Raw genomic sequence first — 115,343 nt, forward strand, 5'->3', positions numbered from 1 at the left:
GTCGGGGAGGACCGAGAGGCCGGACCGGGCGACGATGGCCTGGAGCGCGGCGACGTGGCCGGTGTAGGCCGCGCGCCCTTCGCGAGTGAGGCTGAACCACGTCCTGGGGCGCTTGCCGACGTGTCCCTTGCGGATCTTCAGGTAGCCGGCCGCCTCCAGTGCGCTCGCGTGTTTGGACAGCACCGAGTCACTGATGCCCAGGTTGTCGCGTACGAAGGCGAACTCGGCCTCCTCGGCGGCGGCCAGCAGGGAGACGATCTGCAGCCGGGCCGGCGCGTGGATCGCCGGGTCGAGTCGCGACGTCATCGCTTCGGCGTCTCCGCCCGCCGAACGGTCCGCGCGGACATCCACCGGGCCAGGACGGACGCGGTGACCGCCACGACCACCGTCATGATCACGCCCATGACGGTGCGCGGATAGGCGACGCCGAGTTCCTTGAGCCACAACGCCAGCGCGTAGCCCGCGAGAACGGTGGTGATAAGCCAGACGGCGAAGCCGGCCCATGCCCATGGATCCGTCATGGAGGAGTGCGGGCGCAGGTTCGCGTTCCTGATGTCGCTCACGAACTTGAGGACGGCGACGGCGAGGCCGGCCGACAGGGCCGTCACGGCGATCCAGAGCCACCAGGGGGGTGTGATCTCGGTGACGAACTGCATTCCGGTGACGACGATCCAAACCGCCACCGGGTACCAGGTGGGGAACATCGGCGGTGCGGCGCGCAGGACCCTGTGCTGTGTCTCGTGGACCTGAGCCAGCGACCGCGCGGCTTCTTCGGGAGTGATCTCCATGGGCTGCCCCTCCTTCTTTCCAATTTGGAAAGTACTTTCAAGTTTCCATATCGTCAAGTACTTTCCAAAGCCCGTCGGAACGGATCGGCGTCCGCCGTCCGCCACAACCGCTCCACCGAACGCCGCCTGGAGTGGTCGAGCAGCACCCGGCTCCGGATCCCGAACCTGGCGCGGCCTTCGGCCAGCCCGTCGAGCACCGCCTCCAGCGGCATCTCGGGCTGTCCGACCCGCTCCCCGTATGAGGCGGCGGTGAAGGTCACCTCGACGTAACGAGTGCCCTGAGCGGCCTAATCCTCGCAGAACTCCACGGCGATCCGGCGGAAGTGCTCGGGCGTGCGCAGCGACTCGCGCACTTTGGCCCGCCGGTCGGCGAATGCGCGGAAGCTCGCGAATGTGCCCTCGGGCTCCGGCGGGCCACCCAGCACGTTCGGCCTCGGCAAGCACCTGTGCATCGGTGCGGCACCGGCCAGGTTCGAACTGCGCGTGCTGCTGGAGGAACTGACCGGCCGGGTGGCGCTCTTCGCCTCGCTCAGCTTCGACGCCTCGATCTGGGAGATCACGATGGCGCTGTTGAACGGGTCGGCGCTGTGCGTGCTGGACCCCTCGGCCATGACCCCGCAGGAGACGGCGAAGGTCATCAGCGACCAGGGCGTGACCGCGGCCACCTTCCCGCCGACGTTCCTCAGCACGCTCAGGGGCGACGAGCTGGGCACGGTCAGGTTGATGGTGGTCGCGGGCGAGCAGTGCCCGACCGGTCAGGTTGATGGTGGTCGCGGGCGAGCAGTGCCCGACCGGTCAGGTTGATGGTGGTCGCGGGCGAGCAGTGCCCGACCGGGCTGGTGCGAACCTGGGGGCCGGGCCGCAGATTCGTCAACGCCTACGGGCCGACGGAGACGACCGTGTGCGCCACGATGGGGGCGTACGCCGAGGCGGTGGACGGCGCGTCGGCCAAGGCCGAGGCTAAGGCCGGGGTCTGAGCCCGCGGGCATCCCGCCCGGCGGGATGCCCGCGCATGACGAGGGCTGTGAGGATGATCCTCACAGCCCTCGTCATGCGCTGTCCGAGGACCGTACCCGGATCATCCTCAACACCTGCTGGGGCAGCGAGTCCGACGCGAAGAAGGAGCAGTCACACGAGACCATGGAGGCGATGTTCGGCTGACCCCGGGAAGCCCTGGAAGGGCGAGACGGCTCGACCATCGGTCGGGCCGTCTCGCCCGTGCGCGGCACGCGAACCAGAGGGAAACGCCTCACCCTCAGGAGCACGGGGGGTCGTAAGGAAGACCCGGAACGTACTTCTCCCATTCGGCCGCGGTGATCGGGCTGCCCGCCGTGGCGCAGACGCGCCGCGAGACCTGCGCGATGTCGGTGTCCCACAGCCGGATCGTCGCGTCCTCGGAGGCCGTGGCGATGATGTCGCCCCCGGGCTGGAAGGACACGTCGGTGATGGGAGCGGTGTGACCGCTCAGTTCCGCCTCCAGGACGGGACGACGGGGATCGACGACCGAGTAGAGGTGAACGATGCGATCGCCACCCACCGCGGCCAGGACGGTGCCGTCACCGCTGAACGCCACCCGGGCCGCGACCCCCGTGGTGGGCGGGATGACGGCGAGGGGTTGCCCGCCGTGGTTCCAGAGACGGACCGTACCATCCTCCGAGGCGCTCGCCAGAATCCTTCCCGAGGGGTGGAAGGCGACGCCGGTGACGGCACCGGTGTGGCCGGCCAGGTAGGCGCTCTCCCCGGGGCGTCCGGGGTCGGAGACGTCCCACAGCCGGATCGTGTGGTCGTCGAGGCCGCCGGCGAGGAGCGTGCCGGACGGGTTGAACGTCAGCGCGTTCGGGGCGACGAGGGTATCGGGCCCGGCGAGCGACCACGCCGAGGCGGGTGACCGCTTCCCGGTGGCGTCGAGATGCCACACGGCGACTCCGATGCCACCGGAGTCCGGCGCGAGCCCCAGCGCCAGCAACCGGCCCTGCCGCGACAGGGCGACGCCGAAGTGGTTTCTGGAGATCCCCTCTCCCATTTGCACGGTGATTGGCTTGCGTGGATTTTTCACGTTCCACAGCTGGCCGGAAGACGCGAGAACGGAATTCGTCAGGAACGGCCGGTCGACAGAGAACGACAGACTGTTGGTGCTCGCATTGGTGGCGCCCCCCTCCAGCGAGGCCGCCGCCTGGAGACGGGTCCTGTCGGTGATCTGCCACAGTCTGGATCCGTCGAGTCCGGCCGATGCGAGCACGCCCCCGTCCGGAGAGAACGCCACAGCGTTGATCCCGGCCTTGTGGGTGGCCGCGCTGGAACCCGGTAACGGCCAGACCCGGACCGCCCCGTCACCTCCGGCCGTGGCGACCGAGGTGCCATCCCGGGTGATGTCCACCGACCGAACCGGGCCGGTGTGCGGCAGTGTGACGACGATCTTACGGGCGCCGACATCCCAGACGCGGACGGTGTTCTCATTCGCATAGGCCGCCGCGAGCGTTCCGGCGTCGGAGGTGAAGCTGAGAACCGAGGGAATCGACTGCTGCGGCAGAGCGAGCTTGATTGGCTCGCCCTCCTTGCCGGACTTCTTTATGGGCGTGACCACGATTGCATTCTCGACGCTGGCCCTGGCGATGACGTCGCGCTCTGGGGCGATCACGCTATCGAAGTACGAGTCGCTCACCACCGACCAGTCACGCACCCGCCCAGAGTCCTCCAGGCTCCACAGCCGCGAGTGGAACACCCCCCAAAGCGACTCCAGCAGAAAACGCCCGTCCGAGGAGAAGGACAGGGTGTCGGATCTACCGAAGGCCGGGGTGAGGGCCGCCACTCTTCTGGGCTTGCCGTCGAGTTCCCACAGGACCACCAGGCCGTCGCTCCCGCTGACAGCGAAGATCCTGCCGTTGGGGTGTACGGCCACCGTCCATCCCTGGCCCTTCTCGCCCAGGGGAGTGATCAGGACCGGGTTGCGCGGGTCGGCCACATTCCACAACGACGCCCTCGCGGTGCTCCCGGCGTTCACCAGCAGCGAGTGTCCGTCCGGGCTCCACGCGACCTCCGTCGCCTCGCCGTGTCCCAGGGCTCCGGCGTCGATTCTTCCCGTCTCCCGCTGCGCCGCCACGTCCCAGAAGCGGACGGTATGGTCCGCCCCGACGCTTGCCAGGACCTTCCCGTCGGGGCGGAACCGTACAAAGGTGACCAACCCCTGATGCCCCAGGAGGCGGGTGGCATAAGGAGAGCCGAACGACGACAGAAGACTGCCGCGCGCCTCGACCGTGGGCGAGATCCGGTAGGAGACCAGGCCCAGTTGCATGGCCAGGGCGGGGTCGACGCCCCGCAGCGCGTCGGCCCGCGCGGCGGCCTGCTGCGACGATGCGACGATCTTGGCCTGGTCGGCTTGGTCACGCAGATTCAACGCGAAGGCTCCCCCGGTGACGGCGAGTACCAGCAGGGTGGCCAGCGCCACGATCACCACGCGGCGTACCCGCCCACGACGCCGTTCGGCCAGCAGGTCGGCCTTCTCCGCCCGGTCGCTCGCCTCGACGAACTCCTTCGCCAGATCACTCAGATCCCGGTCGCCCTCCCCGAGCCAGGTGAGGGTGGCCTCCAGCCGCGGGCCACGGTCCAGAAGCGTGGGGTGCCTTCCCTCCTGCTTCCAGACCGCCGCCGAGCCCTCCACCCGCTGGCTGACGAGCAGCCCCGCCTGGTCCTCCCGCAGCCAGGTGGCCAACCTCGGCCAGTGACGCAGCAGGGCCTCGTGCGTGATCTGCGCCACGTTCTCCCCCACCATGACCAGCCGGGCGGCGACGAACCTGTCGAGCACCTGCTCGCTCTGATCATCCGCGGGCAGCAGCTCGGCCGGCGGCACCTGTCTGCGGACGGCTTCCACTCCCTCGCCGACCCAGAGCAGACGGAGCAGGATGCGCCGTGCGAGTCGCCGCCCTCGCTCGTTCAGGCTCTCGAAGGTGTTGTCGGCGGTGGTGGCGATCGCGCGGCTGATTCCTCCCGTCGCCCGGTAGGCCGCCACCGTCAGCACACCGTTCTCCCGGTACTGCCAGGTGACCAGGAGGGCGTGGGACAGCAGCGGCAGGACTCCGCCGGGGTCGGCGGCCGAGTGCGCCCCCATGTCCTCAAGTAAGAGCTCCATCAGCCCGTCCTGCAGGCGCAACCCCATCATCTCCGCGGGCCGTCGGATCACCGTCTCGAGCTGCTCCGGAGACATCGGTCCGACGATCTGCGGGCGTTCCTGCGCGGCGGCCAGATCGGGAAAGCCCGCGCAGTGCCCGAAGAAGTCGGCGCGTAGACCGATCACCACCGTCGCGGGAGGGGGACCGCCGGACGGCGTGCAGGCCCGGGCGAGCGCCGCGACGAAGGCCCGGCGATGGGTCTCCTCCTCGCACCGGCTGAAGGTTTCCTCGAACTGGTCGACCACGATGAGCAGCCCGTTGGGCTCCACGCCCGCGGCCACCTCGCGCAGAGCCTCCGGATCGAGCAGCAGGCGCGTCCGCAGTCCTTCGCGGTCCACGTCGTCGATCGGCGCGAGACGGTCCGCGAGGGCGCCCAGCGGGTCGGCCCCCGGCGTCAGCAGGAGGCAGGCCGGATCGTCCCGGCCACCGTGGGACAGCGCGGCGAGCAGTCCGGCTCTCAGCAGGGAGGACTTCCCCGCTCCCGACGGCCCGGTGACCATCAGCAGGCCGCCGCGCGACCGGTGCTCGCGGACCCGCTCCAGCAGCCTCGCCGTGAGTTCCTCACGACCGTAGAAGTACTTCGCGTCGCCCTGCCCGAACGCGGCCAGTCCCCGGTACGGGCTCTCCTCGTCATCGGCTCCAGAGGACCTGGGAGGCGATGGCTCCGCAGGCGGCAGGTAGGCACGATTGCCCGTCACGACGTGACGGCCGCCGAGATCGATGCTCTGCCGCTTCGGCAGTGGCAGATGACGCTCACGCATGACCCGTTCCAGGTATTCGTGGACGTAGTCGAGCGTCAGCCATCTCGGACCTGCCGGGTCTCCCCTTTCCAGCAGCCGGATCAATTCACCGGTGAACGCGGTGTGCCGTTCGTCCGGCAGTTCCCAGGACAGGCTGGACCCGCCGGCGGAGGTGAGGAGGAACGAACCGTTGAAACGTGTGTTGTCGAAAGCCGAGTCTGCGGCCGAGCGGATCGCGACGACTCCACGACCGGAAAAACAGCAGTCGAGTACCAGGACGACCACCTTCGCCCTGCACACATCCTGGATGATCTCAGGGACGGCCGAATAACGCAGGGCCCGGAAGTCCGCGTTGCTCCTGGTCAGCCCGCCGGTCGACCGGGTGACCAGGAGGAGTTCGTTGTCCGCGCCGATCTCCCCGTGACCGACGTAGTAGAGCACGAACGCGTCGGTGGCCTCCCTTGCCACCTCTGTCACGACGTCGAACAACTCGGTCGGATGGGCCGGATCCAGACACACCGTGAGCCGGGCCGGATCCAGCCCCGCCTGCTCGACCAGGGTCCGGCCAAGGTCGGTGACCGTGTCGGTGACCGTGCGCAGGGGCGGCAGGCTCTGCGGGTCTGCGCCTTCGCTCGACCCAACCAGTAGGACCCTGGTCCCCGGTGAGGTCAGGAAAGCCGGCTCATCCACGGTCATCGGAAGGCAGGGACTTGGCAGCGATCTCCGTGACCCTCTCGGTGAGCTCCCGAAGGCTCTGTGCGTCCAGAGCCTTCACCCCCTTACCGGTGAGCTCGATCTCGTCCGTTCCACGCTTGATCTTCAAGATCACCTCACCCGGACGCGTTCTGAGCCAGGCGATGACCACACCGGCAAGCGCCGCGACAGCGCCGCCCGAGCCCAGGGCGACCTGGACGCCCTCGACCACGGCACCCATGGCACCCTCCGGCACCACCTCGTGAACGTACGTCACCCCGCCACGCAGATCCCGCTCCTCCAGCAACCAGGTGCCGAGCTCGCGGGCGAGGTCGTGATCCTTGGGGTGCACGGTCAACAGGACGCTCACATGACTCATCTCCTCGGAGGGGCAGCAGCGGAATCAGTGCTTTACATAGATCTCCCACCGGCCGCCAGATGTTTCATAATCGACCGCTTTCTTCCATGAAATATCAGCACGATGATCGACAACCCGCTCTCGCAGTTATTTTGTCCCTATATAGCTAGATAGGCACCATTCGCGACCTAAACGAAATTTAGTGCTATCGAACATGATCTACAGATATTAAGCGAGATCATGCCACCGAGGTCGAAAGGCGGAAATCATCGGTGAACCCCCTCCGACTGCGACACCACGCGGCGGCTGGTGCGCGTCCGGACGTCGATCCCGCCGAGATGGCAGTGGGACACCATTTCCCCGTGATCAGACGCCGGCCCTGTTCATGGCCGCCTCGATGCCGTCCAGGAGGACGGCGAGCCCGGCCGCGAAGGTCTCCCTCGCCTCCTGTTCCAGGTAGGGAACGCTCTCGTCCTCGGACTGGTAGGCGCCCTCGCTGTCGAGCCAGGTCAACGTCGGGAACCGCTCGGCGAAGTCGGGGGCGACCTCCTCCAGCATGGCCGAGCGGGCGTACCACCACTCCTCGTCGGACACCCCGGTCGCCGCCGGGGCCTGGCGCGACTCCGCGACCGTCTGCGCCGCCCCGCGCACGAAGTGGAACAGCGTCCCGACGAGGCGCCGCAGCATCCCGGCCTCAAGGCCGGTCTCACGGAGGATCCGCAGCGCGGTCTCCAGCATCACGTACTCGTTGGGGCCCAGCACCGGGCGCGCCTGCGAGACCTGCAGCACCCACGGGTGGCGCAGGTAGAACGCCCAGGAATCCCCGGCCCAGGAGGTCATGGCCGCCCGCCAACCGGCCCCCAGCTCGTAGTCGACGGGCAGCTCGGCGAGGGCCCGGTCGTACATCAGGTCGACCAGCTCGCTCTTGCTGGGCACGTAGGTGTAGAGCGCCATGGCGGTGCGTCCGAGCCGTTCGCCCACCGCGCGCATGGAGAGCGCGGCCATTCCCTCGGAGTCGGCGACGGCAATGGCCGCATCCACGATCTCATCCACACTCAGGCCGGGTTTGGGGCCTGGTCGCACCTCCCCCGACCTCGGGGTACGCCACAGCAGGGCCATCGAACGGCGCGCGTCGCCCTGTCCGGCGAAGACGACCAACTTGCCACTCCTTACGGCATAAACTAACTTTGTCGGGCTATCTCTTTACGCGATAAGGATATCAAGGGAGAAGGTCCGTGTTCCCCTCCAGCCCCACCCCCACCGACGACCACGGCGCACGGCACGGCCAGGCCGCCGCGGACAGCCACGACGTGATCGAGGTCCGCGGCGCCAGGGAGAACAACCTGGCCGACATCTCACTGGACATTCCCAAGCGACGGCTCACCGTCTTCACCGGGGTCTCCGGCTCCGGGAAGTCCTCCCTCGTCTTCGGCACCATCGCCGCGGAGTCACAGCGGCTGATCAACGAGACCTACACGGCCTTCATCCAGTCGTTCATGCCCAGCCTCGGCCGGCCCGACGTCGACGCCCTGCGCAACCTGAGCGCGGCGATCGTCGTCGACCAGGAGCGGATGGGCGCCAACTCCCGTTCCACGGTCGGTACGGCGACCGACGCGCAGACGATGCTGCGGATCGTCTTCAGCCGGATCGGCACCCCCCACGTCGGCACCTCGACCGCGTTCAGCTTCAACAGCGCCGAGGGCATGTGCCCGAAGTGCGAGGGGCTCGGCCGGGTGTCGGATGTCGACGTCTCCCAGCTGGTCGACGTCGACCTCTCGCTCAACGAGGGAGCGATCACCGCCCCGAACTTCAATGTGGACTCGTGGTACTGGCAGTCGATCGCACACTCCGGGTTCTTCGACCGCGACGTCAAGCTGAGGGACTACACCCCCACCCAGTGGGAGGACTTCCTGCACCGGCCGGCCACCAAGGTCAAGATCGGCACCATGAACACCACCTACGAGGGGCTCCTGGTCAAGGTGCGGCGGCTCTACCTCGCCAAGGATCGCGAGTCGCTGCAGCCGCACATCAGGGCGTTCGTGGACCGGGCCGTGACGTTCACCAGCTGCCACGCGTGCGGCGGCACCAGGCTCAACCCCGCCGCGCTGGGCTCGAAGATCGACGGCCGTAACATCGCCGACTGCGCCACCATGCAGATCAGTGACCTGGCCGAGTTCGTCCGGGGCATCGAGGACGAGTCGGTAGGGCCGTTGATCGCCACCCTGAGCAACACCCTGGACTCGCTGGTCGAGATCGGCCTCGGCTACCTGAGCCTGGACCGCGAATCCGGCACCCTGTCCGGGGGTGAGGCCCAGCGGGTGAAGATGGTCCGGCATCTCGGCTCCAGCCTGACCGACGTCACCTACGTCTTCGACGAGCCCACGGTGGGGCTGCACCCGCACGACATCGAACGGATGAACGGCCTGCTGCTCCGGCTGCGCGACAAGGGCAACACGGTCCTGGTCGTCGAGCACAAGCCGGAGACGATCGAGATCGCCGACCACGTGGTCGACCTCGGTCCCGGGGCCGGCTCGTCCGGCGGGCGGATCTGCTTCACCGGCGACGTGGCCGGGCTGCGCGCGTCGGACTCCCTGACCGGCCGCCACCTGGACCACCGGACCCGCCTGCGTGAGAAGGTACGGCAGCCCAGCGGGCAGCTGTCCATCACCGGCGCCGACTTGCACAACCTCAAGGACGTGAGCGTCGACATCCCGCTGGGCGTGCTGACCGTGGTCACCGGCGTCGCCGGTTCGGGCAAGAGTTCGCTGATCCACGGCTCGCTCCCCCGCCGGGACGACGTCGCGGTGGTCGACCAGGCCCCGATCCGGGGGTCGCGCCGCAGTAACCCGGCCACCTACAGCGGGCTGCTCGATGCGATCCGTACCGCCTTCGCCAAGGCCAACGGGGTCAGGGCCGCCCTGTTCAGCGCGAACTCCGAGGGGGCGTGCCAGAACTGCAAGGGCATCGGCCTGGTCTACACCGACCTGGCGATGATGGCCGGGGTGGCCTCGGTGTGCGAGCAGTGCGAGGGGAAGCGGTTCACCCCCGAGGTGCTCACCCACAAGCTGCGCGGCAAGGACATCAGCGAGGTGCTGGCCATGTCGGTGACCGAGGCCCGCGACTTCTTCGGCTCCGGCCCGGCCCGCGCCGTCCTGAACCGGCTCGCCGACGTGGGCCTGGGCTACCTCGGCCTGGGTCAGCCGCTCACCACCCTGTCCGGCGGCGAGCGGCAGCGGCTCAAGCTGGCCATCCGGATGGCGGAGAAGGCCACCACGTACGTGCTGGACGAGCCGACCACCGGCCTGCACCTGGCGGACGTGGACCAGCTCCTGGCCCTGCTGGACCGGCTCGTCGACGACGGCAACACGGTCATCGTCATCGAGCACCACCAGGCGGTGATGGCCCACGCCGACTGGATCATCGACCTCGGCCCGGGGGCCGGCCACGACGGCGGCCGGGTGGTCTTCACCGGCACTCCCGCGGACCTGGTCTCCACGGGGGACTCGCTCACCGCCCGGCACCTGCGTACCTACCTGGAGAAAAACGGCGCGTAGCTGCTGAACCCGAAAAATCACTTTTTTGGAGCTTTAAGCGGCGCCCCGCCAGTGGTACTTCCGTTCTAGTGGTCGTCGCAACACCCCAGCTCGGGGACCGAGATCCGCGAGCACCATGGCCGCGTGCGGAGCCGGCCCCAGCCCTGCGAGTTCCGGGACGCGCAAGCCCGTCAGCGGACCGCCCCTGCCGGCATCAGTGGTCACGGTGTTGTCCTCCGCACGTTGGCCGGCTCCTTCGGATCGGCCGTCAGGCTGGTCATGACCAGGTCGGCGAGTTGGCGGTACGCTTCGGCGGCGTCGAGCCCGGTGGTCGCCTGGATCGTCCCGTGCTGGATCGCGCCCATGACCTGGGCCGCGGCGGCCCCCACGAACGACGCGTGAACCGGGCGCAGCGCTCCGGTCTTCACTCCCTCGGTCACGAGAGCCTGGACCCGCCGAGCCGCGTACTGAGTGTTCTCCTGGTACACGTCGTTGGCCGGACCGAAGTCGGCCACATCCGCGAAGAACATGGCCGAGGCCGGCTGAAGTTCCGAGGCGACGGCCTCCAGGTAGATCGCCAGCCGCCTCGCCGGATCATCGGAGGCCACGACCCGGGCCTCGATATGTTCCGCCGCGGTCTTGAAGAACGAGCGCACGGCTGCGACAACGATCTGCTCCTTGCTCGGTGCCACGGCGTACAAGGTGGTTCTCGAACACCGCAGCCGTTCCGCCAGATCTCCGATGTTGAACGAAGAGAATCCCTCGGTCAGGAACAGCTCTCGGAGCTGAACCAGCATCTCCTCGCGGCGCGCGCGAGCCTTCCCTGGAAGTGGCATGACGTCGACCTTATGGCAGAGTACCAGAGCCGATACCGTGGTACTCGTTCCGGTTCTCGGAGGATTGTCCATGCCCGCATCACGTGTCATGCCCACCGGCGAGAGTGCCGACCTGATCACCCTCGTCCGGGACCTCGCCGACAAGGAACTCGCGCCCCGGGCCGCCCGGGCCGAGGCCGACGAGGAGTTCCCGCGCGAGGTCTTCAGGACCCTCGGCGCGGTCGGCCTCCTCGGCCTCCCCTACCCCGAGGAGTGCGGCGGCGGAGGCCAGCCGTACGAGGTGTACCTGCAGGTACTTGAGGAGATCGCGGCGATCTGGTCGAGCATCGGCGTCGGTGCCAGCGTGCATACCCTGGCGTGCTTCGGGCTCGTCAACTTCGGCACGGAAGAGCAGCGGCGGGCATGGCTGCCCGACATGCTCGGCGGCGACCTCCTCGGCGCGTACTGCCTGAGCGAGCCGCACGCGGGCTCTGATCCCGCCGCCATGAGGACCCGCGCCGTCCGGGACGGGGACGACTACGTGCTCGACGGCGCGAAGGCATGGACGACCCACGGTGGGCATGCCGACTTCTACCAGGTGATGGCGCGGACCTCGGACGATCGCAAGGGCATCTCCTGCTTCCTGGTCCCGGCCGACGCGGAAGGCCTGAGCGCGGACCCGCCCGAGCGCAAGATGGGCCTGACCGGATCCGCGACCGCCACCATGCGGCTGGACCACGTCCGTGTTCCCGCCTGGCGCAGGATCGGCGAGGAGGGCGATGGCCTCAAGATCGCACTGGCCGGTCTCGACTCCGGCCGGCTGGGAATCGCGGCGGTCGCCACCGGCCTGGCCCAAGGGGCACTCGCCGGGAACACCGGCGAAACGATCACCACCTACAGCAAGGAACAGGACTGATGGAAGTCCGCGACATCGCGGCGGTCGTCACCGGCGAACACGAGGTCAGGACGGCATCCGCGTCAACACCATCGCGCCGGGCATCGTCGAAACGCCGATGCTGGAAACCGTCTCCGCGGAGTTCCGTTCGGGCTGGCCTCCGGTGTGCCCTTCCCGAAGCGCCTTGCCCGGCCCGATGAGTACGCCCGGCTCGCGCCGGCGATCATCCATCACGACTATCTCATCAGCACACCCCACCACCTCGGCCGCCCGCCCCGAGACGCCCGGTTCTCGGGCTGCCCATGATCGCGATAATCGGGCTCGCTCTTCTCGCGGCGCCCCGGGTCGTGCTTCACGACCTGGATGTCATCCACGAGGGCACCTTCGTGAACGCCCTGTTCGTCTTCGTACCGGGCTGCTGCTACCGCGTGAGCGCGACAAGACGCTGACCTGCCTGGCCGGGGCCGAGCCCGTGGTCTGGGCCCCGGAATGCGGCGGCGTGGCGGCTGGGACGGCACCGGTGGAAGATTGAGAGGTCCCTTGCCTGGCTGTTCGGCTACCGTGCCGTTTCCCCGTCCGATACATAATGCAAGGGCAGCCACCTCTCGCCTTCCCCGGCCTCTCCGCCGCGCTGACCTGCTGCAGGAAACTCGCCAAGCTCACCAGGTGAGGCATCGTCCAAAGGAGTGTCTCGGGTCTGGTGGGCGGTGCGCCAGCCGGAGGGGATGCGGTAAGGGCCCATCCACGGTTCGAGGGGGACGCCCCAGCTATTCAGCGCGAAGGAGACCTTGTGGTACTCGCCGATCAGGGTGACGAGTTCGATCAGTTCACGCTCGCCATAGGTTTCCGACAGGATCGCCCAGGTGCGGTCGGAGACCACTGACTCGGTGTGCAGTTCGTCCACGGCGGTCAGCACCGCCCGCTCGTGCCGGGTCCATGCTCCCAGGGAGATGTCCCGGGAAATCAGGTCGATCTCCTCTTGAGTGAGGCCGACGCCGAGGGCGACATGGTAGTGGTGATTCCACTGGTAGATCGCCGAACACGCCCACGCGCCGCGCAAGATCGCCATTTCGCGCTGCCGTGGCGGTAGGACGCCGTCGATCACGCCATGGGCCAGGGGCATACTATCCTTGTACAGCTTGGTGTGCCGCACAAAGGTGGTCATGACGTTCGGTATGTTCACACTGTGCAGCTCGAAGATCGAGTTCTCTCCCCCGACGAGGCCCAACGCGTCCAGTGTTTCCTGGTCACGCTCACCGGGGGCGACGGGTGCGATCCGCGGCCGTCGGCGGATGCCCTCGGCGATCTCGGCGGCGGTGGCCAGAACCCCGCTGACCGTGCGCTCGGTGCTGTCGCCCAGGGAGTCGTAGACGGTGGCCAAGGTGATCGCCAGGTTCTCCCGGCAGGCCCACTGCTCCCAGCGGCCGAGCGGCAGGTCGACCGCGGCTTCCTCGACCGGCATTCCCTTGCGGTAGCGCACCTCCGCCTCGCTGTGCAGGTGCTCGAGATAGTCCCGCAGATCGATGATCCCGGTGATGTCGGTGACCGGCCCGTACCCGGGAACCACCACAGCCGGCCGTAGCGCCACGAGCTGGACGCACGCCGCACGCCACTGCTCGATCGAGCCCGACCACGACGCGGGATGCACACCGTTGACGACAGCGGCACCCGTGATCAGCACCGCCTCGTCAGGAAGCCACACGATCGTGTCGGCGGCGCTGTAGGCGCGCCCGATGTTTTGAACCTCGACCAGTGTGTGGCCGACCTTGAGGTCGGTCGCACCGCTGAAGGTTTGATCAGGTGTCAATCGCCGGGCCGCGATTCCGTGGGTGCGCTGGGATCTCCCGAGATAGGCATCGAGGGGAGAACCCCGCTCCACCTCGACGGCGTCGAGCAGAGGGCAGCCGGCGAGTGCGGTCGCCGTCTCCACCGAGGTGAGTGTCGTGGCGCCCTCCGGGATGTGCTGCCCGGAGTCGGTGTCGGTGAGCACCACCGTCTTCGCCGCGCCTTCGCCGTGACTGAGCAGCTGTCTCGTGGCGTCCGCGCTGTCGAGAGTGCCGACGAGCATGCCCCCGCTCATGTCACCTCGCACGTACGTCGCGTTGCGAGTGGTTCCGTCGTAGGCGATCCACACGGACTCGCTCAGGTGTTCGTAGTACATGTCCAAGCTTCCTCTCACTGCCTTTTGTTCAACACCGTGCGTTCGAGCCAGTCCGTCACGCGGCCACCGGTCTCCACGACGTGCTGCTCAAGCATCGACAGATGGTCGCCGGGGCCGTCGATGACGTCGGTCATCCCGGGCAGCGTCGATCGCCAGGCGTCGTCGTGCACGGTGCCCAGCGGCACAGAGGCGCGTACCAGCAGCGATGGCACGCGCGTCGGCCGAGGACGCCACGACGACAACAGGTCCACATACCAGACGGTGGCCGACAACCGGATCCAGTCGAGCCCGTCGACCACCGATTCCCGGGCATGCAACGCCGGCCACAGCCTGGGCCGCAACACCTCGGCGGCTTTCGAGTCGAGCAAGTGGGTATCCAACAGGACAACCGCGTCGACGGCAAGGCCGCGATCTTCAAGCCAGGCGGCGACCTCGTGGGCGAGCAACCCGCCCGAAGATGTCCCGAGCAGGACAAGCGGACCCGCCACGGTGCGGTCCACGACCGCGGTCGCCAGTTGCTCGATCAACGCGGTCCGGGAGCTGGGCAACGGCTCGCCGGCGGTGAACCCGCCGGGCGTGACCACGCTGACATCCCACTGGCCGCCAAGAGCGGTGGCCAGACCATAGTAGACATGCTCGCCGGTGGTGGGAACGACGGGCGCGACACAGACCAGCTGACGCCCGGTTCCACTGTCCCTCAACGGCGTCAGGCGCAGGGCCGGCGGCTCGGCCGACTTCTCACGCACTTCGGCCACCCCGCGCAGCAACGCGTCCGCCTGGTCCAGCATGCCGGCGTCGACCGACTGCCGGTACAGGTCCGCGATGACGTCCGGCGGGCTCTGTGGCGCGCTTGGCGCAGTGTCCACCGCGACCCCGCGGACAAACAGCTCGGCCGCCGAAAGCACCACCCTGTCCATGCCACCCTCGTCGCGGCGCAACGTCCCGACGACCACCGCGGTGACCCCCGCCTCGTCCACCGCCTGCTCGATCCCCAGCGCCAGCAGCGGATGCGGGCCGACCTCGACGAACGCCCGATACCGCTCCTCCAGCAACCGCTCGATCGCCGACGCGAACTCCACCGTCCGCCGTACGTTCTCGTACCAGTAGCCGGAGTCCAACTCGGAGCCGTTCAGCCATTGCCCGGTCGCCGTCGACAACATCGGCACCCGCACCGTACGCGGCGCCACCTCGGCCAGATCGGCCAACAGCTCGTCCCGGAGCCCCTCGACCTGAGGCGAGTGCGCAGCGAAGTCCGCTCCGGCCAGCTGCCAGCGCATCACCCCATCGGCTGACAACCGCCGCTCCAGCACCCGCATCGCATCCGGATCACCGGCCACCGTCACCACCTGGGGACCGTTGACCGCCGCGATCGAGACCCGGTCCAGCAGCCCGGCATCGGCGAGCATCCCGCGAACCCGCTCCGCCGGAGCCATCACCGACAGCATCATCCCGCCTCCGGACAGCCGCTCAGCGATCAGGCGGCTGCGCAACGCCACCACCCGGGCGCCATCGGACAACGACAGCCCGCCCGCCGCGACCGCGGCGGCGATCTCGCCCTGCGAATGGCCCACCACCGCGTCCGGGCGCAGCCCCAGCGACTCCCATACGGCTGCCAGCGACACCATCACCGCGAACGACGCCGACTGGACCACATCCACCCGATCCAGCCCCGGAGCACCCTCCACCCGGCGGATCACATCCAGCAGCGACCAGTCCACGAACGGCTCCAACGCCGCCGCGCACTCCGCCATCCGGCGGGCGAACACCGGCGACTCCTCCAGCAGCCGCGCACCCATCCCCGCCCACTGCGCCCCCTGCCCCGGGAACACCCACACCATCCGGCCATCCACGTCGGCCACACCCCGCACCACACCCGCCGCCGAGTCACCGGAAGCGACCGCGGCCAACCCCGCCAGCAACTCCTCGCGATCCCCGCTGACCACCACCGCCCGATGCGCGAACGCCGACCGTGACGTGGCCGGCGAGAACATCACATCGGCCGGCCCCAGCTCGTTACCCTCCTCCACATACACCGCCAGACGGCCCGCCTGCGCCCGCAACTCCCCACCCGACCTGCCCGAGATCACGTACGGCATCACACCCGCCGGCAGCGCCGCGTCCGCCACGCCCGGCTCGGCCTGCGGCCCCTGGTCGAGCTCGTCCAGATAGTGGGCGAGAGCCTCGGAGGTCGAGTGCCGGAACACCGCGCTTGCTTCGATCTTCTTGCCGGTGCGGGCGCGCAGCCTGGCGCGCAAGTCAATCAAGGCCAACGAGTCCAGGCCGAGCTGGGTGAACTCACGGTCCGGCGCCACCGCTTGCATATCAGGCAGGCCGAGGGCCCTGGCCACCTCGGTCCGGACGAGATCCACCGCCGACAGCGGCTCGGTCCGGGCATCGGCATCGGCTTCGATGGGGCCGGGGGGCATGGTGTGGGCCACCCGCGGCCAGAACCGCTGCCGTTGGAAGGCATACGTGGGCACGGCGCACCGCCCGCCCGGAATCACGGCCGCCCAGTCCACCGCGACGCCGCGCACATGGAGTCCTGCCAGCGCGTTGACCAGGCCGGACAGTGAACCACAGGTTCCCGGTTCGACGACGACGTCGTCCTGCCCGAACGGCCGGACCCGGTAGTCGGCGACACGAGGGTCCTGGGCCTTGGCGGTGACCAGTTCGTAGGCGTCGTCCAGCGACAACGCCCCGGCCACGTACGCGGCGGCGACCTCGCCCCCCGAATGGCCGCGGACCTCTGCCTGCACTCCCCAGGACTCCAGCAACCTGAACAACGCCACCTCGAACGCGAAACCGCTCTCCTCCCCGAACCGGCCGCCGATCTCGGCCGGCGCTGCCGCGAACACCGGGAACCGGGCCAGCTCACGGCCCATCTCTGTGCACGCGGTCGCGCCGGCGAACACGATCGTCGGTACCACCGGCTTCCCAACCACACCACGGGCGACCAGCTCATGGTCCTCGCCTCTCGCGAGAGCGGCGAGGGCGTCAAGGCTGCCGTCCAGCACCGCCGCGCGGTACTCGAAGTGCGTGCGAGACACCGCAAGCGGTCGAGCCGCACGCGCGTCAGGGTCGGCCGCCAGGAGGCGTTCCGCCTGTACGCCAAGGGCATCGGCGGTGCGGCCGGACAGCAACCAAGGCGGCTCCCCCGGGCCGGACGGATTTTCGGACCGTTCGCCTTCTTCAGGAATGGACCGTTCGGCTTCTTCGAGAATGACGTGTGCGTTGGTCCCGCTGATTCCGAAGGCGGACACCGCACCGCGTCGTGGGCGCCCGTTGGTCGCCCACGGCACCGCCTCGGTCGCCAGCCTGACCGAACCGGCCGACCAGTCCACATGAGACGAAGGCTCGTCCACATGGAGCGTCCGCGGCAGAGTTCCGTGCCGCATGGCGAGGATCAGCTTCACCACGCCTGCCACCCCCGCGGCCGCCTGGGTGTGCCCCAGGTTCGACTTCACCGAACCGAGCCACAACGGCCGGTCCCGGTCCTGACCGTAGGTCGACAGCAACGCGTCGGCCTCAATCGGGTCTCCCAGCCTGGTTCCGGTGCCGTGTGCCTCCACCACGTCCACATCGGACACCGACAGGCCTGCGGAGGCCAACGCCTGGCGAATGACACGTTGCTGCGCGACGCCGTTCGGTGCGGTGAGCCCGTTCGAGGCGCCGTCCTGGTTGACGGCACTGCCCCGGAGCACTGCCAACACCTCATGGCCCTTCGCCCGCGCGTCCGACAGCCGCTCGACCACAAGCATGCCCACGCCTTCAGCCCACCCTGTCCCGTCGGCCGCGTCGGCGAAAGCCTTGCAACGCCCGTCGCCGGCCAGCACTCCTTGCCGAGTTAACTCGACGAACCCTTCTGGCGTCGTCATCACCGTGACGGCACCGACCAGGGCGAGCGAGCACTCCCCGGACCGGAGTGACCGAGCGGCCAGATGCAGAGCGACCAACGACGAGGAGCACGCGGTGTCCACGGTGAGCGCCGGACCGGTGAAGCCGTACGTGTAGGAGAGCCGCCCGGACGCCACGCTCGCCGCGCTGCCAATGCCGACATAGCCCCCGAAGTCGTCTTCAGACTGGGCCAGCAGCGTCGGGTAGTCCTGACCGTTGGTCCCGATGAACACGCCCACGTCATTACCACGCAGGGTCGCGGGCACGATGCCGGTTTGTTCCAGTGCCTCCCACGACGTCTCCAACAGCAGTCGCTGCTGGGGGTCCATCGCCAGGGCCTCGCGGTGGTTGATCCCGAAGAATCCCGGGTCGAAGTCGGCGACTCCGGCGAGGAACCCGCCGGATGTGGTGGCACTGCGGCTCGTCAAGGTCGTCAGATCCCAGCCGCGGTCCTCCGGGAAAGAGGACAGCACCTCACCTCCATCGGCCAGCAATCGCCACAGTTGCTCAGGAGTGTCGATCTCACCTGGAAAACGGCACGCCATACCAACAATCGCGATCGGGTCGTCGTCGTGGTCGGCCCTCGTCTGAGGCCGGCTGACATCCGGAGCGGCGCCTTCGATCCGCGACCAGAGATAGGTGATCAGCTCATCAGCCGTCGGATGGTCGAACACCATGGTCACGGGTAGCGCCAGCCCGATGCGTTTCGCCAGGCCGTTGCGCAGCTCCACAGTGGTGAGCGAGTCGAAGCCCAGGTCCTTGAAGGCGCGGTCACCACCGATGTTCACACCGTCCGCGTGGCCGAGGACAGCCGCGATCTGGTGGCGTACCAGCTCGGCCAAGGCGTCCTTGCTGTGCAGGCGCCGACGTTCGCCCGCGTCTTCGCCGCCACCGGCGGCCGCACGAGCCACCCGCCTCGCCGGTACCAGCCCTCGCAGCAACGCCGGCACCTCGCCGGCGCGGCCCCGCAACGCCTCCACCTCCACCCGCAGCGGCACCGTCATCGCCGCATCCGTCCGCACACTCACATCGAACAGCCGCAACCCCTCGGCCGCGGACAGGGCCGGCAACCCGATCCGGGCCAGCCGCTCGCGGCCGGCGTCGGACAGCTCGGCGCTCATCCCGGTGTCCACATCCCACAGCCCATACGCCAGCGACGTCGCCACCAGCCCTCGCGACCGCCGATAGGCCGCCAGCGCGTCCAGGAACACGTTGGCCGCCGCGTAGTTGCCCTGACCCTCCGCCAGGACCAGCCCACCGGCCGAGGACACCAGCACGAACATCGCCAGCGGCAGATCCCGGGTCAGCTCATGCAGATGCCAGGCCGCGTCCGCCTTGGGACGCAGCACCGCATCCAACCGGCTTGGCGACAACGCCTCCACCACACCGTTGTCCGCCACTCCCGCCGCGTGCACCACACCCACCAGCGGGGCCGAATCCGGAACCGACCCCACGACCTGTGCCAGCGCGTCCCGATCCCCGACATCGCACGCCATCACGCGGACGTCGGCCCCCAGCCCGGTCAGCTCCTGCACCAGCGTCTCGGCACCCTGCGCCGTCAGCCCGCGCCGGCTCACCAGCAGCAAGGAACGCACACCGTGATCGGTCACCAGGCGACGAGCCAGCAACGCCCCCAACCCGCCCGTACCGCCGGTCACCAGCACCGTCCCCGCGGCCACCTCAACCGAGCCGCCGGACCGCTCGGCGAAGCCCAGGTCCGGCTCCGCCTCCGAGTCGTCGGCGACCACGGTGACGGGCCGCTCAGGCTGCGCCATCCTGACCAGCCGGGGGACCAGGAACGCCCCGGAGCGCACCGCCAGCTCCGGTTCACCGCAGGCCACCGCCACACCCACCGCCGCGTCCCGTTCCTGGCCCTCGTCCAGATCCAGCAGCACGAACCGTCCCGGGTGCTCGGCCTGCGCCGCCCGCACCAACCCCCATACCGGCGCGACCGCCACATCCACATCCACGTCCGTGCCATCGCCCACCGCCACCGCGCCCCGGGTCACCACCACCAAAGGTGCCGAACCCTGGCTCTCCCGCTCCAGCCAGGCCTGCAGCGCCTCAAGCACGCCGCCGACCACCGAACGCACCACCTCCGGCGTCTCACCGGCCGGCCGCGCCTCACAGTCCACCACCACCGAATCGACAGCCACCTCAAGAGAGCGGTCGGCGGCGAGCTCGGACCATTCGGTCACCGCTGCCGCACCGGCCGCGAGCGTCTCGATCGGGTTCCACGCCACCTGGAACAGGGACTGCTCTGCCGCTGCCGCGCCCAACTGCTGCGCCGACACCGGACGCCCCACCATCGCCCCCGCCGACAGCACCGGACGGCCGTTCTCATCGGCCACGTCCAAGGTCAACGTGTGCTCACCCGAATGCCGCACCCGCACCCGCAGCGTCGAAGCACCCGAGGCGTGCAGCGCCACCTGCCGCCACACGAACGGCAACACCGCCCGCCCGCCGCTCGCCACACCCGAGGGATCGATCAGCGACACGTGCATCGCCGCGTCCAGCAACGCCGGATGCACCCCGAACCGCGCCGCCTCCGCAGCCACCCGCTCATCCAGCACGACCTCGGCGAACAACTCCTCCCCCCGCCGCCACGCCGCGCGCAACGCCTGAAACGCCGGCCCGTAGCCGTAGCCGACCTCGGCCAGCCGCTCATACGCCCCCGCCACCTCCACCTCGGCCGCCCCCGCCGGCGGCCACTGCACCAGATCGAATCCCGGCTCGGCCGCCCGCTCCGCGAGCACTCCCTGGGCGTGCAGCGTCCACTCACCGCCCGCTCGCTCATCGGCTCGGGAGTACACCCGGACCGCGCGCCGGCCGGCCTCACCGGGGCCGTCGACGACCACCTGGACCCGCACCCCGCCGGTCTCGGGCAGCACCAACGGCGCCTGCAGCGCCAGCTCCTCCACCACCGCACAGCCGACCTCATCGCCCGCGCGGACCACCAGCTCCACGAACCCGGTCCCGGGCATCAGCACCCGTCCCAGAACCTGGTAATCACCCATCCACGGCTGCTCCGACGCCGACAACCGCCCGGTCAGGACCACCCCACCGGACTCCGGCGACACCACCACCGCCCCCAGCAACGGATGGAGCACCGTTCCCAGCCCCAGACCTCGCGCGTCCCCGCCCCGCCGACCGGTCGGCCAGAACCGCTCCTTTTGGAAGGCATAGGTGGGCAACTCCACCCGGCGGGCAGCGGGGAGCACTGCCGGCCAGCTCACCGGCACCCCACGCACGTGCAGGGCGGCCAACGCCGTCACGATCGTCTTCTGCTCGTCCTGGCCCCCGCGCAGTGCCGGCACCAACACCGCAACCGGATCAGAACCGGCTTCGGCTTCCGCGGCGAGGGTGTCCTGCGCCATCGCGGTCAGTACGCCGTCGGGGCCCAGTTCCAGGTAGGCCCGCACCCCCTGAGCGTGCAGCGCCCGGACGCCGTCGGAGAACCGCACCGCGCCACGCACCTGATCCACCCAGTAATCCGGCGAGCACAGCTGCTCGGCGGTGGCCGCCTGCCCGGTCACCGTGGACACGAGAGGAATCTGTGGCGGGCTGTAGGTCAGCGTGCCCGCCACCGCCCGGAAGTCCTCCAGCATCGGATCCATCAACGGCGAATGGAAGGCGTGCGACACCCGCAACCGCTTCGTCCTGACCCCCCGAGACTCCAACTCGGCGGCGATGGCCAGCACCGCCTCCTCCACCCCGGCGATCACCACCGAGGCCGGACCGTTCACCGCCGCGACCGACACCTCGCTCTCACGCCCCGCCAGCAGCCCGGCGACCTCCTCCTCAGAGGCCCGCACCGCGACCATCGCCCCACCGGCAGGGAGCGCCTGCATCAACCGCGCCCGGCCCGCCACCAGCACACACGCATCCGACAGGGACAACACCCCCGCCACATGCGCCGCGGTGATCTCCCCGATCGAATGGCCCGCCAGCACACCCGGCCGCACCCCCCAGGACTCCACCAACCGGAACAGCGCCGTCTCCACCGCGAACAGGGCCGGCTGCGCCCACCCCGTCCGATCCAGCAACCCGGCCTGCGCACCACCCGGCTCGGCGAACAGCACCTCACGCAACGACCCATCCAGCAGCGGGTCCAGCTCCGCGATCACCGCATCCAACGCCGCCGCGAACACCGGGAACCGCTCATACAACTCCCGGCCCATCCCCGCCCGCTGACTGCCCTGACCGGTGAACAGCACCGCCGGCTTGGCCGCGCCCCGCGCCGAACCGGTCACCACACCGGCGGCCGGCGCACCCTCGGCCACCGCGGCCAGACCCCGCACCAACTCCGCCCGCTCAGCACCCACCACCGCCGCCCGATACTCAAACGCCGATCGAGCCGTCGCCAGCGACACCCCCACCTCGGCCAACCCCAGACCAGGCGAACCCTCCACATGCGACAACAACCGGGCCGCCTGCGCCCGCAACGCCACCTCACTGCGCGCCGACACCACCCACGCCACGGCCCCGCCATCAGCCCCGTCGACCCTGGCCGCCGCGACCTCCGCCACCCCGGAAGGCTGCTCCAAGATCACATGCGCGTTGGTACCGCTGATCCCGAACGACGACACCGCAGCCCGACGCGACCGCTCCACCCGAGGCCACGACCGCGCTTCGGTCACCAGCTCGACCGCGCCCTCGCTCCAGTCCACATGCGACGACGGCGCATCCACATGCAATGTGCGCGGCACCACGCCCTCACGCATCGCCATGACCATCTTGATGATCCCCGCCACACCGGCGGCCGTCTGGGTGTGACCGATGTTCGACTTGATCGAGCCGAGCAGCAACGGCTGTGCGGCATCGCGGCCCTGTCCGTAGGTGGACATCAGAGCCCGCGCCTCGATGGGATCACCCAACCGCGTTCCGGTGCCGTGCGCCTCGACCACATCGACATCCGACGCCGACAGCCCGGCACCGGCCAGCGCCTGGCGGATCACCCGCTGCTGCGACGGACCGTTCGGCGCCGTCAACCCGTTCGACGCCCCGTCCTGGTTGACCGCCGACCCGCGCAGCACCGCCAGCACCTGATGACCGTTGCGCCGCGCGTCCGACAACCGCTCCAGCACCAGCACCCCGACACCCTCGGCCCAGCCGACCCCGTCGGCCGACTCGGAGAACGACCGGCACCGGCCATCCACCGACAGACCACGCTGCCGGGCGAACCCGATGAAGGTGTTCGGAGTGGACATCACGGTCGCCCCACCCGCCAACGCCAGCGAACAGTCCCCCGCCCGCAGCGCCTGCGCCGCCAGATGCACCGCCACCAGCGACGACGAACACGCCGTGTCCACCGTCACCGCCGGACCCTCCAACCCCAGCGTGTACGACACCCGGCCCGAGGCCACACTCGGCGCGGTCCCGATACCTTCGTAGCCCTCGACGGCGTCACGCCGACCGAGCCCCTCATCGGCCGTGGCCTGGTGTACCCGGCCGGCGGCGTTGCCCAGCGCCAGACCGTAATCGTTGTACGTCAGACCGGTGAACACCCCGGTCTCGCTGCCCCGCAACGTCCCCGGCTCGATCCCGGCCCGCTCGACCGCCTCCCAGGACACCTCCAGCAGCAACCGCTGCTGCGGATCAACCGCCAGAGCCTCACGCGGCGAGATCCCGAAGAACCCCGGATCGAACTCATCGGCATCGTGCAGGAACCCGCCATGACGCGTATACGACGTCCCCACCCGACCAGGATCCGGATCATAGATACCCTCCAGATCCCAACCGCGATTGGTCGGGAAACCAGTGATCGCGTCGCTCTCCTCGATCACCAGGCGCCACAGATCCTCCGGAGAGGAAACCCCACCTGGATAGCGGCACGCCATCCCCACGATCACGATCGGATCGTCGGCCACCGAACGCACCACCGGCAGATCCGCGACCTGCTCGGAGTCCACCGAGCCGAACAGCTCCCCGTATAGGAATTCCGCCACGCGGTACGAGGTCGGGTAGTCGAAGACCAGCGTTGCGGGCAACGACAACCCCGTCGCCGCGGCCAGCTGGTTGCGCAACTCCACCGCGGCCAGCGAATCCAGCCCCATCGTGCTGAAGGCCCGGTCGGGCTCCACCGCATCCCCCGACGCGTGACCCAGCACCACCGCCACCTGCCGCCGTACCAGCTCTTCCAGCACCCGCCCCCGCTCGCCCACCTCCAGGCCGGCCAAGCGCCGCCGCAACCCGTCTTCTTGGCCGCCGCCGGCGGCCACCCGGACCGTTCGCCTCGCCGGTACCAGCCCCCGCAGCAACGCCGGCACCTCACCGCCGCGGCCCCGCAACACCTCCACCTCCACCCGCAGCGGCACCGTCATCGCCGCATCCGTCCGCACACTCACGTCGAACAGCCGCAACCCCTCGGCCGCGGACAGGGCCGGCAACCCGATCCGGGCCAGCCGCTCGCGGTCGGCGTCGGACAGCTCGGCGCTCATCCCGGTGGCCGCATCCCACAGCCCGTACGCCAGCGACGTCGCCACCAGCCCTCGCGATCGCCGATAGGCCGCCAACCCGTCCAGGAACACGTTGGCCGCCGCGTAGTTGCCCTGACCCTCCGCCAGGACCAGCCCACCGGCCGAGGACACCAGCACGAACATCGCCAGCGGCAGATCCCGGGTCAGCTCATGCAGATGCCAGGCCGCGTCCGCCTTGGGACGCAGCACCGCATCCAACCGGCTTGGCGACAACGCCTCCACCACACCGTTGTCCGCCACTCCCGCCGCGTGCACCACGCCCACCAGCGGGGCCGAATCCGGAACCGACCCCACGACCTGTGCCAGCGCGTCCCGATCCCCGACATCGCACGCCATCACGCGGACGTCGGCCCCCAGCCCGGTCAGCTCCTCCACCAGCGTCTCGGCACCCTGCGCCGTCAGCCCGCGTCGGCTCACCAGCAGCAAGGAACGCACACCGTGATCGGTCACCAGGCGACGAGCCAGCAACGCCCCCAACCCGCCCGTACCGCCGGTCACCAGCACCGTCCCCGCGGCCACCTCAACCGAGCCGCCGGACCGCTCGGCGAAGCCCAGGTCCGGCTCCGCCTCCGAGTCGTCGGCGACCACGGTGACGGGCCGCTCAGGCTGCGCCATCCTGACCAGCCGGGGGACCAGGAACGCCCCGGAGCGCACCGCCAGCTCCGGTTCACCGCAGGCCACCGCCACACCCACCGCCGCGTCCCGTTCCTGGCCCTCGTCCAGATCCAGCAGCACGAACCGCCCCGGGTGCTCGGCCTGCGCCGCCCGCACCAACCCCCATACCGGCGCGACCGCCACCTCCACGTCCGCGCCCTCACCCACCGCCACCGCGCCCCTGGTCACCACGACCAAAGGCGCCGACGTCGGATCCTCCCGCTCCAACCACGCCTGCAGCGCCTCAAGCACGCCGCCGGCCACCGAACGCACCACCTCCGGCGTCTCACCGGCCGGCCGCGCCGCGCAGTCCACCACCACAATCGAATCGGCGGCATCGACAGCCGCATCAGGAGAAGCGGACCACTCCCTCACCTGCGCCGCACCGGCGGTCGCGGGCGTCTCGATCGGGTTCCACGCCACCTGGAACAGGGACTGCTCCCCTCCCGCCGCGCCCAGCTGCCGCGCCGACACCGGACGCCCCACCATCGCCCCCGCCGACAGCACCGGACGGCCGTTCTCATCGGCCACGTCCAAGCTCAGCGTGTGCTCACCCGAATGCCGCACCCGCACCCGCAGCATCGAGGCGCCCGAGGCGTGCAGCGCCACCTGCCGCCACACGAACGGCAACACCGCCCGCCCGCCGCTCGCCACACCCGAGGGATCGATCAGCGACACGTGCATCGCCGCGTCCAGCAACGCCGGATGCACCCCGAACCGCGCCGCCTCCGCAGCCACCCGCTCATCCAGCACGACCTCGGCGAACAACTCCTCCCCCCGCCGCCAGGCCGCGCGCAACGCCTGAAACGCCGGCCCGTAGCCATAGCCGATCTCGGCCAGCCGCTCGTAGGCCCCCGCCACGTCCACCTCGGCCGCCCCCGCCGGCGGCCACCGCACCAGATCGAATCCCGGCTCCGCCGCCCGCTCCGCGAGCACTCCCTGGGCGTGCAGCGTCCACTCACCGCCCTCGTGCTCATCCGCCCGGGAATACACCCGCACCGCGCGCCGGCCGGCCTCACCGGGGCCGTCGACGACCACCTGGACCCGCACCCCGCCGGTCTCGGGCAGTATCAGCGGCGCCTGCAGCGCCAGCTCCTCCAGCACCGCGCAGCCGACCTCGTCACCCGCGCGGACCACCAGCTCCACGAATCCGGTCCCGGGCAGCAGTACCCGGCCCAGAACCTCGTGGTCGCAGATCCACGGATGGGTCGATGCCGACAACCGCCCGGTCAGGACCACCCCGTCCGACTCCGGCGACACCATCACCGCCCCCAGCAGCGGGTGCAGCACCGTCTCAAGCCCCAGACCTCGCGCGTCCCCGCCCCGCCGGCCGGTCGGCCAGAACCGCTCCTTCTGGAAGGCATAGGTGGGCAGCTCCACCCGCCGCCCACCCGGCAACACCGCACGCCAATCAAGGGGAACCCCGCGCACGTGCAACCCGGCCAACGCCATCACGATCGTCGTCTGCTCGTCCTGGCCCCCGCGCAGTGCCGGCACCAACACCGCAACCGGATCAGAACCGGCTTCGGCTTCCGCGGCGAGGGTGTCTTGGGCCATCGCGGTCAGCACCCCGTCCGGGCCCAGCTCCAGATAGGCCCGCACCCCCTGAGCGTGCAACGTCCGGACACCGTCGGAGAACCTCACAGCCCGACGCACCTGCTCCACCCAGTAATCCGGCGAGCACAACTGCTCCGCCATGGCCGCCTCCCCAGTCAGGGTGGACACGATGGCGATGCGCGGCGAGTTGTAGGTGAGCGTCCCGGCGATCGCGCGGAAGTCCTCCAGTATCGGATCCATCAACGGCGAATGGAACGCATGCGACACCCGCAACCGCCGCGTCCTGACCCCGCGCTCCTCCAGGGCGGCGGCGATGTCGAGAACCGGCTGCTCGATCCCGGCGATCACCACCGAGGCCGGGCCGTTCACCGCCGCGACCGACACCTCACTCTCACGCCCCGCCAGCAGAGTGGCGACCTCCTCCTCGGACGCCCGCACCGACACCATCGCCCCACCGGCAGGTAGCGCCTGCATCAACCGCGCCCGACCCGCCACCAGCACACACGCATCCGACAGGGACAACACCCCCGCCACATGCGCCGCGGTGATCTCCCCGATCGAATGCCCCGCCAGCACACCCGGCCGCACCCCCCAGGACTCCACCAACCGGAACAGCGCCGTCTCCACCGCGAACAACGCCGGCTGCGCCCACCCCGTCCGATCCAGCAACCCCGCCTCGACCGACCCCGGCTCGGCGAACAGCACCCCTCGCAGCGACCCGCCGTCCAGTTGCCCGGCCGGCTCCCGCTCCAACCGCTCCAGCAGCGGGTCCAGCTCCGCGATCACCGCATCCAACGCCGCCGCGAACACCGGGAACCGCGCATACAACTCCCGGCCCATCCCCGCCCGCTGACTGCCCTGACCGGTGAACAGCACCGCCGGCTTGGCCGCGCCCCGCGCCGAACCGGTCACCACACCGGCGGCCGGCGCACCCTCGGCCACCGCGGCCAGACCCCGCACCAACTCCGCCCGCTCAGCACCCACCACCGCCGCCCGATACTCAAACGCCGATCGAGCCGTCGCCAGCGACACCCCCACCTCGGCCAACCCCAGACCGGGGAAGCTCTCCACATGCGACAACAACCGCGCCGCCTGCGCCCGCAACGCCACCTCACTGCGCGCCGACACCACCCACGCCACGGCCCCGGACTCGGCGACCTCGACCTCGACCTCGGCCGCCGCGACCTCCGCCACCCCGGAAGGCTGCTCCAAGATCACATGCGCGTTGGTACCGCTGATCCCGAACGACGACACCGCAGCCCGGCGCGGACGCCCGGCCTCCGGCCACGACCGCGCTTCGGTCACCAGCTCGACCGCGCCCTCGCTCCAGTCCACATGCGACGACGGCGCATCCACATGCAACGTGCGCGGCACCACACCCTCACGCATCGCCATGACCATCTTGATGATCCCCGCCACCCCGGCGGCCGTCTGGGTGTGACCGATGTTCGACTTGATCGACCCCAGCAGCAGCGGCCGGTCGGCCGACCTGTCCTGCCCGTACGTCGCCAGCAGCGCCTGAGCCTCGATCGGGTCACCCAACGTCGTCCCCGTGCCGTGCGCCTCCACCGCGTCCACCTCGGACGCCGACAACCCGGCGCTCGCCAGCGCCTGGCGGATCACCCGCTGCTGCGACGGACCGTTCGGCGCCGTCAACCCATTCGACGCCCCGTCCTGGTTCACCGCCGAACCGCGCAGCACCGCCAGCACCTGATGACCGCTACGTTGCGCGTCCGACAACCGCTCCAGCACCAGCACCCCGACACCCTCGGCCCAGCCGACCCCATCGGCCGACTCGGAGAACGACCGGCACCGGCCATCCACCGACAGACCACGCTGCCGGGCGAACCCGATGAAGGTGTTCGGAGTGGACATCACCGTCGCCCCACCCGCCAACGCCAGCGAACAATCCCCCGCCCGCAGCGCCTGCGCCGCCAGATGCACCGCCACCAGCGACGACGAACACGCCGTGTCCACCGTCACCGCCGGACCCTCCAACCCCAGCGTGTACGACACCCGGCCCGAGGCCACACTCGGCGCGGTCCCGGTACCTTCGTACCCCTCGACGGCGTCACGCCGGCCGAGCCCTTCGACCACCTCGCCGACGGCGGCGTTGCCCAGAACCAGGCCATAGTCGTTGTACATCACTCCGGTGAACACACCGGTCTGGCTGCCCCGCAACGACTCCGGCTCGATCCCGGCCCGCTCGACCGCCTCCCACGACACCTCCAGCAACAACCGCTGCTGCGGATCAACCGCCAACGCCTCACGCGGCGAGATCCCGAAGAACCCCGGATCGAACTCATCGGCGTCATGCAGGAACCCGCCATGTCGGGTGTACGACGTCCCCACCCGGCCGGGATCCGGATCGTAAATACCTTCCAGATCCCAACCGCGGTTGGTCGGGAAACCGGTGATCGCGTCGGCCTCCTCGACCACCAGCCGCCACAGATCCTCCGGAGAGGCGACCCCGCCCGGATAGCGGCACGCCATCCCCACGATCACGATCGGATCGTCCGCCACCGAACGCACCACCGGCGACAGCACAGCCGAATCGGCCCGCTCACCCAGCAACTCGCCCAGCAGGAACTCCGCCAGCACGACCGGTGTCGGGTAGTCGAACACCAGCGTCGCCGGCAACCGCAAGCCCGTCGCACTGTTCAGCCGGTTACGCAACTCCACCGTGGTGAGACTGTCAAATCCCAGGTCACGGAACTCCCGCCGCACCTCCACCGCATCGGGCGACGCATGCCCCAGCACCATCGCCGCCTGCGCGCGTACCAACTCCAGCACGAACCGAACCCGATCAGCCTCACCCATCCCGGCCAACCGTCCACCCAGTGCCCCGTCACCCGCCGGCACCAACGCCGAGGCCGCCGACCGGCGGACCCCCCGCACCAACCCCCGCAGCAGGTGCAGCACCTCACCACCCGCCCGCACCACCGCCGACGCATCCAACCGCGCCGCCACCACCACCGCAGGACCCGCCACAGCAGCCGCGTCGAACAACGCCAGCCCCTGCTCGACCGTCAAGGCCGAAATCCCCGCCCGCTCAATCCGCCGCATATCCGCCTGGCCCAGCGTGCCCGTCATCCCCGCGTCCCGCACCCAAGCACCCCACGCAACCGACACCCCAGCCAGGCCCAGCGCACGCCGATGCTCGGCCAGCGCATCCAAAAACGTGTTCGCCGCCGCGTAGTTGCCCTGCCCCTGCCCACCGAACGTCCCGGCCACCGACGAAAACAGCACAAACCCTGCCAGATCCATGTCCTGGGTCAGCTCATGCAGATGCCACGCCGCATCCACCTTCGGCCGCAGCACGGTGTCCAGCCGCTCCTTCGACAGCGACGCGATCGTCCCGTCATCCAGCACACCCGCCGCATGAACCACCGCGGTGAGCGGATGCTCTGCCGGGACCTGCGCCAGCAACGCCGCCACCTGCTCCCGATCCGCCACATCACACGCCACGACCGCGACCTCGACCCCATGCGCGATCAGCTCGGCCTGCAACTCCACCGCACCCGGAGCCTCCAACCCCCGGCGACCGGCCAAAAGCAGGTGCCGCACCCCGTGCTCGGCCACCACATGCCGGGCCACCTCCGCACCCAGACCACCGGTGCCACCGGTGATCAGCACCGTGCCCTCCGGGTTCCAGACCTGGGGCATGGTCAGCACGATCTTGCCGGTGTGCCTGGCCTGGCTCATGAACCGGAACGCCTCCCGGCCCCGCCGCACATCCCACGCCGTGAACGGCAACGGCCGCAACTCACCCGAGGCGAACAATCCCATCAACTCGCCCAGCATCTGCTCCAGCCGCTCGGGGCCGGTCTCCCCCAGGTCGAACCACCGGTAGGTCAGCCCCTCCGGGAACTGCTCCTGGTCGCGGATGTCCAGCTTGCCGATCTCTATGAACCGGCCCCCTGGGGCCAGCAGCCGCGTCGAGGCGTCGATGAACTCACCCGTCAGCGAGTTCAGCACCACATCGATCCCCCGCTCCCCGCACACCTTCCGGAAGCGCTCCTCGAACTCCAGATCCCGGGAGGAGGCGATGTGATCCTCGGGGATGCCCAGCGAACGCAGCACCTCCCACTTGGCCGGGCTGGCTGTGGCGAACACCTCCACCCCAAGCCGCTGAGCCAGCTGAATCGCCGCCATCCCCACACCACCGGCACCCGCGTGCACCAGCAGCGACTCGCCCGCCCGCAAAGCGGCCAGGTCCATCAGCCCGTAATAGGCCGTCAGGAACGCCACCGGGATCGTCGCCGCCTGCTCGAAAGAGCAGTGATCGGGAATTTTGGCCACGGCTGTAGCGTCGGTGATCATCACCGGGCCGAAGGCGCCCTCGGCCAGACCCGTCACCCGATCCCCGGGGTGCAGACTCTCCACCCCGAGGCCGACCTCCAGCACCACCCCGGCGGCCTCGCTGCCCATCAGGCCGACCTTGTCCTGCCACCAGCCCAGCGCGTTCAACCCGTCCAGCAGGTCGCGGAAGTTCACGCCCGCCGCATGCACCGCCACCCGCACCTGACCGGCCCCCAACGCCTCGGCCGCCTCCGGGAACGGCAGCAGTTCCAGCGCGTCCAGGCTGCCCTTGGCCCGGCTGCCCAGCCGCCACGGCACCCCACCGCCTGGAGGCAGCAACCCCGCTCCCGAACCCAGCGACGCCAGCCGAGCCGCCCGCACCTCGCCGTGGCGCACCACCGCCTGCGGCTCGCCCGAGGACATGAGCGCGGGCAACACCGTCGGCAACACCGACAGCGAGGACTCCTGCCCGTCCACATCCACCAGCACGAACCGGCCCGGATTCTCCGACTGCGCCGACCGCACCAGCCCCCACACCGCGGCAGCCACCGGATCGGGGGACTCCCCCTCACCGGTCGCCACCGCACCACATGTCGTCACCACCAGGCAGGAGTCGCGGTACCGCTCATCGGCCAGCCACCCCTGCAACAAGCCCAGCACTCCGGCGGTGACCTCATGCGCCGACTCCACCACGTCCACGGCTCCGCACGCCGCCGTGGCCACCTCGGCCAGCACCACAGCCGGCACCGGACCCGCCTCAACCAACGCCGACAGATCCCGATGAACCGCGATCGACCGCCCGGCCGCATCCCACACATCCGTGAGCCCCAGCGTGTCAGGCTCAAGCACCGCGCACCCGACCGCTGCCGCCGCCGTCGGATCGGTCACCTGCAGATCGGGCAGCACAGTCCACTCCAGCCGGAACAGCGCGTCCCGATCCACCCCGCGGCCGCCGTCGGCGGCAGCCAGCCGGTCGCGCGAGATCGGCCGCAACGCCAGGGAGCGCACCGACAACACCGGTTCCCCCGCGGCGTCCACCGCCGTCAGCGACACCGCCTCATCGCCCGTCTTGACCAGCCGAACCCGCAGCGCCGACGCCCCGGACGCGTGCAGACACACCTCACCCCAGAAGAACGGCAACCGGCCACCCTCGACCTGCTCCAGTCCTATGAACGCCAGGGCGTGCAGCACCGCGTCCAGCAACGCCGGATGCATCCCGAACGCGCCCGCGCTCAAGGCCGCCTGTTCAGGAAGGGCGACCTCGGCGAAGATCTCCTCCTCACCCTGCCAGGCCGCCCGCAGCCCCTGGAACACCGGACCATAGTCGAAGCCACCCGCGGCCAGCCCCTCATACAACCCGTCCAGCTCGATCGCGGTCGCCGCAGCCGGCGGCCACACACTCGCGTCGAACATCTCGGCCATCCGGCCACTGCCTGCCAGCACACCGGTCGCATGCTGTATCCACGGCTGATCATCCGGGGCGTCGGCAGCCCGGGCATACACGTTCACCGTCCGGCGGCCCGGCTCCTGGGGCGCACCCACCGACACCTGCACCACGACCGCTTCCCGCTCATCCAGCACCAGCGGCGCGATCAGGGTCAGCTCCTCCACCATGTCACAGCCGACCTGGTCACCCGCCCGGATCGCCAGCTCCAGGAATCCGGTACCCGGGAAAATCACCGTTCCGGCCACCATGTGATCGGCCAGCCATGGATGCGATCGCAGGGACAACCGCCCGCTCAGCACCACCCCATCCGAATCGGCCAGACTCACCGCCGCACCCAGCAGCGGGTGATACGTCGCGGCCAGGCCCACCTCCGCCACATTCCCCATACCGGCGCCGGTGTTCTCGGGCCAGTACCGCCGATGCTCGAAGGCGTACGTGGGCAGTTCAACCCGGTGCCTGCCCGGCAGCACCGCACGCCAATCGACCGGCACCCCGTGCACGTGCAACTCGGCCAGCGCCGACATCACCGTGCTCTGCTCATCCCGGTCCCTGCGCAACACCGGCACCAGCACGGTGGCCGACTCGTGCACGTTGGCGTCCGAGCCGGCGAGCGTGGCAAGGGTGTCCTGGGCCATCGCGCTCAGCACCCCATCGGGGCCCAGCTCCAGGTAGGCCCGCACGCCCAGACCATGCAACGCACGGACGCCGTCGGCGAAGCGGACCGCGTCACGCACCTGGTCGACCCAGTAGTCCGGCGAGCACACCTGCTCGGCCGTCGCCTGCTCCCCGGTCAGGGTGGACACCACCGGGATTCGCGGCGGGTTGTAGGTGAGCGTCCCGGCGATCGCGCGGAAGTCCTCCAGCATCGGATCCATCAACGGCGAATGGAACGCATGCGACACCTGCAACCGCCGCGTCTTGACCCCCCGCTGCTCCAGGGCGGCCGCCACCTCAAGAACCGGCTCCTCAACTCCGGAGATCACCACCGAGGCCGGGCCGTTGACAGCGGCGATCGACACCTCACCCTTACGCCCCGCCAGCAGAGCGGCGACCTCATCCTCGGACACCGCCACCGCCGCCATCGCCCCACCGGCAGGAAGCGCCTGCATCAACCGCGCCCGCGCCGCCACCAACACGCACGCATCACTCAGCGACAACACCCCGGCCACATGCGCCGCCGTGATCTCCCCGATCGAGTGCCCGGCCAGCACGTCCGGCCGCACCCCCCATGAGGACACCAGACGGAACAGCGCCGTCTCCACCGCGAACAACGCCGGCTGCGCCCATCCGGTCTGATCCAGCGCCTCAGCCTCGGCCGTACCCGGCTCGGCGAACAGCACCTCCCGCAGCGACCCACCCGACTGCCCGTCAAGCAGCGGGTCCAGCTCGTCGATCACCTCATCCAACGCCCCCGCGAACACCCGGAACCGGTCATACAACTCCCGGCCCATCCCCACCCGCTGACTACCCTGACCGGTGAACAACACCGCCAGCCTCGGCTCCACCGCCGCCACCCCGCGCACCACACCCGCACCGGCGCGGTCCTCGGCGAGCGCGCCCAAACCGGCCAGCACACCCTCATGGTCGCTCGCCAGCACCACCGCCCGATGCTCGAACGCCGACCGGGTCGTGGCCAGCGAGAACGCCACATCGGCCAAGGCCAACTCATCGTGGCCCTCCACATGCGCGGCCAGCCGCCCGGCCTGCGCCCGCAACGCCCCAGCCGTACGGCCCGACACCACCACCGGCAGCACACCCGCACCCGCGGCCGGCGCATCGTCCCGCGCCGCCGTTCCGGCCTCGATCCGCGGAGCCTCCGGCCCCTGTTCGAGGATGACGTGCGCGTTGGTGCCACTGATTCCGAACGACGACACACCTGCCCGGCGCGGACGACCCGTCTGCGGCCACTCGGCCGCCTCGGTCAGCAACTCCACCGCACCCGAGGCCCAGTCCACATGCGAGGACGGGGTATCGACGTGCAGCGTCTTGGGCAGCACGCCGTGCCGCATCGCCAGCACCATCTTGATCACACCGGCCACGCCCGCGGCGGCCTGGGGGTGACCGAGGTTCGACTTGATCGCGCCCAGTAGCAGCGGCCGGTCCTCCGGCCGGTCCTTGCCGTACGTGGCCAGCAGCGCCTGGGCCTCGATCGGGTCACCCAGCCTGGTGCCCGTACCGTGCGCCTCCACCGCGTCCACCTCGGACGGCGACAGCCCCGCACCGGCCAGCGCCTGACGGATCACCCGCTGCTGCGAAGGACCGTTCGGCGCGGTCAACCCGTTCGACGCCCCGTCCTGGTTGATCGCCGACCCGCGCACGATCGCCAGCACCTGATGACCGTTACGGCGGGCATCCGACAACCGCTCCAGCACCAGCATGCCCAAGCCCTCAGACCAGGTGGTGCCGTCCGCGGTGTCGGCGAACGCCTTACACCGCCCATCAGGCGACAGCCCACCCTGCGCGCTGAACTCGATGAACCCAAACGGGGTGGTCATCACCGTGGCACCGCCGGCCAGCGCCAGGCTGCACTCGCCCGAGCGCAGCGCCTGCGCCGCCATGTGCATCGCCACCAGCGACGACGAACACGCGGTGTCCACCGTCACCGCCGGACCCTCCAACCCCAGCGTGTAGGACAGCCGGCCCGACAGCACACTGGCCGCCATACCGGTGATGGCGTGGCCTTCCACATCCGCCCGGGCGTTCACGACGAGGCTCGCGTAGTCCTGACCGTTGGTGCCCACGAACACCCCGGTCGGACTGCCCTTCAGCGAAACCGGGTCGATCCCGGCCCGCTCGACCGCCTCCCACACCCCCTCCAGCAGCAACCGCTGCTGCGGGTCCATCGCCAGCGCCTCACGCGGCGAGATCCCGAAGAACCCCGCGTCGAACCCCGCCACATCCGCCAGGAACCCACCCTGAACGTCGAGGCCCGTCCCGGACAGCGTCTCCAGATTCCAGCCTCGATCGGCCGGGACCGGCGAGATCGCGTCCCCGCCCTCGGACAGCAACCGCCACAGCTCTTCCGGCGAGTTCACCCCACCGGGGAACCGGCAGCTCATCCCCACGATCACGATCGGATCCTCGGCCGTCGACGCCCTCGGCCCGGCCACCACACCCGAGACCGCCGCCTGGTCCTGCCGGCCCAGCAGCTCCGACACCAGGAACCGCGCCAGCACGGTCGGCGTCGGATAGTCGAACACCAGCGTCGCAGGCAACCGCAACCCGACGGCGATGTTGAGCCGGTTGCGCAGGTCCACCGCGGTCAGGGAGTCGAAGCCCAGCTCACGGAACTCACGTCCGGGCTGGACGTCCTCCCCCGAGGCGTGCCCCAGCACCACCGCCGCCTGAGCGCGCACCAGCTCCACCACCAGCCGAACCCGCTCGGCCTCCTCCAGCCCCGCCAGCCGCCGCACCAGCTCCGAATCCCCGCTTGCCGAGGTGGAGACCGCCAGGCGGCGGCCCGCACGCACCAGGCCCCGCATCAGATGCGGCACCTCGGGGACCAGCACCGACAGATCCAGCCGCGCCGCCACCACCGCCGCGTGATCCGACGCGGCCGCCAGCTCGAACATCGCGAGCCCCTGCTCGGCCGACAGCGCCGGCATCCCCGCCCGCGCCATCCGCTGCAGATCTATCGCCCCGAGGCTGCCGGTCATCCCGGTCTCCTGCGCCCACAAGCCCCAGGCCAGCGACAACCCGGGCAGCCCTTCGGCCCGGCGCAGCTGGGCCAGCGCGTCGAGGAACGCGTTCGCCGCCGCGTAGTTGCCCTGACCCGCGTTGCCCATCACCCCCGCCATCGAGGAGAACACGACAAACGCCGCAAGGTCCCGGTCCTGGGTGAGTTCGTGCAGGTGCCAGGCCGCGTCCGCCTTGGGACGCAGCACCGCATCCAGCCGCTCCGGCGTCAGCGACGGAATCGTGCCATCGGCCAGCACACCGGCGGTGTGGATCACCGCGGTCAGCGGGTGCTCGTCGTCCACCCGCGTCAGCAGCGCCGCCACCTGGTCGCGGTCGGCCATGTCGCAGGCCGCGATGGTGACCTCAACGCCGTGTGCGATCAGCTCGGCCTGCAGTTCCACCGCGCCGGGGGCGTCCAGGCCCCGGCGGCTGGTCAGCAGCAGATGCCGCACCCCACGCTCGGCCACCACATGCCGCGCGAACAGCGCGCCCAGACCACCGGTACCACCGGTGATCAACACCGTCCCCTCCGGATCCCAGGCCCGATCCTCATCCAGACCAGAGCCGGGCGTCACCCGCGCCAGACGCGGCACCCACACCTCGCCCCCGCGCACTGCCACCTGCGGCTCACCCGACGCCAACACCCCCGGCAGCACATCGAGCGAGGACTCCTGCCCGTCCACATCGACCAACCCGAACCGGCCCGGGTTCTCCGACTGGGCGCTGCGGACAAGCCCTCGCACCGCCGCCACGACCGGGTCCGGCGCCGCTTCATCCTGCACACCGGCACCGGTCGCCACCGCGCCCCGGGTGAGGAACACCAGCCGCGAATCGGCGAACCGCTCCTCGGCCAGCCACCCCTGCAACAGGTCCAGCACCCGGGCGGTCAGCGCATGCGCCGACTCCACCACCCCACCCACCGGATCCGAGACCACCTCCGCCAGCACCACAGCCGGCACCGCACCCACCTCCGCCAGCGACGCCAGCTCCGCGTGCACCTCCACCGCAAGGCCACCCGGCTCCCCGGCCACCCGCAACGCGGGAGCAACACCCAACACGTCCGCACCGAGCACCGCCACCGACATTCCGCCGACCTCCGGCAGAGCAGCCGCGGGCGCCCACTCCACCCGGAACAACGGGTCCCGACCGGCCCCGCGACCATCAGAGGCGCCTCCCAGCCGCTCAGCCGAGACCGGCCGCAACACCACCGAGCGCGCCGACACCACCGGCTCCCCGGCCGCGTCCACCGCGCTCAGCGACACTGCGTCCGGCCCCGTCCTGACCAGCCGCACCCGCAACACCGACGCCCCACCCGCGTGCAGACACACCTGTCCCCACGAAGACGGCAACCGGCCACCTTCCGCCGGCTCCAGTCCGACGAACGGCACCACGTGCAGCGCCGCGTCCAGCAATGCCGGATGCAGCCCGAACGAAGCGGCCCCACCGGTCTGCTCCGGCAGCCTCAGCTCGGCGAACACCTCACCGTCGCGTCGCCAGGCCGCCCGCAGCCCTTGGAACGCCGGGCCGTAGGCGATGCCGTCCTCGGCCAGTTCCTCGTACAGCCCCTCCAGCTCGATCGCGGTCGCCCCGGCCGGCGGCCACACCGCCACATCGAACGGCACGGCTTCCGGAACACCGGTCGCGAGCGTACCGGTCGCGTACCGTACCCACGGCACTTCATCAGCCGCATTCGCCGAACGGCCGTACACATTCAAGGTTCGGCGGCCGGTCTCCTCCGGCGCACCCACCGCGATCTGGATCACGACCGCGTCGTCCCCGCCCAGCACCAGCGGCGAGTCCAGCGTCAACTCCTCCACAAGGTCACAGCCGACCTGGTCACCGGCCCGTACCGCCAGCTCCACGAACGCCGCACCCGGCACCACCACCGAGCCCGCCACCACGTAATCGGCCAGCCACGGCTGCGCACTCACCGACACGCGGCCGGTCAGCAGCGCGCCGTCCGAGTCGGCCAGACCCACCACCGCACCCAGCAGCGGATGATCCGTCGCGGCCAGACCCAGCACCCGAGCATCACCGCTCTGCTTGGCGTTCGGCCAGAACCGCTGGTGCTGGAAGGCGTAAGCCGGCAGGTCGACGAGGCGCCCGCCCGGCAGCATCTGCCGCCAGTCCACCGCCACGCCACGGACGAACAGCTCGGCCGCCGAGACCAGCACCCGATCCAGGCCGCCGTCCTCACGCCGCAACGTCCCGGCGATCACCGTGACAGCGTCCGTCTCGTCCACACATTCACCGATACCGACCGTCAGCACCGGATGCGGGCTCACCTCCACGAACACCCGATACCGCTGCTCCAGCAACACCCCCACCGCCGGAGCGAAGCCCACCGTACGCCGCAGATTCTCACACCAATACCCGGCCCCCAGCTCCGCACCCTCCACCCACTGACCCGTCACCGTCGACAGCATCGGCACCCGCACCGGCCCCGGCGCCACCCCCGCCAGCACCTCAGCCAGCTCCTGCCCGATCAGATCCACCTGCGCCGAATGCGAGGCGTAATCCACCGCGATCCGCCGCACCCGCACCCCGTCCTCGGTCAGCCGCTCGACCAGCTCCTCCACGGCTTGGACCTCACCGGCCACCACCACCGAGTTCGGACCGTTGACCGCAGCCACCGAGATCCGCCCGTCCCAAGCCGCCAACCACTCCCGCACCTGCTCGACCGACAACGCCACCGACGCCATCGCCCCCAGCCCCGCCAACCGGTCAGCGATCAACCGGCTGCGCAACGCCACCACCCGCGCACCGTCCTGCAACGACAAGCCACCGGCCACCACCGCCGCCGCGATCTCCCCCTGCGAATGGCCCACCACCGCGTCCGGGCGAACCCCCAGCGACTCCCACACCGCCGCCAACGACACCATCACCGCGAACGAGGCCGGCTGCACCACATCCACCCGATCCAGCCCCGGAGCCCCCTCCACACCCCGCACCACATCCAGCAACGACCACTCCACGAACGGCTCCAACGCCGCCGCACACTCCGCCATCCGAGCCGCGAACACCGCCGACTCCTCCAGCAGCGCCGCGCCCATCCCCACCCACTGCGCCCCCTGACCCGGGAACACCCACACCGACTTCCCATCCACATCGGCCACACCCGCAACCACGCGCGTCGCCGACTCACCGGAAGCCACCGCCGCCAGCCCCGCCAGCAGACCCTCATGGCCACCGCCGACCACCACGGCCCGGTGCTCGAACACTGACCGCGTCGCGGCCAGCGAGAACGCCACATCGGTCAAGGCCAGCTCATCGTGGCCCTCCACGTGCGCGGCCAGACGCTCGGCCTGCGCCCGCAGCGCCCCAGCCGTACGGCCCGACACCAGCACCGGCACCACACCGGTAGCCGACGCCTGGTCCTCCGCGCCCGGCTCCGCCCCGATTCGTGAAGCCTCCGGTCCTTGCGGAGCCTCCTCGGTTGCGACCTCCAGGACCTGTTCGATGATCACGTGGGCGTTGGTGCCGCTGACCCCGAACGACGAGACACCCGCCCGGCGTGGACGACCTGCCTCCGGCCACTCCACCGGCTCGGTCAGCAGCTCGACCGCACCCTTGCTCCAGTCCACGTGCGAGGACGGCGCGTCCACGTGCAGCGTCTTGGGCAGCACCCCATGCCGCATCGCCATGACCATCTTGATCACACCGGCGACACCGGCTGCGGCCTGTGTGTGACCGATGTTCGACTTCACCGACCCCAGCAGCAGCGGCCGTGCGGCCTCGCGGCCCTGCCCGTAGGTGGCCAGCAACGCCTGCGCCTCGATCGGGTCGCCCAGCGTGGTTCCGGTCCCGTGCGCCTCGACCACATCCACCTCGGCCGACGACAAACCGGCACTGGCCAGCGCCTGGCGAATCACCCGCTGCTGCGACGGACCGTTCGGCGCGGTCAACCCGTTCGACGCGCCGTCCTGATTCACCGCCGAGCCACGCACCACCGCCAGCACCTGATGGCCGCTACGCCGCGCGTCCGACAACCGCTCCAGCACCAGCACCCCGACACCCTCGGCCCAGCCGACCCCATCGGCGCTGTCGGAGAACGCCTTGCACCGCCCGTCGGGAGCGAGCCCCCGCTGTCGCGAGAACTCCGTGAAGGAGAGGGGGGTGGACATCACCGTGACTCCGCCGGCCAGGGCGAGGTCCGATTCTCCCGAGCGGAGCGACTGTAGGGCCAGGTGGAGGGCGACCAGTGAGGAGGAGCAGGCGGTGTCGACGGTGACGGCCGGTCCTTCGAAGCCGAAGGTGTAGGCGATGCGTCCTGACGCGACGCTGCCCAGGTTGCCGATGGTGAAGTACCCCTCCAGTTCCTGGGGCACGTGGGGGAGTCGTGAGCTGTAGGTGTGGTCGAAGAGTCCCACATACACCGAGGTTCTGCTGCCGCGGAGCGGCGCCGGGTCGATGCCGGCTCGTTCGAGGGATTCCCAGGCGGTTTCGAGGAGGAGTCGTTGCTGGGGGTCGCTGGCGAGGGCTTCGCGTCGGGAGATGCCGAAGAAGTCGGCGTCGAAGCCGGCGATGTCGTCCAGGAATCCGCCGTGGCGGGTGTAGCTGGTGCCGGGGTGGTCGGGGTCGGGGTCGTAGAGTTGGTCGAGGTTCCAGCCGCGGTCGGCGGGGAACTCGGTGATGACGTCGCGGCCGGAGGCGACCAGGTCCCACAGTTGCTCGGGGGTGCTCACCCCGCCCGGCAGCCGGCACGCCATGCCCACGATCGCGATCGGCTCGCGGGACTTTGCCTCGATCTGGCGCAGCTGCCTTTGGGCCTGCTTGGTCTCGGCGATGGAACGCTTGAGGTATTCGCGTAGCTTGTCGTCGTTCGCCATCGCGGATCAGCCCCTGTCCAGGAGGTCGAAGAGTTCGTCATCGGTGGCGGAGTCGAGGTCGAACTCCTCCTCCTGCAGCTCGTCGCCGGGGACGGCGGTGTCGAACCGGGCCGCCAGGGCGCGTAGCCTGGCGGCGATCTCGGCCCGGTCGTCCGGGGTGGCGGACAAGCTCGCCTCCAGATGTCGTAGCGCGGCCAGCGGGTCGGGTGGCCCGCTGCCGGAGTCCGGGTCGGCTTGCCAGAGGGCCGAGAGGATGTGGTCGGTGACCGCGGCCGGGGTCGGATAGTCGAAGATCAATGTCGCGGGCAGGCGCAGCCCGGCGGCCACGTTGAGCCGGTTGCGCAGCTCGATCGCGGTCAGCGAGTCGAAACCCAGCTCGCGGAAGTCCCGCCGGACGTCCACCGCCGCGGGGTCGGAGTGTCCAAGGACGGCGGCGGTCTGAGTGCGGACCAGGTCGACCACGAAGCGGGGCCGCTCGGCCTGTGGCAGGCCGGCCAGTTGCCGTACCAGCCCTCCTTCATCGGCCGCGTGCGCCGACGCCGCCGTACGGCGGGTGCCTCGCAGCAGACCGCGCAGCAGCGGCGGCACCAGCTGAGCGGGCATCGCCTCCGGCATGTTCAGCGGGACCGGGACCACCAGCGACGCATCCGACGCCAGGGCCGCATCGAACAACGCCAATCCCTGCTCGGTGGTGATCGGCAGCAGCCCGGTGGCGGTCATTCGCTGAACGTCGGTCTGTGACATGCCCCCGGTCATCCCGGTGGCCTGCGACCACAATCCCCAGGCCAGCGACAACCCCGGCAACCCCTGCGCCCGGCGGTGGGCCATCAACCCGTCCAGCCACACATTGGCCGCCGCGTAGTTACCCTGACCTGCGGTGCCCATCACCCCGGCCATCGACGAGAACACCACGAACCCGGCCAGATCAAGATCTGCGGTGAGCTCGTGCAGATGCCAGGCGGCGTCCACCTTCGGCCGCAGGACCGCGTCCAGCCGCTCCGGCGTCAGCGAGGCGATGATCCCGTCGTCCAGGACACCCGCGGCGTGGATCACCGCGGTCAGCGGATGACCGGCATCAACCTGCGCCAGTAGCGCCGCCGCCTGATCCCGGTCGGCCACATCGCAGGCGGCGATGGTCACGTGCGCGCCTTGCGCGGCCAGTTCCCGCTCCAGCTCACGTGCCCCGGCCGCTTCCAGGCCCCGACGGCTGGCCAGCAGCAGGTGCCGTACGTCGTGCTCGGCCACCAGATGCCGGGCCACCTCCGCACCCAGACCACCCGTGCCGCCGGTGATCAGGACCGTGCCGTCCGGGTTCCACCGCCGGGGCATGGTCAGGACGATCTTGCCGGTGTGCTTGGCCTGGCTCATGAACCGGAACGCCTCCCGGCCCCGCCGCACATCCCACGCCGTCACCGGCAACGGCCGCAACTCACCGGCCGCGAACAACCCCTCCAACTCGCCCAGCATCTGCCGCAACCGCTCAGGCCCCGCGTCCAGCACGTCGAACCAGCGATACACCACCCCCGGGAACTGGTCCTGGTCGCGGATGTCCAGCTTGCCCATCTCAATGAACCGGCCGCCCGGGCGCAGCAGCCGCGCGGAAGCGTCGATGAAGTCCCCGGTCAGCGAGTTGAGGACCACATCGATCCCCCGCCCGCCACACACCGCGCGGACCCGCTCCTCGAACTCCAGACTCCGTGAGGAGGCGATGTGATCATCGGGGATGCCCAGCGAGCGCAGCACGTCCCACTTGGCCGGGCTGGCGGTGGCGAACACCTCCACCCCCAGCCTCTGGGCCAGCTGGATCGCGGCCATGCCGGTCCCGCCGGCACCCGCGTGCACCAGCAGCGACTCGCCCTCCCGCAGCCCGGCCAGATCCATCAGCCCGTAGTAGGTCGTCAGGAACGCCACCGGGATCGTGGCCGCCTGCTCGAAGGAGACCCCGTCGGGGACCTTCACCAAGGCCGTGGCCTCGGTGACGACCACCGGGCCGAACGCGCCCGCGGCCAGACCCATCACCCGGTCGCCCGGACGCAGGCCGTCGACTTCGGGGCCGACCTCCAGGACCACCCCGGCGGCCTCGATGCCCATCAGGCCGACCTTGTCCTGGAACCAGCCCAGCGCGTTGAGTCCGTCCGGCAGGTCCCGGAAGTTGATTCCCGCGGCGTGCACCGCGACTCGCGCCTGCCGAGCCCCCAGCGGTTCCGCCACCGCCGGGAAGGGGAGCAGCTCCAGGGCGTCCAAACTGTCCTTGTTGCGGCTGCCTAGTCGCCACGGCACCCCAGCCAGAGGCAGCAAGCCCGCCCCCGACCCCAGCGACGCCAACCGCGCCACCCGCACCCCACCCTCGCGCACCGCCACCTGCGGCTCGTCCGAAGCCAGCACCCCGGCCAGCACCGGCGCGGAGATCTCCTGCCCGTCCACATCCACCAGCACGAACCGGCCCGGGTTCTCCGACTGCGCCGACCGCACCAGACCCCACACCGCAGCGGCCGCCAGATCAGTGACCGACTCACCCTCACCCGCGGACACCGCACCCCGCGTCACAAACACCAACCGCGAATCGCCATACCGCTCATCGGCCAGCCACCCCTGCAGCAGACCCAGCACCCCAGCGGTCACCCCATGCGCCGCCGCCACCGCATCCACCATCGGCTCGGTGACAACCTCGACCAGCACCACCCCCGGCACCGGACCGGCCTCGGCCAGCGCCGACAGATCACGATGAACCTCAACCGACTCCCACATCCCCGCAAGACCCAGCGCATCCGGCTCGAACCCGGCAAAACCAACCACCGCCATCGACACCGGATCGACCACGGGGACCTCCGGCAGCGGAGTCCAGTCCAACCGGAACAACCCGTCCCGCATCGTCGCCGGCCCCCCACCCACAGCGACCTGATCAGGCGAGAACGGGCGCAGTACCAGCGAACGCGCCGACAGCACCGGCTCCCCGGCGGCGTCCACCGCGCTCAGCGACACCGCGTCTTCGGCCACCTTGGCCAGCCGGACGCGCAGCAGCGCCGCTCCGGTGGCGTGCAGGCTCACCTCCTGCCAGGAGAACGGCAACCGCGTACCCGCCGCGACGTCCAGCCCGGCGAACGTCGACGCGTGCAACGCCGCGTCCAGCAATGCCGGATGCACCCCGAACGCACCCGCGTCCGACTGCGCCTGCTCAGGCAGTGCGACCTCGGCGAACACCTCGCCGCCCTCGCCCCACCAGGCCGCCCGCAACCCCTGGAACACCGGGCCGTAGACGAGCAAACCCTCGGCCAGCTGCTTGTAGAGACCGTCCAGCTCGATCGCGGTCGCACCGGCCGGAGGCCACACCGCCGCATCGAACGACACGGCAGGGGAAGCAGCGGCCATGCGGGTGCCCATGGCCAGCGTGCCGGTGGCGTGCCGTACCCACTTCACCTCATCGGCCGCGTCAGCGGGCCGGGTGTAGATGCTCACGCTTCGCCTGCCGGTCTCCTCCGGCGCACCCACCGCGATCTGGACCACGACCGCCTCATCCTCACCCAGCACCAGCGGCGCGACCAGGGTCAGCTCCTCGACCACCTCGCAGCCGACCTGGTCACCCGCCCGCACCGCCAGCTCCAGGAACCCGGTACCCGGGAAGAACACCATCCCGGCCACCACGTGATCGGCCAGCCACGGATGCGACCTCACCGACAGGCAGCCGGTCAACAGCACGCCGTCCGAGTCGGCCAGACTCACCGCCGCCCCCAGCAGAGGGTGCCTTGTCGCGGACAGACCCAGAACGCGGGCATCACCGCTCTGCCTGGCATTCGGCCAGAACCGCCGGTGCTGGAAGGCATAGGTCGGCAGATCGACCCGGCGTCCACCAGTCAGTACGGCCCGCCAGTCCACCCGCACACCGCGGACGAACAGCTCGGCCGCCGAAACCAGGACCCGATCGAGCCCGCCGTCGTCACGACGCAATGTGCCCGCGATCACCGCGATCGCATCACCCTCGTCCACGCATTCACCGATGCCGACCGTCAGCACCGGATGCGGACTCACCTCCACAAACACCTGATACCGCTGCTCCAGCAACTGCCCCACCGCCGGAGCGAAGGCCACCGTGTTGCGCAGGTTGTCACACCAATACCCGCCGTCGAGTTCCGGCCCCTCCACCCACTGACCGGTCACCGTCGACAACATCGGCACCCGCACCGCACGCCCTGCCACCCCCGTCAGAACCTGCGCCAGCTCCTCACCGATCAGATCGACCTGCGCCGAATGCGAGGCGTAATCCACCGCGATCCGCCGCACCCGCACCCCCTCACCCGACCACCGCTCCACCAACTCCTCGACGGCTTGGACCTCACCGGCCACCACCACCGAATTCGGGCCGTTGACCGCCGCGACCGACACCCGCCCATCCCAAACTGACAACCGCTCACGCACCTGCTCGACCGGCGACGCCACCGACGCCATCGCCCCCAGCCCCGCCAGCCGGTCGGCGATCAGACGACTGCGCAACGCCACCACCCGCGCACCGTCCTGCAACGACAAGCCACCGGCCACCACCGCCGCCGCGATCTCCCCCTGCGAATGGCCCACCACCGCGTCCGGGCGAACCCCCAGCGACTCCCACACCGCCGCCAACGACACCATCACCGCGAACGAGGCCGGCTGCACCACATCCACCCGATCCAGCCCCGGAGCCCCCTCCACACCCCGCACCACATCCAGCAACGACCAGTCCACGAACGGCTCCAACGTCGCCGCACACTCCGCCATCCGAGCCGCAAACACCGGCGACTCCCCCAGCAAGGCAGCGCCCATACCCACCCACTGCGCCCCCTGACCCGGGAACACCCACACCGACTTCCCGACGACATCGGCCACACCCGCGACCACGCCACCCGCCGCAGGCTCACCCGAGGCAACCGCACCCAGCCCCGCCACCAGCTCGCCGCGCCCCCCGCCGACCACCACCGCACGGTGCTCGAACACCGACCGCGACACCACCAGCGACAACCCCACATCCACCGGGTCAAGCTCGCCGGCCTCCACATGCGCGCCCAGACGACGAGCCTGCCCACGCAACGACTCCCCGGTCTTCGCCGACACCACCCACGGCACCACACCCGGCGCCCGCTCCTGCGGAGTGTCCTCCCCTTCCGGTGTTTCCGGTCCTTGTTCGAGAATCACGTGCGCGTTGGTACCGCTGATCCCGAACGACGACACACCGGCCCGCATCGGACAACCGTTGTCCGGCCACGGTCGGCTGCTGGTCAGTAACTCGACCTGACCACCACTCCAGTCCACTCTGGACGATGGCTCGTCGATATGCAGCGTGCGCGGCAGGGTCTGCTGCCGCATGGCCAGCACCATCTTGATCACGCCCGCGACGCCGGCCGCCGCCTGGGCATGGCCGATGACGGATTTCAGTGATCCCAGCAGAAGTGGTGTGCTCCGGTTCTGGCCATAGGTCGCGAGGATGGCCTCGGCCTCGATCGGGTCGCCCAGACGAGTCCCGGTGCCATGCGCCTCGACCGCGTCGATGTCTTCGGCGCGTAGGCCGGCATCGTCCAGAGCCTGTTCGATGACCCGCTGCTGCGCGAGGCCGTTCGGTGCGGTCAGCCCGTTGGACGCGCCGTCGGAGTTCACCGCCGAACCGCGCACCACCGCCAGCACCTGATGGCCGTTGCGGCGGGCGTCCGACAGGCGTTCCAGCACCAGCACGCCGACGCCCTCGGCCCAGCCCGTGCCGTCGGCGGCGTCGGCGAACGCCTTGCACCGCCCGTCCGGAGAGAGGCCGCCCTGCTTGGCGAACTCCAGGAAGATGCCCGGCGTCGACATGACGGTGACCCCGCCCGCCAGCGCCAGCGAGCACTCCCCGGCCCGCAGCCCCTGCGCGGCCAGGTGCAGGCCGACCAGCGACGACGAGCACGCGGTGTCCACCGTGATCGCGGGACCTTCCAGCCCCAGGGTGTACGCCACCCGGCCGGACAGAACACTCGGCGAGGTGCCCGTCAACGTGTAGCCCTCGGCGTCACCGGACGCCTCGTGCATCCGGGCGCCGTAGTCCTGCGCCATCGCACCGAGATACACGCCGGTCCGGGTGCCGTGCAGCGACGACGGCGGGATTCCGGCCCGCTCCATCGCCTCCCAGGTGACCTCAAGCAGCACTCGCTGCTGCGGGTCCATCGCCAGCGCCTCACGCGGGCTGATCCCGAAGAAGTCGCTGTCGAACCCGGCCGCATCGGCCAGGAACCCGCCTCGCTGCGGCACCGTCGACAACGCGTCGAAATCCCAGCCACGGTCGACCGGGAAACCGGAGATCGCGTCGGCACCGGAGTCCATCAGACGCCAGAGCGCGGCCGGCGAGTCCACTCCACCCGGCAGACGGCACGCCATTCCCACGATCACCACGGGATCGTCGTCGCCGGCCACCCGCTCCTGGGTCACACGGGCCGACTCTGACGATCCGTCGGCAAGAGCGTCCAGATGAGACGTCAACGCCGCCGGAGTCGGATGGTTGTAGATCACCGTGGTGGACAGCGAAAGCCCGGTCGCGGCGACGAGTCTGGCCCGCAGGTCGGCTGCGGTGACCGATTCGATGCCGAGTTCTTTGAACGTGGCAGTGGGGTCGAGGTCGGTGTGGCCGAGCACGGCGCCGATCTCGGCGGTGACGATTCCGGCCATGTCCACGGCGGCCGGCCGCTCGGCTTTCTCCGGCTCGTCAAGCCAGTACCGCCGGCGCTGGAAGACATAGCCCGGCAACCGGACGCGGCGCGCGGCATCGAACACCGCGTGCCAGTCCACGGTGACGCCGTGGGTGTACGCGGTCGCCAAGGACAGCAGGAACCTGTCAAGTCCTCCGTCGTCGCGACGCAATGTGCCCACTGCCGAGACATCACCCTCTATCGAGGGTGTCAGCACCGGATGCGGGCTCATCTCCAGGAAGACCTCGTGCCCGGCGGCCTTCAGCGCGTCCGTCGCCGCCTCGAACTCAACCCTCTGGCGCAGGTTGCGCACCCAGTAGTCGCCGTCCAGCACTTCGCTATCGTCCACCGTGGACTGGATGGGAATCCGAGGTTCCTGTGGTCGTATCGGAGCGAGCAGCTCGGCCAGCTCCGCCATGACAGGTTCGACCTGTGCCGTGTGGGAGGCGTAGTCGACATCGATCAGTTTGATCCTGACATCAGCCTGCGTAAGTTCGTCGACGAGCTGCCGCATCGGACCAGGTTCACCTGCCACGACGACGGATTTGGGGCCGTTGACCGCCGCGACCGAGATTCCCGACCGGAGCAACGGTCGCAGCTCGTCGAGGGACATCGTGACCGATGCCATCCTCCCGCGACCGGCAAGTCGCTCACCGATGACCTTGCTGCGCATGGCGACGACACGCGCACCATCCTCTAGGGACAATGCGCCGGCCACGTTCGCCGCGGCGATCTCGCCCTGGGAGTGACCGACGAGCGCTGCGGGCTCGACACCGTAGGAACGCCAAAGCGCGGCGGCGGAGACCATGAACGCCCACAGCACCGGCTGCACGACGTCCACTCGGGCGAGCGCGGCCTCGTCGTCGAGCACGCTGAACGGATCCCAGGTCACGAACGGTTTCAACGCCTTCGCGCAGGCGGTGTACTGCTCGCGGAAGACCGGTGAGGTGTCAAGGAGTTCGGTCCCCATACCGACCCATTGCGTCCCTTGCCCAGGGAACACGAAGACCGGTTTCACCTCGGCGCGGGCCTTGGCGCTGACCACGTTCGGTCCGGTAAGGGTGTCGAGAGCCCCCAGAAACTCGGTCCGGCTGGTTGCGCCGATCACCGTCCGATGCGGGAACACGGTGCGGGTCGTCGCCAACGAGAAGCCGACGTCCGCGGGACTCAAGTCGGGACGGGACAGCAGCTCCGCGTGCAGGACGCGGGCTTGGTCGCGGACCGCGCCCGCCGTCTTGCCCGACATCGGCCACAACAGCGGTGCCTCGACGGGGTTCTCCGGTGCGTCGACCTCGCGCCCGGTCGACGAAAGCACGACGTGACAGTTGGTCCCGCCGACTCCGAACGACGAGACACCCGCCACCGCACCGTCTGGCAGCGGGGTGTTGTCTTGGACGACCTGGAGGCGCCAGGCGTCGAAGTCGATCTCGGGGTTGGGTTCGGCGAAGTTCAGGCTGGGCGGAATCACCCGGTGCCGCAGCGAAAGCACGGCCTTCAGGAAACCTGCCAGCCCGGCCGCGCCTTCCAGGTGACCGATGTTCGTCTTGACCGACCCGACCAGCAACGGCGAGTCCCGGCCCGGGGCGAAGACCGCGCCGAGCGCCGCCGCCTCGATCCGGTCGCCGACCGCCGTGCCGGTCCCGTGCAATTCCACGTAGTGCAGATCGCTCGGCGCCACCCCGGCCCGGCGACAAGTGGCCCGAATCACCGCCTGCTGCGCCTCGCCGCGCGGCACCGCGAGCGAGTCACCGCCACCGTCGTTGTTCAGCGCGGTTCCCCGTATGACGGCGTACGCGTCGTCGCCGTCCTCCCACCGTTTGAGCACGACACAGACGCCGCCCTCACCGCGCACGTAACCGTTGGCGCGAGCGTCGAAGGTGAAGCATCGCCCGTCGGCGGACAGCCCACCGAACTCCTCGACGATATTGGTGCTCTCCTCGGCCATGATGAGGTTCACGCCGCCGACCAGGGCGATCTCGCTCTCGCCGCTCCGCAGGCTTTCGCACGCCAGGTGCAAGGCGGCCAATGACGAGGACTGCCCGGTGTCGACGGTCAGACTCGGCCCGTTGACACCCAGGAAGTACGAGAGGCGGTTGGCAATGATCCCACGGCCGATTCCAGTCAGCGAGTAGTGGCCGATGTGCCCGGCGCGGTGGCTCAGATACGCATAGTCGTCGGCCATCGCACCAATGAAAACACCGGTCGGCGTCCCTTTAAGGACACCCGGGACAATGCCGGCGTCTTCCAGCGCCGCCCAGCCGAGTTCGAGCATGATCCGCTGCTGCGGATCGGTGTACCGGGCCTCTCGTGGGGAGAGCCCGAAGAAGGCCGCGTCGAAAGCCGCCTTGTCCGCCAACCGTCCCGCCCACCTCGGCCCACCGTCACCGGTCCGTTCGGTGACCGCGTCGACCCCACCGGTCAACAAGTCCCAGAATGCCGCTGGGCCGTCGGCCTGAGGCAACCGACAAGCAAGCCCCACAACAGCTACATCCGCCGAAGTCGCCAGTTTACTCATGGGAGTGTCTCCAAGGGGCTGGCCTCAGTTCGTCCCCGAGATCCTAGGGACAATCTATCTAGGGCAACGCCTAGTTCTCATCGGTCCTGAATACCGACCCGAGTGCGACAGACAATTGCTCTGCCGGGGTCATGATTGGCTCATTTGCGCAGCTCAGCGCGTGAGGGCCTATCGGGATAGGCGAATTCTCCCAGGGGCACACTTCGGCCGGAAAAGCTGCGTCGGCATAGGTTTTCCCTGTATGCACTCTAGTGCTACGTTCGTCTTTGTCTGGGTAGATTCACGCTTGCCGCCCGAGAGTGTGCGCCGGCGCCGCACCCGCTCGTGGATCACGAGCAAGGACCCGGACTTCGCCCCAAAAGAACGCGGATCGTCGGCCTCTACCCCGACCCGCCCGAGGACACCACGGTGATCTGCGCCGACGAACTCGGCCCGGTGATCCCCCCACACCTTCCCGCCCGCGCCCACGATGACATTGCCGCCGGTGGAAGTCTCGGCGAAGAGACCTTCTTTCCTGGCCGGCCGAATGGCCATGACAATAGCCTCTTCCGTGGAAACCTTCTCAATACGGTCAGTTATCTTCTCCTGCCAGAGTGGCACGACGAAGCCCGCTCCGACGCCGTCGATTTTGTGGGCGCCTTTCTGCCCGCCGGACAGAACCGGGGATTTGGAAGGCTCCACCGCGCAACCAACTCGCCCGCTCTTTGGGATTACTCGTCGCCACCCGGGACCACTCGATCAGGTCCCAGAGCTCGCCTCTCTCCATGGTCAGAAGATATGCCAAGGGTGCCATCCAAAAAGGGGAGCGACGGCGACAAAACAGGGTGATCCAGTGTGGCGGAGGGACGACATGTGCGGCTCGCTACAAACCTGATGATGTGGATCGACCGGGCGACGCTGATCTATCAGTACACGACACGGGACGCTGATCAGAAGATCGCCGACGCGCTGAGCGCTCGGGTGGAGCGGGACGGCCACGCAGGCCTGAGGCAGGCCGCGGACGGCGCATTGCAGTTAGCGGGTATGCCGGGATTGTCGTTGGCATGGGGCCCGAATGGGTGCTGACGGCGCAGACAACGGGCGTCGGGCGCGGCATCGTAGAGAGCGAAAGCAGCTCACCGGACCGGAACGCCGGCGATGACCGTCAAGCCGGAGCCGATGGCTCTCCTGCGATCGTCAAGGATCGAGGTAACGGTCATGTGTCAGCACAAGCCTCCGTGCCCGCCCGCAAACGCGCCTGACCACAACGCGGCCCGCCTCGTGTCGTTCCACCCGGAACAGGGGTGGGGGCTGCTCTGCAACGGCGTGGTGCTGTTCGACGACACCGGCGAGCTTCTGCCCGATGGGCGCAGCATCCCCGCTCACCGGGGTTCCTACGTGCAGGCGGCCTGAACTCGCGTGCCGCCGGGGTCCCGCGGCGCCCGGCCGGTCCGCTTCCCCGGCCCAGCCGGGGCACGGCTGTCCGGGAGGATGGCGCCGGCTACGGCGGCTCTGGCCTTGAGGGAACCTCAGTCGGTATTGGCCGGAGTTGCCCATTGACCGACAGTTACGTGCCGGTCATTGTCGAAACGGGTGGCCGAGGAAACAAAGAGGCCGGGGGATGCTATGCCTGACAACGGAGACTGCCAGGCGTTCCTGCGTGAACTGCGCAGGGATTCCGTCAACTCCGGTCTGGATACCGGCCAGTTGGGTACACCGGTCGTGGTTCCCGATCACGTGTTCAGCTGCCTATGGCGTGAGGTTCTGGGTCGTGACGGCACCGTGAACGGTTGGTGCGTCTGGCAGCGTGACGGTTCCGAAGTGGCCCTGCATGTCGTGGAGAGCCGGACCGCGCTGCGTGAAGGTCTTGTCCTTGCCGCTTTGCGCCTGATGTGTGATCAGGAACCCCGGGCCGGCGAGCTGGTGGTGCCGCTGGCCACCGGCAGCGAGGCCGAACCGGCGGGACTGCTCACGGCGGCCGAGACACGAGCCAGAGGGAAGCCGCTGCTGGTGGAGGCGTGGGGTGAGACCGCCGTGGCGGTGTGCTTCGCGGCCATGATGGAGATCGCCGCCACCGTGGCGGCCGCCACCGGCACGGATCGGGCAGGACGTCCGCTGCTGCCGGGCGCCGTCCGTGCCGAGCACGACGAGTTCATGGTGTTCCCGCAGGCGGCCCACTCGATCGACCGGTGGTGGCGATGAGCGTGTCAGCCGGGGTCTTCGCCCCGGAACTGGCCCAGCTCGGTGTCACGCTGGGTGTGCTGCTGCCCCGTGCGGACGGCGGTTTCGATTTCAATGACGCCTTCTTCGCCGACCCGATCGGGGCGCTGCGCGGGGTCGTCTCCGATCCCGTGCGACTGGACGCGCTGCTCAGCCTGCTGGACTTCGGCGACGGCCCGCCCACGGTCGGCGAGCGGACCAGGATCAGGCTGCAGCGTTTCGGGGCCGCGTCGATCTACCTGACGATCGACCGCACCGCCGGGGGCGTCGATCTGGGCGTCGCGGGTACGGCCGCGTACCAGAAGGGTGGCGTCGGCCTGGCCGGCGAGGTGTGGTTGCCACTGCTGCGGATCGGCGAGGGCATGCCGCCTCGACTGTTGCCCGGCGGTCCGGATGGCCCGTTGGGCGTGCGGTTCACCGTGTTGTCGCCGGCCGGAGGATCCGTCTCGATCGGCTCTGTCGCGGGCGAGTTCCACTGCCCCACCGATGGCGGTGATCCCGGCTTCGGCCTGGACGTGCGCGGCCTCCAGTTGCCCGGCTGGCCGCAGGCCCGCGATCTGACGCTGACGGGGGGCCAGAACTTCCTGGCCGACGAACTGCCTGAGCTGCTGTCGCTGCTGCTCGACCTGGCCTCGGCCGCCGCGGGGCTGGACCCGGCGACCGCCCGGCACCTGTCGCTGTTGCTCACCTTGATCGGGCTTGGCGACGAGGGCCGGGTGCCCCGCCTGCGGCTGGACGATGTCGCCGCCCGCGGTGGCGTGGCGCTGCGCGACTGGGCGCTGACCGTGCTGGCTGACAGCGCGACCCAGGGCGCCTGGCTCCTGGTTTTGGCCGAACTCGCCGGCGTGCCCGGCGAGGTGGCCGGTTCCGGGCCTGACGGGTTGCGCGTGCGGCTCACCGGGCCGGGCACGACCGTCGTCTACGCCACCTTGGCCGTCACGGCGGGCGAGATCGGGACGCGGGTCCTGTTCGGGATCGCGGCCGAGACCGAAGCGCCGCCACTGGGGGAGGTTCCGGTCACCGCCCGGCTGGGCTGCCAGTTGCTCCGCCTGGAGTTCACGCCGGGACCCGCCGCCCGCTGGCTGCCGTGGCTGCGAGCCGAGGTGGTCTGCGGCACACCGGGCAGGCCACTCTCCGCTCCGCTGGTGGGGGTGCTCCGGCTCGGCCTGAGCCTGACCGAGGCGCACGGACTCGTCCCGATCGCCGAGGCCGTGGACGTTCGGGTAGGCGACGGTGTCTACCCCGTGCTGGATCTCACCTCGGTCGACGCGGTCACCCAGATCGCGGGCGACGCGGCCGTGGCGGGCCTGGCCGGGCTGCTGGAACCACTGTTCGGGGACGAGGCCGCCGCCCGGGTTCGCGCCCTGATGGTGCTGCTCGGTCTGCGCGAACCCGGGGTGCGGCCGGAGGGCTGGCCGGAGTTGCCCGTGGCGGCGGCGTTCTTCGCCGACCCACTCGTCGCGGTGGCGTTCTACCACGCCGCCGCCTTGGGCGCCGGGGGCTACCGTGTCATGATCGACGCGGCGCGGACCCTGTTCGCGGTGTCCAGCGACCTCGCCGGTTCGGGGACATCCGCCGAACCCTGGGCCACCGCGTTCGGATCGCCGGTTCCCGACGCCCGCCTGGAGCTGCTGATCTGGGGGGACGGCGGGGCGGCCGCCCCCGTCCTCACGATCGCCGCGCGGGTCGTCCTCGGTCCTCGTGAACTCGTCGACGGAACCCTGGTCAGCGTGATCGGCCTGCACGAGCTGGCCCGAGTGGCGCTCCCGGTCGAACATGGACGCTCACCGGCGTTCGCCTTCTGCGAGCGGCATGAGATCAGCCTGGCGCTGGAAGCGGGCTACCCCATCGGCACCTTCCTCGATGAACCCGAACCCGACGAACCCGAATCCGAACCCGACGGACCCGAATCCGACGAACCCGAACCCGACGCGCCCGAGGAGATGGAGAAACCGGCAACGGGCGTGGAATCGCCGTTGGACGACCATCTGCCGCCGGCCAGGCTGGAGCTGCGCGCCGGACCGGTGACGGCGAGTTGCCGCTCGCTCCAGGGGCTGGTCTGGTGGCGGCGCGACACCGGTTGGGGCGGCAATGTCCACGTCCATGACGCCGCGCTGGACGTCGCGGGCGTCCACCTGGAACCGCCCACCCCCTTCAGCCTGGACTGGCCTGACGGCGACCTCGACCTGGAACTGGCCTGGCCGCTGATCCGGCCGCTGTTGGGCCTGCGGCTGGCGTTGCCCCGGCTGGACCTGCCGGAGCCACCGCACCTGTCACTGCCCGAACTGCTCGCGGCCATGCTGGGCTGGCTACCGACGCTCCGCCCGTTCGCGCTGCGCCTCCCCGAACTCGGCGACTCCGAGTTCGACTGGCCCCGGTTCGACCTGCCCGACTTCGGCGGCGACTGGCCCGTGCTGAGCCTGCCCAAACTGGTCGTGGACCCGCTCGGCGCCCTGCGCCTGTGGCTGGGCGACCTGTTCGGCGGCCCGCTCGCGCTGCCCGCCGTCAGCCTGACCGCTCTCCTCACCGGCCTACCGGAACTCACCGGATCCGGCCGGTACGACGACCCGTGGGCGATCAGGCTCGGCCCTGACGGCCCCGAGGCGCTGATCTGGCTGGACCCTGACGGCCCGACGCTCTCCGGCCTGGACGAGGTGTTCGCCGAACTCGTGCCCGCCGACCTGCGTACGGCCCACCTGGACCCGGCCGAACTGCTGGACGCCCTGGACGCGGTGTCGGGCCTGGACACCCACCTTGGTGACCTCCTCGCCGGGCGTGCGGACCTGGCCGCCTCCCTGGCCACGTTGACGGCCGCCTTCCAGGAGGGCGACGGCCTGCTCCCGGCGTCGGCGCAGGCCGGCCCGGCCGACCGCCGGTCCCCGATCACGGCCACACACCTCGACGCCCCCGCCAGGTTCCACCTGGGCGACCACAGCACCGCTCAGCAGGAGCGGACCGTCTACCTGTGCGCTCCGCTGCCCGGCGTCCGCCCTTGGCCCGGGCAGGAAGCGGGCACCATCATCGATCTGACCACCCCGACGGCCGTCGTGGCATCGGAGCGCGGGCCCTGGTTCGTCCTGATGCCGCCTCGTACGGCCGGAGGGCATGCCGAGGCGGTCGAGCGACTGCGCACCGTGATAGAGAAGGTGACCGTCGCGTCGGGCGGAGCGCCTGTCGTGGTGGCGCACTCGGTCACCGCGTACCCGGCCCGGGCGCTGCACCGCGAGCATCCGTTCGCCGAGCTGATCACCGTGTGCGGGCCGCATGCCTCGCCCCCCTTGACCGGCGGCGGGGACGCGGCCCGGTTCCTGGACGGCCTGGCCGCCCGGTTGCCGGTGATCCCCGATGCGCTGCGGCATATGCTCGCGACCCTGGACGACGGCCTCCCGCTCGCCGAGTTCACACCTCCGCCCACCGCACCCGGCGACGAACCCGCTGCACCCGACGGCGAACCCGCTGCACCCGACGGCGAACCTGCTGCGCCCGACGGCGAACCTGCCGTGACCGCGGTCATCGCCACCCTCCCGGACGCCGGCCAGATCCTGGCGGACCTCGTCGCCGATGTCATCGCGGCCGGACCGCCGGGAGGCGCGAACCGCCGCCCGGTGACCCACCTCGGCCTCGGTCTCCGCGTGACGCTTCCCCAGGACGGGACGGTGCCGGGCGAGGTGGCCGTCACCACGTCGCTCCGCGCCGACCTGCACCAGATCCGGCTGCGGGACGGAGACGTCCGGCCCTGTCCCCGGCTGCGGACGCAAACCATCGTGGAACGCCCTGGCGGCTGGTTGCTGGAGGGCCCGGCCCGGTTCCGGCGCGCCGAGATCTGGCTGGACGCGGCCGGCCCGGCCGGAGCCGTGGAGGTGGTGCTGCATGACGCTGCCCTGCCGGGATCGCCGCTGGGCCGCCACCGCGTCACCCGCGAGACGCTCGACGCCGGTGGCCGTACCCTGCTGGGCGAGCTGGGCCGCGAACTGGCCGGGACGCCGCTGGCCGGGACGCTGCGCGCGCTCGGGCTGGCCCGCGCCGACCTGACCCTGGACGCCGACGCGATCGAGCGGCTCTTCTGGGACCCGCGCCGCTACCTGTCCGATCGGGTGGCCGATCAGATGCCGGCGGCCGATCTGGGGGGCGGGCTCCGCCTGGAGGCCGACTTCGGGGCCGGCACGGTCGTGCTGGTGATCGGCACGCCCGTCGTGCTGGCGGGTGTCGTCGGCCTGTCCGGAGCCGTCACCGTGACGCTGGCCGACCCGTCGGCGGCCACCGGCCGATTCACCCTGACCGCCGGCGACCTCGTGGTCACCTGTGACGAGGACGGCGTACGCGTCGGCGAAGCGGCGCTCCTGCCCAGCCCTGACGTGGCCGGGCTGACCGTCCAGGCGGCCGAACTCGCTCTCGGCCAGTTGCTGCGAATGCTGATACAGGCCGTCGTCGCGGAGGCGCCGCGGGTGAGCGCCGTGCTCAAGACCATCGGCCTGCTGGACGAGCACGGCGCGGCACGCGACCCCCTGGGCTTGCTCACCGCCCCCGGCCGCTGGTTCACCCGTCCGGAATCGCTGGGATCGGCCGACGGGCTCGGGGGGATCAGCCCGGCCAAGCTGACCACGCTGCTCACGGCGATCGCCGAACTGGTCACGGACGAGGATGCGGGAACCGGTCTGCCGCTGCCTATGGGTGGACGCGTGACCGCCACGGCAGACGGCGACGACGTGCTGCTGACCTTGGCGTTCCTGCGAGGTGTCGGCGCGACGATCCGGATCGGCCCCGCCCCGAAGGTCACCCTCAACGCGGTCGCCCGGGTCAGCGCTCCACCCGACCTGACCGGGATCAGCCTCGCAGCCGCCGAGGTGGAACTGAACGGCGAGCGCGTCACCCTGCGGTTGTGGCGCGACCCCGCCCTTCCGCCCACCGTCGTACGGCTGACACCCGACCCCAGCGGACTCGGCGAACTGGCCGCGCTGGCGGCCGAGGCCGCGACCGAGTACGTGCTGCCGTTGCTCCTGGACGAACTGGCCGATCTCGGCGGCGCGGCGGCCGCCCTCGGCGCGGCCATCACCGGCGTCGGCGGTGCGCTCGCCCTGGTCGACCAGGCGGGCAGGTTCGACATCGTCCAGCTCCGCACGCTGGCCGCCGATCCGGGGGCCGAGCTCGCCCGCCGGTTCCGCGCCGCGCCCGCCGCCGTCGTACGCGCGCTCGTCAACGCGGCCACGCCGGCCGGCCCGCCCGCCCCCGACGCCCCGCCCGACCAGCTCTGGGCGGGCGCGCACGTACGGCTGCTGCTGAACGCCGACCCCGACGGTGTCCCCGAACTGACAGTGGTGCTGGCCGGGATGCGCCCGTTGAACGGTGTCGCCCTGGACGGCCGGATCAGCGCGGGACCGGGCGGGCTCGGCCCTACCCGGCTGACGCTCACCGCGATCCCACCCGACCTCGCCGCCCCCGATCCGGTCGTCCTACTGCGTACCGCATGGCCGTACCTCGAACTGCGGGCCGGGGGCGACACGCCCGGCCTGCACTGCGGCCTGTGGCTGGACCGGCCCGGCACACCGGAGGCGGACGCGCTGACCGTCGTCGTGCCGCCGGGAGGCCCGCCGGGCCTGTGGCACCGGGGCGGCGAGACCTTCGACGGTGATCTCGCGGCGGCGTTCGCCGAATTCGTCCTCGACGTGATGGCGCCCCTGGTGCTCGATCCGGTCCTGGCCCTGGACGGCACGCGCGCCCTGCTGCGGGACACGACGATCGGCGGAACGGCCCTCGGCGAGATCCTCGTGAACGCGGGCCTGCTCACCCCGGCGGCGCCGGCCCACCAGCTCGACACCCGCGCGCTGGCCGACCCGCTGGACACGCTGATCCGCGCCGTGGTGGCGCTGCTGGACGTCGCGCTCGCCGAGGCGCCGACCAGCCCGCTGCGACTGCGGCTGATCGGCGAGCAGGCCGGCGACGGCCGTCGGTACCTGCTGGGCCTGGCCCTCCCCCAGCCGTTACCGCTGCCGGCGGCCGGACCTGTCACGTTCGCCCTGCGCGCGGGCGAGGAGGACGAACCCGTCATCCAGATCGGGCTGGTCGAGATCGGCACCGATGTGACGTTCACCCCGGGGTTGCGCGTACGCGGGCTCGGCTTCACCGCCACCGGCACCGACGGCCCGCTGGTGCCCGGCCCGGTCCGGGTCGAGGCCATCACCCTGTACGGCACCTACGAGCACGCCACGACCGGCTTCGTCGAAGGCGGCGCCCGCCTGGAGATCACCGGTCTGGAGCTGCCGATCGGTGAGTCGGCCGGCGGCGACAACCCGGTGGCGGCGAAGGTGCTGCGGCCCGGCGAGGAGGGCGGCCCCGCTCCCGGGCTCAGCCCTTACGTGGAGATCCACAAGACCGGGGCGCAGAACGCGGAGTTCCGGCTCGGCGTGGCGGGCGACGGCTGGGTGCCGATCCGCCGCTCGTTCGGGCCCGTCTACATCGAGCAGATCGGCTACGACCTCACCGATCCGGCCGCGTTCGTCCTGCTCGTCGACGGCGGCGTGGAACTCGGCCCGCTGCACGCGCAGATCGACGAACTCGCAGTGATCATCCCGCTGGCGACCCCGGCCAACCCGCTGGCCTGGCGGCTCGACCTGGCCGGGCTGGCCGTCTCCTTCGACGGCGACGGAGTCTCGATCGCGGGCGGGCTGCGCCGGATGCGCCGTGACGGCGGCGTGGAGTACATCGGCATGCTGGAGGTGAAGGCCGGCGGCTACGGCCTGACCGCCATGGGCTCCTACGGCATGTTCCCCATCCCGAACCAGCCTGAGAAGTACGCCTCGCTGTTCGTCGTCGCGGCCCTCCTGGCACCGCTCGGCGGGCCTCCTGCCTTCTTCCTGCTCGGCCTGGGCGGCGGTATCGGCCTCAACCGGGAGCTCAGAGCACCGGACGACATGACGAAGGTCAAGGATTTCCCGCTGATCGCCGCGCTCCGTCCGGACAGCGCGCCGGCCCGTGATCCGATGGCGGTGCTGGGGCAGCTCGGCCAGACGTTCCCGCCCAGGCACGGCGCGTTCTGGCTGGCCGCCGGTGTCCGGTTCACCAGCTTCACGCTGGTCGAGTCCATCGCGGTGCTCACGGTCGCCATCGGGGACGGGCTGGAGATCATGGTGCTCGGGCTGGCCAGGGCCGGGCTGCCCAACCCCGACGCCCCGGCCGTCTATCTCGAACTCGCCCTGTGCGCGCGGTTCTCCACGTCCGAAGGCGTGTTGTCGGTGCAGGCCCAGCTCACGGACAACTCCTGGGTGATCAACCCGTCCTGCCGGGTCTTCGGCGGGTTCGCGTTCGTCATCTGGTTCAGGACGGGCGAGTTCCTGGTCTCCATCGGCGGCTATCACCCCCGGTTCAAGCGGGCGCCGCACCACCCGGCGGTTCCGCGCGTCGGGTTCGCGTGGTCGGTGTCCGAAGCGATCATGATCAAGGGCGAGGCGTACTTCACTCTCACGTCCACATGCGTCATGACCGGCGGGCGGCTGGAGGCCGCCGCCGACTTCGGCTTCGCGGGCGCGTGGTTCGCGGTGGGGCTCGACATTCTCATTTCCTGGGACCCGTTCTTCTACGACTTCTCGGTGTACGTGTCGGTCGGCGTGTGGATCCTCATCGAGGTGAAGATCTGGTTCATCCACATCTCCCTCAGGCTCAGCCTGTCGATCGGCGTCGAACTACTCATCACCGGCCCGGAGTTGCGCGGCCTCGCCAAGCTCGACCTGGGCGTCGCCGTCGTCACGGTGCCGTTCGGCGCCGCGGCCGACACCGCGCCCAAGGCGTGGCTGGGCTGGGCGGCCTTCCACGACAAGTACCTTGTGGCGGGCGACCCGTCGAAACGGCCCATGAGCATGGGCGTGACCCGGGGCGCGCACACCGACGACCCCGGAGCACCGCCGCCGGAGGCCGGTTCCCCGCCGGAAAGGACGCGCGTGCTGCCCGAGTTCTCGCTCCGGACGGCCGTACGGGCGGCGGGCGAGGTCAACGGGGCGCGGCTGCCGGGGCCCGCGCTCAGCGCCGCGCCGATGGGGCGGGCCACCGTCGTGGCGCGGCACCGCGTGACGATCCGGGACTCCGCGGGGAGTGTCACGCCGGGTACGTGGACACCCGTACGGGGTCAGGTGCCCGAGGCCGTCTGGGGCATGCCCCGGCCGAACGGCGCCGGGGGCATGCGCGAGGCGTACGTGGGCGCCGACTTCGTGGCGGACGTGACCATCACCGGCACGACACCGCAGATCTCCGTGCACCAGATCGAGGTGAGCGAACCCCTGCCGCTGCCGCTACCGCTGCCGCTGCTGGACGACCGGGATCCCGATGGCGAGCTGAGCGCGGCCGACGAAGCCGCCGCGGCCTGGGCGGCGTCAGTCGCGGGCGCGGACGCGTTCGAACTGGCCGGGTGGTTCATGGCGAACGCGACGCAGGCTCTCGCCCGCTGCCTCGGACCGCGTGCGGTGGCGGCCACCGCCGCCGGGCCGAGCGCCTTCGAGCGGGCGCTGCTCGGCGGGGAACGGTCGGCCGCGCCTCGCCCGGCCCGGATCACGGCGGGCGTGTTCACACCGGCCCGGCTGTACGAGCCCGCCGTGATCCGGGAGCTGCCGGTACGCCCGGAGCCGACGCCTCCCCCGGTGCCCGTGCCGGTGCTGCTGGCCGTGTTGCGGCCGGAGGCCCGGCCGGCGCGCCGGCAGCGACCCCGTACGAGTGTCGGCAAATGGGGCGACAGCTACCCACGTACGAGTCCGCCGACGGTGGCCTCCGTGTCGGCCCGCCACCCCGCCGTGGCGGCCGCGCTGATCACCACCGACCCCGTGGACACGAAGCTGCTCCCGCAAGGAGACCGGCGGACGCACGCCGCACCCGGCGGAGCGATCGAAGTGGTCCGCGGCCTGTTCAGCTACGAGCGGCTCGCGCACGATCCCTCCTTCGGCGTGCGGCTGCCGGCCGGGGACGTCCAGGTCTGGCACGTCCCCGGCGCCCACGACGACTGGGCGGACGCCCGTCCGTGGCTGGAGGTCGGCGGACGGCAGCTGGTCCGCGTGTGCGTGCTCGACCTGGCCGGGCGCGTGCTGGCGGACGTGACCATGAGTCACGGGACGATCCCGGTGCCGGTCGGCGCGCACCGCGTCGTGGTGGTGGGCAGCGGGTTCGAACACGACCTCGGCGGTCTGAGCGGCTGGCACAGCGGCGTCCCCGTGGCCCGCGTCGGCGAGCACGCCTGCGTGGTGGCGGGCGGAGTACTGCGCACGCCCGGGGCGACCACGCGCCGCGCCCGGCGCCCGACCGACATCGCACTGGCCGACCCGGCCGACATCGTGCGCGGTCAGGGCCTGTCCGAGACCACGCTGCCGCGCTCACGATCTGTCGTGATCACGCTGCGACCCCTCACCCCGCCCCCTGGGGAGCTCCTGATCGGCCTGGACGGCGCCAAGTGGACAGGCGCTCCCGACCGGCTGTTCACCTTCGGCGAGGAGATCGTCATGCTGCGCGAGGTCCTGCCGGGAAGCTCCGGCTGCACGGTGAGCGTCGCACACGACGGCTCCTTCGCACTCCGCGCCGTGCTGGGCAGCCCGGACCCCGCCGGCGTCCTGGCCGCCCGGCTGATGGCGGCCGAGGGAGACCCCGGGCTCGCCGGCCGGCTCCCCGGCCTGGTGACCGGCCCGGTCGCGGGCCCCGTCCAGAACTCGACGATCACCTGGAGGCCCGCCACGTGAGCGTTTCCCCCGGTCACATCCGGCTGCACAGCGCGGCCAGGCCCGCGCTCACGGCCGGCACGTACACCGTGCTCCTGGAGCACAGCATCGACGGCGACGCGGCCACCGCCGTGGCCGAGGAAATCGAGGTCCTCTCCCCCCGGTTCGCGATCGCCGGCACCGAGGTCGCCTCGGTCTTCCCGCCGCCGACCGCGCGTGGCGCGTTCGACACACGGCTGCCGGAGATCGTGCTGAAACGGCGCACGCTGCCGTGGGAGCGGCGGCTCGGCGAGGCGGTCGCGGACGCGCCCTGGCTGGCGCTGGTGCTGCTCACCGAGGACGAGGGCGAGTACCTGCCCTCCGTCCCGGTGACCGAGGTGATCCCGCCCGCCCTGCACGCGACGCTCAACGTCGGCCCTGGCTCCGGGTCGTGCGCCTGCTTGGCGACCACCGCCAACGTCGTGCACGCCGTCTTTCCCAGCGCCGCCGAACTGGGGCTGCTCTGCCACGTCCGCGAGGTCGCGCTCGACGACACCGAACTGGCCGGAGGCGATCTGGACGGCTTCTTCTCGGTGGTGCTGTCGGCCCGGCTGCCGCGGCCGGGCCTGGCGTACCAGGCCTGCCTGATCTCGCTGGAGGGACGCGCCGACGCGCTGCCGGGCCGCGCGGGCACCGCGCCGGAGCCCGGCCCGGCCGAGATCGTCCCGGCGGGGCCGCGCGACCGGCGTTTTCCCGTGCTGGCCCGGTGGACGTTCTCCGTGGCCGAGGGGGGCGACTTCCAGAGCCTCGCCGGGAACCTGGACAGCGGCTCGTTCGGGACGGCGACGGACGGCTGCCCCGGCGTGACCCCGACCGGCCATGTCGCCACCCGGCACCGTTCGCGGCGCGGCGAGGACCGCGCCGCCTGGTACCGGGGGCCGCTCGTCCCCCGCGAGACCGCGCGCCGCCCCCCGGCCCCGACCTTCGCTGCCGACCAGGCCCGCCGCATCGCCTCCGACGGCTTGGAGGACCTGTCGGAGGCGGCGGCCTTCGAGATCGGGCGGCTGCTCGCCCTGGCAGACCCCGAGTTCGTGGCCGCGCTGCGCGAATGGCGACGCGCCGACTTCGCGGCCGCCGCCACCGCTGAGACGACCCGGTTCGTGCCCGGATACACCGACCTCGGCCTCGGCGCCCCTGACTCCTACGCGCTCGGCGCCCTGCGGGACCTGAAGGACCGGCTCGGCCCGCCACGGCCCCGTGCGGAAGTGGTGATCACCGAGAAGGTGATCCAGGTCATCGCGGACGGGCTCGGCCTGGACGTCAAGGACATCCTGGTCGTCCTGGAGGGCGGGCCGCCGGCCCACCGCGAGCTGCCCGACCCGTCCGGCGCCGACCCGCTGGAGACGAGCTTCGACCGGCTGCGGGACGAGGCCCCCACGTTGCTGGCCCACCTGCGCCGGGCCCTGGCGACGCGCGTGGCGGCCACCCTCGACGAGGCCGGGGTGCGTCCCGCGGACGGCTACGATCCGGCCGCCCCGGCGGCGACCATAGACGAGGTGTTCTCATGAAAAGCCCGGAGTCAAGCCGCCTCACGGCCAGAGCCGCCTCCAGCAGGGCCGCCACGACCGGGCCGTCGCCGCGTTCGATGGCGACCTCGCATGTTCCGGCCTTGGCCAACGTGATCGGCGCCGACCCAATCGAAACGAGGATGGTGCACCGGTGAGCGACGCGGACCTGTTTCCCTCGGCCTCGGCCCTCGCGACGCTCCGCGACGCCGCCGCCCAGGTCCGGCCGGAACCGCCGCCTGGCCAGGTGGTCTCCTGGCTGGCCCGGCTGCGGCTGCTGATCGGCGTGCCATTCCCGTACCTGGTGGTGGACGACGCGCTGCTGCCGCCACCCGAGTCGATCCGGTTCTTCTTCCTGGACCGCAACTGGACCGACGCGGCCTGCGACGGCGCGCTCAGCGTCGCCGCCGACGCGCGGGAACGGGCGCACCTGCGGGGCCGGCACGCCGAGCTCCGCGACACCGTGGACCGCGCGGAACGCAACGACCGCCACAGTCGAGTCCGGCCGGGGCAGGTGCTCGACGGCGCGGCCGACATGCCGGTGACCGGCTTCCTGCTGCGCTCCCGGCTGGTGTCCGGCTGGCCGGGCCTGCAGGTCAGGGCCTCGCGCGACGGCTCGGCCGTGCCCACGGTCCGGCTGGAGCGGCTGGCGCCCGCCGTGCTGCTGGCCATGTTCGACGGGCTGCCCGACACGGTCACGCTGGAGGAACCCCACCAGGGTGTGCAGTTCGGCTTCAACGCCGCGGCCGGCGGCCGGTACGCCGTGCCCGGCCGTGACGGACAGCCCGCCGCCGGGCCCGTCCCGTTCCGTCCTGGCGGGGGCGGGGTCGTGGACATGGTGGCGCTCGCCGAGCTGCTGCACGCCACCGAGGCCGCGCCGCTGGCCCGCCGCCTCCTGCAGTTCCCGTTCCGCCAGGACTTCACCGGCCCGCCGGAACCCGGCACCGCCTTCCGGCCGTCGATCACCCTCGCCGACCTCGGCGCGGCCTTCGAGGAGGAGGCGTGACCGAGGACACCGTCTTCCATCCCGCGTACGCGCTTGGCGTCCGCGACGCCCTGGTCCGCGGCGTGGCACGCACCCGCGGCACCATCGCGCCGGCGCTCCGGCTGCTCGTCCCGGTCGACGTGCGGGCGCTCGTCGTACGGCCGGGGCACGCGGGCGGTGCCGCCGACCACGTCCCGATCGCCGATGTGACCACGCTCGCGCTGAACACGGACACGTTCAAGGGACCGGCGAGCACGCCGCCGTTCACCGATCTGGCCACCCCCCGGGCACCGGGCGTGCACCTGCACTGGGCACTGCCTGACGGGCTCACGACGACCCGGGCCGACGGCACGTACCGGCCGCTGCCGGATCGCTGGCTGGTGACCCGGCTCAGCGAGCAGCCACCGCGCGCGGTTCGCTCCTGGGTCGTGGAGGCCGACCGGGCCAACGTCACCGACCTGGCCGCCTGGCGCGAGCCTGGACCAGGAAACCCGCCGTTCACGCACCCGCACATACCCGCCGGTCAGCTCACGGCCGTGGCGGGCGGCGAGCCCGGCTGGGCCGCCGTGTACGACAACGTGGCGACCCGGTTCGGCTTCCACGACCCCTGGCTCCCGGGGCAGACCCCGATGGGGCCGCTGACCTATGTGGTCACCGGCTGGTACTCCCAGCCCGGGCTCGACCCGCTGCGGGACGCCGAGGACCCCGAGACGTTGCTCGCGTGGTTCGGCTGGGCGCTGTCGCCAGAACGAATCGCCGCCGCCCGCGAGCGGGCCGCCCGCGCCGTGTCTGCCGCCGTACGGCTCGGCGTGCTGCCGGCGACGGCGGTCGAGCAGCACACGCCCGCCCGCCCCGACGGCCTGGCCGCCCCGGACGCTCCGATCGTCTCCGACCCGCGCCCCTGGTGGCCCCGCCAGTCGGTCTACCACGGCGTCGTCTACGGTGTGCCCCGTGACCCGGACACCACGAACCCGCTCCCCGACGACCGGCCGGACGCCGCGACCCTGGCCGTGAGCGTCGGCGCCACCTCGGTCGACGCGGCCGCCGCGCTCATCGCCGACCGCCTGGCCGACCCTGCGGCCGAGGTACGGTACGCCGCGTTCGCGTACGGCGTCACCGACGCCCTCATCGAGCCGACCGGGGTCACCCGCCTGGCCGAGGAACTGCACGCCCGGGCCTTCGACGCCGCGCCCGGCGGGGAACGCACCGAGAAGACGATCCTCGGCGACCCGTTCGAGGTCATGCGCGACCCGGAGCAGCCGACCCCGGCGACGGACGAGCTGCGCGCCAGGTTCCCGGCCGGGCAGGTGCGGCTGGCCTTCACCGGAACCGGCGCGCAGGCCGCCGACCTGCTGGCGGCGCGCACCCAGCCGGCCAGGATCAGCCCGCCGCCCGACCCTCGCCGCGTCGGCGACCGCACCATCCCGTTGCCCCGCCTGTACCAGCCGCAGGACCCGGTGGTGCTGGTGCGCGGCCTGCGCCGGTGCCTGCGGCACGGCCACGACGGCCGGTTCTCCCTCGACGACCGGCTGGCCTGCCGCCTCACCGGCGACACCGTACGCACGATCGCCGGCATCGACGGGCGGCGGCTGCTCACCGAGGTGCCCGCCCACGGGGAGATTCCCCGCGAAGCGGCCGACCTCGTCGTCGAGGCCGCGACCCAGGACCCGTTCACCTCCTTCGACGAACGCCTGCTCAACCGGATCGATGTCGACTTCGCGGCGGCGCGCACGGCGATGGAGACCCAGCACGCCCTGTTCCTCGCCTGGCTGGCCCGCCCGGCCGAAGCCGCGCCGCTCCTGCGCTACTCCCTGTACGACGGCGTCACCGGCTCCCCCGCCGGGATCACCATCTGGCAGCGGCAGCCCTGGGTCCCCCTCTACCTGGAATGGCAGGCGGAGACCACGCTCAGCCCCGAGCTGGGCGGCTGGACCCTGGACGAACTCGACTTCACCGGAGTCACCGGACCGGACGCCGTCCCCCAGGTTGTCACCAACCGGTCCCTGCTCACCCCGGCCACCGCCAGGTCCCTGGCTTCCGCCGTGTCCGCCTTCTGCGCGGCCGAGGACGTCCTGGACCGGGACGGCCAAGGCAGGCTCGGCGAACAGGACCAGGCAGCGCTGCGGCGGCTGGCCGCGGAAGCCGGGTACACCGACTTCCTGAGCGCCGCGCTCGGCGACCTGCGCGCAGCTCTGCTCGGCTACGCCGACACTGTCACCCGGGACGGGATCCCGCCGGAGCCGACCGGTCCCGCGCTGCTGCTGCGCGCCGGTCAGGCCCGCCTGCCGCGGTTGCGCGCCGTCGACGCGTTCGGCCGCTCCGTCGATCTGCTCGCCGCCGGCGCCCCCGTGACCGGCCGGGGCCTGCAAGGTCCCGGGAACGCGCTGACCCTGCGCCCGCGCCTCAACCCGCCGTCCCGGCTGATGGTGCGGCTGGTCGACGCGGCCGACGACAGCGTCGAGGCGAACACGGATCCCACCCTCGCCAAGCCACCGAATCCGGTCGCGGGCTGGCTGCTGGCCGACCACGCCGACGACGCGGTGGAGTTCTTCGACCCGGGCGGCGTCCCCCTCGGCCAGCTCCGGCACGACCCGATCACCGACGCGGTCGTGTGGGAGGGCCCGCCGGGCGACCGGGGCCCCATCGGCCTGGCCCCCGGCTGGACGGAACCGGAACGGCGGCACCTGACGGCGCTCGCCCGCGGCCTGCTCGACGCCGACACCGCCGAACGCGCCGACGCCACGCCCCGCACCGACACCCCGCTGCGGGCGCTGCTACGGGTGATCGAGACCACCGGGCAGACCGTGGCCTGGCCGGGGCGCGGCGAGCACCTGGCCCAGCTCGTCGCCCGCCCGGTCGCGCTCGTCCGCGCCACGCTGCGGCTCGACATCGTGGGCGAATCCTTCCCCGCCATGCCCGAGGCCCGCCGCGCCGCCTGGCGCCGCCTCGCGGCGAGCACGTTCCCGGTACGGCTGGGCGCGCTCACCCGGATCGACGACGGCCTTTACGGATTCGTCGTCGACGACGACTACCGCCGGTTGTGGACACTCGACCCGTCGATCTCCGCGTCCGCCGTGGACAGCGGCGCCCGCCGCGGCGACCTGGCGGGAAAGCCCGCCGGAACCCGGCGCCTGGAGTCGCCGATGCTGCGATCCGGCACGATCTGGCTGCGCCCCGGCCAGACCGTACGGCTCACGCTGCTGCTGGACGCCGCCGCGAAAGTCCACGCCACCAGCGGGATCCTGCCGCGCAAGTCGATCGAGCTGCTCCGGGACTGGACGGCCCCCGCGCTGGCGCGGATCATGCCATCGTTCCGTGCCGGCCCCGTACTGGTGGACGCCGACCAGGTGCGCCTGCCGATCAGCTCGCTGCTCGGCGGGGCACAGAGCTGGGCACGGCGCGACGGCGAGACGTCCTGGCGCGACGACCCCATCGTCGCGGCCACCCAGCAGGCGCTGCTGCCGGTGGACGCGGCCGTGCTCGAAGAGGGCTACCTGCGCCTGCGCATGGAGGAACAGCCATGACAGGCCGTCACCCCGGCTCCCGCCGGGTTCCACCAACAAGCACCATATGAGGGCCTGTGAGAAGGATGGCGCCCTAGTGACCAGCACCGGCCTGAACCAGCTCACCGCCACCGTCCTGAGCAAACGCGGCACAAAGCCCAGACGAGCCCCCGTACGCCGTTTCGCCCGTTTCGTCATTGACACCCGGCTGGTGGACGGCGACCTGACCGTCACCGACGCGCCCTACTCCCCCACGCCCACCGTGTCCGCGCCGTACCCGCAGTCGCTGCTGCTGCGCGGGCGGGTGCGCGCCGGCGCAGGGCCGCTGCGGTGCCGGCCGCTGTTTCCCGGGCGGGTGCTCTTTCTGGCGGATCAGGGCGGGGTGGTGCCCACTCCCGGCCAGGTGACCCGGGAGGCGTACCCGAACTGGACCACGACCGGCCTGCTGCTGGTCGACTCCGGTGATCTCGCCGACCCCCGGCTCAAGCGGCAGATCAACGCGCTGACCGGCACGGACGATGAGGCCAGACCGAGCCGCATGTGGTATGGCACCGTCCGTATCCCCGCGGCGTTCCTGTTCGACGCGCTGCCGCTGCTCGCCCCGGACGAGGCGCCCCCCGGCCCCGGCTGCGCGCTCTCCGCGGAGCACCGGGCGCGGATCGTGGCGTTCCTCCGCGGCGAGTGGGGCCCGCGCCTGCGCGTGAACCGGCGTTCCCCGACGGCGTCCGGAGACGACGCGGCGGCCGGATGGATGCCGGAATTCGTCGTCGGCGCCGACAACAGGTTCCTCATCTCTGTGAGCGCGGCGGCCCTGGTCGCCCCGTACGACGGGAAGGACAGCGCGTTCGACCTGGCCGCGCCCGCCGGGGCCGGGAGGCTGCATCCGGCGCATCCGGCGAACGCCGCGATCCCCGCCCGCCGCGTCTACCAACTGGCCGGGCAGACCGGACACCTCGTCGACCCGCTCCCAGCACCCGTGACCTCCGGGCCGAGATATGGCCTGCTGAAGTTCACCCGGATCTGGCTGGCCCAGCCGGACTGCTCCATCCTCTTCCCTTTCCAGCAGGTACGGCTTCGCGACCGGGACGGCAACGTCCTCGGCCAGCGCCTGGCCGCCAACGGCCTGCTGTTCCACCCGCTGCCGCCGGGGGCACGGACCCGGTTCTCGGTGTCGCTGGCGCCGGGGGTGGCGAACGCTGTCGTCCGGGTGCGCTGGCTGTCCGGCGCGGCCGAAGAGGACGCGGAGGGAAGGAAGATCGAGTGCTGGCAGCGGCCGGGGACCGATGATCCGCTGGACGTCGATCTGGCGGGGGACCGCGTGCACATCGTCATCCGCCGCCTAATGAACCACATCATGACCGACGGGCCGTACCCGGTCACTCACGCGCTCAGGGGGGAGGGGAGGAACTGGCGATGCACCTTTGTGTCCATGCGCCGAGTGATCCGCGCTCTCGTCGACAACCGCATCGCGGGAGGCCGGCTCAACGACGTACGGTCAAATGAGATCACCGACGAGGACGAGCGGCTGCGCTTCGACGCGAGGATCCTCCAGATCGTCGACCTGGCGATGCAGCCCTACCGGAACCCCTTCGGAACGCACCTGAGGGATGCCGCCGGGTTCCTGCCGAAACCCAAGGGCGGGTGGAGCCCGGGAGCGCTTCTGATCGGCGGCCGGCCCGATCCCCAACTGCCCGGAAGCTACGCGAGGTGGTTCCTGCCTTTCCTGAACGCGTTCTTTCCCACGCTCATGCCGGCCACGAACGTGCGCGGATCCTCGTGCCATCGCACCCGGCTGTCGCTCGGCCACACCGCCTACCTCGTCTGGCAGTCCAGGGATTTCGCCAAGAACGACGTCACACGCAACTTCCCCGACCGGGTGCTGGGCCGGGGCGGGCCTGGCGCGCTCGTGCTCACCGGCCTGGCCGGCGACTTCCACCTGGACGCGAGTCCGCCACCCGGCGACGAGGCGCCCGACGACTACATCAACGCGTCCATAGCCCGATTGACCGACGGCGGGCTACTGCCCGGCGCCCTGCTGCAGTTCTGGGAGAACTCCAAGGATTTTCATCGGGTCATCAACCGGCGCGTGGCCCGCACGGCGAACGGTCACTCCCCCGTTTTCGCCGGGGTCATCGACGAGGAAAACGTAGGCATCATCGACCAGGGCGGCCGAAAGCATGCTGTTGTTTTGCCGACACCGAGCCTCAGCGGATACCGCATCCTCATCGCCGCCGACTGGATTGAATGACCACCCGAGGCAGGGGCGCAGGAAACCTGGTCTTCGAACAGGTCACGAAAGGCGGTGCTACCCGTCGCGCGTCACCCGGTAGCTCAGCCGCGGACTCACCCGGTGCAGCGCGTTGAGCAGCCTGATCCTGCCCACATAGACGTGGTCGCGATTTCGGTCGATGGCGCGGGCGATGGCCCGGGCGGCGTCCTGCGGGCTGATCTTTCCCCTGCCGCGGCCCGCGGTCATGTCGGTGTCGATGAGCGGCAGCATCGCCTCGGTGACCGCGACTCCCGATGCCGCGGCCTGTTCCTGGTAGCGCAGGCTCCGGGTGAAGGTGCGCAGGCCCGATTTCGTCGCACAGTACACCGCGGCACCGCGCTTGGGCGCGATGGCCAGCCCCGAGGTCACGTTGACGATCCGAGAGCCCGGCCGGGCCCGTAGCAACGGCAGGCAGTGCGCCGTCAACTGCAGGGGGCCGGTCAGGTTGATCGCGATCTCCCGGCTGATGCGATCGCAGCCCTGGTCCGGTGTCAGATCTCCGAGTTCGTAGACGTCCTGGACAGCGGCATTGTTGACCAGCAGCGACAGCTCGCCCAGGCGGGTCGCCGCCTCGGTGAGAAGACGCAGTTGCGTCACATCGGCGAGATCGCACGGGACTGCCGTGACCTGCGGCAGGGCGGCCGCGACACGGGCCAGGGCATCGGCGTCCCTGCCGCACAGCAGCAGCCGATATCCGCGCCGTGCCAGCTCGTGCGCCAGCGCGGCACCCACTCCGCGCGACCCTCCTGTGATCAACGCCAGGGGCATGACACGCTCCTCTCATCCCAATCCGTTACGTCTGCGTATCGTAACGTATCTAGGTGAGAAGATAAGCCCATGCGTGACATCGACCGGCCGCGCGGCGGCAGACCCCTCGACAGTGACGCCTCTCAGCGCATCCTGCGGGCCACGCTCGAAATCGTCGCGGAGAACGGGCTGGGCAAGACGACCATCGAGGCCATCGCGCGCCGCGCGGGCGTGGGCCGCCCCACCGTGTACCGACGCTGGCCCGACATCGCCCCGCTGATCTCCGACGCGGTGGACATGGCCTTCGCCCAGGTGAGCGAGACCACCGAGAAGACCGACGACGTCGCCGCCGCCCTGGAAACCCTGCTCCGCAAAAAGATCACCGTGCTGACGACCACCCTCGCCGGAGAGTTGATCAGACAACTCGCACCGCATTTCGCGGCCGACGACGCCCTGGGAAAGGCCCTGTCGCAAGCCCATCGGCACCAGCAGGCATCCTTGGCACCCATCATGGAAAGAGCCCAGCGAGAAGATCGGCTGAACCTGCCGAGCGTCGCACTGGCCACCGAGGCCGTACTGGGCATCATCTACCTGCGCCTGCTGACCGCGCTGCCCCCGCTCCACCCCGAACAGGCAGCGGAGCTGGCCGCACTGGCCATACACCCGCGTTCACCGTCGACACCGGCATAGATCACGCAAGCCTGGTCGCCACGTGAGACCCGCAGGCCCAGGTCCGGCCGTCACCCGTCCCGCACCACAGCCTCGAAGCGCCTGCGGAGGATGGCATGCTGACAGTGTGAGCGAATCTGACATCCGCCTGCGTATCGCCGCCGAGCTGCTACTGTTCCTGCCCGCGCGCCGGCGAGGCGAGTGGCAGCGGGTGGCGCCCGACGGGACATCGACGCTGGGACACGTCGTGGAGTCGCTTGGCATTCCGCTGCCGGAGGTGGGGCCCTTGACCGTCGAAGGCGCGGAGGTCGGCCCGTCCTACCAGCCCGCCGCCGGTGACGTGATCCATGTTCACGCCGTGCCCCGTCCCCAGCGAGTGCCACTCGAACCGGGACAGCACGCGCCCAGGTTCCTGCTCGACGTCCATCTGGGCACCCTCGCGCGACGGCTCCGGCTGCTGGGCGTGGACGCGACCTACCACAACGACATGGACGACCCCTCCCTGGTCGTCGAGGCGAACCGGGAACGCCGCGTGCTGCTGACCCAGGACCACGGCCTGCTCTGCCGCCGGGCGCTCTGGCTCGGCGCCTACGTACGAGGCATCAAGGCGAATGATCAGCTCCGCGACCTGCTGGAGCGATTCGCGCCACCGCTGCGGCCGTGGACCCGCTGCACGGCCTGCAACGGGGAGTTGATACCCGTCGAAAAACACGAGATCGACCGCCTGCTGGAGCCCGGGACCAAGCGTTCCTACGACGTCTACGGCCGATGCTCGGAATGCGGCCAGATCTACTGGCGCGGCGCGCACAGCGAACACCTGGAAGAGATCGTACAGTCGGCCATGCGCACGCCCTCTTAGCCGGACAGATCGGCGGCACGCAGCCGTACCTGTTCCCGCTCGGCCCGTTCTTCGGCGGTCGGTCCGCCGCCCTGGGCGCCCGAGCTTGAGGGACCGCTCCGCGTGTCGTCGCTGCAGACCGGCGTCTTCGCCGGGTCGGCGGGGAACAGGATCGGCCAGCATGGGCGCGGTTCCAAAGCCATCGTGCGTGAGGCCCAGCGCAACGTCCGGCTCTACACCTCGCAGTACGGGCTGATCGAAATGCGTGCCAGGGCGACCGACGATCCGAAATGCATGGTCGCGTTATGGATGATCGGCTATCAGGACGAGCCGGAGCGCTCCGCCGAGATATGCATATGTGAGATCTTCGGCCGTGACGCCGGATCGGACAGCGCGAAGATCGGGATGGGTGTTCACCCCGCAGCACTACCCCAGGACCAGGGTGATGCCTCGACCGCCGAAAAAGGAGCCGAACACCTCGGCGGGCAGCGTGGCCCGCCGGGCGTTCGGCGTGTGGCCGGACGGGTTGAGAAAGTGCACGGTGCCGTGGTCATAGCCGGTGACGAGCACCAGGTGCCCGCCCTGGCCGGGGGCGGGCCGGTCAGGGCGCCGGATTTCCTTGTGGACCGAGACCATCACCAGATTTCCGGCCACCAGCAGGTCGGGGACCTCCTGCATAGTCAGGTGCGGGTGAACGGTCGCGTCCAGGCCGTGCTCGGCGCGGGCGTAGTCGGCGAACGGCTGGTAGTACAGGCCCTTGATCGCGCCCTGACCGTCTTCGACGTAGCCGCCATAGGGCACACAGCCGCGTAGTAGCTCCAGCATCGGCGGCGCGTGACCATCACGGTGGTCGAGGACCATCTGGAGGCCGGCCATCCCGCAGCAGTGCCGGGCCCAGGTCCCGTACTCGGTGCGGGTGCTGGCTCCGGACTCGGCCCACCGGAGGTCGTCGGCCGGGTCAGCGCCCTGGTAGGCGATGGCCTCGATGAGGTCCGGGGTCATGTACTGGGTGTAGACGGCGACGCCGTCATGAAGCGTCTGCTCGCGACCTCCCGTCGTCGTCTGCTCGCACGCCAGGCAACCCATCGTCTCTCCTTATGTCGGTGCGGCCGATCAGCGTCCTGAACGTCGACCAGTCGACGTTCCCCCCGGACAAGACCACACCTAGATCAGTGCGCTCGTGCTCGCGGTCAGGTCCGCAGGGCAGTGGTTGGAGAACATCGCGGGGTTGTTCTTCGTCGGGTAGTCGTAGAACTCGCCGGTGGGCCGTGTCTCCAGGGCCGGTAGTGTCTGCAGGTCATCGCCGTCGGCCAGCACGCCCAGGGTGACCGAGCGGCCCGGACAGTACTGCTCGGCGAACAGGGCCTGCCCACTCGTTCGCAGCTCCTCGATCAGGCCGGTAAGATCGTGCTCGGTGTGACCCACGTGCATGTCGATGGAGCCGCCCTCCGACACCGGCTTGATCATGATCGGCAGGTTCAGGGAGTCCGCCAAAATCTTGGCAGTCAGCTCGGCGGGCTCCCTGTCGTCGATATCGCGCCCAGGCAGAACGTTCACGCCGTGAGCACTCACCGTTCTCTTAGCTGCGGTTTTGTGCATCGCCAGGGCGCTGGCCAGCACTCCGGACCCCGTGTAGGGGATGCCTCTGTGCTCCAGTAGTCCTTGGAGCTTGCCGTCTTCGGCGTACTGCCCGGCGATGGCCAGGAAGGCCACATCTACCTCGCGCAGACGGTCGAGGAAGTTGGGCACGGCCGTGTCGATCAGGACAGCGAAAAAGCCCTGCCGGGTCAACGACGCATGGGCGGCCTCCTGAAAGGAGCGACCGGGCGCGCTCGCGGGAGCTGCCGCCGGTCAGTACACCGATTCGGCCACTACCTGGAAGGTCGAGTAGGGCGGCGTCAATCGGAAACGGCACGGGAGCCTCCTGACCTGCTGTTGGGGCGCCGAATCGGCGGATGCGAAGAATGGGTACAGATCCTCGGATTTCCCTCGCTGTCCGTCCAAACGCTAGTTCCACCGCATTTGGGACATGCCGAAGACAACATGACCTCCTTCAAGTTGTCGCGCGTGAAGCCACGGCCTTCTCGCGTTTTGGTGTGGAGCCCCCGGTAGGGCAGGGTCAGGCAGGGGCTGACCGGCCGGGGAAGGCTGGCCCTACCGGGGGAGTTTCAGGGGTTACGCCGGCCCCAGCGCCATGGCCGCCAGCCGTTGCGCCAGGCCCTCATAAACGACTCGACGATGAAGGCCGCGATGGCGAGCCGGAGGGATACTGAGCCTGGATCCACGGCGTGAATTCTGGTGATCATTCTTCGGTTCGATTCCTTCACCAGGACCGTTTTGCCTGACGGGGGTCTGATTTGGGGTGTGGAGAACCCGCCGTGCGCGGGTCACGGATTGTCCAGGCGTTCACGGGCTCGGGGGCGGGGTTCGTGCGCGAGGGCGCGGGTGACCGTGGAGGTCGAGGGAAGAGTGGTGGCAGGGCGGGGACGGGTCAAGCCGCGCGGATCGGTGGCAGCCGGTGGACGGCTTGGAAGAGGTTCATCCATGCGTGCCGCCAGTGCCAATACCGGGGAAGATGCAGGGTGAGGTGGCCCCGGCCGTGCCGGGCGATGCGGGCGGGCACGCCGATGAGATGGCGGCGCAGGGTGGCGCCGCGCGCCTTGGCGTGAAAGGTTCCGGCCAGGCAGCCGGCCGCGCGCAGCAGGTTGTGGCAGATCGCCGCCAAGGTCAGCCAGGCGGCGTTGGCGGTGAACACGCCCGAGGGCAGGTGCGCTAATGGCCCGTCGATCAAGTCCGCGTTGACCTGCTCGATGACCGCGTGATCACGGTGTTGTTCCTCGGCCTGCCCGAGGGCGTACGGACTGTCGGTGAAGATCGCGTGATAGCGGTAGAGCGGGAACGGTTCCTCTTGCCGGAGCCCGGTCTGCGAGTTGAGCCGTTTGACCCGGCGCACGATCAGCCGGGCGGTGATGGCCTGGCCCTTCTTCGCGGCGAATGCCGTGTAGGCGACCTCCGCGATCTCGGCGTCGGAGATCCAGCCCCCTGCTTGTTCGTCGAAGATGGCGTTGGGGTATTTGATCGCTGTCCAGGCGGTTTCGTCGATCGCCGCGATCGCGGCTTTGATCTTGGGGTCCATTTTGGCGGTGACGGAGAAGCGCACGTCGTTCGTGTGGCAGGCGTTGATCACGCCTGCGGTGTAGAACGCCGAGTCCCCGCGCATCATCAGGGTGGCGCTCGCGCCCGCTGATCGTGCCGCGCCGATCGACTCACGCACGAACCAGGCCGCGCCGCGGGCGGAGTTCGCGCTTCCGCCGCGCAGCCGGGTGCCGGTCACCACCGGGGCGGCCAGCGGTGTGGACAGTGTGGAGGCCAGCACGTTCAGCTCGCGCACCAGCACGCCCTTGCCGCCGATCTTGGTGTGGCCGAACCCCGATCCTTGCTTCTTGTAGCCGTAGGTACGTCGTTGCATCGAGTCCACATCGAGGAAGGCGAGCACGTCCGCGCCGGGCAGCAACGGCGTATGGGCGGCCGGCCGGGCCGGCAGCAGGCGGGCCACTTTCTCGATCTGCCGGACGTTGCCCCAGGCCAGGCACCGCAGGAACGATCCCAGCGTGGACGGTGCGCGGATACCGGTAAACAACGTGTCCATGCCGCCGTGGCGCAGTGCGTCCAGATCATCGATGCTGTCGGCCCCGCAGGCCATCCCGGCTACGATCGAGCCGATCTTCGCCGCCGGGTTCACGCCGTCTCGGCCGGTGGGGGTGACGTGCTCGCCTGCCAGGTCGCTCAGGCCGCACCGCTCGGCCAGCCGCATCACCGGCCCCAGCCCGCCGTACGCGACTACACGCTCCTCATCGAAGATCGCATGGGTTTTGGCAGAGTCGTGGAACAATTGCACTTGAGAGGTGTCCTCTCGATCAAGGTGGCGGAAGCCTGAAGAACTCCCATCATCCCAGGTCGGAGGGCACCTCCTCTCATTTCAGGATCTTCAGTTCAGAATCGGCTCGGTGGATCCAGGCTCAGTCGGTCATGCCGAAAAACTCGATGAGGGCCTTCTGTTCGGCGTTCAGTTTCCTTTTCGCCGTGCTGACAAGTTCCCTCGTCGCGTCCCGTCCGGGCTGCTGATAGCGCAGCCACTCCGACGCTACATCAAGGGCTGAACACTGTGGACCGGCCCGCTCTTGGATCTGCCCAGTGAGCTGCGGCAGACCAAGAGCGGGGCCTTCCCCCCGAACTCGACGACATCCGCAAGGAAACCCGTGTCGAGATCGCCATTCTTGCCGCTGGCCACGGTTTCTGTCGCGCCTGCGGAGCCACGTCGGCGACGAAGCGGTCCACCCGGACCGAACCGAACGCTTAACCCACAGGATCTACTGCTGATATCGCGAGGACGCTCGGGTGGGACGACTCCAAGAGGTACCGGACCGGTACACCGCGCCCTGGGCGCGGACGAGGTGACCGTGGTCGGTCACGACTTGCGGCCCCGTGGCCCTCATTCTCACCGCGCAGCGCTCCTCCCGCGTCACCCGGCTCGCACTGCTGGCGACCAACACCTTCGTCGACACGCCGATACCGCCGCCGCTGTCCATGGTGACCTGGCCGCTGCTCGGCCCCCTCTCGCCGCAGCGGTTTCGGCCCTGCGTAAACTGCCGAGTGGCCGTGGGACGTACCTGGTGCCGCTCACCGTCATCGCGCTGACTGCAGGAAGCCGCCGAGCCCACGTCCGTGGTGCGCTGCTCGGGGCGGCGACGGCCGCCAAGTTCCTGCCCGCGGCAACCGTACCGGGGGCGCTGTCCGGGATCCTGGCCAGGGAAGCGGTATCGGTGCGGCGCCGTGTCGGAGTCGTCGCCGTCGTCCTGCTGTCCGCCGGAGCGGTGGTGGGGCTCGCCTATCTTCCGTATTTGCTCACCTCCCGTGCCCCCGTCCTCGGTTATCTTTCCGATTACGTGGCCGAAGAGGGCTACGACGATGCCTCCGCGGCCAACCGTTATACGGTATTGCGCCTTTTCCTGCCAGAGTAACGTCAGACCATGATCGCCGATAGTCATCTTAACAATTCGCCGGAATTACATTCCGGGTACGCGGTATTCAGAGGAAATATCGTACGACTCAATGAGTTTTCCAGTGTTTTCCGTGGGAGCGGGAAAATCGCGTGATCGGCGCCTTCTATGAGGATTCTCTGAGAGGAGGAAGCGTGGACATCGAGTATGCCGACGGCCGCGTCCAGCCGCTCGCCTCTGAGCGCTGGCTGCGACCGATCGAGGGCGATGAGCACATCCTGGCCCGATGCGGCGGACCCACCCTTGATGTCGGTTCGGGACCCGGAAGGCTGACCGTGGCGCTCACCCGGATGGGGGTTCCCGTCCTGGGCATCGACGTCACTCCGCTGGCCGTCAACCTCCCGAGGCGGTCATCCATATCGACATCCACGACCTGGACCCGCTGCCCACCTACGTCCATGGCCGGGTGGCGCTGCTCGGCGACGCCGCCCACGCCATGAGCCCCGACCGCAGCCAGGGTGCCGGCCAGTCGATCGAAGACGCCGTAGTCCTGGCCGCAGCCCTGCGCCGCTACGACACCGAACGCCGCCCGCGTACCCAGGCCACCGTCCGCGGGGCCCGCAAGGACGGCGCCCGCGCCACCTCGCCTGCCGCCAACCGCCTCGTCGTGCCGATGCTCCGCTTGATGCTCGCCGCTCTCTGGCGCAAGGGCCTGTCGCCCAACGGCAACTCGATCTGGCGGTGGCAGCCGCCCCGGCTCCCTGTGCGAAAGCCGTAAGGGAGCCTCTGGTGCGCCGGATCCGGGGCTGTTAACGTCAGTGATGGAGCGCCGGGAAGCCTGGTCGGCAACGTCATATCGGATCGGCTTCAGGGAGGCGCCCATGCTGGGCAACCCTGCCGTGCTCGTCAGCGGCCTCACCAAATCCTTTGGCGCCGTCCGCGCCCTGGACGACCTCGACCTGGCCGTGGCCACCGGCGAGGTCCACGGCTTCCTCGGCCCCAACGGCGCGGGCAAGACCACCACCTTGCGCATCCTCCTCGGCCTGCTGCGTGCCGACTCCGGCCACGCCGAACTGCTTGGCGGCCACCCCTGGCACGACGCGGTCGAGCTGCACAAGCGGCTCGCCTACGTGCCCGGCGACGTCGTCCTGTGGCCGACCCTGTCCGGCGGCGAAGCCATCGACCTGCTCGGACGGCTGCGCGGCGGGCTCGACCGAGGGCGCAAACAGACTCTGCTGGAGCGCTTCGACCTGGACCCGACCAAGAAGGGCCGCGCCTACTCCAAGGGCAATCGGCAGAAGGTCGCCCTCATCGCCGCGCTCGCCTCCGACGTCGAACTGCTGCTCCTGGACGAGCCGACCGCCGGACTCGACCCACTCATGGAAGCCGCCTTCCGCGAGTGCATCACCGAGGAACGCGGCAACGGCCGCACGGTCCTGCTGTCCAGCCACATCCTGTCCGAGGTCGAAGCCCTCTGCGACCGGGTGAGCATCATCCGCGCCGGACACATCGTGGAAAGCGGCACCCTGGCCCAGCTGCGGCATCTCACCAGGACAACGGTGACCGCCGAGCTCGACCGCGTCCCAGAGTGCGTGCCCGGCGCGCACAACCTGGCCGTCGACGGCTCCCGGATCACCTTCGAGGTCGAGCCCGACCGGCTCCGCGAGGTGCTGCCACTGCTCACCGATGCGGGCGTGCGCGGCCTGACCTGCCGGCCGGCCACCCTGGAGGAGCTGTTCCTGCGGCACTACCAGGTCACCCCATGACCGGCACGCCGGCGCTGGTACGGCTGGCGCTGCGCCGTGACCGCCTCCTGCTCCCGGTGTGGATCCTCCTCATCGTCGGTGCCGTCGCGGGTACTGCCTCGGCCATCGCCGAGCTGTATCCCGGCATGGCGCAGCGGGTCGCCCTGGGCGTCACCATCGGCTCCACCCCCGCCCTGCAGGCGATCACCGGCCCGGTCTACGACTCGACCTCGGTCGGCGGGCTGACCGCCTGGCGAGCCACCACGATCACCACTGTCCTGACCGCGCTGATGAACCTGCTGCTGATCACCCGGCACACCCGCGCAGAAGAGGAGAGCGGCCGGGCCGAACTCATCGGCGCATGCGCCATCGGCCGGCACGCCCTTCCGGCCGCCGCTCTCGTCGTGGCCGCAGGCGCGAACCTGCTGATCGGCCTGCTGCTCACAGCCGCATTGGCCGGACAGGGCCTGCCCGTCTCAGGCGCGCTCGCCTTCGGGCTCGGCATCGCCTGCACCGGGTGGCTCTTCGCCGGCGTCGCCTCGGTCACGGCGCAACTGACCGAGCACGCCCGCACCGCCAACGGCCTCGCGGTCGCGGTGCTCGGTCTGGCCTTTCTGCTGCGTGCCGGGGGCGATGCCGCGCAGATCGACGCGCTGTCGTGGGCCTCGCCGCTCGGCTGGGCACAGCGGGTGCGGGCCTTCGCCGACGAGCGCTGGTGGGTACTCGGCCTCGCCACCCTCACCGGGCTGGCGCTGGTCGCCATCGCCGCGGCGCTGACCAGGCGTCGAGACCTGGGCGCCGGAGCGCTGCCACCCCGGCATGGGCCTGCCGACGCCCCGCCGTACCTGGAAAGCCCGCTAGGCCTGGCCTGGCGCCTGCACCGTGGTGGCGTGCTCGCCTGGACCGTCGGCTTCGCCGTCATGGGGACGCTGTTCGGGACACTGGCGCAAAGCGCAGGACAGATCCTGCGAGACAACCCACAGCTCGCCGCCATCCTGGACCAGCTGGGCGGGGAGGGCGCGCTGACCGACACCTTCCTGGCCACCGTGCTGGGGATGATGGGCCTGGTCGCAGGCGGCTTCGCCGTCCAGGCCATGCTGCGACTGCAGACCGAGGAGGCCGCACTGCGCACCGAGACGGTGCTTGCCACAGCCGTGTCGCGCACCCGCTGGACACTCGGCCACCTGATCATGGCCTTCGCCGGCGCTGCGGTGATCCTCACCGCCGGCGGGCTCGCCATCGGGCTGGCCCACGGGGCGCGCACCGGCGACGCGGGCGAGCAGATGCTCCGCCTGGCCGCAGCGGCGTGGGTGCAGCTGCCCGCGGTCTGGGTGGTGGCCGGACTGGCGATGCTGCTGTACGGCATGCTTCCCCGGCTGACCGCACTCGCCTGGGCGGCGCTGATCGCCTTCGCCCTGCTCGGACAGCTGGGCGAGGTCCTCCAGCTACCCGAGTGGATGCAGAGCCTGTCTCCTTACGCCCATCTGCCGCAGGCACCCCGCGAAGAGCTGGAAGCCACACCGCTGCTGTGGCTCGGCGCGCTCGCCGCAGCACTCGCCACAGCCGGGATGACCACTTTCCGCCGTCGCGACCTGATCGGAAACTGACCAGCTCCCTCTCAGCTCGTGTGCGGTCTCGGCCTGGTCGTCCCGCGCTCACCGTTGACCCCCTGATGCTCGGCCGAGCGGCTACGCGTCCGGCGCAGGGGCCTGCCAGCGGCGTAGCGGCAAAGATCGCCAACCGTCCCGATAACCCGAGTAGTGGATCTCCGGCCCGTCCCCGGCGGTCCAGCCGAGATCAGTGGCGATCAGCCGTACGCGCTGGTTCCGGTGCGGATGTGGTGCGCACCCATCAGGCCACCGACCCGGGCGCGGCCAGGCTGGGCGAGCCGGCGCTCGTGGACGGCTCCTCCCCCGTCGGGCAGTCGGGCGTCACCTACCTTGAGACGCTGCTTGACGAGAATGCCACCTGCCACCTGGCCTGGGGGGCGGGGCTGCCGCCCGGCGTGCCCGCACACCTGCGCACCCTGGACGCCGCGGCGCGCGCCGAGGCCGGGGTCAATGTCTCCAGCGTGCACGTCGACTTCATGGTGGGCGGCCCCGACGTCACCGTCACCGGGATCGGGCACGACGGCGGCACGATCGAGCTGCTGCGCGACGACGAGTGGCAGGTATGACGGCATGAAGCATGGCACGGGGACCGGCCCTCGGCGGCAGGTGTGGCTCGATCAAGGCTCACTCATCGTCGGTGAGGTCAACACGCGCCATACCCTGCGGACCGACAGGGCCGGAGGACACCACGCAGGAGAATCCGCAACCTCATGATCCGAATCCCGAACAGGCACTGGTCGTGTTCAGACAGTTCAGGTGAGGTGGTCGAATTCGCCGTCCCTGGCTCCGGACAACCACGCGTTCCACTCTCCGGGGGTGAACACGAGCGTCTCCGCCGTAGGGAGGAGACGCATCGCAATGTGATCGTCAACGAACGCGATCGACAGGCGGAGATCGCCCGGGTTGGGAGTGGGCAACCACTCGGCTGTGGCCAGGTCGAGGTCTCCGGCTACCGGTTTGGGCAGGTGAGCCCCTGTTTCGGGGAGGTGTCCGGGCAGGTCGTAGGAGCCGTTCCGTGCTTCGGTCACCAGGGATTTCCAGGCGTCGGGGGGGCACAGCAGCCTGGGACCATTCGGGTTCTTGGAGTCGCGGATGGCGATCCCGGACGAGGTTGATTTCATCTGGACGCACTGCTGACCGCTGCCGCTATAGCTGCTGGTGATCCAATCCTGCTCGTCGGTCATTGAATCGCCTTCCTCACGTCCTTGATCAGCGTCACCGACTCGTCGGGGGCGAGGGCTTTGCCGCGTGCGGTCTCGGCGGCCCGGTAATACCGGGCGACGTCATCGGGTGCTTCCACGAAGATATCTCCGCAAAAACCTTCCTGATAGGCCACGGGTGGGTCTTCTTTGTCGGGAAAGTCCAGGATGGTGAATTCACCGTCCAAGCCGGGGTGACCGCCTGCGGCGAGAGGGATGATCTGAAGGGTGACCGCCGGGTGCGCGGCGACGTCGATCAGGTGGTCGAGTTGGGTACGGGCGATCTGGGTGCCGCCGATCTGTCGCCACAGGATGGCTTCGTCGAGGATGGCGGTTATCTGAGGCGGTTCGGCACGGGTGAGAAGTCGGTGCCGGGTGATCCGCGCTTCGACTCGTCGGCGTATCTCCTGCTCGGAACCGTCCAGCAGGGTCGCTGCGATCAGGGCATGGGCGTAGTCGGGTGTTTGCAGCAGGCCAGGGATGTTGTGGACAACGAAGGTGATCACTGAGGCGTCGTCTTCCAGGACGAAGTACGACCCGCCCTTGTACATGTCGCTGTAGGCCAGCCACCAGCCGCGCTTCCATGCCTCCCGGCAGAGTTTTCCGAGCGCTTCGGCCTGTGGAGAGGGGACGCCGTAGACATTGAGAAGCAGTTCGAGATCTTCGAGGATGAGGCGGCTTTCCCCGTTTTCGACCCGGTAGATCTTCGAGCGGGACCAGCCGAGCCGCTTGGCCACCTGTTCAGGTGAAAGGCCGCATGACTCGCGAATGGCGCGTAGTTCTCGCAATAGTCGGCGGCCGCGGACCGACAGGCTGTACCGCATTTCGTCACCTCTATGTCCGTTATTGGGATGACTTCTCCAGAATTCTGGCCGACACCTCAGCCATGAATTTGGGATTTCTCATCAACGAGCGGTTACGGATTAAGGAAGTCTCGCATAACGATAGCCACACAGCACGCTCCGTAGCGATTGAGTCACGCTACGCCCCGGCAGGCTTGATCGCAGGACTGCCTCCGTTCCCACCCGTTAGGAGCAACGATGCTCATCGAGCACGTTCCCGTCCCGGACCCTACGAGCTCCGCCTCCTGCACGACCAGGGCCTGCCGGTCAGAACCGAGGTCGTCGACGCCGGAGCCGGAACCACCCTGATCGAACACCTCCTACACCGCCCCCCACCCATTCCCGAGCGCCTCGACGACCTCGAACTCGGCGGCCGGGGCCTGCGCATCGTCACCGAACTCACCCACGGCCACTGCGGCACCCAATGGACCCGGCTGTGCGGCACCGGCCAACTCGGCACCGCCGTCTGATTTGACCTGCCCGCCCGACCCCGACCTCCCCGACCTCCGGGCAGACGGGATCCCCCCGATCCCCGCTGACCCCGGAGCCGGTCCACGCCGACTCCCCCGCACCAGGCGCGGACCGTACAGGGGGCCGGCGTCCACGGACCTGATCCCATCCTCGTCCGGGACGCCGGCCTCCCCACCCCAACTACGACGGAAAGCGACGGTTCCCATGGTCACCCCGGCAAACGAGCCTCTCCGCCCCAGAGGCCGCCGCCGTCGCGGAGCGGCCCCCGTGCGTACCGCCCCCCCACGCCGCGAGCACGGACAGCGCCACCGACTTGGCCCGCGACCTGGAGGCCCGCTACCCCGGCTGGGTCATCCTCTGGCGCCGCTGGGCCCGCCGCTACTGGGCCTTCCCACTCTGGCTCGCCAGCGCCCCCTGCCCCATCGAAGCCAGAAACGCCCAGGACCTATTGGCCCAGATGAGCGAAGCCGAACTTCAGCTACCGACTGGCGGCGCAGACTCCTTCTCGCAGGCGCACCGCGAGAGCTTCACCGGCGTTGTTCAGGAAGCGAGCCGGTGCAGGTCTCGGGGAAAGAGGTGACCTCGCGGATGTTCGGCACGTTGAGCAGGCGTGCCATGAACCTCTCCAGCCTGAATGCGAAGCCACCGTGCGGCGGCAATCGCCGGGACTCTCAGTCCGTCCCAGTTCAACGTGATGACGCGGGCCCGCTGGATCCAGCTTCCGGGCACATGCCACGCCCCGACCAGCTTACGGATCTTCTTTTCCTCCGCCGCGTCCTCGGCTGGACAAGCACAAAGGATCTTCGGCACGGCAACTCGCCTCCGAGCGGTCGACAACATGGGTCACGCCCGCCCAGCTCAATCCAGGGCGATTCACAGCCGCGCTCAGCAAGCATCATGGAAAACTCACCGACCTCGGCCAGTAGCTGCTACTGAGCCGATCGTAAGTTTTGGTACGTGTTGGGTAGCGGTGGGAGATCGAGTTCCGGCAGGCGCATGCTGGGGGTATGGCGAGAAAAGGTCGCAGAGCGACGTTCGAGGAGAAGGTTTTCGCCCTCCGGTTGCTGGAGGAGGGCATGTCACCGGATCGGGTGGCCGAGGCGCTGGGGGTGGGCCGTGAGTCGGTGTTTCGGTGGAAACGCCAGGCCCGGGCAGGTGGTGACGAGGCGCTGCGGATCAAGAAGGCGCCGGGTCGGCCGCGGCGGCTGACGCCTGGGCAGGAGCAGAGCGTCAAGGCGGTGGTGCGTGATGTCACCCCCCGTCAGGTACTGGGGACGGCGGTGGCATTGTGGACGCGGGCGCTGGTGGCGTTGGTGATCGCGGCCTGGTTCGGGATCGGTTTGTCGGTGGCGGCGGCCGGGAGGTTGCTGCGCGGGCTGGGCCTGTCGCCGCAACGCCCGGCCTATCGGGCATGGCGGCGTGATCCGGCGGCCGTCACCCGGTGGACGACGGTGCTGTTGCCGCAGATCTGTCGCCTGGCCCGGGCACGGGGGGCGCTGGTGTTGTTCGCCGATGAGATGAGCATGCGCGTCGATCACCGCGCCGGGACCACCTGGGGACTGATCGGACAGACCCCGGTGGTGTGCGCCGGGGCGCAGCGCCGGTCGGTGAAGATGTTCTCGGCGGTCGCCGCGGACGGCACGCTGCGCTACCGGCTGTGGCACGGCTCGATGGACCGCTGGGCGTTTCTCGGGTTCTGCGCGCAGCTGCTGCGCACCGTCATCGGGCCGATCTTCCTGGTCGTCGACGGCTCCTCGATCCACGCCGCCGCCGCGGTGCGTGATTTCATCGCACGTACCGGCGGCCGGTTGCGCTTGTTCTTCCTGCCCGCCTACGCCCCCGATCTCAACCCTGATGAGTGGGTCAACCAAAACATCAAGGCCCGGGTGGCTCGTGAGGCGGTCGCCGATGAACACGAACTGGCCGCGGCCATGCACAGCGGCATGCACCGGCTACAGAAACGCCCCGACATCGTCCGGGCCTTCTTCACCGACCCGCACCTGACCTACATCGGCGCATAACGCCGATAGTCCCAAAACTTGTAGGGTCGGGGGCTGGCGCGGTGGCTTCTCCTGGCGGGAGGGCCTGGGGCCTTCCTTCCGTCGGTTTCCCGGACGGGTGTGCCACCCCAGTGGCCGTGACCAGGTTCTTCGCTCCGTTTCCAACCCCCGCCACCTCGATCCGTGCATGCGGTTCTCCCGCACACGGCTCACCGACGTCGTTCACCGCCGGCATTCGGCCTTTCCCGCCAGGGCTTGCCCGCCCTGGGCGCGACGACGATTCCATACAGGCTGATCAAGCCGAGATCGCTGAGCGAGCGTTTCAGCACGCCCCGGCCGTAGCTCCGGCTGCGCCGGTGTTTTCGGCTGAGGAACAGCGCCAGGCGCATCCAGGCGAACTCTCTGATCTTGCTAAAGCGCCGGGCAGAATGCCCGTACCGGAAATAGCCAGCCCATCCCCGCAGGAACAGGTTGACCTCCTTGGTGATCGCTTCGGTGCGAAGCAGCAGCCTGCGGCCGTCCGTGAGGTCACGGATCCGGTCGCGGGCGTGTTGCATCGCCCTGTCTGAGGGCCAGCGAGCGAGGAAAACGAACGGCCGTTTCCCGTTGAACCCGCGTGAGCGCACCAGCCGGTGGTGAAAGCCCAGGAAGTCCAGGCCTTCCCCACCGACCTCCAGGTGCACGATGCGGGTCTTGGCGGCCTTCGGCTCCAAACCGAGTGCCGCCAGCAGCTCCGTCAGGCGGGCCAGGGCCCGCTCGGCTTGACCGCGGGACCAGCACATCACGATCGCGTCGTCGGCATAGCGGGCCGGCACGCCGTCCGCCTCGTCCCACGCCCGATCCAATCGGTGCAGGTAGACGTTACAGAGGACGGGTGAAACCACGCCGCCTTGTGGCGTGCCGGTGACCTCTCGCCGGATCTGTCCGTCCTCCATCACCCCGGCGCGCAGAATCACCCGCAGGAGCTTCAGGAGCGACTGATCGCAGACGCGTTCCTCGATCGCACGCATCAACTCATCGTGCGGAATCGCCGAAAAGCAGTTGGCGATGTCCGTCTCGACCACCCACCGGCGGCCCCGCGCCTGCTCCTCAATGAGCACTTGCAGAGCATCGTGTGCTGAGCGCTTCGGGCGAAACCCGAATGAGCAATCAGCCATGTCCGCCTCGAAGACCGGTTCGAACACGATCTTCACAGCGGCCTGCACGATCCGATCCCGAACAGCGGGAATCGACAACGGCCGGTACTCGTCCTTCAGCCCAGGCTTGGGGATCATCACCCGGCGCGCGGGCAATGGCCGATACCGGCCCTGCCGAAGTTCCGCGGCCAACTCCTCAAGAAGCCGGACGATCCCGTACTCCTCGATGTCGGCCAGCGTGGTCGCGTCGATGCCCGGTGCGCCGTTGTTGCTGCGCACCATGACCCACCCGCGCTCCAGAACGTCTCTGCGATAGACCTTGTCCATGAGCGCGTGGAACCGACGTCCGGGATCGGCCTTGGCCGCCCGGTAGAGCACATGCTGCAAGGCGCGGACCGGATCACGCGGAACACGCGGCCCCACGGCGGCGGGAATAGCCAAAACGGCACTCACCGAGCCCCTCCTCCACCTCAATATGCATCGACGAAGTAGCGGCCCTTCCCTCACCGCCGGTTATGTTGTCCGGTCGGCTCAAGCAGTACTACGGCCGCCTCCGACGCCCACCCGGCCAGCAATCCACTTCCCGGCGTTGACCGGTTATAGGACGCCACGCTCCGGTAACACCTTCCGCAGGTCACCGGGCCGGGGAGGGCCTCCCCAGTTCCCGCCGTCACTATCGATACGTTCCGCGCCCCATACGCCGGGGAGTTCTTCGCGGCTGCAATTTCCAGGCTCTTCGCCGCTTCCATGGCCTTCACCCCGATCACGAGGGGCTCGGCTCTCCCTTGTCCCGTCCGAAGACGGCTGAGTAACGACGCCGCAGGCTTCGCGTCATGCTACGGACCGCATCGTCGCTCCCCCTTAAGGGCTTTTGACGCTGGGCTTCGACCCCGCCCGTTTCCAGACGAAGCCGCCAGCCTGCTACCGGGCCTCCTGGCAGCTACCCGGACCGGACTTTCACCGGCAAGCGACGACGAGCTTACGAACATGCAGATCAGCCGCTATGTCACGGCTTCACCTCCAGTTCTACTGGGCGCACATGATCGGCTCAGTAGTAGCCACGTCGCCCCCTTACTCGCTCCACGCACCCGGTGCTCACGGAAACCACCTTTCACGTTACCGAAAAGGATCTTTACTTAGATCGTGACATATGTGATGATCACTTCGTTTTGCCACATATGTTCGAAAGACTGAAGTGAACGCATCACGAACAGCGTCGGGCTTATCCATCCGGACGCGCCGTCGCGCTGCCCTGCTCGTGGCTCTGACGCTGCCGATCTCGCTGATGAGCGTGCCCGCGATCGCCCAAGAGCCCACTCCCACCCCCACAACGCCGTCGAGCGCCCCTGCCGCACCCACCGGCAAAGCGCTGGCGCAGGCCAAGAAGGACAACCGGCGCGTCGAGATCAAGTCGATGCGCTCGGAACGCGCCACCTTCTACGCCAACCCGGACGGCAAGACGGTCCGGATGGAAATGCATACCCAGCCGATCCGCGTCAAGAACGCCGACGGTAAGGGCTTCACGCCGATCGACACCACCCTCGTCGAGGTGGACGGCGGCATGGACACCTGGATCAACCACGTCGACTACCAGGAAAGCTGGAACACCTTCAACCAGGACCAGATCGTGGTCGGCAAGTCGTACGCCAGCAACATCGCCAAGCGCTGGCGCGGCTATCTCCAGTTCCCGAACATCCCCGCCGAGTTCGCGGGCAGCACGGTGCAAAACGCCGACATGCACCTGTGGAACTACCAGTCCAACGAGTGCGGCATCTCGGTCGGCTCCGGCATCACGGCCCGGCGGATCACCTCGTTCTGGGATGACCTGGAGCTGACCTGGAACACCCAGCCGACGGTCTCCAACACGGGCGCGGACACCGAGTTCGGCGCCTACAGCGAAGACTGCACCGGCTCCATGAACTACGCCTGGGACTTGACCCACTCCCTCAATGGCATTGTTCAGGAGTGGGTCAACGGCGCCACCAACTACGGCATCCGGCTCACCGTCGGCAACGAGTCCGAGTTGCGTAACTGGCGGCGCTACCGCTCCGAGGACGCCGGCGGCTGCCGGACCACGCCGCTGGAGGAGTGCAAGGGGCAGACGCACCCGCCCATCCTCACCGTGGACTTCGAACTTCCCGAGCCACCGGTCGTCGACGGCTTCACCTTCATGTCACCCGACCCCATCACGAGCCTTCCGACGTACGAGGAAGCCCGCGCCAGGTCGATCTATGAGCCGACCGGCAGTGAGCGGACCACCATCGACAACACGTTCGCCGGTCAGATCGCTGGACAGCGCGAGGGGGAGGCATTTGAGGTAGCGGCGGATGAGCTTGATCTCGATCCCGAGGGCAGTGACGGCGACAATGGAACCGGCGAGGACACCGGCGCGCCTCAGGTGGTCAGCGTCGAGCCTGTGAACGGTGCCGTAGATGTCCCTTTGGATGCGAAGCTGAAGGCGGTATGTGTCAAGTCAAAGGGGACATCGATGCGGTAATCGCTAAGCTGCCGCCTCCCCGGTCTGGTCGTCCTGGTTTTCGTCAGGCTTGTTGATCCACGCGACGGCGGGGATCTTGGGCAGGGACGGCGTGCGGGTGAACCGATGAGGGTTGGCGGCCCGGAACCGCTCGATGGTCGTGGCGCGCTTGTCCTGGACGGCCTGAGCGGTGCCGATATGCACGCTGAACGGCGTGTGCAGGCCGATCCCGGAATGGTAGTGTTCGTGGTTGTAATACTCAAAGAAGCGTCGGCAGAAACTACGAGCGTCAGCGAATGACCCGAACCTCTCGGGAAACACCGGGCAGTAATTCATGGTCTTAAACTGCGCCTCGCTGTAGGGATTGTCGTTACTGACCTTCGGCCGGCTATGGGATTTGACGATGCCGAGGTCGGACAGCAGTTCGGTGACCGAGATCGAGGTCATCGCGGTGCCGCGATCGGAATGTATGGTGTTAGGCGCGATGCCGCCATTGGCGCGGATCGCGTTCTCGATGAACACCTGAGCCAGTTCACCGGATTCACGGGTGTGAAGCTCCCAGTGCACCACGCATCGCGAGTAAATGTCGATCATCACGTACAGGTCGAAGAACCGGCCGCGCACCGGTCCCTGGAGCTTCGTGATATCCCATGACCAGACTTCGTTGGGATTGCGGGCGATGAGCTGAGGCTTTTTCTTCGCCTCGTGACGGGCCTGGGCGCGCCGCTCCCGGACCTGCCCGCGGGTCCGCAGCTCCCGGTACATCGTGGAGGGCGACGCCAGGTAGACACCGCGGTCCAGCAGTGCCGCCCATACTTGTCGGGGCGACTTGTCCGCGAACTCCTCGCTATTGAGAACTCCGATCAGCTCATCGGCTTCTTCTTTGGACAGCGCGTTCGGTGGGGACGGCCTCACCATTTCCGATTTACCGTTCTTCGGCTCGCGCCGCCGATACAGCGTGGATCGGTTAACGCCGGTCAGCTTGCATGATCGCTGAATACCGACACGGGGTTCGAGTTGTTGCCGGGCTTCATCGCGAAGCTCGGTCACGAGTTCTCCGAGTCCGCGCTCTCGGACATCATCTCCAGTCGGGTCGCCGGGAGGAATCGCACCTCCCGGCTCCCACAGTTCCGTACGTGAGCCTCTCGGCTCATACGGCTCTTACCGTCCAGCGAACTCGATTCCTCTACCGGTGATCCAAGCCCAGTGCGCAAACAGCGTCGGCTCGTTTTCCACGAGCCTCGCCCACCACGCTTCGAGCTTCTTCCGGTTGCGGAGCCGCCGATACTTCTTACGGGCCCAGCGCATCAGGTAGGCATTGATGCGCCGCAGCAGGCCATACATATGGGACCGATGGAAATGGCCCCAGTACGTCATCCAGCCTCGAACGATCGGATTGATCGCTTCGGCGAGGCCGGCCAGATCGTGTCCGGTCCGTAGATGAAGACGCCAGGCCCGGACTTCTTCTCCCTTAGCGGTCAGCTTGTCCCGGCTGATCGCCGGGGCGAACGAGGTGAACACCACCCCGTTACGCGGGTTGATCGCCGCCCGAGGACGAAACCCGTATCCGAGGAAATCGAACGCGACGTCCGTATGACGGTTTCGCCGGTTGCTATCCGCGCAGTACACGATTTTCGTCTTGTCCGGGTGGAGTTTCAGCCCTACCTGCTCTATCCGTCTCCCGATCGCCTCTTTCACCTCAAGCGCCTGGCGCTCGCTGACGCAATGCACGACCACGTCATCCACATACCGTTCGAAGCGGACGGACGGGAACTCCCGCGCCATCCATGAATCGAACGCGTAGTGCAGGAAGAGGTTAGCCAGGCACGGAGAAACCGCAGACCCTTGCGGGGTTCCCCGGTTCCGCGCCTCCAAGGTTCCATCCCGGTGCTGCAACGGCGCGACCAGCCACCGTTTGACATACAGCACGATCCAGCGCTGATCGGTATTCGCTTCCACCGCTTTGACGATCAGGTCGTGCGGACAACTGTCGAAGAACTTCTGAATATCCAAATCGATTACCCAGTCATACTTCCAGCACCGCTCCCGGCATTTCCGTACCGCTTGAATCGCCGACCGTCTCACTCGATAGCCGTAGGAATCCTCATGGAAGATCTCTTCCATACGAGGTTCCAGCCGTCGGGCAACAACGGTCTGCGCAATCCGATCCGCGATCGTCGGAATTCCGAGAATCCTGACCCCGCCTTTCTTCGGTATCGGCACCGCCAGCACCGGAGGTGGAAAGTAAGTCCCCGAAGACATCCTGTTCCAGATCCGATACAGATTGTTCTTCAGATCCTTCTCGAACGCCTCCAGAGCCTGCCCGTCCACTCCGGGTGCCCCTTTATTGGCCGCGACTTTCTGGTACGCCTGCCACACCTCCCGCTTCGAAATCTCGAACGGTTTCTCATTCGGCATTGGCTTGCCCACTCGATCCCTCCCAGGTCTCCCCTGGTTGCCCGAACGAACTTCACCCGAACGGTCCGGCCCCTTCGCTCCACCCCCATTACAGGGATTTCATCACTACTATGAGCCGGTCCGACTGCACGCCCTGCAACGGTACTCAACGCCTCACGGTTTCTGCCGCTCGACGCTCTCCCTCTCGCTCCAACCATTCCGGAGCTGTTTCAGGGCCTGCCCTCTCACGTTCCGCATGGAAGCCGCAGATCGGACTCGTGCCACCTTCACACCGGACACCGCCTGGCCAGTAAACGGGTTTCCGCCAGGCTGATCCGAGGGCGCACTCTATACCCCCGTTTTGGTGCCAGCTTGTATTTCGATGCTTCAACAGTGGAGAGCTCAGCTCACCTTTCCGATCCCCAGCTGACGCATCGCGTGCGCCTTTTCCTCAACGCTCCCGACCGCAGTCTTCAGCTAAGGCCGCTTGAGGTGCTTTGAAGCCTCCCCCCGCAGGGCGGCTTCGGAGGGCCACAAAACCTCCATCTTCCATACGGTTACACGTCTCGCGAGCCCGCCCCACCTACCGGAACGACCCACTCAACGTTCGTGACACACAGAGCGCGTGCCATTTTCCCACGATCTCCAGGGCGGCCTCGGTTTGCGTGAGCTTCTTCTTCAGCCGGGCGTTCTCCCGTTCCAGCCTCTCCCTTTCGGCCTTCTCTTTCGCCCGCTGTCTCGCCGCTTCGTTCGACGCGACCTGCTTTTCTCCGGACACGCCCTTCAAAGCGCCTTCATCGCGCTGCTTACGCCACAGCTGGATGCTGGAGTCGTAGAGGCCCTCCCGCCGGAGAATAGCCCCCTTCTCGCCCGCCGGAGCCGCGTCGTACTCCGTGATCATTCGCAGTTTGTACTCCGCCGAGAAGTGCCGGCGCTTGGGTCGATCAGCCCGAGGCCCTCCGGCCTGCAGGTCACGCTTCGTCATTGTCACAGTCTGCTACACCACGTCTCGCCCTACTCGTGCCATGTTAGGAACTTCATCCCCGCGTGTCCCGCTTGAGCTTGGCACAGAGGGTACGGGGGAATGTCCGTTACGCCGGTAAGCGGGACAGCGACTTCTTCGCCTGGTTCGCCGACAACGTGGCGATGTGGCTACGGCTACGGCTACGGCTACGAGCGTTCACCGATTCCGATACCGAGGAATCATGAGCCATGACGCCGATCAGCACCTGATTAATTCGGGTAGGGCGGGTGAGGGCTTGGGACCGCTCATCAGCACCGGTCCGTGCACGACGGTGCGGTGGTGGCTGGTGTCAGGAGTGGACGTCGGGGATTCAGCGAGGGGTCGAAGCGGGGCATAGTGGGCGCTGAGTGGGGGCGCAGGGGTGGCGATCGGCGGTTTTCCTTGATCTGGGTGATACGGCACACCACCAGCGTGCCGTATCACCCAGATCAAGGAGGCTGTCGTTCCTGCCCCTCAGGTGAGTTGCTTTTCGTGGCGATAGGACCGATTTGTCCCCGCTCCCGATCGGAGATAACCCGTTACCGCACCGCCCTGTGGACCTCGGCAGCCGCCCACCCGGCAAGGGCCTCGCGCGGCCCGATACCGCTGAGCGGCCCCGAATCCCCCACTCGCCCTCGGCGTGCTTTTGACCTCCCGCCCCGCACGAGACCCGCACCAATGAGTGGCGCTAAGCGCTCTACTTGTCCGAGAAACTAGTTGGACGTCCGCCTCCACTACCACCTGCACCACCTTAACGAGTCCCTCTTTCCCACACGAGAATGATCGACATGCGGAACTGGTTGAGGGACTACGCGGAGCTCGTACGCGAGAAGCTCCCAGGTCCCCTGCGCCGCGTGGGCGGCTACTCCGTCGCCTTCCAGAACCCGGTCGAAGCGGAGGCGGCCCACAACGCGGGCGCCGGCTGGTACGGCGACCCCACGTTCCACGCCGAGGCGAGCCAATGGGTCACCCTCCTGCAACTCGGCGAGGACACCGACGCCGACATGATCTGGGGCGACGTCGCCTTCGTGATCTGGGCCATCCGCACGGACGCACTGGCATCCCGCGACTTTACGAAGACCTACTTCTACGTACAGGGTCACTGACTGTTCGCCGCGGGCATCGCGGTCTTCCTGGTGGCAAGCCTGCTGGCGGCGATCGCGGGGAGCGGCGCGATACTGATCGGGGCCAGAGGGATCCAGGGAGTGGGCGCCGCGATGGCCATCCCCATGACGCTCGCGATCATCAACTCCACCTATTTCGGCAGGCAACGGGTGATCGGATTCGCGATCTGGGGCTCGATCGTCGGCGGCATGACCGCCATCGGGCCGCTGCTCGGTGGCTGGCTGGTCACCGACTACGGCTGGCGCGCGGCGTTCTGGATCAACCTGCCCATCGGCGCGCTGGTCCTGCTCGGCGCACTGCGCATCCCCGCCTCCCGCAAGGATCGGGCCACCGGTCACGACCCTCTGGGCATCGTGCTGATCGTGCTGGGCATGTTCTCCATCGTCTTCGGCCTCATCGAGGGTCAGAAGTACGGCTGGCTCACTCCCCTGCGGACCGCCGAACTCTTCGGACTGCGGTTCGAGGGGGTCTCCCCGGTGCCCTTCGCGTTCGGCATCGGCATCCTGGCCGTGGCCGCCTTCATTCTGCTGGAGCGGCGACGCGAGCGGGCCGGGCGCCCCGTGCTGATCGACCTGACGCTGTTCACGCTGCCCGGCTTCCGCTACGGCGCGATAGCCGCGATGATCGTGACACTGGGCGAGTTCGGCGTGATCCTGGTGCTGCCGCTGTTCCTGCAGTCGGCGCTCGGCCACAGCGCGTTCACGGCCGGCCTCATCATCGCCACCCTCGTCATCGGCGCCTTCCTGGCCGGCGGCGTGGTCCCCAGTCTGACCAAGAAGTCGAGCTCACGGACGGTCGTGCAGATCGGCCTCGCCCTGGAGGTCGTGGGCGCCATCGGCATCGGCCTCTCCCTCGAGGCCGGCATGAGCCTGTGGCGGCTCGTGCCCTGGATGCTCGTCTACGGCATAGGCATCGGCTTCGCCACGGCCCAGCTCACGAGTGTGCTGATGGCCGACGTGCCCGCCCGGCAGTCGGGTCAGGCCTCCGGGTTGCAGAGCGCGATCCGCCAGTTCGGTGCGGGGCTGGGAGTCGCCGTCCTGGGCGGGGTGCTGGTCACCGGACTCGGCTCGTCGGTCGAGAAGAACATGGCGGCCTACCCGGAGCAGGTCCGCACGAGCGTGGCGAACGCCGTGCAGGAGAGCGGTGGTGCGGCCATCCCGGGGCTGAGCGATCCAGCCGTCCACGCGGCGGCGGTCGCGGGCGCTGCGGAGGCGACCCGCAGGGTGCCGGTCATCACCGGGCTGCTCCTGCTGGCCGGGCTCGGCCTCACGTTCCTGCTCCCGCGCACTGCCGCTCCCACCCTGGACCGCGAGGACGGGGACGGGGACGGGGACAATGACGGGGACGGAGCAGGGACGCCCGAGCCGGATACTGGAGGGCGCCACCAGGAGGTGTAGATGCCAAGGATCAGCGCGGCGACCGTCGCCGACCATCGGGCCAACCAGCATGCCGCCCTGCTGGAGGCGGCGCGCGAGATCTTGGCCGCGCAGGGTGTGCACGCGCTCACCCCGGCGGCGGTGGGCGCCAGGATCGGCCTGGCCCGATCGAGCGTCTACCGCTACTTCTCCTCCACCGCCGACATCCTCGCCCAGCTCACCGAGGAGGCCTTCCCACGCTGGGCCGGCCGCCTGCGCGCCACCGTGGCGGAGCCCACGTCCGACGGGCCCGCCATGTCGCTCGACGAGCGGGTCCGGGCGTACGGCAGGATCGCGCTGGAGTTCGTCGGCAGCCCCGACTACGCGCTGGTCCCGGCGACGCAGACGCTCGGACTGCCGCCCGAGTGCCAGGCCCGGCTGAACGAGCTGCACGAGTCGCTCATCGAGCCGCTCGGCGACGTGCTCCGCGAAGCGGGATGTGACCATCCCGCGCTGCGGGCCGAACTCGCGTGGGGCGTGCTCCGTGCGGGCACCCGGCGCCTCGTGTCGGAGTCCTCCGGCGGCCCCGGCGCGGAAGACACGACCGAGATCATCGAGATCACCCTCGACATGTTCTGCCGGACTCTGCGCTGACCTACCACCGGTCAAAATGACGGCACTTTCCGAGTCCCCGCCCCACCCCGGCCTCGGCGCTCAGGAGAACAGGGCTCGGCCCCAGTAGTCGCCCGCGTCGCGTACGCCGGGCGGGCAGGCGAACAGGGCGCTGGAGACGTGCTTGATGTACTCGTTGAGGGAGTCCTTGCCCGCCAGGGAGCGCTGCACGGTGACGAACTGGCGGTGGGGGTCTCGCTGGTAGGCCATGAAGAACAGCCCGGCGTCCAGCCGGCCCAGGCCGTCGGAGCCGTCCACGTAGTTGTAGCCGCGGCGCAGCAGGTGCGCGCCGCCGTTGTGGGACGGGTGGGCGAGCCGTACGTGCGCGTCGTCGAAGATCAGGGCCTGCCCGTCGGGGCCCTTGACCTCGAAGTCGATCGCCTCGAACTCGCCCTTCTTGCCCAGTGGCGCCCCCTCCCCCTTGTCCCGGCCGAAGATCTGCTCCTGCTCGGCCAGCGGCGCCCGGTCCCAGGTCTCGACCAGCATCCGGATCTTGCGGGTGACCAGGTAACTGCCGCCGGTCATCCAGTCGGGGCCGTCACCGGACCCCGCCCAGAGCTGCTCCTTCAGCAGCGCCACGTCCTCCAGCTTGAGGTTGGCCGTGCCGTCCTTGAACCCCATCAGGTTGCGCGGCGTCGCCTGCGCGCGCGAGGTCGACGAGGTGCGGCCGAAGCCGAGCTGGGACCAGCGCACCGAGACCCGGCCGAAGCCGATGCGCGCCAGGTTACGGATGGCGTGCACCGCCACCTGCGGGTCGTGCGCGCACGCCTGCACGCACAGGTCACCGCCGGAGATCTCCGGCAGCAGCGCGTCGCCGGGCAGGTGCGGCAGGTCGGCCAGCCCGGCCGGTCTGCGCGAGGCCAGCCCGAACCGGTCGTCGAACAGTGAGCCGCCGAAGCCGACGGTCAGCGTCAGCCCCGAGGCGGGCAGGCCGAGGGCCTCGCCGGTGTCGTCCGGCGGCGCCTCCGGCTGGCCGCCGACCGCGCCGAACGTGCCTGCCTCCTGGCCCTGCGTCATCCTGGCCGCGGCGGCGGTCCACTCCTGGAGCAGCTCGGCCAACTCCGCCTTCTTCTCGGTGATGACGTCAAAGGAGACGAAGTGCAGCCGGTCCTGCGCCGGGGTGACGATGCCCGCCTGATGCTCGCCGTAGAAGGGGATCGCGTCGGAGACGGAGGCGACCGTGGTGGGCGCCGGCTCGTCGCCGACCCCTCGCACCGCGATCACGCCCGCTCCGGCGACCGCCACGCCGGCCGCGCCGGCCGCGCCCATGCCGAACAGCTTCCTGCGGCTGATCCGCTCGCTCATCGCACCCCTCCCCTACCTGGGACGATCGTTACTTTGCCACCACCGCGGCGATCTTACTGATCGGCTCGGCGAGCGCGTTGATCGCATCTGACAGCTTCTTGAGGTCGTCCTTGGACAGCTCGGTGTGCAGCTTCCAGCCGTCGCCCTTCTGGTGCGCGCCGAGCGCGGCCTCGGCCCCGGCGAACTTCTCGTCCAGCGTCTTCACCAGTTCGGGGGCGCGCTCCTCAAGGACGGGCCGGAGCGACTGAACCGCGGCCTTGGACCCCTGCAGGTTGGCGTCGAAGTCCCACAGGTCGGTGTGCGAGTAGCGGTCCTCCTCACCGGTGATCTTCCCGGAGGCCACCTCGTCGAGCAGGCCCTTGGCACCGTTGGCCAGCAGCACCGGCGACAGCTCTGCGGAGTTGGACTGCTCCACGATGGTCTTGATGTCGGCCATCAGCTTGTCGGCGATCGGGCCGTCCTCGCTGACGTCCTTCTTGACCCAGAGGTCCTTCTCGATCCGGTGGAAACCGGTCCACTCCTCGCCCTCGGCCACGTCGTTCTCCCGGGCGTCGATGGCCGGGTCGAGGTCGCCGAAGATCTCCGCGACCGGCTCGATCCGCTCCCAGTAGGTGCGGGAGACCGGGAAGAGCGCCTTGGCCTTCTCGATGTCCTCGGCCTTGACCGCGTCGACGAACTCCTGCGCCTTGATCAGCAGCGTGTCGCTCTGCGACTTGATGTAGCGCTTGTAGCCGGCGGTCGCCTTGGCGAGCTGGGCGTCGTCGCTGAGCGGCTTGTGCTCGCCGGTGACCTTGAGCGGACCGCGGACGCCCTTGCCGACCATGCCGGGCTTGCAGGCGGTCTCGTAGGTGCCGGCCGGCAGTTCGACGATCACCTCGCGGGTCAGGCCCGGCACGATGTTCTCCACCTCGCCCATGACCCGGTCGCCGGGTGCGTAGACGTAGAACTCGGTCACCTTGGTTCCGCCGTTGGTGATCGCGAACGTCGAGGTGCCCGCGGCCACCTCGGTGACGGCGACCTTGCACTCGGTGTCGGTGGCGGCAACCGCGACGGGGCCGCCCTTGGCCGGGGCGGCGGAGGCTCCCGCACCCGCGGTCGCCGTGGTCGCGGTGGGCTCCGAGGAGCAGGCCACGAGGCCGGTGAAGGCGATTGCACCCGCGGCGATGGCAAGGGAAGTACGCATGATCGTCCTGTTCAGGCGGTTTCAGCCCGCGGGCTGCGGGTCGGTCGAAGGAGTGGCGGGTGAGGGGGTCGGGCGACTACGCCACGGCCGCAGGAAGAGAATAAGCGTGGGCACCGCGTATACGGCCCACGCCACCATCTCCAGCGCACTCGGCTGCGGGGTGATGTTGAACATTCCGGACAGCAGGGTGCCGTACCAGGAGTCGGCGGGTAGCACGCCGCTGATGTCGAAGGCGTAGGTGGACAGGCCCGGCAGGATGGCGGCCTCCTGCAGGTCGTGCACGCCGTACTTGAAGATTCCGGCGGCGACCAGGATCAGCAGGAGGCCGGTCCAGGTGAAGAACCTGGTCAGGTTGATCCGCATCGCGCTGCGGTAGATCGCCCAGCCCAGCAGGACCGCGGTGATCAGGCCCAGGCTGATTCCGATCAGCGGGACGGCGGTGGTGGTGGCGCCCTGCACCGAGGCGAAGAACAGCAGCGCGGTCTCCAGGCCCTCGCGCGCCACGGCGAGGAAGGCCATCACGACCACCGCGATCGCACCGACCTCCAGGGCCTCGCTCAGCTTGGCGCGCAGGTCGCCGGAGATCGTACGGGCGGCCCGCCGCATCCAGAAGATCATCCAGGTGACGAACACGGTGGCCAGCAGCGAGGTGACCGCCTCGAACAACTCCTGCTGCCGGTATTCCAGATGGGCGACGGTGAAGGTGAGCAGCGCGCCGAACGCGATCGACAGCACGAGAGCGGCACCGACCCCGGCCCAGACGAGGGGAAGCCGATCACGCCGATCGCTCTTGACGAGGAGGGCGACGAGCACGGAGACGACGAGCGCGGCCTCCAAGCCTTCGCGTAATCCGATGAGATAGCTGGCGAACACCGTCACTCCGCGAGTTGGAAAGCCTTACCTAAATTAGGGCAGGGCAACCTTACTCCCTATAAGGAGGTAATTCCCACAGAGGTACGAAAGATATGAACAGGGCGGCGATACTGAGCCGATCGTAAGTTTTGGTACGTGTTGGGTAGCGGTGGGAGATCGAGTTCCGGCAGGCGCATGCTGGGGGTATGGCGAGAAAAGGTCGCAGAGCGACGTTCGAGGAGAAGGTTTTCGCCCTCCGGTTGCTGGAGGAGGGCATGTCACCGGATCGGGTGGCCGAGGCGCTGGGGGTGGGCCGTGAGTCGGTGTTTCGGTGGAAACGCCAGGCCCGGGCAGGTGGTGACGAGGCGCTGCGGATCAAGAAGGCGCCGGGTCGGCCGCGGCGGCTGACGCCTGGGCAGGAGCAGAGCGTCAAGGCGGTGGTGCGTGATGTCACCCCCCGTCAGGTACTGGGGACGGCGGTGGCATTGTGGACGCGGGCGCTGGTGGCGTTGGTGATCGCGGCCTGGTTCGGGATCGGTTTGTCGGTGGCGGCGGCCGGGAGGTTGCTGCGCGGGCTGGGCCTGTCGCCGCAACGCCCGGCCTATCGGGCATGGCGGCGTGATCCGGCGGCCGTCACCCGGTGGACGACGGTGCTGTTGCCGCAGATCTGTCGCCTGGCCCGGGCACGGGGGGCGCTGGTGTTGTTCGCCGATGAGATGAGCATGCGCGTCGATCACCGCGCCGGGACCACCTGGGGACTGATCGGACAGACCCCGGTGGTGTGCGCCGGGGCGCAGCGCCGGTCGGTGAAGATGTTCTCGGCGGTCGCCGCGGACGGCACGCTGCGCTACCGGCTGTGGCACGGCTCGATGGACCGCTGGGCGTTTCTCGGGTTCTGCGCGCAGCTGCTGCGCACCGTCATCGGGCCGATCTTCCTGGTCGTCGACGGCTCCTCGATCCACACCGCCGCCGCGGTGCGTGATTTCATCGCACGTACCGGCGGCCGGTTGCGCTTGTTCTTCCTGCCCGCCTACGCCCCCGATCTCAACCCTGATGAGTGGGTCAACCAAAACATCAAGGCCCGGGTGGCTCGTGAGGCGGTCGCCGATGAACACGAACTGGCCGCGGCCATGCACAGCGGCATGCACCGGCTACAGAAACGCCCCGACATCGTCCGGGCCTTCTTCACCGACCCGCACCTGACCTACATCGGCGCATAACGCCGATAGTCCCAAAACTTATGATCGGCTCAGTAATGCCGTATGCGTATGATCAAGCGATTCACGCCATCTTGGGGCGTTCCACGCTTGGCACCTCGTACCCTCTCCTACCTCGTCACCGACGCCTCGGCGGCCCGCAGGGATCGCCAGATCCTCTCGGGAAGCAGTCGGGACGCCTCGTCCAGGTCGATGCCGGGGGCCCCGGCCAGCCAGCGGCGGGCCGTCTCCGCGACCGGGCCGATGACCAGCATCTCGATCAGCTCGTCGGGCAGCTCCACGACCAGCCCCGCCTCGACGTACGGTCGCAGCCAGCCCAGGATCCCGGCCGGCCTGGGCTCTTTCTCCGCCGCGATCAGATCCGCGTGCGCGGCCAGGAAGTCGGCGTAGGCGGAGGCGTGGACGAAGCGCGCGGCGGCCCTGTGCTCGCGGGCGAAGCCGAGATATCCGGTGACCACGGCCCGGACACCGGCGGCGGCCCGCGCCTCCGTGACGTCGCGGGGACCTCCCTCCTCCCCCTGCGGCACCGCGTCGAGTGCGGCGATGACGGCGTCGAGCAGGTCGGACAGGCAGCGCGCGTAGAGGGCGGCCGCCAGCCCGTCGAAGCTGCCGAAGTGGTGGTAGAGGCTTCCGACGCTGACGCCGCTCGTAGCGGTCACCGCCGTCATGGTGAAGCCGTCGGCGCCCTTCTCCGCGTAGAGGTCCAGTGCCACCGCCAGCAGCCGCTCCCGGGTCTCCTCGCCACGCCGCTGTCTAGGCGACACCGGTCAGCTCCGCGGCCTGCGCCCACAGTTTCCCCGCCGGCTCGGGGTCGGCGGCCACGGAGGCGAGCGGCAGTTCACGGCCGACGTCGAAGTACCGTCCGGTACCGGTCTGGTCGAGCGCCAGCCGTACGACCGGAGCCGCGCCGTCGGCCGGCGCCTTCCACAGCAGCTTCGCGGTCTTCAGCAGCACCCCCACCGGGCCGCCCCGGTCGCCGAGCCCGGTCCTGATCACTCCGGGGTGGACGGCGTCGATCGTGATGCCCCGCGGCTTCCAGCGCGCGGCCCACAGCGGCATCAGCGCCAGGTTGCAGAGCTTGGTGTCGGCGTAGGTGCGCAGGGGAGAGAAGTCCGCGCCGGCCGGGGTGCGCACGAGGTCGGCACGCCCCTTGACGTACAGACCCGCGGTGACCTGGACGACCCTGGTCAGGCGATCCTCCAGCAGGTGATTGAGCAGGAAGGGCGCCAGGTGGTTGACGGCGAAGGACTCCTCGAAACCGTCCTCGGTGAGCCGCCGCGCCGATGGCCAGATCCCGGCGTTGTGGACCAGCACGTCGAGTCGCGGGCAGGTCCCGGCCAGCGCCTCGGCGACGGCCCGGATCCCCTTCAGGGTCGAAAGATCTCCGGTGACCAGTTCGGCGCCGAGCCGGGCGGCCTCACCCGCCGCGGCGGGATTCCTGGCCACGATCATCACTCGGTGATCGCGGCGGGCGAACTCCTCGGCCGTGGCCAGGCCGATCCCGCGGTTGCCCCCGGTGATGACGACAGTGGGTCTCATGTCGAAATCGTAGCCGATTCTAGAGAGACTCTCTAGAATCCGGAAGCCGTTGAGCAGCACCCCGGGCAAGAACCCGTCCCGGAGAAGGGACGGGTTCGATCAGAGGTATCCCCGGTCGGCGGACCATGCGATCGGCGCCGCACGGCCCGGCCGTCCTCAGGTACGGAACGGGCCGGTCACGCAGTAGGTGATGCCCCCGGATGAGGAACCTGACGTGCCGCGCTGGGAGGAGAAGTACAGGCGGTCGCCTGCGGGGGTGAAGGCCGGACCGGTGATCTCCGAGGACCCCTGGCCGTTGATGCGCAGGAACGGGGAGATGGTGTCGTTGGGGGTGATCAGGCAGATCTCCATGTTGCCACCGTCCTCGGCGACGTAGAGGTCGCCGAAGGTCGAGCCGGTGACGTTGTCCACGCCGGTCAGCGGCGCGGTGCCGGGGCTGACGAGGCTGTCGTCGTAGGCGAGCTCGTAGGTGCCGGCGGCGACGTTGACCTGCCAGACCCTGTTGTCGCCCTTGGTGGTGAACCACACGGTGTCGCTCGCGTAGTGACATCCCTCGCCGCCGTTGAAGGCCTTCGATCCGGAGACCTGGCTGCGGGTCGCGGTCGGGGAGCCATCGGGATCGGGAACGTTCGCCCAGGTGAAGGAGCCCGAGGTGGCCGAGCCCGCGCGCAGCACCTGCAGCGTTCCCGATGACAGGTCACCCCAGGTGGTGGGGATGAACCGGTAGAACCGCCCGTTGCTCTCGTCCTCGGTGAGGTAGATGACCTTGCGGACCGGGTCGGCGGCGGCCGCCTCGTGTTTGAAGCGACCCATGGCCGGGCGCTGTGTCGCCGCGCCGCCGAAGGGCCGGGTTTCGTAGACGTAGCCGCGGTTGACCTCCTCGCACGACAGCCAGGTGTTCCACGGTGTCGCGCCGCCCGCGCAGTTCTGCCGGGTGCCCGACAGGATCGAGGTGGCCGAGACGGCGTTGCCCGCGGAGTCGAAGCGGATCGCCGAGGCGCCGCCGCCGGGGTTGATCTCCGAGTTGGACACGTAGATCCAGCCGCCGCCGTCGGCGAAGCAGGCGCCGCCGTCGGGGGCGCTGTGCCAGGTGTAGGAGGTGCCGGGGACCACCTGGCCGGATTGGGCGATCACTTGGCTGGTGAATCCGGCGGGGAGTTGGATGCCGTTGGCGTCGGCGGCCAGCAGGGGGCCATAGGGACCTGCGGCGTTCTGGGCCGGAGCCGCGAGGGCGTCCTGCCAGAGGCTTCCGGTGAGGGCCAGGGTGCTCGTGCCGAGCACCGAAGCACGAAGGAATGTGCGGCGTTCCATCGACGAACCTCCAAAGCGAGGATCAGCAGAACCACTTCCCTGAGCAATCCCAACGGTAGGAGCGCCGGTGAACACCCGCTAGTTAATGCGGTTAACGGCATATGGACTGCATGTGCTGATTGGGCGGGAAATCGAGGGGCGGCGTCCCCCGCTCACCCTGCGACGCCCGGCCGGTCACCGAGGGTCACGCGGGGCGTCGCGCACGCCCTGACCACCTCGCGGCCCCCGGCCACCTCGGCGACACGGCCCGGGACGCCGCTCAAACCATCCGCTCAAACCATCCGCTCAAACCATCCGCTCAAAGCGCCCCCTCAAAGCGCCCCTTCAAACCGCTCGGGAAATTTTCCGGTCCGGGGTGAAACAATCCGCCGGATCCGGACACGTGCGGAGTGAAAGAGTCCCCGACAAGAAGGAGCAGCGTGGGCCCCCTGACCCCAGGCAGTGCTTCGAAGAGATCTACACCGCGCACTACCCCGACATCCTCGCCTACCTTCGGCGGCGTACCGAATCCTCCGACGACGCCGCGGACGCCCTCGCCGAGACCTTCACCATCGCCTGGCGCCGCGTGGAGGACATCCCCGGCGGCCATGCGGCCCGCCTGTGGCTGTACGGCGTGGCCCGTCGTGTCCTGGCCAACGGCCGTCGGTGAGGATGGCACGGCCCTCCTCATGCCCGGACACCACCACGCCTCGCCGCCGCTGACCAGGCGGACCTTGCTGATCGGCGCCTGCTCGCGCAGTCGCTCGTAGGCGGCAGGCGGAGCGAACGGGCAGCCACGCTCGACCGGCAGCTCCAGGCCGGCGAGTTCGCCGGCAACGCTCTTCGGCATGAATGACCTCCCAGTAATAGATCTGGCTGAGTTGTTCCGGCCGTTCAAGGTCGGCGTTCATCCGCGCGCCGCGCCGACCGCCGCCTACGTGGGGACAAAGATGGCTTCGAAACGTGTCACCTCGGCCCTTTGCGGGGTCGCCGGCAAGGTGCCGAGGGTGGTTGCGCGTCGGTCACCAGGCGATGGGGCCAAGGCGATCGATGAAGATCCCGGTCGGTCCGTCGGCGTCGATCGTCGCGAGTTTGACGATCGGGTCGGTGCCCTCGGTGACGGTCAGCTGGCCGGTGTGACGGTTCATGTCGGTGGCGGCGAACTTGCGATTGGCGACTTCTCCGGGAGTGATCATGTTGAATTTGATGTTCGGGAGCGCGTTGGCGTACCGGACGGTGATCATGTTCAGCGCCGTTTTCGACGAGCTGTAGGCGAGCTCGTGCATTTTCGAGGCGGGCTGGTCCGGATCGGTCACGACCGCGAAGGAGCCGACAGCGCTGGAGACCATCACCACCCGCGGATTGTCCGCCGCTTGCAGCAGGGGAAGGAACGCGTGCGTGACCCGGACCGGTCCGTACACATTGGTGTCGTAGACGGAATGGATCTCCTCCGCCGTCGCGTCCGCGGGCGCGACGGCCCGCCCTGACGCGCCGGCGTTGTTGATCAGCACATCGAGCTGGTCGGTGTGCTTGCGGACGAGCCGTACCGCGTCGGTCACCGACTCGTCCGAGGTCACGTCCAGCGGGACCATGACCACGTTCGCGCCGCCGTCGGTCAGCTTGTCGGCAGCCGCCTGTCCTCGCCCTTCGTCGCGCGAGCCGAGGAAGATCGTCCAGCCGAGTTCGCCGAGCCGCCGGGCCGTTTCAAGGCCGAGTCCTTTGTTGCCTCCGGTGATCAGTACCGAGGTCTGTTCCGAGTTCGTCATGCCCTCTAAGACGAGATACCCCGACCGGCTGTGACACGGCATGAGCGGCCTCACAGTCGAGACCTTCTGGGCTGGTACGACGAATGTCACTGGCGGGACCGCTGTCTCGTCTAGGAGGTGCAGGCAATTCTCGATCAAGGAGTAGCTGATGAACCTCGCGTTGTGGATCGCTGCCGGGCTGCTGGCCGCGGGGTTCTGGGGCAGCGGCTGGTGTCGCAGCTCGTGGCGCGAGGTCACCAGGTGACGGCCACGACCACGAGTGAGGCAAAGTTGGGGTTGCTGGCGGAGCTGGGCGCGGAGGGGGTGGTGATGGACAGCCTGGATGCGATGTCGGTCGGTGAGGTGGTGGCTGTGGCTCGGCCGGAGGCGATCGTGCATCAGATGACCGCGATTTCGATGGCGCACGCGGGTAAGCCCGATGTGAAGCGCCTCGACCGGTGGTTCGCCCAGACCAACCGGCTTCGCACGGAGGGGACGGACCACCTGCTGGCCGCTGCTGAGGCCACCGGGGTCTCCCACGTCGTCGCGCAGAGCAACGCCTCGTGGAACGGTATTCGGCCGGACGGATGGGTGACGGCCGAGGAAGGTATGGTGGCGCGCGCTGGGGCGGCGGCGATCAGCCATGTCGAGGGGGTGGTCGTCGCGGCCGGCGGTGCGGCCCTACGCTATGGCGGGCTGTACGGACCTGGCGCCACCGACGACCAGGTCGAGCTCATCCGCAGGCGGCAGTTCCCGCTGGTAGTGGGCGGTACCGGCTACTCTTCCTGGGTGCATCTGGACGACGCGGCGAGCGCCACAGTCCTGGCGGTGGAGCAGAAAGCCAAAGGGGTGTTCAACATCGTGGACGACGAACCGGCCACCGCCAGCGAATGGCTGCCGTATCTGGCGGAGTGCGCCGGAGCCAAGCGGCCGAAGCGGGTGCCCACATGGCTGGCCCGGCTGCTGGCCGGACAGGTGACGATGACGACCGAGGGGCGCGGCTTGTCCAACGCCAGGGCCAAGCGGGAGCTCGGCTGGCAGCTGCGCTACCCCTCGTGGAGGCAGGGCTTCAAGGAGGTGCACCAGTGAGCGGTGCTGAGGAGTTTCAGGAGCTTCGGCCGCTGTTGTTCTCGATCGCCTACCGGATTCTGGGCAGCGTGAGCGAGGCCGAAGACGTGGTCCAGGAGACCTGGCTGCGCTTCGAGGCCGCCCCGGCCCAGCCCCGGTCGGCCAAGGCGTTCCTGTCGGCGACGGTGACCCGGATCTCGATCGACGTGCTGCGCTCGGCCCGCGTCCGGCGAGAGCAGTACATCGGGCCGTGGCTCCCCGAGCCGCTGCTCGCCGACCCTTACCAGGACCCGGAGCGGTCAGCGGAGCTGGCTGACTCGTTGTCGATGGCGGCCCTGGTGTTGCTGGAACGGCTGTCCCCGCTCGAGAGGGCGGTCTTCGTCCTGCGCGAGGTGTTCGACTTCGACTTTCCCGAGGTCGCCTTGGCCGTGGCGCGCTCGGAGACGGCGTGCCGCCAACTGGCGGTGCGAGCGCGACGCCATATGGCCGCAGGCCGGCCCCGCTTCGAGGCGGACCGAAAAGAGCGGCAAGAACTGGCGTCGCGGTTCTTCGACGCCCTGCGTGAAGGCGACGTCGCCGCCCTGCAGAACCTGCTGGCTGCCGACGTATCGATGGTCGGCGACGGCGGCGGCAAGGCCCCGCAGCTGACCAACGCGGTGATCGGAGCGCAGAACGTGGCCCGGCTGCTCGCCTCCGTCTTCCCCCAGATGGCCCTGATCGGTGTGACAGGCGAGCCGCACGAGATCAACGGCCAACCGGGCGCGATCTTCCGCGACCGGGACGGCAAGGTGCTCCACACCCTGGCGCTCGATGTACTCGACGGGCAGATCCAGACGATCCGCGCGGTGATCAACCCTGACAAGCTCGGGCACGTGGGCTCAGTGGCAGACGCCTGGGCAATCGACCGCGAAGTGCGACAAGCACGCCGACCCACGCAATAACCGCAAGAGCCGACTGCGCCTCGGACTCCGGCTCCAAGGGCGTTCTCAAGTGGGCCTGAGTTGGAGGTGGGCCCTCCACGAGTACGGCTGAGCTGGATGGATACGCGGGGGCACATCGGCCACCGTAATGCCCGGCTGCTGTTCCCTCGCCCGCCCGAAGTCAGACGCTGCCCTCCGCTGGCGGCCGCCGCACGACGCCAGCCACATCACCTTCCTCGACGTTGCCGGGCGCCGATCCTGGCCGCATCCGAGGTCGACGGGTTGAGCACGTCGTAGAAATGCCAGCCTGCGACCAGCATGGCCTGCTCGATGTAGCCCGCCAGCCGTAAAGGTAGGAAGGCGCGCTGTCAAGTGACGGCATGCTCGTCTTCCACTCCACGGGCAGCCCGCTGATCACTTTCATGCCGTCGTAGGCCCGTGGCGGGTTGCCGACGCCCTCGAAGAGATGCAACAGGGCGAGATCCCTGTCGCCGCAGAAGATCGCACGGGACCTGTTGCGGGAGGTCACCGATCCATCGCCGAAAACGAAGCCCCTTGCGGCTCCATCGTTGCCCACGACCATCCCATCTGGCCTCTTGGCGAAGGTCCAAGCGAGACGGTTCCCCTGCTGCAGCTCGGCCGTGGTCACCTCGACAGGCCGCTTCTCCCAGTAGCGTGTGCCACCGCTGGAGTGCGTGCGTAGGAGCCAGCGGTGGCCAGGCGTCGCGTAGACGATCTTCTCGACACCGTTTCGGGACAGCCGCACACGCATGAGCTTCTGACGGCCGAACGACTGGACCGGGGCCTTGACCCATTCACCGTCCGTGGTGAGCAGCTCATGGACGCCCCCGGACAGCTCGGCGATGGGCCGTACACCTGAACTCGTCATCACTGGGGTCTCACCAGCGAAGCAATTGATCGTTCGAGTCCGATCGCCCTTGCCGACGACGCCGAACAGGGCTGCGCTGAGGACCCTGTCCATGCGGGCACGGGAGCCCATGGCGTACCGCTGCGACCACAGCATGTCGCGGATGTAGGCAGTGAACTGCGGGGTGCCCTGCACCAGGTAGGCAAGGTCCGGGTCATCCAGGGTGATGAAGTACTGCGCCATCAGCTTCTTCGCCTCGGCGATGTGCTTGGTGGCGAGCTGGTTGCCAATGCCGCGGGATCCGGAGTGCAGGACAGTCCACACGTGGTCACGCTCGTCGAGGCAGACCTCGACGAAGTGGTTGCCGGAGCCGAGGGTGCCGAACTGGGATCTGCTGCTCGACCAACGGCATGAGCTCGGACAGGTCGTCGGGCAGGTCGGAAGTGGTGAGGTTGGTTTCGGTTGCGATCATGCCGCAGCCGATGTCCACACCAACCGCGGACGGGATGATCGCGCCTCGGGTGGGGATGACGGAGCCGACCGTGGCACCCATGCCGACGTGGGCGTCGGGCATGAGGGCAACGTGTCCCTCGATGAACGGGAGGCGTGCGGTACGGGCGGCCTGCTTGATCGTCTCAGGCTCGATGTCACTCGCCCACGAGATGAGCCGGTTTGCTACCTGCTTCGGCATAGGGGTCTACGATCTGGAAAGGGTCGATACCGCGCCGTGCTGGCAGCGTAGGACGCTTCACGGCGCGGGTCGTACTGGTTTTCGCCGCTCAGGCGCGGCGAGCTTCGATGTCGTCGAAGGAGCCCGGTGCGGCGAGGCTGCGCCGGCGAACACCAGCTCGGCGGATCATGTCTCCGGTCGCGGCGACAAGGTCCCGGTACTCCTGCGCCGTGTACACGACACCGCACTGACGGCATTTCGCGCCGTCGAAGATGCCACGGCAGGAGTCGCAGTAGGCGCGCGGGGTGAAGGCGCCGCGGCGGACCGTCTTGCCGGCCACGACCTCGAGGCGGGCGTCGGAGCATCGTCCGGCGCGGGCGCACTCCCGCAGGCCGTCGTCGAGGTCGTCAGGTGCGGAGTGAATCCAGTAAGGCATCGTGGTCTCCCCGAGGTCGTACGCTTGCGGGAGACACGCGGGGGGTTGCGGGTCTGATGTGGCGAAAGTCTCGGGCGGTCTCCGTGGGTGCGGAGGCCGCCTTTCGCGTTTCAGCGTTCAGACACCAGAGATCATTCCAGGGATGCGTTATTAAATTGCCCCCTTTAAGCGAGATCGCGCAGGCCCAGAAAACCCACAGAACGCAGACATGTCCCGGCTATAAGGTGCATCCGTGGACACTATGGAAAGCCTCGTCATCGCCCGGCGGCTGCGCGTCCCCATCGGCGACACTCCCGCCGGCTCCCACCCGAGCTGGGGAGAGGTGGCCGCCCGCCAACTCGACGCCGCACTGCTGAGCGTCGGCTTCAAGTGCTCGGCGGCCCTGCTCGACCGCCTGGCGAGGCTGCGCGGCGAAACCGTGGTCGATCTCGGCGTGCGGGTCCTGGCCGCCGTCCGCCACCTGGTCGGCGACCACGTGCAGCACAACGCCTACTTCCTCAACTTCCCCAAGAACGTCCCCGACACCATCGAGTTCTGGGCCGGGCTCCTGCGGGAGGCGCTGCTCGACCCGGTCGCCGCCACGCGCGTCCAGCCGGCGACGCTCAACCTGCTCGTGCTGCCCGGCTACGGCCGTTACCAGCACACCTACGCCGACCTGCTGGCCGCGCACGCCGAGCTGATCCCGCTGGCCGGCGACCGGGTGACCATGCTGGAGCTGGGCGGAAGCCTGGAGTCGGAGGCGCGCGAGCTGTACTTCTCGCTGGCGGGCTCGGAAGTGCCGCTGTCCGCCGAAGACCTGGCGGCGCTCCGCATACTGGCCGCGTTCTGCGCCGACGAGCCCGAACGCATCCCGGTGCGCGAGAACCGCGCCGTCATCAACGAGGTGCGCCTGGCCGCCGGTCGCCCGCTGCTCGTGGACACGGTGACCGACGTGCTGCGTCTCGCCTGCGGCTGCTCCGGCGGAGACGTCACGCTGGCCACCCCCACCAGGTTCCGCTCGTTTCCTCGGGCTGAGCGCCGGACTCTCCTGCAGGCCCTGGACACGGTCGCCTCCCCGGCCAAGCTCGGCGACGTGCCGCGGTACCGGGAGCAGTGGAAGCGGCTCGGTGAACGGCTCCACCCCGGCGAGTATCCGAGCTTCCCGCGCGCCGCACACGTCTTCGAGGTCGCCAGAGGGGTACGCCAGGCGCGTGGTCTCGACAGCCGGGTGGAGGCGGCCCTGTCGGAGGGCCGCACCGACGACGCGGTCGACCTGCTGGAGAAGGCGCCCGGCGCGCTGCTGCGCCGTCTCGATCACCTGCTGCGGACCGGCATGTCGGCCTCGGCCGTGCTGGACGCCGCAGAGAAGGCCGCGGTGGGCGCCTCCTGCCGGGTCCTGCTGTCGTTGCGTGAGCACCTGCAGAACCGGCTCGTCCCCGTCGCAGGGCGTGTCTTCGCCAACCGGCACGGCAGAGCATGGACGGCAGCCGATGCACGCTCCCCGATCGAGGAGGATGTCGTGTCGCGGGCAGTGTCCATCTTGGACGAGGAGATCACCCGGAGGCTTCCCGACCCCGGCGAGCTGATCGTCGATCCCGACGCGCTCGACATCGCCCTGCCGCTGTCGGGCAAGGCCGTCGCGCCCGGACTTGGAATGCTGCCGCGCGGCTCGCTGTCGGCGGTGGACGGGGAGCTGCTGCGGTTCTTCGTCTACTGGCGGCAGGCCGAGCGGCGCACCGACTACGACCTGTCGGCCCTGATGCTGGACGCCTCCTACGGCAATCCCGAGCACATCTCGTGGACGAGCTACAGCAACGGCTTCGCTGAATACTCCGGTGACCTCACCGACGCCGCCGACGGCGCGACCGAGTTCGTCAACATCCGCCTCGCCCAGGCGACCAAGTCAATCATCATCCCGCAGGTCAACATCTACAGCGGCGAGGCGTTCGACGAAGCGGCTGAGGCGTTCTTCGGATACATGAGCAGGGACGCCGAGCAGGAGGGCATGCCGTTCGAGCCTCGCACCGTGCGGATGAAGTCCGACCTGCGCGGGTCAGGGCGGGTCGCCCTGCCGCTCGTCTTCCTGCGCGGCGACGACGGCGCCTGGCGGGTGAAGTGGCTGCACCTCTACCTGAAGGGGCACCCTGGCTTCAACCAGGTGGAAGGCAACCGCGTCACGGCCTCTCTCCTGGTGCGTTCGATCGTTGAACGTGACCACCTGCGCGTCCGGTACCTGGCCGACCTGCTGCGGCGGAAGGGCTCGCAGGGTGAGCACGCCACCTACATCGGCTTGCAGGCGCCGGCTGATCTACCGGAGGGTGCACGGGTGTACACGCCTGGGACGCTGCACGAGCTGATTCCCGCCTGATAGTGTGGAGATCGCGAGGCCATGGGAGGGCTTCCTTCTCACCTTCTTAAAAAAGTTCTAGCCTTCCCGCTTTCCTCGTTTTTCGGTCGTGAGGCCATTCGAGAGCTTCCTTCTATCCTGGTTCGATTCCAGGTAGACCCCAGTGGGTCTACTGGCATATCTAGCTCTCGGGCCTTCCTCACGACCGGTCGGATACACACTGCTTGCATGGCTTTTTGCCTGCTGCGCGGGCGTCCGCCTCGCTCATTTCCAGAATGTCGTGGAGCGTATATCCGGCCTGTTCGCTGCCGCGGCGACCTGCCTGGAACCCTGGACATTCGGTCAGGTGGTAGTAGTCGCTGGCTTTGGTTGTGATGAACAACGTCATTCCCGGATCCTAGAAAAGTTTGTCCGCTGCGGCGCGGGCTGTGGCGAGTCTCGCCTCCACCTCATGGCCGAGCCAGGACAGCATGTCGTCGGTCAACGGTCCTCCTGGGGGTCGGGCTTCCACCCTGCCGCCTCGCACGAATCGAGGATCGCGAGCGCCTTCTCGTATCGGTGGGCGAGGCTCTCGGCCTTCTTCGGCTCCAGCGCGGCGAGGCGCTCGGGATCGGAGTTGTGGCCGATGTCTGCCCGCTTCACGAGCCTGCCCGGTGTGGGCACGTTTGGCGAGCTTGTAGGCGTCGTCAAGAGTGAAAGGTCATTGGGTCTCCTCGGGGTTCTTCGGGATGCTTTTGATTTCCAGCGGGACGGCAGTGAAGGTGAAGCCGAACCGGGTCCATGTCAACGTCATAGCGTTAGTCCTCCGGGAGTGTCGATTGATCGCCTCCACGCGAGGTACTCGATTTCGCGTTCCTTGAGCTGGGCGAGGTCTTCATCGCTGATCAGCCCTGCTGGTATCGGCTCGTTGACGACGTTCCACCGGGTGTGGGCGTAAGCGGAACCGATGCGGGTGTGGAATGCACCTCCTTCGATCTCGTGCGTGATGATCGCCATGTGATCAAGGCCGATCAGGAGCGTGCCATCTGATTGCCGGCCGATGACGTGAGGTTCGAGCGTGGACATGCAGTGTCTCCGATCTTGTACGGGCTCACCGGGTGGGGGGAGTGTTTTTCGGCTCTGTCTCGTATCGGTGGTAGCTGTGCGTCACCTCGTGTCAGGGTGAGGGGTGCTGGAGGCTGACGTTCTTGCGAGCGTGGTGTTTGCCGGGCTGTCCGCGCTGATCATTGAGGGTGTGGCGGATGAGGGTGATCTCATCCGCGTGGTGGCACGGACGCGGGATGATCCAGTGCCGTGTCCAGGGTGTGCGACGCTGACGAAGCGGGTGCACGGCTGGTGTCGGCGGACGGTCACTGATGTGCCGATGGATGGTCGGCGGGTGGTCGTGGTGGTCAGGATACGGCGGATGGCCTGTCCGGTTTGGAGTTGCCCGCGGCGGACGTTCCGGGAGCAGGTTCCTGGGCTTCTGGAGCGTTGTCAACGGCGGACGAGGCGGCTCACCGATCAGCTGGGCGCGTTGGCCAGGGAGCCGGCGGGCCGGGCGGGCGCTCGTCTGTCTCGTGCTCTAGCTGTTGCTGGTATCGCATGCGACCGCGCTGCGAACGCCGGCACCAAGTCCACGACCTCCTGGACAAGGGCGTCGGCCTACTCGAATGCGCCCGTCGCCTCAACCTGGGCCTCAATCTCGAATGCGCCCGTCGCCTCAACCTGGGCCTCAATCAGGAAGTCGGCGCTGTGGTCGGTCCGGTAGTCGTCCTCGAGCAGTTCCGCCACGCGCCCGGCGACGCCCGCCGTACCCCGGCTCCCCGCCCGGAACCGCGGGCCCCTCGCGACGGGACCACTGAGGGCCGCGCGGCGGACCAGGGCGGGGATGACCGCGTCCAGCAGCTCGTCGGCGATCAGGGCGGGGGCTCCGCCGAGGAGTGCGGCGTGCAGGCGGCCCAGCCCTCCGGCGAGCACCGGGTCGTGGACGACCGGCGCGGCGAACAGCGGCAGCCCGGCCGCGCGGCCCGCGAACCCGGCCAGCGCACGGGCTGGAGGTGGCCCTGTACACGGAGGAGCTGTTCAAGACCGACAACGACGAGGACAACCGGGCCGCGGTGCGCGCCGTGCCCTCCGATGAGCTTCGCCTGGTCGGGCTCGCGGTGCACGGGCCGCGCAACGGGGTCGACAAGGTACTCAAGGGGCTCGCCCTCCACCCCTGAACCGGACGTCCCATCGCCCGAGCGGGGACGGAGCCGCTCGGCGGCGCGCCCTGGTGCTGTTTCTGCAACGTGCCTTAGCGTGGCCGGTTGGCGACGGTCTCGGCGCGGATGACGTCGACACGGCGGTGCGAGGTGCTGCGCTTCCCGTGGCCGCCCGAGCATCTGCCCGGACGGCCACCCGGCGCACCGCAGGAACCCTCGCGGTGCGCTTTCCCCAGCGTGGACGGCACGACCGCGCGTACCCGGTCCACGACCTCACGGCTCCGCCGGTCAGGGCCTGGTGATCTGGGCGGGAGGTGTCCCCTCGGGCTTGGGAACACGAACGGTCTCGGAAGGCTTCTCTCCCTTGTTACGCGCGGCCAGGGTTGGATAGCAGTCGTAGTAGCAGTAGTAACGGTCGCAGTACCGCAGGAAGCAGATCCAGCCGTCCGCGGCCGTGTGCGAGCAGGCAACCGCCGGTGCGGCCTGGGACGACTCGGCGTGGGCACCGGTCACGGGAAGTACGCCGAGCAGGCCGACGCCGGCCAGAACCGCCCCTGCCAGGCCGATGCGGGCACTGCGGATGAAGGTGTTCATGATCCTCCTCGGTTACCTACGGAATACAACGACACCAAAGGTAATCAAGTGAACACGTAGAGTCACGTAACCGATCGCTCCGTGTCGAGACGTCACGGGGCCGCGAGTGAGGACGGTCCGCGCCCGAGCGGGCCGAGGGTCCGGTTACGGCTCGGCCCCCTGGGGGACCCCCGCCGAGCGCCGGGCGATGGAGCGCACGATCTCTCCGGTGCGGACGGCGGTCATGGACAGCAGCGAGGAGGCGATCCCGTGGGTGTCCTCGGTGGCCCCCTGCAGGTAGACGCCCCACCTCTGCCCGGGATCGGTGACGACCCGGTAGTCGCGCTCCACCAGCAGCTCGCCCATCTCACCCGTACGGCAGTGCTCGCGTGCCTCGCCGAGCAGGTCGCGCGGGTCGCGCTCGCGGTAGCCGGTCGCGCAGACGACCGCGTCGGCCTCGATCGTGCTCACCTCGCCCGTGGGCAGGAAGCACATCCGGACGCGGGCGCTGTCACCGTCGTCGTCCATGTCGAGCAGGCGGGAGACGTTCAGCATGCGCAGCCGCTCGACGCCCGCGACCTTCTCCGCGTAGGAACGCCGGTAGAGCTCGTCGATGAGGTCGAGGTCCACCACCGAGTAGTTGGTGTTTCTGGAGTAGGCGAGCAGCATGCGCTTCACCTCCCCGGGGGCGGCGAAGAAGTGGTCGACTGCCTGCGGGTCGAAGATACGGTTGGCGAACGGGCTGTCGTCGGCCGGTGAGTAGCCGTACCTGGTGAAGACGGCGCAGACCTCCGCGGACGGGTAGGTGCGGTGCAGGTGCTCGACCGCCTCGGCCGCGCTCTGCCCGGCGCCGACCACGACGAACCGTCCGGGGTCGCGCTCGCCGAGGGATTCGAGCCGGGCCAGCAGCTCCTCGGTGTGCCAGATCCGATCGCCCTGCCGCACTCCGTCGGGCAGCACGGGTTCGAGCCCGACCGCGATCACGAGGTTGCGCGTCAGGCAGGTGTGCAGCTCGTCACCGCGTTCCACGACGACTTCGAGGGTGTCGTCGTCGTACGGACGTACCGCGACGACCTCGGAGTCGTAGCGCACCAGGCCGGCGAAGGAGGAGGCGACCCATTCCAGGTAGTCGTGGAACTCCAGCCGGGTGGGGAACATGGTCTTGTGGTTGATGAAGTCGACCAGCCTCCCCCTGTCCTGGAGGTAGGACAGGAAGGAGTAGGAGCTTGCGGGATTGCGCAGGGTGACCAGGTCCTTGAGGAAGTGCACCTGCATCGTGGCGCCCTCGATGAGCATGTTGCGGTGCCAGCCGAAGGCGGGTTGCCTTTCGAAGAAGACCGCGTTCACACCGGAGCCGTACTCCTCTTCCAGGGCCACCGCGAGCGCGAGGTTGGAAGGACCAAAACCGATGCCCACGACGTCATAGACCGGGCTCGACATGTTCGCCTCTCACATGTTGAGGGGATGGTCCCCCCGCGACGGAGGCGGCGGGGGGAAGGGTGCGGGCGTG

The 115,343-nt window shown here is 69.5% G+C and carries 75 protein-coding genes and 1 pseudogene (1 of these 76 only partly in view); 37 read left to right on the forward strand and 39 right to left on the reverse strand.

All coding sequences use genetic code 11. From position 1 onward, the window contains the following. The 3 genes in view from OIE13_RS13425 to OIE13_RS13435 are tightly spaced (at most 53 nt apart) and all read right to left on the reverse strand, a layout consistent with a single transcriptional unit that may run on beyond the window. Positions 1-306, reverse strand: partial view of a transcriptional regulator gene (locus OIE13_RS13425; RefSeq protein WP_326639712.1) — the 5' portion only. 3 nt of this gene lie to the left of the window's left edge; the window shows 306 of its 309 coding nt (coding positions 1-306); it begins with the start codon at positions 304-306; its stop codon lies beyond the left edge, outside the window. Further along, complete coding sequence (locus OIE13_RS13430; protein WP_326639711.1) at positions 303-788, reverse strand: hypothetical protein; 486 nt, start codon at positions 786-788, stop codon at positions 303-305. Before OIE13_RS13430 ends, OIE13_RS13425 begins: the two co-directional genes overlap by 4 nt. Positions 789-841: 53 nt before the next feature. Beyond that, positions 842-1,048, reverse strand: coding sequence for a hypothetical protein (locus OIE13_RS13435; protein ID WP_326639710.1), 207 nt, complete (start codon positions 1,046-1,048; stop codon positions 842-844). Positions 1,049-1,121: 73 nt separating this feature from the next. Here OIE13_RS13435 and OIE13_RS13440 point away from each other — a divergent pair, with 73 nt between their 5' ends. From OIE13_RS13440 to OIE13_RS13450, 3 genes are read left to right on the forward strand one after another with little or no spacing between them, the layout of a single operon-like run. After that, complete coding sequence (locus OIE13_RS13440) at positions 1,122-1,592, forward strand: AMP-binding protein (RefSeq protein ID WP_326830080.1); 471 nt, start codon at positions 1,122-1,124, stop codon at positions 1,590-1,592. Beyond that, on the forward strand, positions 1,592-1,765 hold the full coding sequence (locus tag OIE13_RS13445) for a hypothetical protein (RefSeq protein WP_326830081.1): 174 nt from the start codon (positions 1,592-1,594) through the stop codon (positions 1,763-1,765). Before OIE13_RS13440 ends, OIE13_RS13445 begins: the two co-directional genes overlap by 1 nt. Before the next feature lie 25 nt (positions 1,766-1,790). Next, positions 1,791-1,949: a HalD/BesD family halogenase gene (locus tag OIE13_RS13450; protein WP_326830082.1), complete on the forward strand. Its 159-nt coding sequence runs from the start codon at positions 1,791-1,793 to the stop codon at positions 1,947-1,949. 94 nt (positions 1,950-2,043) lie between these two features. Here the strand turns inward: OIE13_RS13450 and OIE13_RS13455 are convergent, their stop codons facing one another. From OIE13_RS13455 to OIE13_RS13465, 3 genes are all read right to left on the reverse strand, one after another. After that, positions 2,044-6,390 (reverse strand): caspase, EACC1-associated type, encoded by a 4,347-nt coding sequence (locus tag OIE13_RS13455; protein ID WP_326639709.1) that lies wholly within the window; start codon positions 6,388-6,390, stop codon positions 2,044-2,046. Beyond that, on the reverse strand, positions 6,377-6,757 hold the full coding sequence (locus tag OIE13_RS13460) for an effector-associated constant component EACC1 (protein WP_326639708.1): 381 nt from the start codon (positions 6,755-6,757) through the stop codon (positions 6,377-6,379). Before OIE13_RS13460 ends, OIE13_RS13455 begins: the two co-directional genes overlap by 14 nt. A 354-nt stretch (positions 6,758-7,111) precedes the next feature. After that, the gene (locus OIE13_RS13465; RefSeq protein WP_326639706.1) at positions 7,112-7,903 is read right to left on the reverse strand and encodes a TetR/AcrR family transcriptional regulator; all 792 of its coding nucleotides are present in this window, start codon (positions 7,901-7,903) and stop codon (positions 7,112-7,114) included. Positions 7,904-7,980: 77 nt separating this feature from the next. On the opposite strand from OIE13_RS13465, the gene OIE13_RS13470 reads away from it, so the two are divergent. Beyond that, on the forward strand, positions 7,981-10,299 hold the full coding sequence (locus tag OIE13_RS13470; RefSeq protein WP_326830083.1) for an excinuclease ABC subunit UvrA: 2,319 nt from the start codon (positions 7,981-7,983) through the stop codon (positions 10,297-10,299). A 200-nt stretch (positions 10,300-10,499) separates the two neighbouring features. Here OIE13_RS13470 and OIE13_RS13475 read toward each other — a convergent pair whose 3' ends face one another. Beyond that, positions 10,500-11,114 (reverse strand): TetR/AcrR family transcriptional regulator, encoded by a 615-nt coding sequence (locus OIE13_RS13475; protein ID WP_326639704.1) that lies wholly within the window; start codon positions 11,112-11,114, stop codon positions 10,500-10,502. A gap of 70 nt (positions 11,115-11,184) precedes the next feature. Here OIE13_RS13475 and OIE13_RS13480 point away from each other — a divergent pair, with 70 nt between their 5' ends. After that, positions 11,185-12,009, forward strand: a complete 825-nt coding sequence (locus tag OIE13_RS13480; protein ID WP_442811587.1) for an acyl-CoA dehydrogenase family protein — start codon at positions 11,185-11,187, stop codon at positions 12,007-12,009. A 45-nt stretch (positions 12,010-12,054) separates the two neighbouring features. Here OIE13_RS13480 and OIE13_RS13485 read toward each other — a convergent pair whose 3' ends face one another. Beyond that, on the reverse strand, positions 12,055-12,222 hold the full coding sequence (locus OIE13_RS13485) for a hypothetical protein (RefSeq protein WP_326639703.1): 168 nt from the start codon (positions 12,220-12,222) through the stop codon (positions 12,055-12,057). Between the two features lie 68 nt (positions 12,223-12,290). Between OIE13_RS13485 and OIE13_RS13490 the strand changes: the two genes are divergently transcribed. Further along, positions 12,291-12,437, forward strand: coding sequence for a hypothetical protein (locus OIE13_RS13490; RefSeq protein WP_326639701.1), 147 nt, complete (start codon positions 12,291-12,293; stop codon positions 12,435-12,437). 107 nt (positions 12,438-12,544) lie between these two features. Here OIE13_RS13490 and OIE13_RS13495 read toward each other — a convergent pair whose 3' ends face one another. From OIE13_RS13495 to OIE13_RS13505, 3 genes are read right to left on the reverse strand one after another with little or no spacing between them, the layout of a single operon-like run. Further along, positions 12,545-14,149, reverse strand: a complete 1,605-nt coding sequence (locus tag OIE13_RS13495) for a carboxymuconolactone decarboxylase family protein (protein ID WP_326639700.1) — start codon at positions 14,147-14,149, stop codon at positions 12,545-12,547. Between the two features lie 14 nt (positions 14,150-14,163). Continuing rightward, positions 14,164-40,989: an SDR family NAD(P)-dependent oxidoreductase gene (locus OIE13_RS13500; protein ID WP_326830084.1), complete on the reverse strand. Its 26,826-nt coding sequence runs from the start codon at positions 40,987-40,989 to the stop codon at positions 14,164-14,166. Positions 40,990-40,995: 6 nt separating this feature from the next. Beyond that, positions 40,996-50,184 (reverse strand): SDR family NAD(P)-dependent oxidoreductase, encoded by a 9,189-nt coding sequence (locus OIE13_RS13505; RefSeq protein ID WP_326830085.1) that lies wholly within the window; start codon positions 50,182-50,184, stop codon positions 40,996-40,998. 834 nt (positions 50,185-51,018) lie between these two features. Here OIE13_RS13505 and OIE13_RS13510 point away from each other — a divergent pair. From OIE13_RS13510 to OIE13_RS13545, 8 genes are all read left to right on the forward strand, one after another. Next, on the forward strand, positions 51,019-51,249 hold the full coding sequence (locus OIE13_RS13510; RefSeq protein ID WP_326639696.1) for a hypothetical protein: 231 nt from the start codon (positions 51,019-51,021) through the stop codon (positions 51,247-51,249). 132 nt (positions 51,250-51,381) lie between these two features. After that, positions 51,382-51,576 (forward strand): DUF5999 family protein, encoded by a 195-nt coding sequence (locus OIE13_RS13515; RefSeq protein WP_326639694.1) that lies wholly within the window; start codon positions 51,382-51,384, stop codon positions 51,574-51,576. Between the two features lie 213 nt (positions 51,577-51,789). Further along, positions 51,790-52,365: a hypothetical protein gene (locus OIE13_RS13520; protein ID WP_326830086.1), complete on the forward strand. Its 576-nt coding sequence runs from the start codon at positions 51,790-51,792 to the stop codon at positions 52,363-52,365. Beyond that, positions 52,362-62,090 carry a DUF6603 domain-containing protein gene (locus OIE13_RS13525; protein WP_326830087.1) on the forward strand — a complete coding sequence of 3,243 codons (9,729 nt, stop codon included), beginning with the start codon at positions 52,362-52,364 and terminating at the stop codon, positions 62,088-62,090. Before OIE13_RS13520 ends, OIE13_RS13525 begins: the two co-directional genes overlap by 4 nt. Then, positions 62,087-63,616 (forward strand): hypothetical protein, encoded by a 1,530-nt coding sequence (locus tag OIE13_RS13530; RefSeq protein WP_326639690.1) that lies wholly within the window; start codon positions 62,087-62,089, stop codon positions 63,614-63,616. The genes OIE13_RS13525 and OIE13_RS13530 overlap by 4 nt, the downstream gene beginning before the upstream one ends. A 151-nt stretch (positions 63,617-63,767) precedes the next feature. Next, entirely contained in the window at positions 63,768-64,619 is an 852-nt protein-coding gene (locus OIE13_RS13535) for a hypothetical protein (RefSeq protein WP_326639689.1), read from the forward strand. Next, positions 64,616-68,122: a hypothetical protein gene (locus OIE13_RS13540; RefSeq protein ID WP_326830088.1), complete on the forward strand. Its 3,507-nt coding sequence runs from the start codon at positions 64,616-64,618 to the stop codon at positions 68,120-68,122. Before OIE13_RS13535 ends, OIE13_RS13540 begins: the two co-directional genes overlap by 4 nt. 76 nt (positions 68,123-68,198) lie before the next feature. Continuing rightward, entirely contained in the window at positions 68,199-70,349 is a 2,151-nt protein-coding gene (locus OIE13_RS13545) for a hypothetical protein (protein ID WP_326830089.1), read from the forward strand. Positions 70,350-70,406: 57 nt separating this feature from the next. Here the strand turns inward: OIE13_RS13545 and OIE13_RS13550 are convergent, their stop codons facing one another. Further along, positions 70,407-71,138, reverse strand: coding sequence for an SDR family NAD(P)-dependent oxidoreductase (locus OIE13_RS13550; protein ID WP_326639683.1), 732 nt, complete (start codon positions 71,136-71,138; stop codon positions 70,407-70,409). Between the two features lie 69 nt (positions 71,139-71,207). On the opposite strand from OIE13_RS13550, the gene OIE13_RS13555 reads away from it, so the two are divergent. Continuing rightward, positions 71,208-71,807 carry a TetR/AcrR family transcriptional regulator gene (locus OIE13_RS13555; RefSeq protein ID WP_326639681.1) on the forward strand — a complete coding sequence of 200 codons (600 nt, stop codon included), beginning with the start codon at positions 71,208-71,210 and terminating at the stop codon, positions 71,805-71,807. Positions 71,808-71,913: 106 nt separating this feature from the next. Further along, positions 71,914-72,645, forward strand: a complete 732-nt coding sequence (locus tag OIE13_RS13560) for a Mut7-C RNAse domain-containing protein (RefSeq protein WP_326639679.1) — start codon at positions 71,914-71,916, stop codon at positions 72,643-72,645. Here OIE13_RS13560 and OIE13_RS13565 read toward each other — a convergent pair. The 4 genes from OIE13_RS13565 to OIE13_RS13580 form a co-directional block, all read right to left on the reverse strand. Then, on the reverse strand, positions 72,642-72,821 hold the full coding sequence (locus OIE13_RS13565; protein WP_326639677.1) for a hypothetical protein: 180 nt from the start codon (positions 72,819-72,821) through the stop codon (positions 72,642-72,644). The two genes, OIE13_RS13560 and OIE13_RS13565, sit on opposite strands and share 4 nt — an antisense overlap. A 229-nt stretch (positions 72,822-73,050) precedes the next feature. Then, entirely contained in the window at positions 73,051-73,710 is a 660-nt protein-coding gene (locus tag OIE13_RS13570) for a C39 family peptidase (RefSeq protein WP_326639676.1), read from the reverse strand. Between the two features lie 78 nt (positions 73,711-73,788). Then, positions 73,789-74,373 (reverse strand): D-alanine--D-alanine ligase family protein, encoded by a 585-nt coding sequence (locus tag OIE13_RS13575; RefSeq protein ID WP_326830090.1) that lies wholly within the window; start codon positions 74,371-74,373, stop codon positions 73,789-73,791. Between the two features lie 742 nt (positions 74,374-75,115). Next, positions 75,116-76,522 carry an IS1380 family transposase gene (locus tag OIE13_RS13580; RefSeq protein WP_326830091.1) on the reverse strand — a complete coding sequence of 469 codons (1,407 nt, stop codon included), beginning with the start codon at positions 76,520-76,522 and terminating at the stop codon, positions 75,116-75,118. Between the two features lie 587 nt (positions 76,523-77,109). Here OIE13_RS13580 and OIE13_RS13585 point away from each other — a divergent pair. The 7 genes from OIE13_RS13585 (at position 77,110) to OIE13_RS13615 (ending at position 81,545) form a co-directional block, all read left to right on the forward strand. Beyond that, on the forward strand, positions 77,110-77,322 hold the full coding sequence (locus OIE13_RS13585) for a hypothetical protein (RefSeq protein WP_326830092.1): 213 nt from the start codon (positions 77,110-77,112) through the stop codon (positions 77,320-77,322). Continuing rightward, entirely contained in the window at positions 77,298-77,645 is a 348-nt protein-coding gene (locus OIE13_RS13590; protein ID WP_326639671.1) for a hypothetical protein, read from the forward strand. The genes OIE13_RS13585 and OIE13_RS13590 overlap by 25 nt, the downstream gene beginning before the upstream one ends. 173 nt (positions 77,646-77,818) lie before the next feature. Then, entirely contained in the window at positions 77,819-78,124 is a 306-nt protein-coding gene (locus tag OIE13_RS13595; RefSeq protein WP_326639669.1) for a hypothetical protein, read from the forward strand. Further along, on the forward strand, positions 78,121-78,402 hold the full coding sequence (locus OIE13_RS13600) for a hypothetical protein (protein ID WP_326830093.1): 282 nt from the start codon (positions 78,121-78,123) through the stop codon (positions 78,400-78,402). Before OIE13_RS13595 ends, OIE13_RS13600 begins: the two co-directional genes overlap by 4 nt. 103 nt (positions 78,403-78,505) lie before the next feature. Continuing rightward, entirely contained in the window at positions 78,506-79,390 is an 885-nt protein-coding gene (locus OIE13_RS13605; RefSeq protein WP_326639666.1) for an ABC transporter ATP-binding protein, read from the forward strand. Continuing rightward, the gene (locus tag OIE13_RS13610) at positions 79,387-80,976 is read left to right on the forward strand and encodes an ABC transporter permease (RefSeq protein WP_326639665.1); all 1,590 of its coding nucleotides are present in this window, start codon (positions 79,387-79,389) and stop codon (positions 80,974-80,976) included. Before OIE13_RS13605 ends, OIE13_RS13610 begins: the two co-directional genes overlap by 4 nt. A gap of 65 nt (positions 80,977-81,041) precedes the next feature. Next, positions 81,042-81,545: an aminopeptidase gene (locus OIE13_RS13615; protein WP_326639663.1), complete on the forward strand. Its 504-nt coding sequence runs from the start codon at positions 81,042-81,044 to the stop codon at positions 81,543-81,545. Positions 81,546-81,731: 186 nt separating this feature from the next. On the opposite strand, the gene OIE13_RS13620 is transcribed toward OIE13_RS13615, so the two are convergent. Together OIE13_RS13620 and OIE13_RS13625 are read right to left on the reverse strand one after the other, a co-directional pair. Further along, the gene (locus tag OIE13_RS13620) at positions 81,732-82,163 is read right to left on the reverse strand and encodes a DUF397 domain-containing protein (RefSeq protein ID WP_326639660.1); all 432 of its coding nucleotides are present in this window, start codon (positions 82,161-82,163) and stop codon (positions 81,732-81,734) included. After that, positions 82,160-83,002: a helix-turn-helix domain-containing protein gene (locus tag OIE13_RS13625; RefSeq protein ID WP_326639657.1), complete on the reverse strand. Its 843-nt coding sequence runs from the start codon at positions 83,000-83,002 to the stop codon at positions 82,160-82,162. The genes OIE13_RS13620 and OIE13_RS13625 overlap by 4 nt, the downstream gene beginning before the upstream one ends. Before the next feature lie 173 nt (positions 83,003-83,175). Here OIE13_RS13625 and OIE13_RS13630 point away from each other — a divergent pair, with 173 nt between their 5' ends. Next, positions 83,176-83,490 (forward strand): hypothetical protein, encoded by a 315-nt coding sequence (locus OIE13_RS13630; RefSeq protein WP_326639656.1) that lies wholly within the window; start codon positions 83,176-83,178, stop codon positions 83,488-83,490. 528 nt (positions 83,491-84,018) lie between these two features. On the opposite strand, the gene OIE13_RS36690 is transcribed toward OIE13_RS13630, so the two are convergent. Continuing rightward, positions 84,019-84,108 carry a hypothetical protein gene (locus OIE13_RS36690; RefSeq protein ID WP_326639655.1) on the reverse strand — a complete coding sequence of 30 codons (90 nt, stop codon included), beginning with the start codon at positions 84,106-84,108 and terminating at the stop codon, positions 84,019-84,021. A 390-nt stretch (positions 84,109-84,498) separates the two neighbouring features. Here OIE13_RS36690 and OIE13_RS13635 point away from each other — a divergent pair, with 390 nt between their 5' ends. After that, positions 84,499-85,512, forward strand: a complete 1,014-nt coding sequence (locus OIE13_RS13635; RefSeq protein WP_326829503.1) for an IS630 family transposase — start codon at positions 84,499-84,501, stop codon at positions 85,510-85,512. A 188-nt stretch (positions 85,513-85,700) separates the two neighbouring features. On the opposite strand, the gene ltrA (OIE13_RS13640) is transcribed toward OIE13_RS13635, so the two are convergent. Further along, entirely contained in the window at positions 85,701-87,080 is a 1,380-nt protein-coding gene (gene ltrA, locus OIE13_RS13640; RefSeq protein ID WP_326829502.1) for a group II intron reverse transcriptase/maturase, read from the reverse strand. A gap of 805 nt (positions 87,081-87,885) precedes the next feature. Here ltrA (OIE13_RS13640) and OIE13_RS13645 point away from each other — a divergent pair. Next, complete coding sequence (locus tag OIE13_RS13645) at positions 87,886-89,124, forward strand: DNRLRE domain-containing protein (RefSeq protein ID WP_326639653.1); 1,239 nt, start codon at positions 87,886-87,888, stop codon at positions 89,122-89,124. Positions 89,125-89,127: 3 nt separating this feature from the next. On the opposite strand, the gene OIE13_RS13650 is transcribed toward OIE13_RS13645, so the two are convergent. The 3 genes from OIE13_RS13650 to OIE13_RS13660 all read right to left on the reverse strand — a co-directional run bounded on the left by OIE13_RS13650 (position 89,128) and on the right by OIE13_RS13660 (position 92,401). Then, positions 89,128-90,153 carry an IS3 family transposase gene (locus tag OIE13_RS13650; RefSeq protein WP_326639651.1) on the reverse strand — a complete coding sequence of 342 codons (1,026 nt, stop codon included), beginning with the start codon at positions 90,151-90,153 and terminating at the stop codon, positions 89,128-89,130. A 111-nt stretch (positions 90,154-90,264) separates the two neighbouring features. Continuing rightward, complete coding sequence (gene ltrA, locus OIE13_RS13655) at positions 90,265-91,533, reverse strand: group II intron reverse transcriptase/maturase (protein ID WP_326639650.1); 1,269 nt, start codon at positions 91,531-91,533, stop codon at positions 90,265-90,267. Positions 91,534-92,083: 550 nt separating this feature from the next. Next, on the reverse strand, positions 92,084-92,401 hold the full coding sequence (locus OIE13_RS13660; protein ID WP_326639649.1) for a hypothetical protein: 318 nt from the start codon (positions 92,399-92,401) through the stop codon (positions 92,084-92,086). Positions 92,402-92,556: 155 nt separating this feature from the next. Here OIE13_RS13660 and OIE13_RS13665 point away from each other — a divergent pair, with 155 nt between their 5' ends. The 4 genes from OIE13_RS13665 to OIE13_RS13680 all read left to right on the forward strand — a co-directional run bounded on the left by OIE13_RS13665 (position 92,557) and on the right by OIE13_RS13680 (position 95,637). Next, complete coding sequence (locus OIE13_RS13665) at positions 92,557-92,709, forward strand: hypothetical protein (protein WP_326639648.1); 153 nt, start codon at positions 92,557-92,559, stop codon at positions 92,707-92,709. A gap of 582 nt (positions 92,710-93,291) precedes the next feature. Next, on the forward strand, positions 93,292-93,609 hold the full coding sequence (locus tag OIE13_RS13670; protein ID WP_326830094.1) for a DUF1963 domain-containing protein: 318 nt from the start codon (positions 93,292-93,294) through the stop codon (positions 93,607-93,609). A 15-nt stretch (positions 93,610-93,624) separates the two neighbouring features. Continuing rightward, positions 93,625-95,025 carry an MFS transporter gene (locus OIE13_RS13675; protein ID WP_326830288.1) on the forward strand — a complete coding sequence of 467 codons (1,401 nt, stop codon included), beginning with the start codon at positions 93,625-93,627 and terminating at the stop codon, positions 95,023-95,025. After that, complete coding sequence (locus OIE13_RS13680; protein WP_326639646.1) at positions 95,026-95,637, forward strand: TetR/AcrR family transcriptional regulator; 612 nt, start codon at positions 95,026-95,028, stop codon at positions 95,635-95,637. Between the two features lie 60 nt (positions 95,638-95,697). Here the strand turns inward: OIE13_RS13680 and efeB are convergent, their stop codons facing one another. From efeB to efeU, 3 genes are read right to left on the reverse strand one after another with little or no spacing between them, the layout of a single operon-like run. Then, positions 95,698-96,960, reverse strand: coding sequence for an iron uptake transporter deferrochelatase/peroxidase subunit (efeB, locus tag OIE13_RS13685; RefSeq protein ID WP_326830095.1), 1,263 nt, complete (start codon positions 96,958-96,960; stop codon positions 95,698-95,700). 28 nt (positions 96,961-96,988) lie between these two features. After that, on the reverse strand, positions 96,989-98,143 hold the full coding sequence (gene efeO / locus OIE13_RS13690; protein WP_326830096.1) for an iron uptake system protein EfeO: 1,155 nt from the start codon (positions 98,141-98,143) through the stop codon (positions 96,989-96,991). A gap of 21 nt (positions 98,144-98,164) precedes the next feature. Then, positions 98,165-99,016 (reverse strand): iron uptake transporter permease EfeU, encoded by an 852-nt coding sequence (gene efeU, locus OIE13_RS13695; protein WP_326830097.1) that lies wholly within the window; start codon positions 99,014-99,016, stop codon positions 98,165-98,167. 185 nt (positions 99,017-99,201) lie between these two features. Between efeU and OIE13_RS13700 the strand changes: the two genes are divergently transcribed. After that, complete coding sequence (locus OIE13_RS13700) at positions 99,202-100,215, forward strand: IS630 family transposase (RefSeq protein ID WP_326635026.1); 1,014 nt, start codon at positions 99,202-99,204, stop codon at positions 100,213-100,215. Positions 100,216-100,322: 107 nt separating this feature from the next. Here the strand turns inward: OIE13_RS13700 and OIE13_RS13705 are convergent, their stop codons facing one another. From OIE13_RS13705 to OIE13_RS13715, 3 genes are all read right to left on the reverse strand, one after another. Further along, positions 100,323-100,976, reverse strand: a complete 654-nt coding sequence (locus OIE13_RS13705; protein WP_326639639.1) for a TetR/AcrR family transcriptional regulator — start codon at positions 100,974-100,976, stop codon at positions 100,323-100,325. Continuing rightward, positions 100,966-101,751: an SDR family NAD(P)-dependent oxidoreductase gene (locus OIE13_RS13710; RefSeq protein WP_326639638.1), complete on the reverse strand. Its 786-nt coding sequence runs from the start codon at positions 101,749-101,751 to the stop codon at positions 100,966-100,968. Before OIE13_RS13710 ends, OIE13_RS13705 begins: the two co-directional genes overlap by 11 nt. 156 nt (positions 101,752-101,907) lie before the next feature. Next, positions 101,908-103,062, reverse strand: coding sequence for an alkaline phosphatase PhoX (locus OIE13_RS13715; protein WP_326639637.1), 1,155 nt, complete (start codon positions 103,060-103,062; stop codon positions 101,908-101,910). A gap of 382 nt (positions 103,063-103,444) precedes the next feature. Between OIE13_RS13715 and OIE13_RS13720 the strand changes: the two genes are divergently transcribed. Next, positions 103,445-103,711, forward strand: coding sequence for an RNA polymerase sigma factor (locus OIE13_RS13720; protein ID WP_326639636.1), 267 nt, complete (start codon positions 103,445-103,447; stop codon positions 103,709-103,711). A gap of 352 nt (positions 103,712-104,063) precedes the next feature. On the opposite strand, the gene OIE13_RS13725 is transcribed toward OIE13_RS13720, so the two are convergent. Next, the gene (locus tag OIE13_RS13725) at positions 104,064-104,807 is read right to left on the reverse strand and encodes an SDR family NAD(P)-dependent oxidoreductase (RefSeq protein ID WP_326639635.1); all 744 of its coding nucleotides are present in this window, start codon (positions 104,805-104,807) and stop codon (positions 104,064-104,066) included. A 240-nt stretch (positions 104,808-105,047) separates the two neighbouring features. Between OIE13_RS13725 and OIE13_RS13730 the strand changes: the two genes are divergently transcribed. Continuing rightward, on the forward strand, positions 105,048-105,875 hold the full coding sequence (locus OIE13_RS13730; RefSeq protein WP_326639633.1) for an NAD-dependent epimerase/dehydratase family protein: 828 nt from the start codon (positions 105,048-105,050) through the stop codon (positions 105,873-105,875). After that, positions 105,872-106,795 carry an RNA polymerase sigma-70 factor gene (locus OIE13_RS13735; RefSeq protein WP_326639632.1) on the forward strand — a complete coding sequence of 308 codons (924 nt, stop codon included), beginning with the start codon at positions 105,872-105,874 and terminating at the stop codon, positions 106,793-106,795. Before OIE13_RS13730 ends, OIE13_RS13735 begins: the two co-directional genes overlap by 4 nt. A gap of 160 nt (positions 106,796-106,955) precedes the next feature. Here the strand turns inward: OIE13_RS13735 and OIE13_RS13740 are convergent, their stop codons facing one another. From OIE13_RS13740 to OIE13_RS13750, 3 genes are all read right to left on the reverse strand, one after another. Next, the gene (locus tag OIE13_RS13740) at positions 106,956-107,966 is read right to left on the reverse strand and encodes an RtcB family protein (RefSeq protein ID WP_326830098.1); all 1,011 of its coding nucleotides are present in this window, start codon (positions 107,964-107,966) and stop codon (positions 106,956-106,958) included. 4 nt (positions 107,967-107,970) lie between these two features. Continuing rightward, positions 107,971-108,333, reverse strand: coding sequence for an RtcB family protein (locus tag OIE13_RS13745; protein ID WP_326830099.1), 363 nt, complete (start codon positions 108,331-108,333; stop codon positions 107,971-107,973). Between the two features lie 88 nt (positions 108,334-108,421). Next, a complete protein-coding gene (locus OIE13_RS13750) occupies positions 108,422-108,748 on the reverse strand; it encodes a hypothetical protein (protein ID WP_326639629.1) in 327 nt (108 codons plus the stop codon). A 241-nt stretch (positions 108,749-108,989) separates the two neighbouring features. On the opposite strand from OIE13_RS13750, the gene OIE13_RS13755 reads away from it, so the two are divergent. Next, positions 108,990-111,095, forward strand: coding sequence for a hypothetical protein (locus OIE13_RS13755; protein ID WP_326647085.1), 2,106 nt, complete (start codon positions 108,990-108,992; stop codon positions 111,093-111,095). Between the two features lie 178 nt (positions 111,096-111,273). On the opposite strand, the gene OIE13_RS13760 is transcribed toward OIE13_RS13755, so the two are convergent. The 3 genes from OIE13_RS13760 to OIE13_RS13770 form a co-directional block, all read right to left on the reverse strand. Beyond that, positions 111,274-111,462 carry a hypothetical protein gene (locus OIE13_RS13760; protein WP_326639627.1) on the reverse strand — a complete coding sequence of 63 codons (189 nt, stop codon included), beginning with the start codon at positions 111,460-111,462 and terminating at the stop codon, positions 111,274-111,276. A 92-nt stretch (positions 111,463-111,554) separates the two neighbouring features. Continuing rightward, positions 111,555-111,716, reverse strand: coding sequence for a hypothetical protein (locus OIE13_RS13765; protein ID WP_326639625.1), 162 nt, complete (start codon positions 111,714-111,716; stop codon positions 111,555-111,557). Between the two features lie 147 nt (positions 111,717-111,863). Continuing rightward, positions 111,864-112,139 (reverse strand): hypothetical protein, encoded by a 276-nt coding sequence (locus OIE13_RS13770; protein WP_326639623.1) that lies wholly within the window; start codon positions 112,137-112,139, stop codon positions 111,864-111,866. A 103-nt stretch (positions 112,140-112,242) separates the two neighbouring features. Here OIE13_RS13770 and OIE13_RS13775 point away from each other — a divergent pair. Beyond that, a pseudogene (locus tag OIE13_RS13775) lies at positions 112,243-112,702 on the forward strand (transposase family protein); the annotation flags it as partial. A gap of 16 nt (positions 112,703-112,718) precedes the next feature. On the opposite strand, the gene OIE13_RS13780 reads toward OIE13_RS13775, so the two are convergent. Further along, on the reverse strand, positions 112,719-113,033 hold the full coding sequence (locus OIE13_RS13780; protein ID WP_326830343.1) for a hypothetical protein: 315 nt from the start codon (positions 113,031-113,033) through the stop codon (positions 112,719-112,721). Between OIE13_RS13780 and OIE13_RS36695 the strand changes: the two genes are divergently transcribed. After that, positions 112,997-113,278: a DUF2000 family protein gene (locus OIE13_RS36695; RefSeq protein ID WP_442811586.1), complete on the forward strand. Its 282-nt coding sequence runs from the start codon at positions 112,997-112,999 to the stop codon at positions 113,276-113,278. The two genes, OIE13_RS13780 and OIE13_RS36695, sit on opposite strands and share 37 nt — an antisense overlap. A 270-nt stretch (positions 113,279-113,548) precedes the next feature. Here the strand turns inward: OIE13_RS36695 and OIE13_RS13790 are convergent, their stop codons facing one another. Both OIE13_RS13790 and OIE13_RS13795 read right to left on the reverse strand, forming a co-directional pair. Continuing rightward, positions 113,549-113,854 (reverse strand): hypothetical protein, encoded by a 306-nt coding sequence (locus OIE13_RS13790; RefSeq protein WP_326639621.1) that lies wholly within the window; start codon positions 113,852-113,854, stop codon positions 113,549-113,551. A 144-nt stretch (positions 113,855-113,998) separates the two neighbouring features. Then, positions 113,999-115,273, reverse strand: coding sequence for a lysine N(6)-hydroxylase/L-ornithine N(5)-oxygenase family protein (locus OIE13_RS13795; RefSeq protein ID WP_326639620.1), 1,275 nt, complete (start codon positions 115,271-115,273; stop codon positions 113,999-114,001). Positions 115,274-115,343: the final 70 nt, after the last annotated feature.

It is taken from the genome of Streptosporangium sp. NBC_01810 (genome assembly GCF_035917355.1).
Taxonomy (GTDB): domain Bacteria; phylum Actinomycetota; class Actinomycetes; order Streptosporangiales; family Streptosporangiaceae; genus Streptosporangium.

Bases quoted from the DNA above. Each gene is read 5' to 3' on its own strand.
- OIE13_RS13700 (WP_326635026.1), top strand. From the start codon at position 99,202: ATGGCGAGAAAAGGTCGCAGAGCGACGTTCGAGGAGAAGGTTTTCGCC.
- OIE13_RS13505 (WP_326830085.1), bottom strand. From the start codon at position 50,184: ATGAGTAAACTGGCGACTTCGGCGGATGTAGCTGTTGTGGGGCTTGCT.
- OIE13_RS13500 (WP_326830084.1), bottom strand. From the start codon at position 40,989: ATGGCGAACGACGACAAGCTACGCGAATACCTCAAGCGTTCCATCGCC.
- efeO (WP_326830096.1), bottom strand. From the start codon at position 98,143: ATGCGTACTTCCCTTGCCATCGCCGCGGGTGCAATCGCCTTCACCGGC.
- OIE13_RS13480 (WP_442811587.1), top strand. From the start codon at position 11,185: ATGCCCGCATCACGTGTCATGCCCACCGGCGAGAGTGCCGACCTGATC.
- OIE13_RS13715 (WP_326639637.1), bottom strand. From the start codon at position 103,062: ATGGAACGCCGCACATTCCTTCGTGCTTCGGTGCTCGGCACGAGCACC.
- OIE13_RS13710 (WP_326639638.1), bottom strand. From the start codon at position 101,751: ATGAGACCCACTGTCGTCATCACCGGGGGCAACCGCGGGATCGGCCTG.
- OIE13_RS13520 (WP_326830086.1), top strand. From the start codon at position 51,790: ATGCCTGACAACGGAGACTGCCAGGCGTTCCTGCGTGAACTGCGCAGG.
- OIE13_RS13475 (WP_326639704.1), bottom strand. From the start codon at position 11,114: ATGCCACTTCCAGGGAAGGCTCGCGCGCGCCGCGAGGAGATGCTGGTT.
- OIE13_RS13790 (WP_326639621.1), bottom strand. From the start codon at position 113,854: ATGAACACCTTCATCCGCAGTGCCCGCATCGGCCTGGCAGGGGCGGTT.
- OIE13_RS13680 (WP_326639646.1), top strand. From the start codon at position 95,026: ATGCCAAGGATCAGCGCGGCGACCGTCGCCGACCATCGGGCCAACCAG.
- efeB (WP_326830095.1), bottom strand. From the start codon at position 96,960: ATGAGCGAGCGGATCAGCCGCAGGAAGCTGTTCGGCATGGGCGCGGCC.
- OIE13_RS13750 (WP_326639629.1), bottom strand. From the start codon at position 108,748: ATGCCTTACTGGATTCACTCCGCACCTGACGACCTCGACGACGGCCTG.
- OIE13_RS13610 (WP_326639665.1), top strand. From the start codon at position 79,387: ATGACCGGCACGCCGGCGCTGGTACGGCTGGCGCTGCGCCGTGACCGC.
- OIE13_RS13760 (WP_326639627.1), bottom strand. From the start codon at position 111,462: ATGACGTTGTTCATCACAACCAAAGCCAGCGACTACTACCACCTGACC.
- OIE13_RS13525 (WP_326830087.1), top strand. From the start codon at position 52,362: ATGAGCGTGTCAGCCGGGGTCTTCGCCCCGGAACTGGCCCAGCTCGGT.
- OIE13_RS13725 (WP_326639635.1), bottom strand. From the start codon at position 104,807: ATGACGAACTCGGAACAGACCTCGGTACTGATCACCGGAGGCAACAAA.
- OIE13_RS13795 (WP_326639620.1), bottom strand. From the start codon at position 115,273: ATGTCGAGCCCGGTCTATGACGTCGTGGGCATCGGTTTTGGTCCTTCC.
- OIE13_RS13445 (WP_326830081.1), top strand. From the start codon at position 1,592: ATGGTGGTCGCGGGCGAGCAGTGCCCGACCGGGCTGGTGCGAACCTGG.
- OIE13_RS13550 (WP_326639683.1), bottom strand. From the start codon at position 71,138: ATGCCCCTGGCGTTGATCACAGGAGGGTCGCGCGGAGTGGGTGCCGCG.
- OIE13_RS13635 (WP_326829503.1), top strand. From the start codon at position 84,499: ATGGCGAGAAAAGGTCGCAGAGCGACGTTCGAGGAGAAGGTTTTCGCC.
- OIE13_RS13490 (WP_326639701.1), top strand. From the start codon at position 12,291: ATGATCGCGATAATCGGGCTCGCTCTTCTCGCGGCGCCCCGGGTCGTG.
- OIE13_RS13620 (WP_326639660.1), bottom strand. From the start codon at position 82,163: ATGACCGACGAGCAGGATTGGATCACCAGCAGCTATAGCGGCAGCGGT.
- OIE13_RS13625 (WP_326639657.1), bottom strand. From the start codon at position 83,002: ATGCGGTACAGCCTGTCGGTCCGCGGCCGCCGACTATTGCGAGAACTA.
- OIE13_RS13670 (WP_326830094.1), top strand. From the start codon at position 93,292: ATGCGGAACTGGTTGAGGGACTACGCGGAGCTCGTACGCGAGAAGCTC.
- OIE13_RS13770 (WP_326639623.1), bottom strand. From the start codon at position 112,139: ATGTCCACGCTCGAACCTCACGTCATCGGCCGGCAATCAGATGGCACG.
- OIE13_RS13430 (WP_326639711.1), bottom strand. From the start codon at position 788: ATGGAGATCACTCCCGAAGAAGCCGCGCGGTCGCTGGCTCAGGTCCAC.
- OIE13_RS36690 (WP_326639655.1), bottom strand. From the start codon at position 84,108: ATGGCACGCCTGCTCAACGTGCCGAACATCCGCGAGGTCACCTCTTTC.
- OIE13_RS13570 (WP_326639676.1), bottom strand. From the start codon at position 73,710: ATGGGTTGCCTGGCGTGCGAGCAGACGACGACGGGAGGTCGCGAGCAG.
- OIE13_RS13755 (WP_326647085.1), top strand. From the start codon at position 108,990: ATGGAAAGCCTCGTCATCGCCCGGCGGCTGCGCGTCCCCATCGGCGAC.
- OIE13_RS13495 (WP_326639700.1), bottom strand. From the start codon at position 14,149: ATGTACTACGAACACCTGAGCGAGTCCGTGTGGATCGCCTACGACGGA.
- OIE13_RS13660 (WP_326639649.1), bottom strand. From the start codon at position 92,401: ATGATCACGGAGTACGACGCGGCTCCGGCGGGCGAGAAGGGGGCTATT.
- OIE13_RS13455 (WP_326639709.1), bottom strand. From the start codon at position 6,390: ATGACCGTGGATGAGCCGGCTTTCCTGACCTCACCGGGGACCAGGGTC.
- OIE13_RS13555 (WP_326639681.1), top strand. From the start codon at position 71,208: ATGCGTGACATCGACCGGCCGCGCGGCGGCAGACCCCTCGACAGTGAC.
- OIE13_RS13605 (WP_326639666.1), top strand. From the start codon at position 78,506: ATGCTGGGCAACCCTGCCGTGCTCGTCAGCGGCCTCACCAAATCCTTT.
- OIE13_RS13615 (WP_326639663.1), top strand. From the start codon at position 81,042: ATGCTCGGCCGAGCGGCTACGCGTCCGGCGCAGGGGCCTGCCAGCGGC.
- OIE13_RS13745 (WP_326830099.1), bottom strand. From the start codon at position 108,333: ATGCCGAAGCAGGTAGCAAACCGGCTCATCTCGTGGGCGAGTGACATC.
- OIE13_RS13600 (WP_326830093.1), top strand. From the start codon at position 78,121: ATGAGCCCCGACCGCAGCCAGGGTGCCGGCCAGTCGATCGAAGACGCC.
- OIE13_RS13515 (WP_326639694.1), top strand. From the start codon at position 51,382: ATGTGTCAGCACAAGCCTCCGTGCCCGCCCGCAAACGCGCCTGACCAC.
- OIE13_RS13450 (WP_326830082.1), top strand. From the start codon at position 1,791: ATGCCCGCGCATGACGAGGGCTGTGAGGATGATCCTCACAGCCCTCGT.